Genomic DNA, 101,449 nt, shown 5'->3' with positions numbered 1-101,449 from the left:
GGTCTACGTGATGAAAGAGCAGCTCAAGGCACTGTGGAACGCCCCAACGGCGCAAACGTGGCGTCGTGCATGGAAACAGTGGCTACGCCATGCCCATGAAAGTGGCATCCCGGCCCTGATCCACTTCGCCAAGTGCCTGAGGCCTTATTGGCGCGGCATCGTCAGCCGGGTGCGCTGGCCCATGCATACAGGCCTTCTGGAAGGCATCAACAACAGAATCAAGGTCATCAAGCGCATCGCCTACGGCTACCGCGATGACGCCTATTTCTTCCTGAAGATCCGGGCTGCCTTCCCCGGACTTGGGTGAAGAACCCAATCAATTGCACAGGGCCAGGCGCGATTTCGGGGCGCGGGCCGCGTTCTGTCGAATCCCAAAAAAATGCATCGAGGCCAGTTTTCATGACCGACAAGAATCGTGTTCGTATGTCCAAGCTGACGCTTGGGCTCCTGGCGGCGCTCGCTGCCGCACCTGCGTTCGCGCAGAGCACCTCGGCAGGCGTTGGCGGCCAGGTGGTTGGTGCCGACGGTCAGCCGGTCGCTGGCGCGGAAGTGACGATCGTCCACACCGAGTCCGGTACCGTCAGCCGTACAGTTACGGATGCGAGCGGTCGCTACACGGCGCGTGGCCTCCGTGTGGGTGGTCCCTACACAATTTCCATCACCAAGGCCGGTGCGGGCGCCAACTCCCAGGATGGCGTGTACCTGAACCTGGACAAGGTGAACACCGTCGACATCGGCTTGAACAACGACGTGACCACGGTGGAGTCGATCCAAGCGGTCTACAGCGGCGGGTCCGAGGTTTTCAGCGCTACCAAGATGGGCGCTGGCTCCAACGTGACGCGCGAGCAGATCGAAGCGTTCCCGTCGATCGAGCGCAACCTGCAGGACTACGCGCGTCTCGACCCCCGCGTGACCCAGACCGACAAGTCGCGCAACGAAATCTCTGTCGGCGGCCAGAATCCGCGCTACAACGCGATCCGCGTCGACGGCATCAGCACCAACGATGCGTTCGGCCTCGAGTCCAACGGCCTGCCCACGCCGAAGCAGCCGTTCTCGATGGATACGATCGATGAAATCTCGGTCGACGTCGCCAACTACGACGTCACCATCTCCGGTGGCACCGGTGGTGTGATCAACGCCGTGACCAAGTCGGGTACCAACGAGTTCCATGGCTCGGCCTATGGCCTGTACCGCGACAACTCGATGGTTCGCGAGAACGAGAACGGAACCGACTTCTCTGGATTCGAGGACGACACCACCTACGGCATGACCTTCGGCGGCCCGCTGGTCAAGGACAAGCTGTTCTTCTTCCTCAACTACGAGAAGTCCGAGATGGGCGCGCCGGGCCCGACGTTCGGCCCCGTCGGTTCGGGCGCTTCCAACATCGTCAACGTGACCCAGGCGCAGATCGACGAGATCCGCGCCATCGCCCAGGGCTACGGCTTCGATGCCGGCACCTACGGCGTGTCAGGCGCGGACACGACCAGCGAGGAGTACGGCCTCAAGATCGACTGGAACATCACCGATGCCCAGCGCTTCAGCTTCCGCTATGGCACCTCCGACCAGAGCGTGGCCGTGTCCCCGGGCTTCGGCAGCACCCAGATCGCCCTGAATACCTACGACTACCAGCGCGACTACAAGTTCGACACCTACACGGGGCAGCTCTTCAGCGACTGGACCGACAACTTCTCGACCGAAGCCAAGGTCTCGTTCCGTGACTATTCCGCCGTGCGCACGCCGAAGGGAGACCTGCCGGCGATCGCCGTGCGGGTGGGCAACGCCACGGTGAACTTCGGTACCGAGGAAAACACCCACGCCAACGTGCTGGAGACCGAAACCTGGAATGCGTTCTTCGCCGGCAACCTGTTCCTGGGCGAGCACACGCTCAAGTTCGGTCTCGACTACGAAGACAACGACGTCTACAACTTGTTTGGCCGTCGCATCAACGGCGCCTACACCTTCAACACCATCAACGACTTCCGTAACGGCCGCCCGAGCCGCTACCAGTACTTCCACCCGGCCGATGGCAACACCGACAACATGGCCGCGATCTGGGGCATGAAGAACCTCGGCGTGTTCGTGCAGGACACCTGGGCAGTCAACGCCAACCTGACCTTGACCTTCGGCTTGCGCTACGACCGTCCGATGGTGGACAACGAGCCGACCTTCAACGCCGCCGCGCAGACCGCGTTCGGCTACGACAACAGTGCGACCATCGACGGTAATGACCTGATCCAGCCGCGCTTCGCCTTCAACTACACCTTCGACAGCGATCGCCCGACCCAGCTCCGCGGCGGCATCGGCCTGTTCCAGGGCGCATCCGCGAACGTGTGGCTGTCCAACCCGTTCACCAACACCGGCTTCGGCTACACCGACTACTTCTTCAGCTCCGGCCTGGCCGGCCCGTGCGCGGGCGGTACCGTTGCCGTTCCGAAGTGCTTCGACCCGGATCGTGAGGACCAGTTTGGTCTGATCCCCGCCAGCGCCCGTACCAATACGCAGTCGGTCGACTTCGTCGATCCCGACCTGAGCCAGCCGTCGGTGTGGAAGGCCAACCTGGCATTCGACCACGAGCTGCCGTGGTGGGGCGTCGTCGCCGCCACCGAAGTAGTGCTGACCTCGGTCAAGGAAGGCATCTACTACGAACAGCTCAACCTGGGCACCCCGACGGCGGTGGGCCAGGACGGACGCATGATCTACTGGAACGCCAATGGCCTGCGTCCGACCAGCTGGAACATCCTGGGCGCGGGCTGCCTCAACGAGACCGGCGTGGTGCAGGGTGTCTCCTGCGCCAGCAGCGGCACCGGTTCGCGCGCCAACTCCAACCGGGCGTTCAACGACGCGCTCGTCGCTCGCCCGACCACCAAGGGTGAATCGCAGCAGCTGACCGTGTCGCTGACCAAGCCGTTCAACAACGGCGACTGGTCGTGGATGCTGGCGTACACCTACACCAACGCCACCGAATCCAGCCCGCTCACCAGCTCCACGTCCGGCTCGCAGTGGGGCAACGTCAACACGTTCCATCCGAACGAGGACATCTCGGCGCGCTCGTCGTACGAGATCCGCGATCGCTTCTCCGCCGCGCTCAGTTGGAAGCATGCGTTCTTCGGTGATTACAAGACCTCCGTGTCGATGTTCTACGAAGGTCGTTCGGGTCGTCCGTACAGCTATGTGTTCGACAACGATGCCAATGGCGATGGCCGTTTCGGCAACGACCTTCTGTACATCCCGACCGCCCCCGGCGACGTGGTATTCCGCAATGCGGCGGAAGAGGCCGCGTTCTGGAACTACGTCTACAGCGACGAGTACCTGAACAGCCATCGTGGCCAGGTGGCCACGCGCAACGGGGCGCGCAGTCCATGGGTCAACCAGTTCGACGTGCGCGTCTCGCAGGAGCTGCCGGGCTTCATGTCCGGCCACAAGTCGGAGATCTGGCTGGACATCCTCAACGTAGGCAACTTGATCGACAAGGATTGGGGGCAGATCGAGGAAGTGGCGTTCCCGGGCAGCTTGGGTGTGGTCGAGTACGGCGGCATCTGCGGACTCGGTGGCGGCACCCAGCCGGCCGCGTGCGCCGGCAACGCCGGCAAGTACGTCTACCGTTTCAACACGCCGGATACGACCCGCATCTACGACGACCGCGGCATCTCGCGCTGGTCGCTGCAGGTGGGCTTCCGCTACAAGTTCTGATCGGCACGCCGACAGTTCGTTCCAGGAAAACGGCCGGGTTGATCCCCGGCCGTTTTCTTTTGGCAGGCTGCGTGCGATACATTCAACGCATGAACAACGACAGCCCCATCGCGACCGCGTCCCGCCCCACCGTCCTGCCCACCGAGAGCACCCGCATCTACCCTCGCGGAGCCCTTGACGTGCTCTCCCGCGAGGAGGTCGCCCGCTTCCGCGACGCCTCCACGGGCATGCACGACCTGCTGCGCCGCTGCGCGCTGGCGGTACTCACCACCGGCAGCACCTCCGATGACCCGCGCGCGGCACAGGAGCTGTACCCCGAGTTCAACATCGAGGTGCACCAGCAGGACCGTGGCCTGCGCATCGACCTGCACAACGCCCCCAGCACCGCCTTCGTCGATGGCGAACTGATCCGCGGCGTGGCGGAGCTGCTGTTCGCCGTGGTGCGCGACCTGGCGTACACGGCCATCGAACTGGGCGAGGGCCACGCCCGCGACCTTGAGAGCAGCGTGGGCCTGACCGACGCCGTCTTCGACCTGCTGCGCAATGCCCGCACCCTGTTCCCGACCGACCCCAACCTGGTGGTGTGCTGGGGCGGCCACTCAATCTCCCGCGACGAGTACGTCTACACCAAGCAGGTGGGCTACGAACTGGGGCTGCGCGGCCTGGACATCTGTACCGGCTGCGGCCCGGGCGCCATGAAGGGGCCGATGAAGGGCGCCACCATTGCCCATGCCAAGCAGCGCAAGCGTCGCCCGCGCTACATCGGCATCACCGAGCCGGGCATCATCGCGGCCGAGTCACCCAACCCGATCGTGAACCAGCTGGTGATCATGCCGGACATCGAGAAGCGCCTGGAGGCGTTCGTCCGCATCGGACACGGCATCATCGTGTTCCCGGGCGGCGTGGGTACGGCGGAAGAGATCCTGTACCTACTGGGCATCCTGCTGCGCGAGGAGAACGCGCACATCCCGTTCCCGTTGATCCTGACCGGCCCTACGGCGTCCGCACCGTACTTCGAGCAGATCGACAAGTTCCTGCGGCTGACCTTGGGTGAGGCCGCGACCTCGCGTTACGAGATCATCATCGCAGACCCCGCCGCCGTGGCGAAGCGGATGATGGCCGGCATCCGCAAGGTCCGCGATCACCGCATCGCGCAGAAGGACTCGTTCTTCTTCAACTGGTCACTGGATATCCCGCTGGCGTTCCAGCAGCCGTTCGTGCCCAGCCACGAGGCGATGGCCGGCCTGGACCTGCACCACGGCCGCAAGCCGCATGAGCTTGCCGCGGACCTGCGCCGCGCGTTCTCAGGCATTGTGGCGGGCAACGTGAAGGAAGACGGCATGCGCCGAATCGAGGCGCACGGACCGTTCGAGATCCACGGCGACAAGGACATGATGCAATCGCTGGATGCGCTGCTCCGGGCGTTTGTGGAGCAGCGCAGGATGAAGATTGCTGGGGAGTACCGGCCTTGTTATCGGGTGGTGGCGTAAGCCCAAAAGCGGGGGGGGCGAATGAACCTGGCTGGGCTAATAGTCGCAGCTTGATGTTTCCCAGCTTGGTTTTGCGCCGGCAGTGACTGTGAGTTTTTTGCAGCGGTCAGAAGTCTGGGCTCCCTCCGGCTCTGCGGTGATTGTGTAGGTGGTCCCGTTATTGCCCGTGACAGTAAATTTATAGTGGTTGCTACTAGGCTCCCCGCCGAGATCCGCGAGGCTTCCATAGGTCGGGTTTTCAGCGCGCCAGCGCTCTTGGCGCATCTGCAGGTCGCCGACGCCATTAATAGCCTCGCTCCGACGCCCCTTGCGGACGGACTCCTGATAGCTCGGTACTGCGATGGCCGCAATAATGGCAACAATGGCGACCACAATCATCAGTTCGATCAATGTAAAGCCGTGCGCTCGTATCATGGTGTGCTCCCCAAGCTCTAGGGAAAGCCTACCACCCGAGCGCCTGCCACGTTGGTACCCGTTCGCTCGCTCGTCGCCCTGACGGGGCCGCTTGTCTGGTTTGCCTTGATGGCCCTGCTGGGTCACCTCTAGAGTCGGGATGTGCTTTCAAGGGGCTAGTCATGCGACGCGCGCAAGAAGGGGTCACGCTGATTGAGCTGATGGTCGCCATAGCTGTGCTTGCGATTCTGTTGGCGATGGCGGCCCCCTCGTTCAGTGACTTTTATGACAGGTACCGTTTGCGCGGTGCGGTCGATGACGTGATCAGTTTGATTTCCAATGCGCGCACAGGCGCCGTAAAGCTGAATCGCCAGGTTCGGGTGACGTTTGACGGAAGCGGCGCTGATTGGTGTGCGGGGGCCGTGTCGGCGGAAGCGCCGGCCGCCGGGAAGAGGGCTGGCGTGCTGACACCATGCGATTGCATTGATAGCAGCCCCGTGTGCGAGGTTGAGGGTGAGAGCCAACTGTTGCCTCGCGGCAAGCACAGGGTCGCCATGATTGGCGCTCCCGCGGACCTGACCTTCGATGGGCAACTTGGTCTGGCGACAGGTTCGGGTGGGGCGCTTGGAACGAGCAGTGTCACCTTTACGTCTCCAACGGGTCGATATGACCTGCGTGTGGACGTGTCTCCCTTGGGGCAGGCGACCGTATGCGTTCCCAGTTCGAGCGATGCGGCCGTAATTGGCTATGGCAATTGTTGAGTGAGCCTGGCAATGCGCACAGTTCCTAAATATCAAGTTTCTGGATTCACGCTCGTCGAACTGATGGTTGCATTGGTTGTCGGTCTGATCGTGGTCGGTGCCGTGCTGGCATTGGTAATGGCCTTGATCCGTAGCAACAACCAGACCATCCAGTCGACCCGTTTGACGCAGGAACTGCGCGGTACGGCTGCGGTCATCTCAGCGGAGTTGCAGCGGGCGGGGAGCGCCGAGAATCCGTTCAACATCACGGGCGCCACGGCGCTGGGCACGGTTGGTGGGACCGCAAACTGCCTCACATACCATTACAGCGACATCGCTGGCAATACGGTGGACAGAGCCATCTCGCTGCGGGGCGGGGCTGTCTATCTTGGAACGACGTCGTGTGATTCGGGTGGGGTCAAGCTGAGCACCGGCAACGTGACCATCAGTGCATTGACCTTCTCGCGGTCGGGACGTCGGATCAACGTGACTCTGGCAGGGCAGCTGCAAGGAGATGCAAGTATTACTCGTTCTTTTACGCAGTCCGTGTTTGCCCCTGGCTTAGGTAGCTGATCATTGAGGCGCATACGTATGTACTCACTAGCATCCAATAGAGCCCGGCACCAGCGGGGCTCGGCGCTGGTAATCGCAATTGTTCTGCTTTTGCTGGCGGCGCTCATTTCAGTTCTTACGTTGAACGTCGGTGCGTTCGAGCAACGCAGTAGCGGTAATGACCTGCGGGCGAAGGTCGTGAAGCAGACCGCGGAGGCGGGGCTGACCCAGGGGTTTGAGTACCTCATGCGCGTCAATCCAGGATGGGCGGACGACACATCAATGTGGGAAGCTTGCTTGGCCGCAGACGAAACGTTTCCGTGCGGTGCCGTACCGGCAGCCGTGCGGGCCTCGATGTTTCGGCTCAAGGCCAACGTCGGGGGCTATGTTGACGCACAGGCTGGTGGCCTTGCCGCTGAGTTGACCCGGCATATGTTGAAGACGGACTCGAATTCAACGGTCGGGGCGTTTGATGTCGCCTATGGCGTGGCGCCGGTGCTTTGCAGAGTGGCGCTTCCGGTTACTGCTACCAACATCAACTGTGCCACGGGCATGGCCAACCTGTCGGATCGGCGGGTGGTGACGTTTGTCAGTGTCGCGCAAATACGAGGAGACTCCGGCAGATCGACCCTAGTTCAAACCGTGGCTCGCAACTCGTTGTTGGCACAAGGAGCTGGCGTCCCTTCGCTGATTGCGACTGGTACCGTGACACCTAACGGCAATGGCGATGTGGTGGCCATGCCCAATGCGGCTGGGCCGGGATTGGACATTTCGATCTGGTCGCGACTGAATGTCGATATGAAAAGCGCATTCGGAACATGCGACCGTCAGACATTTCTTAGTTCTTCAGCTGTTTCGCTGAGCGATCCGGATTGGAGAGAAAAGTCGATCGATGGCGGGTGCCCCAAAAAGGGCGATGAGGGCTGGGACATTCTGGATGTCGACTCCGGTGCTGAGGAGGGTGTCAACAAGAATGTCGTCGCCAGCGAATTTCCTTGCGACCTTTTCGAGTACGCCTTCGGCGTCAAGACATGGACGGACACGAATGGCGACAGCTTCTGTGAAACGAGGCTCCCGCGGGCCAGCGTCGAAATCAACGGGCAGATTGTCAGCCTCTACCCCGACGAGGCGTTTCTTTACGCCAATGCTAGCCAGATCATCGGTGATAACCTGGGCTTGGCCCGCGCCGACCAGATCAAGGCCAATCCAAACGGCAGTAGCTCGGGATTGATCTGGTGCAAGAGCGGTTGTGACAAAGGGCCGCCGGGTAAGCCTGCGGCAGTCGGCAGTCCTGCTAATCCGGTCGTGTTCGTGGCCGATGGGGAAATGCAGACCAATGGCACCATTTTTTACGGCATGGTCTTCATGCGGGATCCAAACGCGAGCGCAAGTTCTTCCACCGGCGGTGCAGCGGCGTTCAAACAGAACGGCAGCAAGGCTGCGGTGTTCGGTAGTGTCTTCATCCAGGGCGCGTTCGTGAACGGCAGTGGTAATGGCCCGATTGTCGGTGACCCGGACATTATGATGGCGCTCAGCAACAACCCGAGTCTGGCGGCATTCAACACCCTGCGCGGCGGCTGGACCGACCGCTATTCCTACTGAGGTTTGCCATGGCTATGCATTGTTTCAGTATGCGCAATAGGCGGCCCGCGGGATTCAGCCTGATCGAGGTCATGGTTGCCGTTGTTGTTCTGGCGACCGGCCTGTTGGCACTTGCTGCCTTGCAGGGGGCTCTGGCCCGGAATTCCGCCGATGCCAAGGCGCGCGGCGCCATCATGGCAGCGCTGAATTCACGCATGAATGATATCCGTCAGGCTCCGCCAGCTGCCGGGCAAACATGGACCACGGCTGATGCGTGGGTTGGCGCTGCTGCAATTCAAGCAGGGGCGAGCGATCTGAAGGTCGAGGAGACGGTGGCGACGTACAGGTGGAATGGTACGGGTTATGTCACGACCGCCGTGACCAATCCGCCATCCTCCTTCACCCGGGCGTCGCTTGAGGCAACCTGGAAGGCAGCCAACGGCGACAGCAGGGTGCTGGGTCTGACGTCCGACGTTAGCGGTAGGATTTATGGGGATGGCAGCGGTTATCCCGTTCCAGATCCGACCGGGTCCGCGTCTAAAAGGCCAATCGTTCGTCAGGGGAATCCGTCGAACACGCCTGGCGTTATCCCGATCGTGACCGGCAACCAAGCGACCGCGGCATCGAACCCGCAGCCGATCATAGTGGGTGCATCCGAAGGTGTTCGAGTGGGAACATCCTTTGATGTGCTGAATTACATTCCGGAAGGTAGCACGGCGCAGATTACCAAGCGCTTTGAAACACAGGTCATCAAATGTCGCTGCAGCTATGGTGCGGGTGGCGGCTATACCGTTGCGGGTGCAGCGCAGTGGCCGGCGGTTTGGGATGGCTCAACATATGCGACCTATGAGGGAACGGGAAATCCGGCTGGCGTGGCGGCGAACGCGGGCGAGGATCCGGACTACGTGGGAAAAGGCAAGAAGGGCAGTGGTCGGTTGCAGAGCGAACAATGCACGGAGTGCTGCCGCGACCATCATGACCTCGCCAGCAATACCAACCTTGAATCGCGCTACGATCCGGAGGCAACCGCGGTCGGGAAGTTCAATGAGGCCGGCGGTGTTCTGACGGCGACATCCAGCGGCGCTTATGTCGCGGCCTGTCGGGTGATGAAGCTGGATGGGATCTGGAAAACCACTGCCGACACGTATCAGCGCCACTACGGCTTGCTGGAGACCCTCTCGGTGGGTGGGGTGCAGGCAAAATCGGGTATTCCGACATCTAGTGCGACGAGCGCCTACCAAACGTTCGTCAAGGATTTCCTCAGCCAGTACACGAGTGCTCTGACGCCCCCCGCGATTGATGCTCAGACGATGTTCGATGAGTCCGCACGTGGGTTGAATGCACCGGCGACGGTAACGATTGCGGCTGCGTCCACCTCCGACTATCGCTACCTGCACGGTCGCGGCTTGTACCTTGACTACCTCGGTAGCGCAGCGCGGCAGGCTATTGGAACGTGTTCGGGCAAGACGGGCGTGGCCTACACGGAGTGTGTGCTACCGATCCTTCCGTTCACCACCATCAACTTGACCGAGATGGCCCGGTGGACTGCAAGTGATACTACGGTTCTCAACGTTAACTCGACCAAGGCGTTGAGCTTCAATGTGACCGAGCCGTTTGGCGGCCGCACGGCCGGTATCAAGACAGGCACCGCCAATAACAACAGCGTGATGAGGACGTCGAATTCGGGTGTCGCGGTCAGCGATGACATCATTGGTGCGGTGGACACGAATGGCGATGGCGCGACGTTGTCCGATTCGCAGTCCTTCCAGGTTGGTGCTGGCACTCCTGACCCCGGCCCAGGAACCGGCGACAAGATCCTTGTTGCGATCTCCGGCGGTAGCTCCTCCGCAACGCCGAAATTTGACCTGCTTGATGATGACAATGTCAATTGCACCTTTGACGAGGAGGAAAAGGCTTGGTCCTGCCCGAGTGACAGCACGTTGCCTGTTGAGGGTACCTTGACCCTGTCGGGATATAATCTGGAGACCCTGGCTGACTATACGTTTAACCCGACCTCAACGGCTGGCTGTACGCGGCAGGTCGGCGATAACGGGAGTATCAGCAGTCCGAACGTCACCATCGGTAGGCCTCAGTTCACAAACTACGAGGTTCTGAGCGTCACCGGAGGTGGAACGCCTGAGGATCCATTTATCGTGACGGATGATGGTAAGTCCGCAGAGTCGACTAAGGTCACGCTTTCCGCGATTCCCAAGTATGTTAAGTCGCCGCGTAGTGGGTTGATTCAGGTCACGCTGCAACAGACCGGTAGTCCTACGCAAGCAACCTTGCTGAGTTGTGTTTACAAGAAGAACGGTAGTAATGCGACAATCGTGTCGATCTCGTGGACGAAGCCTTGGCTGTAGCTAGTTGGATCAAGGGGCTTTGGTGACGTAGTGTTGACTGACCCTTTCGCCCGAACAACAACGTCCGCAACTGCGGGCGTTGTTGTTTGATCTGCGCCGCTGCTGAAATCTAGGGCGCAGAAAACGATAAAGGCCGCGATTGCTCGCGGCCTTTATCGTTCAAATCTGGCGCCCGAAGTTGGACTCGAACCAACGACCCCCTGATTAACAGTCAAGTGCTCTAACCGGCTGAGCTATTCGGGCGGGGACGCATATCCTAGGGGGCGCTGGCCGTCAGGTCAATAGCCGTCAGGCGCCATAAACGCACTGCTGCGCCGCTGCGCTGGTCGGCCGCCCCCAGCGCATCCGCCCGTGATTGGCCAGCACAAACGTCACTGCCTTGCCCGGCCCGCGGTCGTCGCACAGCGTGAACGTAACGTTTGAGCCGGCATTGCCGCCATTGGGCTGAAACACCAGGCGGGTGCGGCCGCCCGTGGTCCACAGCTTGACCCCGCCCGTAAGCGCGGCCTGGCGGTGGATGATGGGTTCATTCGCGTCCCGCCGGCGGTTGCCGTTGAGGTCCGCAAACAACGCCCAGCCCTCTGTCCAGTTGGTGGTGGTGGCGCATTGCTCCACCGAATCGTTGACCGGCCGGCACAGCACCACCTCGGTGCCTGCCAGCGCCGAGTGGCGCACGGCCGCCATGATGGTTTCCAACATCTCCGTCCGCGCCTTGCCGGCGTGCACGGTGGCACGGGCGGACTGCCACGACGGAATCGCGATGCCGGCCAGCACGGCCACCACCGCCATTGCAATCAACGCCTCCAGCAGGCTGAAACCGTTTGCTTCCTTGCGCATATCACTCTCCATATGTTCTGCGGAGCGACAGCTTTCCCGTTCGCACACCTGGCGACCATCGGGCGCGACCGTTGCGTGGTGTAGGACTTTTCCGAACGGCACCGCGGAAACCGCCGCGCTACACTGGGCGGTCGCCCCGCGGTAGTCCTGCATGAACCAGCGCAACGCCCACGACGCCACCGAAGGCCAGTTCCAGCTGGTGGCGCCCTACGCCCCGGCCGGCGACCAGCCGCCGGCCATCGCGCGGCTGGTGGAAGGCTTCGAGTCCGGCCTGGCGCACCAGACGCTGCTGGGCGTGACCGGTTCGGGCAAGACGTACACCGTTGCCAACGTCATCCAGCAGGTGCAAAAACCCACCCTGGTGATGGCGCCCAACAAGACCTTGGCGGCGCAGCTGTACGGCGAGTTCAAGGCGTTCTTCCCGCACAACGCGGTGGAGTACTTCGTCAGCTACTACGACTACTACCAGCCCGAGGCCTACGTGCCGTCATCGGACACCTTCATTGAGAAGGACAGTTCGGTGAACGAGCACATCGAGCAGATGCGGCTGTCGGCCACCAAGGCGCTGCTGGAGCGCCGCGACGCCATCATTGTGTGCACGGTGTCCGCCATCTACGGCCTGGGCGACCCCAACGAATACTTCCGCATGGTGCTGCACATGGTGCGCGGCGAGCGCATCGACCAGCGCGAGTTGATTCGCCGCCTGACCGAGATGCAGTACACCCGCAACGACACCGAGTTGCGCCGCGGCACCTACCGCGTGCGCGGTGAGGTGATCGACGTGCATCCGGCCGAAAGTGACAGCGAGGCGGTGCGCATCGAATTGTTCGATGGCGAGATCGAGTCGGTCACCGCCTTCGACCCGCTCACCGGCGAGACGCTGCGCAAGCTGCCGCGTTACACCATCTACCCCAAGTCGCACTACGTGACCACGCGGCGCACGGTGCTGGATGCCATCGAGGCGATCAAGGCGGAACTGCGCGTGCGCCTGGAGCAGCTGTACGCGGCCAACAAGCTGGTGGAGGCGCAGCGCCTGGCGCAGCGCACCCAGTTTGACCTGGAAATGCTGGCCGAGGTGGGCTACTGCAACGGCGTGGAGAACTACAGCCGCCACCTGACCGGGCACATGCCCGGCGAGCCGCCGCCGTGCCTGTTCGACTACCTGCCGCCCGACGCATTGCTGGTGGTGGACGAGTCGCACGTGACCGTGCCGCAGATCGGCGCCATGTACAAGGGCGACCGTTCGCGCAAGGAGACGCTGGTGGAGTTTGGTTTCCGCCTGCCGTCGGCGCTGGACAACCGGCCGTTGAAGTTTGAGGAGTGGGAGGGGCGTTCGCCGCGTGCAATCTTCGTCTCCGCCACGCCGAGCAAGTACGAGTTGGAGAAGTCGCAGGGCGAGGTGGTGGAGCTGGTGGTGCGGCCCACCGGCCTGGTGGACCCGCAGGTGGAGATCCGCCCGGTGGCCACCCAGGTGGATGACGTGCTCGGCGAGATCAATCTGCGGGTGGCGCAGGGCGACCGCGTGCTGATTACCACGCTGACCAAGCGCATGGCCGAGAACCTGACCGAGTACCTGGGCGAGCACGGGGTGAAGGTGCGCTACCTGCACTCGGACGTGGACACGGTGGAGCGGGTGGAGATCATCCGCGACCTGCGCCTGGGCAAGTTCGACGTGCTGGTGGGCATCAACCTGCTGCGCGAGGGGCTGGACATGCCCGAGGTGTCGCTGGTGGCCATCCTGGACGCGGACAAGGAAGGGTTCCTGCGTTCCACCGGCTCGCTGATCCAGACCATTGGCCGCGCGGCGCGCAACGTGCGCGGCAAGGCCATCCTGTATGCCGACCGGATCACCCGCTCCATGCAGGCGGCCATCGACGAGACCGACCGTCGCCGCGAGAAGCAGCTGGAGTACAACCGTGAGCACGGCATCACCCCGCGTTCGGTGCACCGGCCGGTGGTGGACATCATGGAGGGCGCCCGTGCCGAGCCCGATGCCGCCAAGACCCGCGGCCGCGGGCGCAAGGTGGCGGAGGAGGCGGTGGACTACGCCACCCTGCCGCCGGCGCAGATTGCGGCGCGGATCAAGGAGCTGGAGCAGAAGATGTACCAGCACGCCCGCGACCTGGAGTTCGAGCAGGCCGCGGCGGTACGCGATGAACTGCGCAAGCTGAAGGACGCCGAGCTGGGGGCCTGACTGCAAGGCCGTGGCCCCCACGGAGGACAGGTGGAATTCGGTGCCGGCCCTTGCCGGCCCCGCCCGGACGGTTTACACTGCGCGACCTTCGCCGGGTTACATGGCGACGGGCGGTTAGCTCAGCGGTAGAGCACTACCTTGACATGGTAGGGGTCACAGGTTCGAACCCTGTACCGCCCACCAATTTGGTGACGAAACGGCGTGATCCCCAAGGTCGCGCCGTTTTGCTTTGAGGGAAATGCCCTGTTTGACGTTTAACGTTAAACATTATAAAGTGGTCACATGATTCGGAGCTTCCGCTGCAAGGACACGCAGGCGTTGTTCGAGACCGGCAGGAGCCGACGATTCGGTGCCTTGCTCGGAGTCGCCACGCGCAAGCTCACGCTGCTCGACGCGGCCAGCACCCTTGGGTTCCTGCGGTCGCCGTCGGGTAACCGTCTTGAGGCGTTAAGTGGCGACAGGGATGGGCAGCACAGCATCCGCATCAATGACCAGTTCCGGATCTGCTTTCGATGGACCGATGAGGGTCCAGAAGACGTGGAAATCGTCGACTACCATTGAGGTGCCACATGCTGAAGAACGGTATGCGCCCCGTCCATCCGGGTGAAGTCCTCCGCGAGGATTTTCTCGTTCCGCTGGACATGAGTGCCAATGCCCTGGCCAAGGCGCTGCACGTGCCTGCGCCCCGGATCAACGACATCGTGCGGGAGCGGCGCGGAGTCAGTGCTGACACCGCGATGCGCCTTGCCCGCTACTTCGGGGGGGATGCGCGTTCTTGGCTGAACCTGCAGACCGCCTACGATCTGCGTGTTGCGGAGCTGGCCAAGGGGCGGATCATCGAGCGGGAAGTGTCGCCGGCTGCCGCGTGATGTCAGCCAGTTCCCCGGGCGTGCCATCTGCCGCCGGGATTGGATATGATGGCTCCCCAGTCTTCACGGAAATGAGGTGGCCCGCGCCAATGCGCCGGCCTAGCGTGTGACATGAGCACTACCACCGCCCATCGCTGACCCTCGCGAGGCCCCGCATCCCAGCAGGCGCCCTCGTGGCGCTTTTTTATTGCCCAAAGAATTCCCATGATCGCCATTACCCTCCCCGACGGCAGCCGCCGTGAATTCGACAATCCCGTAACGGTCGGCGACGTCGCCGCCTCCATCGGCGCCGGCCTGGCCAAGGCGGCGCTGGCCGGCAAGGTGGACGGCCAGCTGGTCGACACCAGCTACCGCATCGACCGCGACGCCGAACTGGCCATCGTCACCGACAAGTCCCCCGAGGCGCTGGACATCCTGCGCCACTCCACCGCGCACCTGCTGGCGCAGGCCGTGCAGCGCCTGTTCCCTGGCGCGCAGGTCACCATCGGTCCGGTGATCGACAACGGCTTCTACTACGACTTCGCCTACGAGCGTCCGTTCACGCCCGAGGACCTGCCGGCCATCGAGGCCGAGATGCAGAAGATCGTGAAGGAGGCCCTGCCGGTCAGCCGCAGCGTGAAGTCGCGCGATGACGCGGTCGCCTTCTTCAAGGGCATGGGCGAGGCGTACAAGGCCGAGATCATCGAGTCGATCCCGGCCAACGAGGCGCTGTCGTTGTACAGCCAGGGCGAGTTCACCGACCTGTGCCGCGGCCCGCACGTACCCGGCACCGACAAGCTGCGCAGCTTCAAGTTGATGAAGGTCGCGGGCGCCTACTGGCGCGGCGACCACAACAACGCGATGCTCAGCCGCATCTACGGCACCGCCTGGCTGAACGACAAGGACCTCAAGGCCTACCTGCACCAGCTGGAGGAGGCCGAGAAGCGTGACCACCGCAAGATCGGCAAGCAGCAGGAGCTGTTCCACCTGCAGGAAGAAGGCCCGGGCCTGATTTTCTGGCACCCGAAGGGCTGGTCGGTCTGGCAGGTCGTCGAGCAGTACATGCGCAAGGTGTACCGCGACAGCGGTTACCAGGAAGTGCGCTGCCCGCAGATCCTGGACGTGTCGCTGTGGAAGAAGTCCGGCCACTGGGACAACTTCCAGGAGAACATGTTCTTCACCGAATCGGAGAAGCGCACCTACGCGCTCAAGCCGATGAATTGCCCGGGCCACGTGCAGGTGTTCAACCAGGGCCTGCACAGCTACCGCGACCTGCCGATCCGCTACGGCGAGTTCGGCGCGTGCCACCGCAACGAGCCCTCCGGCGCGCTGCACGGCATCCTGCGGGTGCGTGGTTTCACCCAGGACGATGGCCACATCTTCTGCACCGAGGACCAGATCGAGGCCGAGGTCCGCGCCTTCCACCAGCAGGCGCTGGCCGTGTACGAGGCCTTCGGCTTCTCCGACATCCAGATCAAGATCGCGCTGCGTCCGGACTCGCGCCTCGGTGACGACGCCACCTGGGACAGGGCCGAGGGCGCGTTGCGTTCGGCGTTGAGCGCGGCGGGCGTGGAATGGGAGGAACTGCCCGGCGAGGGCGCGTTCTACGGCCCCAAGATCGAGTACCACCTCAAGGACGCGATCGGCCGCACCTGGCAGCTGGGCACCATGCAGGTCGACTTCATGATGCCGGGCCGTTTGGGGGCCGAGTACGTGGACGAGCACAGCCAGCGCCGCCACCCGGTCATGCTGCACCGGGCCATCGTCGGCTCGATGGAGCGTTTCATCGGCATCCTGATCGAGCACCACGCCGGCCAGTTCCCGGCCTGGCTGGCGCCGGTGCAGGCGGTGGTCATGAACATCACCGACGCCCAGGCCGATTATGTGGCCGACGTCCGGAAATCCCTTGCAAATCAAGGCTTCCGGGTCGAGGCGGATTTGCGGAACGAAAAGATCGGCTATAAAATCCGCGAGCACACCCTGCAGCGCGTGCCCTACCTGCTGGTCGTCGGCGACCGCGAGCGGGACAATGGCGAGGTCTCGGTGCGTACGCGGGGAGGGGAAGACCTTGGGACGATGTCCGTCGTCGATTTCGCCTCGCGTTTGCAGGGTGAAGGCGCCCGCTAGGCGCTGCGTGTAACCTAACAGGCCCGTCCCGCCGGAGCGCGGGGCGGCACGATCCATATCGGAGATTGCAACATCAGTACCCCTGAGAAGCCCAACCGCAAGAACCAGGAGATCCGCGTACCCCGCGTGCGCGTGATCGGTAGCGACGGCGAAATGGTCGGCGTGCTTTCGCGCGACGAAGCGCTGCGCATGGCCGAGGACGAGGGTCTGGACCTCGTCGAGATCCAGCCGAATGCTGATCCGCCGGTCTGCAAGGTCATGGACTTTGGCAAGTTCAAGTTCGACCTGCAGAAGAAGGCGAACGAGGCCAAGAAGAAGACCAAGCAGGTCGAGATCAAGGAACTCAAGTTCCGGCCCGTGACCGACGAAGGCGACTACCAGATCAAGCTGCGCAACATGCGCCGCTTCCTGGAGGAAGGCGACAAGGTCAAGGTCAACATCCGCTTCCGTGGCCGCGAGATGAGCCACCAGGAGTTGGGTCGCGAGATGGCGGCGCGGATCGAGGCGGACCTGGGCGAGGACATCGTGGTCGAGTCGCGGCCGCGGCTTGAGGGCCGTCAGATGGTCATGATGATTGCGCCGAAGAAGAAGCAGTAAGGGTTGAGGGGGCGGCTGCCGGGTATCTCGGTCATTCGCTTCCCGATACTCGCTCGGTGACCGAGATACCCGGCAGCCGCCTCCGAACCGTGAGGCGGCTGTTTCTTTTTCTGGACGCCCTTGATTTCAAAGGGAAAGATTGCAATCCCCCGCCACCCCCGCCATAATGTGCGGCCCGGTTCGCCGGGTTAGTTGTATGCAGTAGCACGGACCCGTCGGGGTCTTCCTTGGAAGATCAACGACTTACAGCCGGCAAGGGCAGGAAGGAAAGCGTGGCGCCAGCCACCGCCCAGGCCAGTGACCTAACATCCGAAAGGACATCGCAATGCCCAAGATCAAGAGCAGCCGTGCGGCAGGCAAGCGCTTCCGCAAGACGGCATCCGGCAAGTTCAAGTGCGGCCACGCCAACCGCAGCCACATCCTCACCAAGAAGGCGACCAAGCGTAAGCGCAACCTGCGCCAGACGAACCACGTCCGTGCGGAAGACGCCGGCCGTATCACTCGCATGCTGCCGTACGCCTAAGGGAGGACTGAGAAATGGCACGAGTCAAGCGTGGCGTGCAAGCGCGCCGTCGTCACAAGAAGATCCTGAAGGCCGCGAAGGGCTACTACAACGCCCGTCGCAAGGTTTTCCGCGTCGCCAAGCAGGCGGTCACCAAGGCGCTGCAGTACGCCTACATCGGCCGCAAGCAGAAGAAGCGCAATTTCCGTTCGCTGTGGATCACCCGCATCAACGCGGCCGCCCGCATCAACGGCATGAGCTACAGCCGCTTCATGAACGGCCTGATGAAGGCCGGCATCACCCTGGACCGCAAGGTGCTGGCGGACATCGCCGTGCACGACGCCGACGGCTTTGCCGCGCTGGCGGAGAAGGCGAAGGGCGCGCTCGCGGCGTAATTTGTCGCAGGCCGCGGACGGTGGTGCACCCAGGTGCCGGTCCTGCCGCAGGTCGAAGACAATGAAGTACACGCATGGGGAAGGGCGCAAGTCCTTCCCCATTGCTTTTTGCGGCGCTGGAAATGGCGCCATGCTTTCTTGAGGTTCGATGGGACATGAGTGGAATCGAATCATTGACGCAGCAGGCGCTGGCCGACATCGCCGCCGCGTCCTCGCCCGAGGCAATCGAAGCGCTGCGCGTTTCACTGCTGGGCAAGTCCGGCAGCGTGACCGCGCAGCTCAAGGCGTTGGGGGCATTGCCCGCGGATCAGCGCAAGGCCGCCGGCGAGGCGATCAACAAGGCGCGTGACGTGCTGGGCGATGCGCTGGCGCAGCGCAAGACCGCGCTGGACGATGCCGCGCTCGACGCACGCCTGGCCAGCGAAACCATCGACGTGACGCTGCCCGGCATCAACGGCGCGCGCGGTGGGCTGCATCCGGTCAGTCGCACGCTGGAGCGCATCGTCGACATCTTCGGCCGCCTCGGTTTCGAGCTGTCCACCGGTCCGGAGATCGAGGACGACTGGCACAACTTCGAAGCACTGAACTTCCCGCCGCACCACCCGGCGCGCGCGATGCACGACACGTTCTATTTCGAGGACGGTCGCCTGCTGCGCACGCATACCTCCGGCGTGCAGGTGCGCTACATGCTCGACGCGGTGGCCGCGAAAAGCGGGCCGCCGCTGCGCATGATCGCCGCCGGCAAGGTGTACCGCAGCGACAGCGACCAGACCCACACGCCGATGTTCCACCAGGTCGAAGGCCTGCTGGTGGACGAGCACGCCAGCTTCGCCGACCTCAAGGGCACGCTGGCCGAGTTCGTGCGCGCGTTCTTCGAGCGCGATTTCGAGATGCGCTTCCGCCCGAGTTACTTCCCCTTCACCGAGCCGTCGGCCGAAGTGGACATCGCCTGGCAGCAGGCCGATGGTTCCACGCGCTGGCTGGAGGTGCTGGGCTGCGGCATGGTGCACCCCAACGTGCTGCGCAATGTCGGCATCGACCCGGAGAAGTACACCGGTTATGCCTTCGGCCTGGGCGTGGAGCGCTTCACCATGCTGCGTTACGGCGTGGACGACCTGCGCAGCTTCTTCGAAAGCGATATGCGGTTCCTGAAGCAGTTCGCCTGATCCGACCGGCGTAGGGCGGGCTCGGGCTCGCCATCCCGCGATAGAACGTTGGTGGGCTACCGTCCACCCCACGGACAACAAACGACATGAAATTCTCCGAAAACTGGCTGCGCCACCACGTGCCGACCACCGCCTCGCGCGACGAGCTCGCCGCCACGCTGACCGCGATCGGCCTGGAGGTGGAAGAAGTCACCCCGTTGGGCGAGTCGCTGGATGGCGTGGTCGTGGCGCAGATTGTCAGCGCCGAGAAGCACCCTGAGGCTGATCGCCTGCAGGTGTGCCAGGTAGACACCGGCAATGGAACGGTGCAGATCGTGTGCGGTGCGCCGAATGCGCGCGCCGGGCTGAAGGCGCCGCTGGCACACGTGGGCGCGGTGTTGCCGGGCAACTTCACCATCAAGCCGGCCAAGCTGCGCGGTGTGGAATCCGCCGGCATGCTGTGCTCGGCCAAGGAACTGCAGATCGACGTTGACGCGTCGGGCCTGCTGGAACTGCCGGCCGATGCGCCAGTGGGCACCCCGCTGGCCGGTTACCTCGGCCTGCCGGACGCCAGCATCGAGATCAAGCTCACGCCCAACCGCGCCGACTGCTTTGGCGTGCGCGGCATCGCGTATGACGTGGCGGCGGCGTGCGGCAGCGAAGTGGCGCATTTCGATGCGACGCCGATGCCGGCGCTCAACAACGAAACGTTGGCGATCGAGCTCAATGCCGGTGCGGACGCGCCGCGCTATGTCGCCCGTGTGATCGAAGGCGTGAACGCCGCGGCCACCACGCCGGTGTGGATGGCCGAGCGTCTGCGCCGCAGCGGCATCCGCCCGCTGTCGTTCCTGGTGGACGTGACCCAGTACGTGATGATCGAACTGGGCCAGCCGATGCACGCGTTCGATCGCGACCTGCTGAAGGGGCCGGTCCGCGTCCGCCATTCGCGCAAGGGCGAGACGCTTAAGCTCCTGGACGGCCGCGACGTGACGCTGGATGAGCCGTTCGTGGTCATCACCGACGCCGACCGCGCCGTGGCGCTGGCCGGCATCATGGGTGGCTTCGACACGCGCGTCACCGACGTTACGAAGAACGTGTTCCTGGAGTCGGCGCACTTCGCGCCAGCGGCGATCATAGGCCGCGGCCGCAAGCTGGGCCTGCACACCGATGCCGGCCACCGCTTCGAGCGCGGCGTGGACCCGGAGCTGCCGCGCATCGCGATGGAGTACGCCACCCGCCTGATCGTGGAAGTGGCCGGCGGTGCGCCTGGCCCGGTGGTCGAAGCCACGCTGCCCGAACACCTGCCGCAGCCGCAGCCGATCGTGCTGCGCCGCGCGCGCCTGGCCCGCGTGCTCGGCCTGCAGGTCGCCGATGCCGAGGTCGAGCGCATCCTGCGCGCGCTGGGGCTGGCGGTGGAGCCGTTGGCTTCGGTCGAAGGTGCCGCGGCGATCGCCTGCGGTGTCGGCATTGCCGACAGCGCGGACGACGCGGATGCGACGACCGCGTCCCGGTCCTGCGACGGCGGCACGGCTGCGACCGTGCAGGGCTGGCGAGTGACCGCGCCCAGCCGCCGCTTCGATATCGCCATCGAAGAGGACCTGATCGAAGAGATCGCCCGCATCCACGGCTACGACCGCATCCCGACCACGCTGCCGGCTGGTGCCGCGCGGCTGGTGGCGCCGACCGAGACGCGCGTGGACGAGTTGACCGTGCGCCGGCAGGTGGCCGCGCGCGACTATCTGGAAGCGATCAACTACGCCTTCGTCGATGCCGCGTTGCTGACCCGCTGGGGTCTGGTGGAAGGCGCGGTGCCGCTGGCCAACCCATTGAGCGCGGAGCTGGGTGTGATGCGGCCCTCGCTGCTGCCGGGTCTGGTTGCCGCGCTGGGCCGCAATGCCGCGCGCCAGCAGGGACGCGTGCGGCTGTTCGAACTGGGCAACGTGTTCACCGCCGACGGTGCGAAGCCGTGGGTGGGTGGTCCCGCCGCGCATGGCATCAGTGCTGGCGCCGCCGCCCCGCTGCATACCCTGCGCATCGCCGCGGTGGCATGCGGTGCCGCGGGGGCCGAGCAGTGGGCCGCCAAGGCCCAGCCGGTGGGCTTCCACGACTTGAAGGGTGACCTGGACAGCCTGGCCGCCGTGGCCGGCGCGCGTCTGGAATACCGCGCCTCGCAGCCGGGCTGGGCGCACCCGGGCCGTTCGGCCGACGTCTACCGCATCGGTGACGATGGCGCCGCCATGAAGCTGGGCTGGATCGGCCAGCTGCACCCGCGCTTGCAGCGCGCCCTGGACCTGGACGTGGATGTGGTGGCCTTCGAGCTGGACCTGGCGCCGCTGCTGGCCCGCGCCCTGCCGCGCGCCTGCGGGCAGTCGCGCTTCCCGTCCGTCCGCCGCGACCTCGCGTTCGTCGTGCCGGAGGCCGTGGAATGGGGCGCCATCGCCGCCACCGTGAAGGCCGCCGCAGGCCCGTCGCTGCGTGATCTGGTGCTGTTTGACCGCTACCAGGGCAAGGGCGTGGAAACCGGCTTCAAGAGTCTGGCTATGGGCTTGATTTTGCAGGAAGAAAGTCGCACGCTCACCGATCAGGACGTGGACGCGGTAGTGGCATCGGTGACCCAGGCCATCGATGCCGCCCACGGCGCCAGGATCCGCGGCTGACACTGTCGCACGCAGTTGCAATACCGCTGGTCCGGACGGCGTCCGGGCCAGCGTAAACAGGGGAACGATGTGGCTTTGACCAAGGCTGAAATGGCCGAGCGCCTGTTCGACGAGGTCGGACTCAACAAGCGCGAGGCAAAGGAGTTCGTCGATGCGTTCTTCGACGCGCTCCGCGAGGCGCTGGAGCAGGGCCGGCAGGTGAAACTGTCGGGCTTCGGCAACTTCGACCTGCGCCGCAAGAACCAGCGGCCCGGCCGGAATCCGAAGACCGGCGAGGAGATTCCGATTTCGGCGCGTACGGTGGTGACGTTCCGTCCCGGGCAGAAGCTCAAGGAGCGCGTCGAAGCCTACGCTGGAGGTGTGAATGCTTGATCCCGGCAGCAACCGCGAACTTCCGCCGATCCCGGCCAAGCGCTACTTCACCATCGGTGAGGTCAGCGAGCTGTGCGACGTCAAGCCGCACGTGCTGCGCTACTGGGAGACGGAGTTCCCTTCGCTGAATCCGGTCAAGCGCCGCGGCAACCGCCGCTACTACCAGCGCCACGAGGTGCTGATGGTGCGGCAGATCCGCGGGCTGCTGTACGAGCAGGGCTACACCATCGGCGGCGCCCGCCTGCGGCTGGAGGGCGAGTCGGCGAAGGACGAGTCCGCGCTGAGCTCGCAGATCATCAAGCAGGTGCGGATGGAGCTGGAAGAAGTACTGCAGCTGCTCAAGCGCTGACGAAAAACGGTTATACTTTCCGGCCGCCGCGAGGCGGGACATTGCAGGTTCAGTCGGGGCGTAGCGCAGCCTGGTAGCGCATCTGCCTGGGGGGCAGAGGGTCGTCGGTTCAAATCCGGCCGTCCCGACCAACTTGCACATCGCGAACAGCGGCCTTCGGAGCAATCCGGGTCGCTGTTTTCGTTTTGGGGTGCTTCCTCCCAGGTTTACGGCAGCCGTCCCGCCGGTACGCACGCAGGCGCGATTCGATTGAACTTTCGCATGGCTCGCCATGTCACACCCGGCTTCATGGATGGGAACGGAGTCTGTATGCGGAACGTAGGACGTGCGGCGCTGCTGTGTCTGCTGGTGTCGTCGGGAAGTGCAATGGCGGATGCGCAGCCCGGGCAGCCGGTGCCCCCGCCAGCTGCCAGCGCACCATTGCCCATCGTGGATGCTGCGCCGGTACCGGTGAACGGCCTGAAGGCCGGCCCCGGCTTGTGGCAGGTACGCAAGGGCGACAACACGCTGTGGGTCTTCGGCACCGTGTCGCCGGTTCCCAAGGGACTGGAGTGGTATTCGCCGCAGGCCGAGCGCGTGCTGGCGCGCAGCAGGCAGATCATTGGTGCCCCGCACGTGGCGGTATCCGTCGGAATGGGTGGCATGTTCCGTGCGGCGTTTGCCATGCCGACGCTGCTCAAGGCGCGCAAGAACCCCGACGGCAAGACGTTGCGGGACGTGTTGCCCGCGCCCCTGTATGCGCGCTGGACACAGCTGCGGCAGCAGTACCTGCCCAAGGACGACGACATCGAGGAGCTCCGTCCGTCGTTTGCGGCAAGCAAGTTGTATGGGGCGGCGCTGGAGCGCGCCGGGCTGGTCGGTGCCGGCGCGGTTTACGAGCGCATCGGTGCGGTGGTCAAGCAGCACGACGTCGAACGCGTCAGCACCTCGGTGAAAACCGAAGTGAAGGACGTCAAGGGCGCGGCGAAGACCGTCATCCGTTCGCGGGTGGACGAGACGGGTTGCGTGCGTGAGGTGCTGGACAAGCTGGAGCACGACGTGGCCCAGGCGACGCTGCGTGCGAACGCGTGGGCCGAAGGCGATGTTGCGACGCTCTCGGCGTTGACGCTGGCCAACCGGCGGCGTGAATGCGACGACACCTTCTTCGAAAGCGAACTGGCCGCGGAACTTGGCCTTGCCGATGGCCGCGCGCGCTCGGAAGCCCAATGGCTGAAGGCGGTGGACACGGCGCTTGAGCGCAACCGTGACACCTTCGCGGTGTTGCCGATGGACTCGATGCTGGGTGAAACGGGCTGGCTCGAGCGCCTGCGTGCGCGGGGCTACGAGGTCGTCGCGCCGGAGTGACGGGCAGCGGGGGGGGGGCGCCGCGCATGGGCCCCGCCGGGATCGGGGCGCGCCTCTCAGCCCACGGCGCTGTGGTGTGCCGCCCCTGAAGCGAGTTGCGGCCAGCGCGCCAAAACCGAATGGCGGATGCCGGCGGCGTCCAGGCCGGCCTCCGCGAGCAGCTGCTCACGACTGGCATGGTGCTGGAACGCATCCGGCAGGCCCAGGTGCAGCACGGGCATCGTGATGCCTTCGGCGGCCAGCAGCTCGGCCACGCCGCTGCCGGCGCCGCCGGCCACCACGTTGTCTTCCAGGGTGACGAATCCGTCGTGGGCCTTGGCCAGCGACAGGAGCATGTCGCGGTCCAGCGGCTTGACGAAGCGCATGTTGACCACGGTCAGGCCCAAATCCGCGCCGACCTGTTCGGCGGCCGGCACGATGGCGCCAAACGCCAGCAGCGCAACGCCGTGGCCTTCGCGCCGCAGCTGCGCCTGGCCGATCGGCAGTGGTTGCAGTTCCGCCTGCACCGCCACGCCGGGGCCCGTGCCGCGCGGATAGCGCACCGCCGCCGGGCCCGGGTGCAGGTGGCCGGTGGTGAGCATCTGCCGGCACTCGTTCTCGTCGGCCGGTGCCATCACCAGCATGTTGGGCACGCAGCGCAGGTAGCTCAGGTCGAGGTTGCCGGCGTGGGTGGCGCCGTCCGGGCCGACCACGCCGCCGCGGTCGATCGCGAACAATACGTCGAGGCCCTGGATGGCGACGTCGTGCACCAGCTGGTCGTAACCGCGCTGCAGGAAGGTGGAGTAGATCGCGACGACGGGCTTTACGCCTTCGCAGGCCATGCCCGCGGCCAGGGTCACCGCATGCTGCTCGGCGATGGCCACGTCGAAATAGCGCTGCGGGTACTCCTTGCTGAAGCGCACCAGGCCCGAGCCTTCGCGCATCGCCGGGGTGATGCCCATCAGCTTGGGGTCGGTGGCGGCCATGTCGCACAGCCAGTCGCCGAACACATCGGTGTAGGTGGGCTTCTTCGCGCCGCCCTTGCTGACCATGCCTTGCGCCGGGTCGAACGGGCTGACCGCGTGGTAGCCGATCTGGTCGCCCTCGGCGAGTTCGTAACCCTTGCCCTTGGTGGTGATGATGTGCAGCAGCTGCGGACCCTTCAGGCCCTTGAGCGTCTTCAGCGCGCCGACCAGCGCGTCCATGTCATGGCCATCGATGGGGCCGGTGTAGTGGAAGCCGAGCTCCTCGAAGAACGTGGACGGCAGCACCATGCCCTTCCACTGCTCTTCCCAGCGCTTGACGAAGCGCGCCGGCGCGCCGTGCTTGTCGCCCAGCAGTTTCTTGCCGCCCTCGCGGATGGCGTTGAGCGTGCGGCTGCCGGAGAGCCGGCCGAGCATGCGCGTGACGCCACCGACGTTCTCCGAGATCGACATCTGGTTGTCGTTGAGGATCACCAGCAGGTTGGGCTCCTCGCCGCCGGGCTGGTCACCCATGCCACCGCCGTGGGCGAGCGCTTCGAAGGCCATGCCGCCGGTGATCGCACCGTCGCCGATCACCGCCACGACCTTGCGCTCGTCGCCCATGCGCTGCAGGGCGATCGCCATGCCCAGCGCGGCGGAGATCGAGGTCGACGAATGGCCGACGCCAAAGGTGTCGTACTCGGATTCCTCGCGCTTGGGGAACGGCGCCACGCCATCCTTCTGCTTGACCGTGCTGATCGTGTCGCGGCGGCCGGTGAGGATCTTGTGCGGGTAGCACTGGTGGCCGACGTCCCAGACCAGGCGGTCGGCGGGGGTCTCGTACAGCCAGTGCAGGGCCACGGTGAGTTCGATCACGCCAAGGCCAGCGCCGAAATGCCCACCGACCTTGGCCACCTGTTCGATCAGGTAGGCGCGCAGTTCATCGGCGATCGCCGGCAGCTCCGACTCCGGGAACTGGCGCAGGTCGGCAGGCAGGGCAATGCGCGACAGGCGCGGATAGCGTTGCGGATCGATCATCACATCGCAGTATGACGGTAAGCCGGTCATTGTCCCGCGACGCCGGAGGCCGGGCAAGGCATACCGCCCCGTACGCCGGGGCGGCAAGGCGATGGTTCAGCGGCCGCGAAGGCGCCCGAACAGCCCACCGGATTTACCGGTATCCGGCTCGGGGTCGGGTTCGCGGTAGGGCTCGGCGAAGCCGGTGGCCAGGTTCGCATTGACGAAGTCATTGACCTCTTGCCACGCGACGCCGCTGGCTTCGGTGATATCGGCCAGGGTGGCCGGTCCCTTCATCATCACGGTGGCGATGCGGAAGTGCTTGGGGTATTCGCGCTCGGTCTGCGGCCACTTCAGCAGGCGGAAGCGGTCGTTGGGGTCGTAGCCTGTCGCCAACGTACCGTTGCCGCTGAGCAGGCTGCCGAACCACACCAGGCGGGAGAGCGGCTGCGCGCCTCCCAGCGAGGCGGTGTCGTGGTCCCATGCAGCCTCGTTGACCGGCTCGAAACCCTCGGGATCCATGGCCTGCGCGAAGAGCTCGGTCAGCGGCTTGAGCGAAGTCGGTCCGTGGTATGTCTGCTGGTCGCTGTCGATCAACACCGTCACGTTGCCGCTGCGGATGCGACCACGGCCCTTGAGCCGGCCAGACGCAAGCCACTCGAGCAGCGTCGTGGCGATGGGGGACGGGGGCGCTGCCGCGGCCGGCGGGCTGGTGGGGATCGGCTCTGATTCCGGCTGCCGCTCCGGCTGCTGCTCCCGCTCCGTCTCCGTCTCCGTCTCCCGCTCGGGTTCGGACCCGGATCCCGCCGCAGGGGCCTGCCAGGGCGCGGAGGGGATGGAAGCCGCCAGATCCGTGAAGTATTCCGGCGACAACGGGGATGGCGCAATTGCCTCGATCTGCGCCGCCTCGGGGACAGCGGCCTGGGGCTGGGGCTGGGGTTGGGTAGCCGGCTGGTCGCTGGCACCGGCGATGTCCCGCAGGATGGTCGCCAGGCCCTGGACCGAAATGGGGCGCTCCAGGCGGTAGTCGGTCTGGGTACGCGCGGCGGTCGTCAGGCCGATGACCTTCTTGTCCGCGGCATGCAGCCGCAACCAGCTCATGGGGCCGTACAGGGTATCCATGTCCACGACCACGTAAGTCGCGTCCCCTTCCGGCACCAGCGACCAGGCACCGGCCATGTCCGCGTTGGCTTCGGAGAACGCGCTTTTGAGCGTGGTTTCGGTGGCCGGATCCATGCCGGTCAGGCCAAGCGTCAGGGACATCTGGATTACCCGCTGCGGATTGATTCGGTCGAGTGTTGCGGAGGCACGGGCAATCGTCAACGCGGGCGAAGCGTCGCAAGTGTGTGTGGAGGGGCGGCTTTGCCGGGGGCGCTCAGGCCTGTGAGCGCGCGTTGCGTGGCAACTGGTTCTTCAGGAAGGCCATCTGGTCGGCCAGGATGTTGCGGTTGGAGAGGATCAGGTGCTCGATCCAACTGGGCCGGTAGGGCACTGCCAGCAGCGGCATGTCGGCCTGCTGGGGGGTGCGGTTGCTCTTGCGCGAATTACACGGGAAGCAGGCGGCGACGACGTTTTCCCAGGTGTCGCGCCCGCCTTTCGACACCGGCAGCACGTGGTCGCGGGTGAGGTGGGCGCGACCGAAGCCTCGCCCGCAGTAAAGGCACAGGTAGCCGTCGCGTGCGAACAGCGCCGGGTTGCTCAGTGCCGGCGTGGGCGACAGTGCGCGTGCGTGCGGGCGCCCTCGGGCGGCGACGATCGGGTGCAGGGCGATGAGGCTGCGCTCACCGGTGCGGCGGCAGGTACCGCCATGCACTTCCATGCAGGGATCACCCAAGGTCCAGGCCACGGCCTCGCGCGCGTACAGGCAGGCGGCATCCTGCCAGTTGATCCAGTCCAGGGCGCGGCCGTGCGCGTCCAGGGCCAGCAGGCGGACGGCGTTGAGCTGTTCGATGGGGTTGCGCGGCACGATGCGCGGAGTGAAGCGGGGACCATCCGGATCACGCCACCCGTGGTCGGCGAGCGTTCCGGATTGGACAAGGCGCAGGATCGCTCTGTCTGTCTCCATTGGAGACCAAGGATATACGCCTTTGGTGACGATTTCGCTACCCCCGCGCCATGTCCGGAGGCCACGTTGCGCGAAGCGCGGACGGGCAGTCCCGGTCCGCGCTTCCGGTCCTGCGTTCAGGCGTCGAACGCGTCCGCGTCCAGCGTGGTGAGCGTGCCGGCGCCACTTTCGATGGCCGCGGCATGGGCCAGCGTACGTGGCAGGAGGCGCGCGAAATAGAAGCGGGCGGTCTCGCGCTTGCTCGCCTTGAACGCCTCCGACTGCGACGACGCCTCGCTGGCGGCCACGCTGCGTGCCCACCAGTAGGCCAGCACCACGTATCCCGAATACATCAGGTAGTCGTAGGCGGCGGCGCCCACCTCGTCCGGGTTGGCCGCAGCGCGCTGGCCGATCTGCTGGGTGAGCTGCTGCCACTGGGTGGCCTGCCCGCGCAGCGGGTCGATGAACTCGCTGACGGCCGCGTTGCCGGCGTTTTCCGCACAGAACCGATCGACCATGGCGAGGAACGCGCGCAGCCCGGCGCCCTTGAGCTGCATGATCTTGCGCCCCAGCAGGTCCAGCGCCTGGATGCCGGTGGTGCCCTCGTACAGCGTGGTGATGCGTGCGTCGCGCGCCAGTTGCTCCATGCCGTGCTCGGCGATGTAACCGTGCCCGCCGAAGCACTGCAACGCGTTGTACGTGCATTCCACGCCCCATTCGGTCAGGCAGGCCTTGACGATGGGGGTGAGGAAGCCCGCCAGCGCGTCGGCCTGCTCGCGTTCGGCGGCGTCGGTGGAGGAGCGGGCAATGTCGAGTTGCACGCCGGCGTGGTAGGACATCACGCGGCCGCCTTCGATCAGCGCCTTGCAGGTCAACAGCATGCGGCGCACGTCGGGGTGCACGATGATCGGGTCGGCGGGCTTGTCCGGGAACCTCGGACCGGACAGGGCGCGCATCTGCAGGCGCTCCCGGGCGTAACGCAATGCGTTCTGCTGCGCGCGCTCGGACAGGCCCAGGCCCTGCAGGCCCACGCCCAGGCGCGCGGAGTTCATCATGGCGAACATGCCCACGAGGCCCTTGTTGGGGTCGCCGACCATATAGCCCTCGGCGCCATCGAAGTTCATCACGCAGGTGGCCGAGCCGTGGATGCCCATCTTGTGTTCCAGGCTGCCGCAGCGCACCGCGTTGCGCTCGCCCTGGGTGCCGTGGTGGCCGACTTTGAACTTGGGGACCACGAACAGCGAGATGCCCTTCACTCCGGCGGGGGCGTCAGGCAGGCGTGCCAGGACCAGGTGGACGATGTTGTTGGTCAGCGCGTGCTCGCCGGCCGTGATGAAGATCTTGGTGCCGGTGACGGCGTAAGTGCCATCGGCGCGCGGCTCGGCGCGGGTCTTGAGCAGGCCCAGGTCGCTGCCGCAATGGGGTTCGGTGAGGCACATGGTGCCCGTCCAGCGCCCGTCCACCAGCGGCTTGAGGAACGCTTCGCGCTGCCAGTCGGTGCCGAAGTGCAGCAGGGCCTCGGTCGCGCCATGCGAGAGCAGCGGGAAGTTGCCCCACGCCAGGTTGGCGGAGTTGATCATCTCCTTGAGCGGGAAGCCCAGCGTCTGCGGCATGCCCTGGCCACCGAATTCCGGCGGTGAGTTGAGGCCGGTCCAGCCGCCGTCCACGAACTGGTCGAAGGCCTGCTTGAAACCGGTGGGCACGGTGACGTCGCCGCTGGCCTGGTCCAGCGTGCAGCCCTCGCGGTCGCCCACGGCATTGAGCGGCGCGAGCACCGTTTCGGTGAAGCGCGCGGCTTCGTCGAGGATCGCATCGACCACGTCGCGGGATGCCTCGTCGAAGCCCAGGCGCTCGAACTCCGCGTCGGCGCCGATCACATCGAACAGGGCGAAGCGGATGTCGTTGAGGGGGGCTTTGTAGCTGCTCATGTCAGGCCGATGCCGATGGGAATTGGGGAGGGGATCAGCGGAGCACGCCGGACAGTCCGGGGGCCGGACTCAGCGCGCTGCTGCGGTCGATCTTGAAGGTGCGCTGCTTGGCTTCTTCGGGCGTGGCGTCGATGGTGCCCTTGAGGGTGTAGTCCACGCCGCGACCGGCCGCGAGGGCATCCGCCACGGCGAGCTTGGCGGCGGCGCCTGGGGTGAGGGTCACGGTGATCACGTCGGCCGATTCCTTGCCGATCGATAGTGCCGGCTGCGTGGCAAGGCGCCCGGCGTCCTGGCCAGCCACGCTCAGGGCCAGGTCCACCTGGTCGAATCGCATGGCCATGCTGCTGAAGTTCTCGATCCGCAGCTCGGTGGACCAGCTGCCATCGGCACGGACGGTGAGCTGCTGGATACGCGCCGTTGGCTCGGACACGCGACGCACGGGGCCGCTGGCGCAACTGGCCAGGAGGGCGGCGCCAAGCGCCAGGCCGATCCATCGCATCACCTTCATCCACTCGCTCCAAGGTAGGGACATCCGAGCATACTACGGCGCATGGTGAATGCGCGGACGCGGACGCGCAGGCGACCGGCCGGCAGGCGATCGCTAAGATGGACACCACGAGATTGGGAAAGATGGCGATGCGGATCCTGGTGGTGGGTGCCGGCGGCGTAGGGGGTTACTTTGGCGGGCGGCTTGCCGCGGCGGGCCGCGACGTCACCTTCCTGGTGCGCGAGCGGCGTGCGGAGCTGTTGGCGGACCAGGGCCTGCGCGTGCGCAGCCCGTTTGGCGACATCGACCTGGCCGCGCCGCAGACCGTCACCCGCGAAACGCTCGCCACGCCATTTGAGCTGGTGGTCATTGGTTGCAAGGCCTACGACCTGCCCGGCGTCATCAACGACGTGGTGCCTGCGGTCGGTCCCGAGACCGCCATCCTCCCGCTGCTCAACGGCATGCGCCATCTGGACGAGCTGGACGCGCGCTTCGGCGCCTCGCGCGTGCTGGGCGGCCAGTGCCATATCGCCGCGACGCTCGATGGCGAGGGGGTGGTCCACCACCTCAACCGCACCCACAGCCTGACCTTCGGCGAGCGCGACGGCAGCGTCTCGCCGCGCATGCGGCACATCACCGCGATGCTGTCCGACGCCGGCTTCGACGCGCGCCCCAGCCAGCGCATCGTCCAGGACATGTGGGACAAATGGGTGTTCCTGGCCACGCTGGCCGGCATCACCTGCCTGATGCGTGCTTCCGTGGGCGACATCATGGCTGCCCCGGCGGGGCACGAGATCACCTTGGAACTGCTGGACAACTGCGTCGCGGTGGCCAGCGAAGCCGGTCATGCGCCCGACGAGCCCGCCATCGAGCGAACGAAACGGTCGTTGACGGAGTCCGGTTCAACATTGACCGCATCGATGTTGCGCGACATCCAGCGTGGCGGTCCTATCGAGGCCGACCACATCGTGGGTGACATGATCGCGCGCGCGGGGCGCCACCGTGATGGCATCCCGCTGTTGCGAGTCGCTTATGCGCACTTGAAGGCATACGAGGCCAGCAGGGTGCGCGCCAGCTGATCGCTGCGGTCGTAGATCCGGATTTCCACATCGGTGGCCTGGATCATGGCCATGGCGTTGGCCTCGATCTGGGCGATGCGGGAGGCATCGAGCAGGGTAGGGTAGCGACAGTGGCTGATGCGGTGGTCGATGGCTCGCGACACGGGTAATGTGGCGTGGAACTCGATTCGATACCCCATGGCGTGATCCCCTGTGTGGTGAGCCCGCTGCGCACGGTTGACGCGGCAGGAACAGGACAATGATCACGGTTGGCCGTTGCGATGTCTGTCAGGTGAAGCCACGGCGGGATGTAGGAAAATTCCTACGCCGTGGGCAACGGGATCCCAAGGCCGGGAAAACGAAAAGCCCCGCAGGGCTTATCGCCTTGCAGGGCCTACGTTTCACGCTGTCCACCGAAATGGTGGCCGGGGAGGGAATCGAACCCCCGACACGGGGATTTTCAATCCCCTGCTCTACCAACTGAGCTACCCGGCCAACAACTCGCCGGTAACGCGAGAGGCGGCATCATACGGTTTGGTGGCGCGGCTGGCAAGCCTTACCGCGGCTGAATGCCGGCGCGCCGCATGCGCCGCGCGATGTCACAAGGCGCATCATCAGAGGGCACCCCCCTTCTGCCGCCGCATGCGGCAAGGAGACAACGATGAAACGGATCCTTCTAATGGCCTTCCTGGCCGCAGGGTTGCTGTCGGGCTGTGCGACCAACCGGATCAGCGATGCCGAGCGGCTCGACATCTATCGCGCCCACGCCAGCGCACCCGTACCGAGTTTCCGGTACTTCACCTCGCTGGATGGGTGGACGCCCTTGGGCGATGCGGCGCTTGCGGTCTGGGCGCGGCCCAACGACGTCTACCTGCTGGAGCTCAGCGGATCCTGCCCGGGCCTGGACTTCGCGCCGGCGATCAGCGTGACCAGCCAGATGGGCACCGTATACGCCCGGTTCGACAAGGTGGTGGTACTGGGCAGCAACATGGCCACCATTCCGTGCCAGATCCGCGAGATCCGGCCGGTGGACATCAAGGCCATCCGCCACGCCGAACAGGACCGGCGCGAGTTGGCTCAGCCTCAGCATCAGCCTCAGCCTTCGGGCGGGACGTAACCGGCCGGCTTTTCGGCACAGCCCCCGAAGAGGAACTTCTGCATCTCGCCTTCAAGGAAGGCGCGGTGCTTGGGATCCATGGGCGAAAGGCGGTTCTCGTTGATCAGCATGGTCTGGTGCGCCAGCCACTTGCCCCACGCGGCCTTGCCGACGCCGGCAAACACGCGCTTGCCCAGTTCGCCAGGCCAGGGAATGAAGTCCAGGCCTTCGGTATCGCGCTGTTCGTACTGGCAGAAGACGGTGCGGGGCATGGTGGTTCCGTGGCAGACAGGCATGCGTAAGGGTGTGGCGGTGGGCTTGGTGCGAACTCGACCGGTGTCAGGTGCCTATCAGCAGGCGCCTGATCGGCGCCGGGATACCCAGCGAGTCGAGTTGGTCGCGGGCGACCCAGCGCAGGTCGTCATTGTCGCTCACGCGCGCGCGCAGGGCGACCGGGCGTACGAGCAATGGCTGCAGCTCCAGCTTGTAGTGGCTGAAGGCGTGCGCAATGGGCGCGAGGCTTGTGCCTTCCGCGAAGTCGCCTTCCACGTGGGTGTCGAACCACGCCAGGGCGAGGGTGGGGTCGTCCGCCTGCGGCAACGTCCAGAGCGATGCCCAGATACCGGTCGGCGGGCGGCGCTGAAGCAGGATGCGATCGTCTCCATCCTCCAGCCACAGCACTTGCGCGTGGCGTTGTGGCAGCGGCTTGCCGGGCTTTGGCGTGGGCAGTTCGGCGGTGCGGCCTTCGCGCCGCGCGATGCAGTCGTCCTGCAGCGGGCACAGCACGCAGGCGGGATCGCTGCGCGTGCATAGCGTGGCGCCCAGGTCCATCTGCGCCTGGGTGTAGTCGGCCATGCGCGCGTCGGGCAGCTGCGGGTTGTCCACGTGGGCCTGTGCGAAGGCCCACAGGCGCTTCTCCACCGCGGGTTGCCCGGGCCACCCGTCGACGCCGTGGTAGCGGCTGAGCACGCGTTTCACGTTGCCGTCGAGGATGGCGTGGCGGTCGCACCAGGCTTGGGACAATATCGCCGCGGCGGTGCTGCGGCCGATGCCGGGCAGCGCGGTGAGTGCGTCGATGTCACGCGGCAGTTCGCCACCATGCCCTTCGATGCAACGCCTGGCCGCGGCATGCAGGTTGCGGGCCCGGGCGTAGTAGCCCAGCCCTGACCACAGGGCAAGCACGTCATCCAACGGCGCCGCGGCCAGGTCCCGCAGCGTCGGCAATGCGGCGACGAAGCGCTCGAAGTAGGGTGCGGCGGTCTTGACCTGGGTCTGCTGCAGCATGATCTCCGACAGCCACACGCGGTAGGGCGTGCGTGGGTGCTGCCAGGGCAGGTCATGGCGGCCGCAAACGTCGAACCAGGCCAGCAGGCGGGTGGCGAATGCGTCGGCGGTCATGGGGTCGCACCCGGTGGGCTGTTGCGTGTCGAAGGGCCGGCCGTTCCTTGCATGGCGGGTGCCGTGGGATTCGACGCCGGCTCGTCGCCTTCGAACTCCACCTCGACCCCTTCCAGTTGCGCGCCGGCGATGTCGAGCCGCGGTGTGCTCAACGTGCCGTCCAGCGGCGGCAGCGGGTTGCCGCTGGAGGCGGCGCTGGACCATTCCAGCACTTGCGGTACGCGGAAACGCGCCGCGAAGCGCGTGGCGTCGCGACGCAGGTTCAATGCGGTGATGTCGGCGAGGTCCGTGCGGCCCTCGTAGGCAAGGCCAAACGGAAGGGGAGAAGTGGACTGGCCGATGGGCGGCGGCAGTGCCGGCCAGCCGGCGGGCCATTGGGCAATGGTGCCGCCCAGGTTCAATGCGAGGCGTTTTCCCAACGCCAAGCGGCCGCGCGCGCGCAGGCTCGGGACGACGGACGATGTTTGTTCGGCGGCCTTGGCAAGTGCGCGGTCGCGCAGCGCCACGCTCGCCGGTGACAGCGTCCATGTCGCTTCGTCGAACAGCAGCGGGCCATGCAGGCCCAGTACGAAGGGGATGCGTTGATCACCGCTCACGTACCGGGTGGCAATGCCGATGCGCGCAGGCATCACGCGGATCGCATCGTGGCCCAGGTCCAGTGGGCCGGATACGGCAATCGACGACGGCATCGACCAGTCGCCGTGGTCAAGGGTCACGTCGCCTCGCGCACTGAAGTCGGCCTGGCGGGCCGGTCGTGACAGCGCGACATCCAGATCGAAGGGAATGGTCAATGGCTCATCGACATAGCGCCCGCGCAGGCGCGCACGCACGGGTTGGCCCGGGTGCAGGGATGGCAGGGTGGCGTCGATGCCGTCGATCGACCAGTCGCTGCTGGTGACATGGCCGTTGTTGACTTGCAGGCCGTCGCTCAGGGTAGGAATCTGCTCCTCGCCCGGTGGGCGCGTGTCCAGCCAATGCTGCAAAGCAGGCAGGTCGAGGTGTGGGCTGTCCAGTTCGATGCGGCGGATGGCAAGCGCCTGTCCGCGGTTGCGAATCGTCGACCAGGGCACGGCTACATGGACGCGGTCGGCACGCAGCAGCGGCGTGGCCGCACCAGGCTCGCGCACCACCACATCGCGTACTACCAGCAGCGGCGTGCCGCGCAGCCGGTATTCGCTGGCACCGCCAACGGTGATTTCCAGGCCGAGCGAACGGCCCAGCGTGCCGGTCACCAGCGAGGCGAACTGCGGAGGCCGGCTGCTCCAGTACAGCAGTGCGGCGACGCCTGCCAGCGCCACCGCCAGCGCCGCGAGCAGGACCAGCCTGCGCCGGGTCGTCATCCAGAGGTAGTCCAGTGGGTGCCGGTCATTCAGGCGTGACGCACAGGCGCTCAGGCGCCCAGCGCCTCGGGCAGCAACGCGTCGACGAAGGCCTCGGCGTCGAACACGCGCAGGTCCTCAGGACGCTCGCCGATGCCGGCGAAGCGGATCGGGATGCCGAACTCGCGGGCCAGCGCGAACACCACGCCACCCTTGGCGGTGCCATCGAGCTTGGTCACCACCAGTCCGGTCACGCCTACGGCGGCATGGAACTGGCGCAGCTGCGACAGCGCGTTCTGGCCGGTGGTGCCGTCGATCACCATCAGCACTTCGTGCGGTGCGGCGGGGTCGAGCTTGGCCAGCACCCGTTTGATCTTGCCGAGCTCCGCCATGAGGCCCTGCTGGGTGTGCAGGCGGCCGGCGGTATCGGCGATCAGTACCTCTGTGCCGCGCGACTTGGCGGCTTGCAGGGCATCGAAAGCCACCGAGGCCGCATCGGCATTCTGGCCCTGGGCCACCACGGGCACGCCGTTGCGATCCCCCCAGGCCTGCAACTGCGCAACCGCCGCGGCGCGGAAGGTGTCGCCTGCGGCCAACATCAGCGGACGGCCCTCGTCCTTGAAGCGCTTGGCCAGCTTGCCGATGGTGGTGGTCTTGCCCACGCCGTTGACGCCCACGGTCAGCAGCACGAAGGGCCTGGCATTGCGGTCGATCTGCAGCGGCACGGCTACCGGGCGCAGCATCGCCAGCAGGTCGTTGCGCAACGCGGCCAGCAGCGCCTGCGCGTCGGCGAACTCGCGGGCCTTCATGCGCTTGCGCAGGCTTTCCACCAGTTGCGTGGTGGCCGCAACGCCCACGTCGGCGGTGAGCAGGGCGGTCTCGATCTCGTCCAGCAGGTCGTCGTCGAGCTTCGGGTTGCGCGAGAACAGGCCGCCGAACGCGCGCGCGAAGGCGCTGCCGCGAAGACGGTCACGCCAGCCTTTCCTGTCTTCGGCGGCGGCGACGGGTTCCGGCGATTCTTCCGGAGCGGTGCGGGCGGAAGGGGCCAAAGCCGCATCCAGCGCGTCGGCGCGGCCCGCTGTACCGCTGGTCGACAACCTGCCGGGTACCGATTCGCTTTCCAGTGCGGCGGCAATGACTTCGGCAGGGACGGGTTCCGCGGGCGCACGGTGCACCGGGGCCGTCGGCGATGGTTGTGCAGGTGGCGTCGGGGCGGCATCAACCGGCCCCGGAGGCGCGGCGGAGGCGTCGCCGGTCAACGCTCCATCAGCCGCCTGGGGAGCGGCCTCGGATTCGGCCGTTCCAGGCGCAGGCGCGTTGGGGAACGCCGCGGCCAGCTCGTCGAGGCTGGGCCGCTTGGCGGTATCGGTGTCAGCCGCATCGGGCTTCTTGCGGCGGAAAAAACTGAGCATCGCGTGGGGACATTCCGTGAATGCGCGAGAATGCGCACATGCTAGCACCGGCCCCCGCGAGCCCTCGATGAACAACTCCCGACCACCTCGGCCGTCCGCCCCACGCCCGCCCGCCAAGGGCGCATCCGGACGCGTGCGCCTGATCGGCGGCAAGTGGCGGGGCACGCGGTTGGACGTGCCCCAGGCGCCGGGTCTGCGGCCGACCGCCGACCGGGTGCGCGAAACCCTGTTCAACTGGTTGATGCCGGTGCTGCCGGGGGCGCGGGTACTGGACCTGTTCGCCGGCAGCGGCGCACTGGGGCTGGAGGCCCTGTCGCGTGGTGCCGCGTCCGCGGTGCTGGTGGAGCGGGATCGTGACCTGGCCACCGCGCTGGCCAGCACCCTGGCCCGGCTGGAAGGGGGCGGGGCGGGGCAGGTGGTCAATGCGGATGCCCTGGCCTGGCTGGCGACGGCCAATGGCGACCGGTTTGGCCTGGCATTCGTGGACCCGCCGTTTGCGGCGGGGCTCTGGGATGCGGTGGTTCCCCGCCTTGTAGGGCGGCTGTCCCCGCACGCCTGGCTGTATGTGGAGTCCCCCGCCGATGTGACTCCGGTGCTGCCGCCAGACTGGGAACTGCACCGGGAGGGCCGCACCCGGGAGGTCCGTTTCGCGCTGTACCGGCGGCTCCCGGCGGGCACTGATACACTGGCATGAACACGGCCGGTCCGTCCGGTACTTTCCGTTGCGCCACTCCAGCCAATGACCCTCGCATGACCGCGGCCCGAAACCGTATCGCCGTCTACCCCGGCACGTTCGACCCGATCACGAATGGCCACGTCGATCTTGTCGACCGTGCCGCGCCGCTGTTCGAGAGGCTGGTCATAGGTGTGGCCGAAAGCCCGGCCAAGGGCCCGGCGTTGCCGCTGGAGCTGCGGGTGGATCTCGCCCGCCAGGCACTGGGCCACCACCCGCACGTGGAGGTGCGCGGCTTCAACTGCCTGCTGGCGCATTTCGTGGCCGAGGTGGGCGGCGGGGTACTGCTGCGCGGCCTGCGCGCGGTCTCCGACTTCGAGTACGAATTCCAGTTGGCCAGCATGAACCGCCACCTCATTCCCGAGGTGGAGACGCTGTTCCTGACGCCAGCCGAGCAGTACGGCTTCATTTCCTCGTCGCTGGTGCGCGAAATCTCGCGCCTGGGTGGCGATGTTTCCGGTTTCGTGCCGCCCGCCGTGGCCGCCGCACTGCAGGCGCAGTGGCGGGGCGCGGCAGGCTGACTCCTTACCAACCGCAGTACCCACCAAGACAGGGGCTCCCCGATGAAGACCACCACCCGCCTGATGCTCACCGCCTGCCTCGCGCTGCCGCTGCTGGCCGCATGCAAGAAGGAAGATGCCGCCAAGCCGGAGGCTGTCGTCCAGGCGCCGCTGGTCGCGCCGACCACCAACGACGAGAACGCCTGGGGCACGTACCTGCAGGATGTCGTCAAGCGCAACCTGGACGGCGTGACCGGCCAGCCCTACCTGTACTTCCTGCCGGCCGAGGAAACCCCGGATTTCCAGGGCTACTATGACCGCTTGCTGGAGCAGGCCTCGACCGACCTGCAGCGCGGCATCCTGGAGGGCAACCTGGTGGCGTACGGCTCGCCGTCGTCGAGCAGGATGGCCGACCTGGTGATCGCCTCGTTTGCAAAGGTGCAGCCGGGCGCCATGAAGGGCGTCAAGATGCTGTTCCTGGGCAATTCCGCGGACAACGAGCGCGTCAAGGCCGCCGTCGCCCCGGCTGGCGTCGACTACAAGTTCATCGAGACCAGGTAACCGGCTCCGTGCCTGCCGCGCCTGCAATGGCGCGGCGGGGACAGCCGGCGTACTGGCGCCCCCACCGCCATGTCGCTGAAGATCAACGAACTCTGCGTCAACTGTGACGTCTGCGAACCCGCCTGCCCCAACCAGGCCATTTCGCAGGGCGAAACGATCTATGTGATCGATCCGGCGCGTTGCACCGAATGCGTCGGGCACTTCGACGAACCCCAGTGCGTGGTCGTCTGTCCGGTCGAGTGCATCGACCCTGATCCCGAATACCCCGAATCCCACGAGCAGTTGCTCGCCAAGCTGGCGAGGCTGCAGCAGGAGTGACTTTGCATGGCCATTGATCTGCGCGCACGGACCGCGTTGCTGTTGCTGACGGTTGGTTTTGTGTTCGCGCCGGTCATGGCCGGTCCGCTGGCACAGGACGGTTCGACGTCCACGGCTGCCACCAGTGCGGCTGCTTCGGCGAAGGTCGACGCCACCGCATCCTCCCGGTCGACGCCGCCGGGCACCGCCATCGCCAGCGCGCATGCGCTGTCCACCGACGCCGGCATGGAGATCATGCGCGCGGGCGGCAACGCGTTCGATGCGGCCATCGCGGTCTCGGCCACGTTGTCGGTGGTGGAGCCGATCAGCTCCGGTATTGGCGGCGGCGGCTTCTTCCTGCTGCACGACGCGCGCAGTGGCCGCGATGTGTTCGTTGACGCGCGCGAGACCGCGCCGGAGTCCGCTACGCCCGAGGCCTACCTTGATGCCAAGGGCGAGCTCAACCGCGACCGCTCGGTCAACGGCCCGTGGTCGGCGGGCATCCCGGGCCTGCCTGCCGCACTGGTGCACCTGGCGGAACGTTATGGCCGCCTGCCGCTGAAGATCTCGCTGGCCCCGGCCATCCGCATCGCGCGCGAAGGCTTTCCCATCTATGCGCGGCTGGAGAAGGGCTACGCCACGCGCCGCGAGGTGATGGAGCGCTACCGCGGTACCCGCGCGGTGTTCCTGGCCGATGGCACGCCGCCGCAGGTGGGCGAGATCCTCAAACAGCCGGACCTGGCGCGCACGCTGGAGCTGCTGGGCGAGAAGGGGTTCGATGGCTTCTACCGCGGCGACGTGGCGAAGAAGCTGCTGGCCTCGGTCAAGCAGGAGGGCGGCAAGTGGCGCGCCGATGAACTGGCCGGTTACCGGGTCAAGGAGCGCGAACCGCTGCGCTTCAAGTACCACGAATGGGACGTGATCACCGCGCCGCCGCCGTCGTCGGGTGGCGTTGCGATGGCGCAGATCCTGCAGATACTGGAAGGCTGGGACCTGTCCAAGCTGGATGCCGCACACCGCACCCACCTCATCACCGAGGCGATGCGTCGCGCGTACCGCGATCGCACCATCTACCTGGGCGATCCGGATTTCGTGCGCGTGCCCGTGGCCCGCCTGACCAGCCCCGAATACGCTGCCGGCCAGCGCGCGTCCATCCATCCCGAGAAGGCGCTGCCGAGCGAGCTGCTGTCCGGCCAGCCAGCGCCGCTGGAAGACGATGAGACCACGCATTTCTCCATCATCGATGCCGAAGGCAACCGCGTCGCGGCCACGCAGACCGTCAACCTGCTCTACGGATCAGGCCTGGTGGCACCGGGTACCGGCGTGCTGCTCAACAACGAGATGGACGATTTCGCACTGCGGCCGGGCACGCCCAACGCTTTCGGCGTGATGGGCTTCGAGGCCAACGCACCCAAGGCGGGCAAGCGCATGCTCAGCTCGATGACGCCCAGCTTCATCGAGTCCAAGGACAAGGTGGCGGTACTGGGTGCACCGGGCGGCAGCCGCATCATCACCGAGGTGCTGCTCGGCATCCTGGCCTACGACGATGGCCTGGACTCGCGGCAGGTGGCGGCGTTGCCGCGCATCCACCACCAGTGGATGCCCGACGTGATCTCCGCTGAAGCCGGTGCGCTGGCACCGGACACGGTGAAGGCGTTGGAGGCGATGGGCCACAAGGTCAACGCCGCCGAGCAGCCTTGGGGCAACCTGCAGACCGTGGCGTGGGACAAGGCCAGCAACACGCTGGATGGCGGCACCGATCCGCGCAATCCGGTGGGCAAGGCCGACGTGCTGCTGGCGCCAGCCAGGTAGTCGCCGGAAGCTGCACGCGGGTGGCTTGCCGTGCGTCCGCGCGGGGCATGGCAGGGCGGTAGCCATGCCCGCGCGACCCTGCCGTGACCGCGACCGAGCGCATCGCGGCACGGTCTTTGCCGTTGCGGCCATGTGCGGGTGACGGCGGTATCATTGGGCGATAATTCACAAGATCGCGCGCGTGAGGTGGTCAACATGAAACTCTGGTCGCTGCTGGGCAACAGCCAGAAGCTCGACGGTGGCGCCATGTTCGGCAACGCACCGCGCGCCATGTGGGCCAAGTGGGCGCCGCCGGACGAGCAGAACCGCATCGACCTGGCGTGCCGCGCGCTGCTGGCCACGCCGCTCAACGGCAAGACCGTGCTGTTCGAAGCCGGCATCGGTGCGTTCTTCGAGCCCAAGCTGCGCGAGCGCTACGGCGTGGTCGAAGAGCGCCACGTGCTGCTCGATTCACTGGCCGCCGCCGGGTTCAAGCCCGAGGACATCGACGTGGTCGTGCTCTCGCACCTGCACTTCGACCACGTCGGCGGCTTGCTGGCGCAATGGCAGGACGGGCAGCCACCGCGGCTGGTGTTCCCGAATGCCAGCTACCTCGTCGGCCGCGAACATTGGGAGCGTGCGTTGCATCCGCACGCGCGCGACCGTGCCAGCTTCATCCCGGAACTGCCCGCACTGATCGAAGCCACCGGCCGGCTGGAGCTGGTTGACGGGCCGCATAGCCTGGCGCTGGGCGACAGCGTGCGTTTCCATTTCAGCAGCGGCCACACGCCGGGACTGATGCTGGCGGAAATCGTCGGCCCCGAAATCGTCGACGGCCAGCCGCACGGCGGCGTGGTGTTCTGCGCCGACCTGATCCCGGGGCGGCCATGGGTGCACGTACCCATCACCATGGGCTACGACCGCAATGCCGAGCTGCTGATCGACGAGAAGAAGAGCTTCCTCGCCGACAAGCTGGCGCGCAACGTGCACCTGTTCTTCACCCACGACCCGGGTTGTGCGCTGGCGCAGGTTACCCGCGATGAGAAGGGCAAGTTCGGCACCGTGCATGAAGTGGCCGAGTTGCATGCAAGGGCGCTGGCGACATGAGGTTTGCTCTGGCAGTGCTTGCGCTGCTGGTGGTGGGGCAGGGCGCTCGGGCGCAGGAAGCGCCGGAACCGCTGCCGCAGGCCGGACGTGTCATCGTCGACCCCGACTTCCGCGTGGAAACCCGCCAGTTCGGGCTCGACCGCCGGGTGGAAATGCTGCAATGGCGTCGCGATGGCGCGGCCTACCAACCGGTGTGGAACGAGGCACCCATCGACTCAGGGAATTTCGACACGGGGTACCGCAACCCCGGCGAACTGCCCATCGAGGGCGAGCGCTGGTGGTCCACCGATGCCACGCTCAACGGCAAGCCACTGGCCCCGGAGGTATTGCGCACGCTGGGTCAATGGCGCCAGTTCCGCCCCGGTTTCCAGCGTCTGCCGGCCAATCTGGCGGCCACGTTCCAGCCTGATGGCGATGGCCTGAGCAGCAGCGAGAATCCGCTCGACCCACAGGTCGGCGACCTGCGCATCACGTGGCGCGAACTGACCCTGCCACCGTTGCTGGGCAAGGTGGAGTTGCGCGATGGTGTCTGGCATCCGGTGCCGGCCGCCGCGGCTCCGGCGACGCCACCGGTCTCCGAGGAGCCGCTGGAGCCGGCGGACGCGAGCGAAACGGTTCCGGGGCACTGGTGGCTGTGGGGCGCCGGCGGGCTGGTAGGGCTCGCGCTGGTAACGCTGGTGACCTTCAGGCGTCGCCGCCGTGGCCCATCGGCGAACGACCGCTAGAACAGGTCGGTGCCGAACAACTTGTCGCCCGCATCGCCCAGCCCGGGCAGGATGTAGCCGACGTCATTGAGCCGCTCGTCGATCGCCGCGGTGTACACCTCGAAGTCGGGATGTGCCGCTTCCACGGCGCGCAGTCCTTCCGGCGCCGCCACCAGGAACACACCCTTGATCCGCAGGCAGCCCTGCGCCTTGAGCTGGTCGATGGCGGCAATGGTGCTACCGCCGGTGGCCAGCATGGGGTCGACGATGATCGCCACCCGTTCTGCCATGCGCGCGGGCAGGTTGAGGTAATACCGGTCCGGGCGCAGCGTCTCCTCGTTGCGCTTGAGCCCCACGACGCCGATACGCGCGGTGGGCAGCGCGGCCAGCACGCCCTGCAGCATGCCCAACCCCGCGCGCAGGATTGGCACCAGGGTGACCTTGCCGGCGAGCCGTCGCACCCGCGTCGGGCCGGCCCAGCCTTCGATGACGGTTTCCTCGGTCTCCAGGTCGCGGGTGGCTTCGAACGCCACCAGCGTGCCGACCTCCGCCACCAGTTCGCGGAATTCCTTGTTGCTGATGTCCTTGCGCCGCATCAGGCCCATCTTGTGCTGGACGAGCGGGTGCTGGACTTCGACGACCCGCATGGATCAGGCCGCCGCGGCCTGCGTCGCGCGCGGACCTTCCTTCAGCGCGCGGCCGACCATCGCCACCAGCAGGTCGATTTCTTCGCTGGTGATGGTGAACGTCGGGGTGAAACGCAACGAATTGGCGCCGCCGTGGATCACGCCGATGCCATGTTCGCGCAGCCACTCCTCGGTGGAGCCGGCGCCGTAGCACTTGTACTCCGGCGACAGCTCGCAGGAGAACAGCAGGCCGGTACCCTGCACCTTGGTGATGGCGCCGCCCAGCTGGGCCTTCAGCGCCTCCAGTTTCTGCAGCGCCTCGACGCCGCGCGCGCGGATGTTGTCGCGCACCGCCGGGGTCACCTGCTTCAGCACCGCACAGGCCACGTCCAGCGCGCGCGGGTTGGTGGTCATGGTGTTGCCGTACAGGCCCTTCTTGTAGGTCTCGGCGGCGTGCTTGTCGACGGCGAGCACCGACAGCGGGTACTGGCCGGCGTTGAGCGCCTTGGAGTAGGTCTCCATGTCCGGCGCTTCGACGCCTTCGAAGCCCGCGTAGTCGACGATCGACAGCACGCCCTGCGCGCGCAGGCCCGCCTGGATCGAGTCCACCAGCAGCATCGCGCCGTGCGCCCTGGTCAGCGCACGGGCGGCATTGTAGAAGTCCACCGGCACGCTGCGGCCCGGGTCGCCTTCGCCCATCACCGGCTCCAGGAACATCGCCTCGATGAACCAGCCGTTGGCGTCGGCATCGGCGAACACCTTCTTCAACGCCTCGATGTCGTAGGGCTCCACCGCCAGCACGCTGTCCTCGCCGCGGAAGCTGGCCAGGTGCTGCAGGTAGGTCTTGCGGGTGGAGTCCGAATACAGCGCCGGGCGCTCGGTGCGGCCGTGGAAGCTGCCCTTCACCACGAGGCGCTTGACGATGCGGCCGGCGTGGCGCGCACCCGGGTCGGTCATCAGCTTGGCGTTTGCATCGACGATGCGCGAGGCCAGCGACACCGATTCCGAGCCGGAGTTCAGGCACAGGAACTTGTCGTACGGGCAACCGCCGCGCGTGGTGCCGATGGCGGCACGCAGCGCGCGCTCGAAGCGCAGGTGCGACAGCGACGGGGTCATGATGTTGGCCATCGCCTGCGGCTTGGCCATCGCCTCGATCACCGCCTTGGGCGCGTGACCCAGGCCGAGCATGCCGTAGCCGCCCGAGTCGTGCAGCACGGCGCCCTTGAGGGTCACGATCCACGGGCCGCGCGCGGTAAGCGCCACGTACGGGTTGACCGCATCGTCTGCGTAGAAGTTGACGTAGCCGGCCTGCAGGGCCTGGATCTGGGTGTCCTCGTCCTTATCGAGCAGGTCGGCGAAGTCGTCCTTGATGCGCGCGTACTCGGCGGCGGCGGCCTCGATGGCCTCGCCCAGCTCCGGATGGTTGGCGGCGAAACGCAGCACGGTGGCATCGTCCAGGCCGGACGTGCGGCGGACACCGCCGTGGGCGCGCAGCGGCGCGAGGGTATCAAGGACGGTCATGGCGCACTCCGGCGGGCAGTTTCAACGTGTATCCGGTCATTATCGGGTTTGATTTCGTCGATAGACAGCGTAAATTTGTGCGAAATAAAGTTCATATTCGTCAAAATGACGATATAAGTTGATCCAAGTGCAAATTTCTTCCGCCGACCAGCAACTGCTCTCCATCCTGCGCGAGAACGCACGGGCGTCCACGGCGGAAATCGCCCGGCGGCTCAAGCTCTCGCGCACGACCGTGCAGAGCCGGATCGAACGGCTGGAGCGGCAGGGCGTGATCGCCGGCTATACGGTCCGGGTGGACGACGAGGCCGAGCGGGGCTGGATCCGCGCGCACATCATGATCACCGTGCTTCCCAAGCAGGCCCCCGCGGTGGTCAAAGCGCTGCACGCGATGGCTGAAGTGCGGACCCTGCACTCGGTCAGTGGCCCGTTTGACCTGGTGGCGCTGGGCGTGGTGCCCAGCGTGGCCGAGATGGACCAGTTGACCGACCGCATCGGCGCCATCGACGGGGTGGAGCGGACCACCTCATCGATCATCCTGTCGGCCAAGTTCGAGCGGTGAGTGCGGGGTGGTAGGCCCTGTTCCGGTGGCTACGCGGGAATAACCCGACCGCGGCCTGGAGAAGGGACCAGGTCCAGGCTTGGCGACGCAGCGGTCATCAGGCTGAAGGGGGCAGCCGCGTTTTGCCAGCCTGCACGGCCCCGTGGGCCACGCCCTATACAATGACCGGTTCCCGACGCCCGCCCCGCCCGCTTGAAGAAGTCCGATTTCCATTACGACCTGCCGCCCGAGCTGATCGCCCAGGCCCCGCTGGCCGAGCGTTCCGCCAGCCGGCTGCTGCTGGTGCCGCCCGCGCCCGCGCCGCTTGAGGACCGCCACTTCCGCGATCTGGTGGACCTGCTCGCGCCCGGTGACCTGCTGGTGTTCAACGACACCCGGGTGATCCCGGCGCGTCTGTTCGGGCAGAAGGCCACCGGTGGCCGGGTGGAAATCCTGATCGAACGCCTGCTGGGCGGCAACCAGGCCCGCGCGCAGTTGGGCGTGAGCAAGTCGCCGAAGACCGGCGCGCGCATCGCGCTGGACGCCGGAGGCGAGGCAGAAGTGCTGGGCCGCGACGGCGAGTTCTACGTGCTGCAGTTCCATGTGCCGGAATCGCTGGAGCAGTGGCTGCTGCACGCCGGCCGCCTGCCGCTGCCGCCATACATCCAGCGTGCGCCTGGGCAGGATGATGCCGAGCGCTACCAGACCGTGTTTGCGCGGGAGGTCGGCGCGGTGGCGGCACCGACCGCGGGCCTGCATTTCGACGAGTCGCTCCTGGCGGCGCTGAAAGCCAAGGGCGTGCAGTTCGGCCACGTGACCCTGCACGTGGGCGCGGGTACGTTCCAGCCGGTGCGCGTGGATGACCTGGGCCAGCACGTGATGCACAGCGAGTGGCTCAACGTGGGTGCTGAACTGGTGGACGCGATCCGCCAGACGCGTGCCGCAGGCGGCCGTGTGATCGGCGTGGGTACCACCGTGGTGCGCGCACTGGAAAGCGCCACGCGTACCAGCGAAACCGGCGAGCGCGAGCTGCAGCCGTATGCCGGCGAAACCCGGTTGTTCATCCTGCCCGGCTACCGCATCACCGCGGTGGATGCGCTGGTCACCAACTTCCACCTGCCCGAAAGCACGCTGCTGATGATGGTGTCTGCGTTTTCCGGTCAGGACCGCATTTTCCAGGCGTATGCGCACGCCATCGCCGAACGCTACCGCTTTTTCTCCTACGGTGACGCCATGCTGCTGTTCCCCTCCGACACCACGCGGGAGGCGCCATGAGTCCTGGACTGCCCCCCGCAACCGACAACGAACACGCGCCCGATGCCAGCGGCGAAGGAAACCCGGCGGTCGGCAATGATGGCTTCCGGTCGGACGTGGCTGATGACAGGGCGACACCCGCCGCCGATTCCCGCATGTCGTTCGAACTGCTGGGTACCGATGGCCAGGCCCGTCGTGGCCGCCTGACTTTCCCGCGCGGCACGGTGGAGACGCCGGCGTTCATGCCGGTGGGCACCTATGGTTCGGTGAAGGGTGTGATGCCCGAACAGGTGCGCGAACTGGGCGCCGAGATCATCCTCGGCAACACCTTCCACCTGTACCTGCGCCCGGGGTTGGACGTGATCGCCGACCACGGCGGGCTGCACGGCTTCGGCCGCTGGAACGGACCGATCCTCACCGATTCCGGCGGTTTCCAGGTGTTCTCGCTGGCGCACAAGCGCAGGATCACCGAGCAGGGCGTGACCTTCGCCGCGCCCACCGATGGTCGCAAGGTGTTCCTCGGACCCGAGGAAAGCATGCACATCCAGAAGGTGCTCGACTCGGACATCGTGATGATCTTCGACGAGTGCACGCCGTACCTCGTGGATGGCCAGCCGGCCAGCGAGCAGGTGGCGTGCAAGTCGATGGAGCTGAGCCTGCGCTGGGCCGAGCGCAGCAGGAAGGCGCACGAAGGCAACGACGCGGCGCTGTTCGGCATCGTGCAGGGCGGCATGTACCCGGAGCTGCGCACGCGCTCGGCCGAGGGGCTGAAGCAGATCGGGTTCGATGGCTATGCCATCGGCGGCCTGGCGGTGGGCGAGCCGGAAGAGGTGCGCAACCACACCCTGGACCACATCGCGCCGCAGTTGCCGGAAGACCGCCCGCGCTACCTGATGGGCGTGGGCCGGCCGGAGGACCTGGTGGAGGCGGTGGCGCGCGGCGTGGACATGTTCGACTGCGTGATGCCCACCCGCAATGCGCGCAATGGGCACTATTTCACCTCGTTCGGCACGGTGCGGGTGCGCAACGCCAGGTACGAGCGCGACCTGCGGCCGATCGAGGAGGGGTGCGACTGCTACGCCTGCTCGCGCGGGTTCAGCCGGTCGTACCTGCGGCATCTGGACCGCTGCAACGAGATGCTGGCGCCGATGCTGGGTACGTTGCACAACCTGCGCTACTACCAGCGGTTGATGGCGCAGATGCGGGCGGCGATCGAGCAGGGGCGGTTTGCGGATTTCCGGGCGGAGTTCTATGCGCTCCGGGCGGGGGGTGGTGACTGACCTTTGCGACCTCGGTCGTTGTGGTCTGGAAGCAAAGCGGGGTGAGCGGGGTTGAGGGCCGGCCGCCGCCTCTCCAACCGCATCGCGGGTGGGGGGGGGGAGTCAAAAGCGAAGCGCGGATCCCGCTTCTCCCGATCGTGCCTCGACGGTTGGGCAGTCAACAGGCGGTGTCCCCAACAGAACGCGCGCTCCACTGGGCGGTTTGCAAGGCGCCGCCTTCCGAAGCCAGGAGCCCAGGCATGCCGAGAGGCTTGTTCCATGGGGGTATTGCGTAAAGCCCGCCATGGATGGCGGGCGGCGGCGACTCGGCGCAGGATGCGCCGACGGAGCCGAGGAGCAATGCCCCCATGGGACAAGCCTCCCTGCCGAAGACCGGCTTTCCGGCATCCCAGCGCCTTGAAACCGGCCCCCACCAATCCCATGGCATAATCCCAAGCTTATTTGGATTGCCGGAAGACCGACATGAACCTGCTCGATCTCGTGATTGCCCCCGCATACGCCCAGAACGCTCCGGCCGCCGGCGGCGGCATGGGTACCCTGCTGTTCCCGATCATCCTGATCGCGATCATGTACTTCCTGATGATCCGCCCGCAGATGAAGCGCGCCAAGGAGCACAAGGGCATGCTGGAAAAGCTGTCCAAGGGCGACGAGGTGCTGACCAATGGCGGCATCGCCGGCCGTGTCACCGACATCGGTGAAAACTTCATCACGGTTGAAATCGCGGACAACGTGCAGATCCGCGTGCAGAAGGGCGCGGTCGCCAACGTCCTGCCCAAGGGCACCTTGAAGTCGGCCTGATCCGGCTCCAACACCTGCTGACGCCAACCTTACGCCGATAGACGGCGGCCACCGGCCGCCGTGGGGTTCAATCGATGCTGACTTACGCACGCTGGAAGTACTTCGTCATCCTGGTCGTACTCGTGCTGAGCACGCTGTATGCGTTGCCCAACATGTACCCGCAGGACAGTTCCGTACAGGTCACCGCCAACCGTGGTTCGGTGGTGGACGAGGCATTGAAGACCCGGGTCTCGGCCGACCTGGCCAAGGCGGGCATCACCCCCAAGGCGGTTGAGCTGGACAAGGGCAACCTGCTGGTTCGCCTGAATGACCCCGACGCGCAGGGCAAGGCGGCCGACGTGCTGCGCCCGGCACTGGGTAACGAGTACACCGTGGCCCTGAGCCTGGCATCCACGGTCCCGGCGTGGCTGGAGAAGATCGGTGCCCGCCCGATGACGCTGGGCCTGGACCTGCAGGGTGGCGTGCACTTCACCATGCAGGTGGACCAGAAGGCGACAATTGAAAAGCGCCTGGACGCCACCGCCGAAGGCATCCGCGCGCAACTGCGCGAAAGCCGCATCCGCTACGAGTCGGTGGAGCGTCGTGCCAACAACAGCGTGGTCGCCACCCTGTCCAACCCGGCAGACGCGGAGAAAGTGCGCGCGCTGCTGGCGACCAGCCAGCAGGGCATGCAGGTCGACACGGTCGGCAACACCGTGACGGTGCTGCTGACGGACGCCGAGATCAAGCGCCTGGCCGTCGAGGCCATCGAACAGAACGTCGGCACGCTGCGCAACCGCATCAACTCGCTGGGCGTGGCCGAGCCGATCATCCAGCGCCAGGGCGAGGATCGCATCGTGGTCCAGCTGCCCGGCGTGCAGGACACCGCACAGGCCAAGCGCGTACTGGGCGCCACGGCCACCCTGGAATACCGCGCCGCGCTGGAAGGCAATGCCTACGACGCGGTGGCCAGCGGCATCATTCCGCCGGACGCCAAGCTCTATTACCGCACCGAGAAAGGCCCGGACGGCAAGCCGATGCCGATCCTGCTCAGCAAGCGCGTGATCGCCACCGGTGACCAGCTGGTGCGCGCCACGTCGATGTTCGATTCGCAGTCGGGCTCGCCGGCGGTGTCGGTCACCCTGAACAGTGCCGGTGGACAGCGCATGTTCGACTTCACCTCCAACAACGTCGGCAAGCCGATGGCGGTGGTGTACATCGAGCGCATCCCCGAGGTGCGCGTCGTGGACGGGCAGGAAATCCGCACCACCCGCATCAGCGAGGAGGTGATCTCGGTCGCCACCATCAATGGTGTGTTCGGCAAGGAATTCCAGACGACTGGCCTGGAGAGCGCGCAGTTCGCCACCGACCTGGCCCGCCAGATCCGCTCCGGTTCGTTGGCCGCGCCGATGGATTTCGTCGAGGAGCGCATCGTCGGCCCAAGCCTGGGCCGGGAGAACGTGGAGCGCGGCATGCGTGCCGTGGCGTTCTCGTTCCTGTTCGCGCTGGGCTTCTTCCTGGTCTACTACCGCATGTTCGGCGTGATCACCTGCCTGGCGCTGCTGATCAACATGCTGGCGCTGATCGCGGTGATGTCGCTGGCCGGGGCCACGCTGACCCTGCCGGGCTTGGCAGGCATCGCGTTGACGGTGGGCATGTCGGTGGACGCCAACGTGCTGATCAACGAGCGCATACGCGAGGAGTTGCGCGCGGGGGTGCCACCACAGGCGGCGATCGCCACCGGTTACGAGAAGGCCTCGGGCACCATTGCGGATGCCAACCTGACCGCGATCCTGGCCGGCGTGGCGCTGTTCGCCTTCGGTACCGGTCCGATCAAGGGCTTCGCGGTATCCACCATCGTCGGCATCCTGACGTCGATGTACACCGCGGTCTCGGTCTCGCGCGGTATCGCCACGTTGATCTACGGCGGCCGCCGCAAGGTCAAGTCCATCGCCATCTGACGGGAAGCGCACGATCATGAAACCGTTCAATGTTTTCCCGTATGGCAGCAACTTCGACTTCATGCGCCTGCGCTGGGTGTCGCTGGGGCTGTCCGTGGCGTTGCTGTTGATCTCGTTTGGATCGATGGCGATCAAGGGCTTCAACTTCGCGCTTGACTTCACCGGCGGTACCGTCACCGAATTGCGTTTCGAGCGCCCGGTGGATATTGACGACGTGCGTTCGCGCCTGGATGCCGCTGGTTTTTCCAATGCACAGGTGCAGACCTTCGGTTCGGGCAACGACCTGCTGATCCGCCTGCAGCCCAAGGAAGGCGGCAGCGAAGGGGCGGGCGAGCAGCACAACACGGCGGTCGAGGTGCAGAAGGCGCTCGCGTTCGAGGGCAATCCTGGCAAGGTGCTGCGCAGCGAGTTCGTCGGCCCGCAGGTTGGCAAGGACCTTGCCCTCAACGGCCTCTGGGCGATGATCTTCGTCGTGGTTGGCTTCCTGCTCTACATCTCGTTCCGCTTCGAGAAGAAGTTCGCGGTTTCGGCGGTGCTGACCACCCTGCACGACGTGGTCGTGGTGCTGGGCTGGTTCTCGATCACCGGCCGGGAGTTCGACCTGACCGTGCTGGCCGGCGTGCTGTCGGTGATGGGCTTCTCGATCAATGACACCATCGTGGTCTTCGACCGCGTGCGCGAGAACTTCCGTACGATGCGCGCCGATCCGGTGGCCATCCTGAACACCTCCATCAACCAGACCCTGTCGCGCACCGTGATCACCTCGGTGGTGGCGCTGCTGACCGTGGTCGCGTTGTACGTCTACGGTGGCGGTTCGCTGAAGGGCATGGCCGAGGCGATGATCATCGGCATCGTGCTGGGCACCATCTCGTCGATCTTCGTGGCGGCGCCGCTGTTGACCATCGGGCCGCTGAGGGTCACCAAGCAGGACCTGATGCCGAAGGCCAAGGACGACGCCGCGCTGGCGCGCCGCCCGTGACCGTCGTGCGGTTCGCTTGACTGGGAGAGGCCGCCTTGTGCGGCCTCTTTCCGTTGGTGTGGTCATGTCCGGATGGAGTGAGCGCGATGTGTCCTTCGAGCCTGTCGAAAGCGCGCTGCCCCCGGGCATGTGCGTGGTTATGCGGGGCGCTCGCTGCACTGGCCGCTCTATCCGCGTCCGCGCAGTCCTACCGGTTCAGCAACGTGGACCGCGTGGTTGCGATTGGCGATGTGCACGGCGCATATCCGGAATTCGTCCAGGTGCTGGAAGGCACCGGTCTGGTTGACGCCAATCTGCACTGGATCGGCGGCCGCACCCACCTGGTGCAGAACGGCGATGTGTTCAGTCGTGGCGACCAGGCGCTGAAGGTGGTCGAGTTGCTGATGCGGTTGCAGGGCGAGGCGGCGGCGGCCGGGGGCGCGGTGCACCCATTGCTCGGCAACCATGAAGTGATGTCGCTGACGGGCGACCTGCGCTACATCAGCCCCGGGGAGTTCGCCACTTACGCCACGGCGGACGGCGCGGCGCGCGATCATGCCATTGGCGCACGCGACGGCTATCTGGAGCGGATGCAGGCATTGGCTCCGGAAGGGCGCATTGGGCGCTGGCTGTTGCAGCGACCGGTCATGATCACGATCAACGATGACCTGTTCGTGCATGGCGGCGTGTCGGACAAGCTGGCCGGGCAAACCCTGGAGCAGGTCAATGCCAATGCCATTCGCGACGTGCGTGCGTTCGCAGCGGGATGGCAGGCCTTGATAAACGGCGGTGCAATCAAGGCGACCGACGATTTCGACCACATCCTGGCAGTGGCCAAGGCGCTTGCGGTCACACCGGCCGATCCCCTCGTACCTCCATCCCCGTTGCAGGGCCATGCGCAGGCGATCACCGCGGCGGTGAAGGGGCTGCCGTTCCAGTCCGACGGACCCGTCTGGTACCGCGGCAGTTCGTTGTGCCACCCCTACACCGAGACGGAAGTCGCCAGGGCGGCGTTGCGCTCTCTGGGGGCCCAGCGGGTGGTGGTTGGCCATACCCCCACGCTGGACCACCATGTCAGTCTGCGCCTGGAGCGCCAGGTGGCGCGTATCGACACGGGCATGAACAGGGCGGTGTACGAAGGCAGGCCCGCTGCTCTGGTGATCGAGCAAGGTCGCATGCGGGCCTTCCATGCAGGCGAAGGCCTGGCAGAGCCCCGCGTTGAAGATCATCGCGAATGGTCCCGCCCGCATGGCATGAGCGATGCACAACTGGAGGAGTTCCTGCTCAATGCGCCGGTGATCCAGGATGAAACGCTGGACCTTGGCGTGACCAAGCCGCGGCGCCTGACCCTGGAGCGCGGTGGAACGCGCCTCCGTGCCGTGTTCAAGCACTTTGACAGTGACCCGGCGATCCGTCCCAGTGGACGTTGGGAGCGTCGCTTCGACCGTGCCGATCGCTACCAGTACGAAATCGCCGCCTACAAACTCGATCGCCTCCTGGGCCTGCAGATGGTGCCGGTGTCGGTACAGCGGCGCGTGGACGGCGTGCAGGGACTGGTGCAGTACTGGGTGGAAGATGCGCACAACGAGACCGATCGCATCCAGCAGAAACTGCAGTACGACAGCGATTGCAGCTTCGTGCGGCAGCATCAGCTGATCAACGTTTTCGATGTCCTGGTGCACAACCTGGACCGCAACACCGGCAATATCCTTTATGACCGCGACTGGCAGGTCTGGATGATCGACCACACCCGTGCCTTCAGCACGGAACAGGGGCGCCCGCCCGAGCTGCGCAAAGTGCCGATCGTGGTCTCGCCGCAGATGCGCGCGGCACTGGAGACAGTGACGGAGGCACGACTGGCACCATTGGCACCGTACCTGCACATCCGCCAGATCCGAGCACTGGTATCGCGGGCGCAGGCACTGCGCGGGGCCCCCTAGCGCTCAGGCCCGGTGCATGCGCGCATGCACACCGGGGCCACGCGTTATGGCATCGGGCACGCGTGAAGGCCTCTCGTTGGCGCGGACTGCGCGTGCATGGTGGTGGCCAATCAGCAGCGACACCACCAGGGCTGCCAGGGCCAAGGACAGGTTGAACAGCATGACCACGCCCATGGGAAGCTCAAGCCACTGCACGGCGACGAAGATCGTCAGCGCATGCAGCAGGTCGCCGAAACGCCAGAAGAAGGTGTCGATGGTGGTCTTGCCCACGTACTTCTGCTCGCGGGTCAGTGGCAGGAACAGCGAGTGGCAGCTGGTGCCATGCAGCGAATAGTTCATCCCGTTCTCCGCGATCATGGTCACCCGGACGAGGGCGAACACCGGCATCCAGGCCATCAGGCCGTAATTGGCCACCATCACCAGGGGCAGCATCACCAGCGCCACGCGCACGCCCAGGTACTTGAGCACCCGCGAAACCACGAACAGCTGCAGGAACAGCTGCAGCAGGGTGATCCACGCGAAGTAATCGCCGTAGAACTGCCCGATGAGTTCGCGCTCGGCCTCCACATCACCCGTCCCCACCTGCTGGGCGGCGTAGTCCTCGACGAAGCTGGCCAGGATGAAGCCACCGGTGGAATTGACCCAGTTGATCAGCGCGACGAACACCGCGATCAGCAGGAGGTAGCGGCTGCGAAGCACCACATCGAAGCTGGATCGCAGTTCGCCAAGCCCATGGTGTGCGTGCAAATGCCGCGCCTCTTCCTCTGGCGAGCGCGAACCCTCGGGAACGCTGCGCTCCACCAGCACGCTCAGGCCAAGCGCCGCCACCAGCAGTGCCGCGGCCACCAGCATCATCGGAAACGGCCCGATGGCGGAGATCAGCCAGGCCGACAGCCGGCTGCCACTCCAGGCGCCAAGGGCGGCGCCCACGGCGATGATGGCGAACAGCCGCTGGCCACTGCGGATGTTGAACAGGTCCGCGGCGAAGGCCCAGAACTGCGCCACCAGCATCACGCTGAACACGCCCACCCAGACGAAGAACGGCACGCCGATGGGCACGCCAGTCGCGCCCAGCGCGCAGAACACCAGCAGGTTGGCGATGAAGAACCCCATCACCCAACGCAGCACGGTGGACTTGCTGCCACGACCGTCCAGGCGGTCGAACAGCAGCTTGTACAGCGGGATCAGGAAGATGAGCGTCACCGCCACCGCACCCACGGCATAGCTGCGCACCACCGAGGTGCCTTCGGCCAGGATCAGCGCCTCACGCAGGGGGCGGATCAGGTAGTAGGCCAGCAGCAACAGGAACACCTGCGCCACCATCAACAGGATGGCACGACCTTCGCCGGGCCGCACGGTGGCCAGCAGCTGCAGGCCACGTTCGATGGGAGACAGTCCGGAGGTGCGCATGGTTCCACCCGTGCAGGCGAGGGCCGCATGGGGACATACAGGAAAAGCCCGCGGCGATGACACCGCGGGCTTCTGGTCAGGCGCTTCCCGCGGACTTCAGGCCGGGCGGGGCAGGGGGGGCGCCGGGTTAACCCGGCACCAGGCGTCAATCGAACGCGGCGGCGTAGCCGGTGTTGACGATGCGCTGCTGCAGGAGTTCGGCCACGCGCACGTTGCCCGCCACCAGCGGGCGCGGGTTGATGCCGCGCACGTCCATCGGGCCGGTGGCGCGGCCGCGGAAGTCGCAGACCTTGCCGCCCGCCTCACGCACCATCAGCGCGCCAGCGGCGATGTCCCACGGCTTTACGCCGGCCTCGAAATAGGCGTCGGCGCGGCCGCAGGCCACGTAGGCCAGGTCCAGCGCGGCCGAACCGGTGCGGCGGATGTCCTCGGCCTCGGTCAGCAGGCTGTCCACGCACTTCAGTTGTGCACTGGTACGCGCGCGCTCGCGCGGCGGGAAGCCGGTGATGAGCATCGCGCCGTTGAGGTCCTTGCGGTCGGCCACGCGCACGCGCTTCTCGTTGAGCACGCAGCCGCTGCCGCGGCTGGCGGTGAACAGTTCGTTGCGCAGCGGGTCGAAGATCACGCCGTGGATCGGCTCGCCGGCTTCCAGCAGCGCGATGGACACGCAGAAGTGCGGGATGCCGTGCAGGTAGTTGCTGGTGCCGTCCAGCGGATCGATGACCCACACGTAACGGGCCTTGCCCTCGGCGCCGTTGAGCGGGCCGCTTTCCTCGCCCAGGATGCCGTAGTCCGGGGTGGAACGGCGGAACTCCTTGATGATCTCCTTCTCGGCCAGGGCATCGACTTCGCTGGCGAAGTCCATGCGGTCCTTTTCCACCACGTTCAGCGCGTCCAGCTTGTACATGTGGCGCAACAGCACGTTGCCGGCGGCGCGGGCGGCCTTGACCATGAGGGTGACGGCGGGTTTCTGCATGGCAACGGGCCTCTCGTGGCTGAGGTTGGGGTCTGGCTGGCGGCGATAAAGAACGATCCGGCTCGAGGCCGGCCGACCAGTTTACCATTACCGCCGATGAACACCGCCCCCCACGCACTCGCCAGCCGCCTGCGCATTGTCCTGGTCGGCACCCAGCACCCCGGCAACATCGGCTCCGCGGCCCGCGCCATCAAGACCATGGGCCTCTCGCGGCTGGTGCTGGTGGCCCCGGAGAAGCCCCCCAACGCGGAGTCCTACTCGCTGGCCGCAGGTGCCGACGACGTGCTCGCCGCCGCGATGACCCATGCCACCCTGGCCGAGGCGGTGGCCGACTGCCACTTCGTGCTGGGCTGCACTGCCCGCAGCCGTCGCGTGGCGCTGGAGGAACTGATGCCCGCCGACGCCGCTGCCCGGGCCGTGGCGCGCGCCGGGCAGGGCGACGAAGTGGCCCTGGTCTTTGGGCGCGAACGCACCGGGTTGGACAACGATGAGCTGCAGCTCTGCCATGCCGCGGTGCATATCCCCGCCAATCCCGAGTACAGCTCGCTCAACCTGGCGATGGCGGTGCAGGTGCTGGCCTACGAGTTGCGGCTGGGCCTGTTGGGTGGCGCTAAGGGGGCGGCGGAGGGTGCGCCGCGACCGCATCCGGTGACCGCCCCATCCGTGGACGAAGATCCGGACAGTCGCACCGATCCGCCCGCCACGCACGCACAACTGGAGGGCTTCTTTGGCCAGATGGCCGAGGTGCTGGACCTGATCGACTTCCACAAGGGGCGGGTGCCCGAATCGGCCATGCGCAAGCTGCGCCGCCTGTTCCTGCGTGCCGATCTGGACGAGCGCGAGGTACGGCTGCTGCGCGGCATCCTGGCCGACGTGGAACGCACCGTCCGCCTGGGTCCCAAGCCGGGGTGAGCGTTGGCAGGCTCTCCCCGGCCATGCCTATACCCGCCAGCGGCGGATTCGTTTAGTCTGCCAAGCGGCCCGGCATCCGGATGTGCTCCTTGATCGTTCAGCTTCGCAGCGTCGCCCTGGTCCTGCTCGGATTCGCCTGCGGCGCGCTGTTTCCGGTCAGGGCTGCCCAGGACGATGGCGTGCTGGTCCTTGGCCGCATCAGTGACAACCCGCAGGACCATTACGAGCAGCTCAAGCCGCTGCTTGATTATGTCGTGCCGCGCATGGCCGATGTCGGCATCCGCGAGGGGCGCGTGCTGATGGCCAAGGACGCGCAGCAGATGGCCAGCTACCTGCGTCGCGGCCGGGTTGACTGGGTCACCGAAACCGCGGCCTCGGCGGCGCTGTTGCGCGAACGCGCAGGTGCGCAGCCCATCCTGCTGACCGAGCGTGACGGCACCAGTTACTACCACAGCATCTTCTTCGCCCGACGCGACAGCGGCATCCGTTCGCTCGACGACCTGCGTGGCCATAACGTGGCGTTCCAGCGCGCCTCGTCGACCAGCGCCTACTACGTCCCGGCGGCGGAACTGCTGGCGCGTGGCATGCGCCTGGAAATCCTGCTGGCGCCGGCGGACGGCGTTGCCGCCGACGAGGTCGGCTATCTGTTCGCGCGTTCCGAACTGAACATCTCGACGTGGGTGCACAAGCGACTGGTTGACGCGGGATCGATGAGCAACCTGGACTGGGACAACCCGCGGCACATGCCGCCCGCGTTCGCGCGCGATTTCGTCATCATCGGCAAGTCGGAACCGTACCCGCGCGCCCTGGAACTGGTGCGCGACGACCTGGAAGCGCGCATCCGCGACCGCCTGGTGCAGGTGCTGGAGGATGCCGCCGCAGACCCCGACGCCAGCGAGGCATTGCTCAAGTTTTTCAAGACCACCCGCTTCCAGCCCCTTGACGAGCGCGCGCGTGACTCGCTCCAGCGGCTTGCCACGGGTATCGATCGCGTGCGCCGGGAGGTCGAATGAGCCTCCGGCACGGGCTGCAGGCCCGCTTCGTTGGGCTGTTGGCGCTGATGCTGTTGTTCTTCCTGTCGGTGCTGGTGGTGCTCTGGCACCGCCAGGAACGGATGCAGGAACAGGTGGAAGCCACCAGCCGCGCGGCCATGCGGGAGATGGCCAACGACACGCTGCGGCGCAACGCGGAAAGCGTCGTGGGCGAGATGGCGTTGGCGATGGCCAACCCGCTCTACTACTTCGACCTGGATGAGATCGGGCGCCTGGGACAGACCACCTTGCGGCAACCCGGTACCCGTTACGTCCAGGTGTTCGATGCGCAGGGGCGCATCGTCCACGACGGCAGCGAGGACATCCCCGGCTACGGCCAGGCCATGGACGACCCGCTGGCGTACGAAGCCGTCGCCGCGCGCCGCGTGCATACGCAGGTGGGTGGCGACATCATGGATGTATCGGCACCCATTTCCATCGGTTCGCAACGCATCGGTGGCGTGCGTGCGGGCTTTGACCTCAACGTCGTCCGCCAGCACCAGGAGCGCGCCAGTTCCGGCCTGCGCAGCCAGTTGCAGGCGCTGGGGCAGCAGCACCTGTTGTGGATCGGGTTGCTCAGCGGCGTGCTGGCGGCGCTGGGCGTGGCGATGGCCTGGCTGATCCAGCGTTTCCTGGTGCAGCCCATCAGTGACCTTGCCGATGCGGCCCGTTCCATCGAGGCGGGTCGCTTCGATACGCCGCTGCCGGCCAGCCAGCGGCGGGACGAGATCGGCGACCTGATGAATGCATTCTCGCGGATGGGGGCCAGCGTCGCGCGGCACGACCGTGAAATCCGCAGGATGGCGTATACCGATGCGTTGACCGGGCTGCACAACCGGCTTGCATTCCGCGAAGCGCTGGACCAGCGGTTGCTGACGCTGCACGGGGCGGGCCGCCAGTTGGCGCTGTTGTTTGCCGACATCGACGACTTCAAGCGCATCAACGATACCCTGGGCCACGAGGCCGGTGATGACGTTCTGGTGCAGTTCGCCAACCGTATCCAGGACGTGGTGCAGCAGCACGGTGGTGACGGCGCCTTGCTGGCGCGGTTTGGTGGCGATGAGTTCGTGATCCTGGTGGAGTCGGGTTCCGGCTACGGCGACGAGATACGATCGGCCGCCACGCGGCTGGCGGAGGCGCTGGTTGAGGTGCTGGGGCAGCCGCTCATGATCGAAGGCCGCCAGGTGTTCCTTGGTACCTCGGTGGGCATCACGCTGTTCCCCGAGGACGCTTCCGGCGCGACGTCGCTGATGAAGAACGGCGACATCGCCATGTACCAGGCCAAGGTCGCCGGCAAGAACTGCTACCGCTTCTACAGCCGCGCCATGGACCAGGCGGTGGAGCGCCGTGTGCAGATGGAGCATGAGCTGCGTGGTGCGTGGGACCGCGGTGAACTGAGCCTGGCCTACCAGCCGGTGTTCGATCTGGCCGAAGGGACCATGGTTGGCGCGGAGGCCCTGCTGCGCTGGCGGCATCCCAAGCATGGGCTGGTCGCACCCTCGGTGTTCATCGAGGTGGCCGAACAGAGTGGCCTGATCGAAGTCCTGGGTCCACGGGTGCTGCGGGCCGCGTGCCGTGATGCGGTGCGCTGGAATACACGCCGGTCCGGGGACAGGCCGCTGTTCGTGTCGGTGAATGTTTCGCCGCGGCAGTTGCGCAGCGGCGACCTGCCGAAGGTGGTGGCCGCGATCCTGGCAGAGACCGGGTTGTCGGCGCGGCAGCTGCACCTGGAACTGACCGAGACGGCGGTGATCGGCGATGAGGTCCACGCGGGCAACCTGCTTTCGCGCTTGCGCCAGACCGGGGTGAAAGTCTGGCTGGACGACTTCGGCACCGGTTTCTCGGGTCTGAGCCACCTGCGCAGGGTGCCCGTGGACGGGGTCAAGATAGATCGCAGTTTCATCGCCGACATCCTGCGCGACCCGGACGACCTGGCGCTCACCACCGCGATCATCGCGATGGCGCATTCGCTGGGCATCACCGTGGTCGCCGAGGGCGTGGAAAAGGAAGGCCAGTATGCGTTGCTGCGCGAACGGGGTTGCGACCTGGCGCAGGGCTACTGGATCGGCCACCCGGTGGCGGTCGACGAGTTCCTGAGCCTGCTGGACTGATTCCCGGCTGGTGCCTGATCAGATGGCCAGGTCGATCCAGCGCGAGGCGGCCCCCGCGAGGCTGCCCGACAACACGCCGAAGACGCCGATGCCGACGATACCGGCGCCCCATGCCACCAGCATCAGCCAGCCGTCGCGCTCCAGCAGGGCCAGCGCAAACAGCAGCAACAGGGCCCCGAACAGGAAGTTGGTGAACGGGATCGGCAGCGACAGCAGCAGGCCCAGCAGCACCAGCAACAGGCCGGTGAAGCAACTGGCCACGCGCAGGTCCAGTACGGCCTCGGCGCGGGGGCGCACCAGGCGCTCCAGCCGATCGAGCCACGGTGCCAGGCGGTCGCGGAAACGAACCAGGGACTGGCGCTGTGGCCCGCGTTCCGCCAGCGCCCGCGGTAGCCAAGGCCGGCGCAGGCCGACCAGCAACTGCAGTCCCACCAGCATCACCAGCGGCCCGCTGACCGCGCCCGCCAACCCTGGGATCGGGATGAAGGCAGGGAGGGTCGCGATGAAAAGCATCATCCCGAAGGAGCGGTTGCCCAGACCGGCCAGTACATCGCCCAGTCGGAGCCTGTCACCCGGGTAGCTGTTGGCGATCAGGTCCAGCAGCGCGCGCGTGCCGACATCGTGCGGCCGCCGGTCAGGCCGCGACGGCATCGTCGCCTGCCTCGTCCGGCACGGACTGGCGTTGCAGCAGCAGCTTGTCGATGCGCGGCCCGTCCAGGTCGACCACCTCGATGCGCCATTGCGCCCATTCAAAGTGTTCGCCCACGTGCGGAATGCGGCCGAAGTAGGCGATCACCATGCCGGCGGCCGTGTGGAAATCATGCTCGTCCTCGCCGGGCAGGCGGCCGCCACCGATCAGTTCGCGCAGGTCTTCCACGGGCAGGGCACCGTCGAGCAGGTACGAGCCGTCGGAACGCTGCACCACCGGTGCCGTCGCCTCTGCGTCGGCTTCCACCGGTTGCAGGCGTCCGATTACCGCGCCCATCAGGTCGTTGATCGTGACCACGCCGGACACGTCGCCGTACTCGTCCACCACCAGCGCCAGCGATTGCTGCTCCTCCCGGAAGATCTCCAGCAGCTTCAGCGCGTGCGTGGACTCGGACACGAACAGCGCCTCGCGCAGGTCGTCGAACAGGTCCACCGGCGCGCCGGGCTGCAGAACGCGCAGCAGCGACTTGGCCTCGAGGATGCCGACCACGTCCTGGTCGCTGTCGCGGTACACCGGGAAGCGCGAGAACGGGCTGTCCTGCATCGTTCCCAGGTTCTCCTCCAGCGAGGCGTTGATGTCCAGCCAGGTGATGCGCATGCGCGGCGTCATCAGGCTTTCCGCGGTGCGGTCGCCCAGGCTCAGCACGCGGTTCATCATCTTGCGTTCGTCGGCGTCGATGACGCCCTGCTCGTGGCTTTCGGTCACCAGCAGGCGTATCTCCTCTTCGCTGATCTCGCTGCGGGCGTCGTTGCCGATGCCCAGAAGGCGCAGCACGCCGCGGTTGATCGCGCCCAACGTGGCGACCACCGGGCGTGCAACGCGCGACAGCCAGTCCAGCGGAATGGCGACCGCCGACGCGATGCCCTCGGGGTTGGTGAGCGCCAGCCGCTTGGGGATCAGCTCACCGAAGATCACGGACGATGCGGTGATCAGGCCGACGGCCGTGCCTACGCCAATCGAGCGGGCGTACTCGCGCGCGGCGGGCACCACGCTGTCGATGGCGTCGGCGATCAGCAGGCCGATCGACTCGCCACCGAACACGCCAGTCAGCACACCGATCAATGTGATGCCCACCTGCACCGTGGACAGCAGGTTGTCCGGGTGCTCGGCCAGTGCGAGTGCGGTGCGGGCGCCGTGGCTGGTTTCGGCCAGTTGCTTGAGCCGCAGTTTGCGCGAAGTCATCAGCGCCATCTCCGACATCGCGAAGAAGGCATTGAGCACGATCAGTGCGAAGACGATCAGCAGCTCCAGCATCGGCTCCACTCCGGGGTGCCCGACGGGCGGGGCGGGGTCAGCGAGGCTGGCGGGGTGGCGCGGGTAGGCGCCGGATCAGGGTCGTCGTCCATGGAGGGGGTAGGCAAACGGCGAGGTGAGCCGCGGGCCGATCTTAGCAGGCAGGGCCTTCACGCCGCCTTGAGGGCAGCGCGGCCGTCGCGAAACCGTCATAATTCCGCCCGCTTACCCCATCCCCGGCTCACGAGCCCCGGCACCCAGAGGCCCCGCATGTTCTCCCTGCAAACCATTTTTGGCCAAGGCAACCAGTTCTACACGCTGCTCGAGGAAGCGGCGGCCGCGGGGCACGAGAGCGCCAAGGCGCTGCACGCCATGCTCAAGGCGGCAGACCGGGAACCGGCACTGAGCGCCTTCAAGCTGGCCCGCCAGCGCGAGCGTACCGCGTCGGAGAAGATCAGCCAGGCGCTGGTCAACAGCTTCATCACCCCGATCGAGCGCGAGGACATCGAGGCGCTGGGCTCGGCGTTGTACAAGATCCCCAAGCAGATCGAGAAGTTCGCCGACCGCTACTCGCTGGCCACCCAGCACCTGGGCCACATCGACTTCGCGCCGCGCGCGGCGATGCTGGAGCAGGCCTCCGGCGTGGTGGTGGAGATGGTCAAGACCCTGCGCAGCATGAAGCTGGAGCCGATGAAGGAGCTCAACGACAAGCTCCGCGCCATCGAGAACGAGGCCGACCGCCTGATGCTGGAGCTGTACCGCGACATCTACTCCGGCAAGCTCGATCACCTGCAGATGTTCCTGCTCAAGGAGTTCTTCGAGATCCTGGAGAAGGCCATCGACCGCTGCCGCGAGGCCGGCGTGGTGGCCTACGAGATCGTGCTGAAGAATTCCTGACGGGAGCGGGACCATGTTGACCCTCGTTCTCGTCGTCGTCGCGACGGCGCTGATCTTCGAGTACATCAACGGTTTCCACGACACCGCGAACTCCATCGCGACGGTCGTGGCAACCAAGGTGCTCTCGCCCATGCAGGCGGTCATGCTGGCCGCCAGTACCAACCTCGTCGGCGCGCTGTGGGGCACCGCGGTGGCCAAGACGGTGGCCTCGGGCATCATCGATGCCGGCGTGGTGGACGTCACCTCGCAGCTGATCCTGTGCGCGCTGCTCGGTGCCATCGTCTGGAACCTGATCACCTGGTGGCTGGGCCTGCCGTCGTCGTCCTCGCATGCGCTGATCGGCGGCCTGTGCGGCGCGGCGTTCGCCGCGGCCATGAACAACTTCGACGCCATCATCTGGTCCGAACCCAAGGAACCGGTCTGGAAGAGCGCGGGCGTGCTGTGGAAGGTGATCGTGCCGATGTTCACATCACCCTTGCTGGGCTTCATGGCCGGCTTCATGGTGATGGGGATATTGTTCGCGATCATCTCCGGCATGGCGGCCAGCGGCGGCGTGCTGGCGCGGCTGGCGCGCCCGCGCTGGGTCAACAGCCTGTTCGGCAAGCTGCAGTTGGCCAGTGCGGCCACCATGGGCTTCGCCCACGGCTCCAACGACGCGCAGAAGACCATGGGCATCATCGCGCTGACCCTGGTGGCGGCGCAGGCCGATGGCACGCTCAACAACCTGCCGTCGTGGCTGGCGTTCCTGCACCCGTCCGAGGGTGCGATCAATGACAACGACATCGACACCTGGATCAAGGTCACCTGCGCGCTGGTGATGGCGGCCGGCACCGCCGCCGGTGGCTGGCGCATCATCAAGACGCTGGGCCACAAGCTGGTGAAGCTGCACCCGATCCACGGCTTCGCGGCCGAGACCAGCGCCGCCTCGGTGATCCTGCTGGCGTCGTCGCTGGGCATCCCGGTGTCGACCACGCACAACATTTCCTCGGCCATCATGGGCGTGGGCGTGGCCAAGCGCTTCAACTCGATCAAGTGGACCGTGGTCGAGAAGATGATCTGGGCGTGGATCCTCACGATCCCCGCAGCCGGCTTCATGGCCTGGCTATCCTACGAGGTGTTCGTGCTGATGGGCTGGGTGTAAACGCCCTCTGCACCGGACAGGAAAAGGCCCGCGCGAGCGGGCCTTTTTCGTTGCGATGGCGGCAGCAGGGGCGGCGACGTGGGCAAACCGCGATCGCCTTCAACGCAGGCGACGGCGACGCCTCAATCGGCTGCCCGCGGTGGCATCGGTGCGAGATGCGCCGACGCAGCCTCTCAGAGCAGGTCACCACCCGCGGAAAGCATCCGCTCCATGCGATCACCCAGTCCGCCGATCTCCAGGATCAGGCGATCAACTTCGGCCGGCTCCAGCCCGTCGTAGGGGCGGTTCTCGCACAACTGCAGGTACGGCACGCCGTCCAGGTCGCCAATGCCGAGGTAGCCGACCCGGCTTTGCCAGTTGAACACCAGCGCCCGCCGCGCATCCAGCCCGGTGGTCGGCGCCACCGCGGTGCTCACGCGCAGGTAGGGGCGGCCGTCATCGTCGTCCAGTTCGGACAGGAAGATGGCCTGGTGGCGCGTGCCCTGTTCCAGCGACAGCTCGATGCAGATGACGTCCTCGTCCTCCATCCGGATGTGGAAACCGGATGCCTTGACGTGGCGGCGGATCGTTTCGAAGTTGCGCACGGGCGGCTCCTTTCGCGGGCGGGCTTGGGGCTATGCTACCGCGATGCGCGCGAAGACCAAGGCCATTCCTGCCGAAGACGCGGCCTGCCGGATCCTGGCAGCAGTCCGGGCCATCCCCAAGGGGCAGGTGGCGGGCTATGGCGAAGTCGCCCGTCGTGCCGGGTTGCCGGGGCGGGCACGTCTGGTGGCCAGGCTGCTTGGCAGCAACGACGACGTCCGCCTGCCTTGGCACCGAGTGTTGCGCTCGGATGGCCGTATCGCGTTCCCGGAAGGCTCGGAAGGTTACCGGGAGCAGAGCGCGCGCCTGCGCGAAGAGGGCGTGGTGGTGGAGCGTGGCCGGGTGCGCGGGCTGCGTGCCACGGCGTCACTCGATGATCAGCTCTGGGGCCCGATGGCTGGCTGAACAGGTGCTGGCGGGTGGGACCACGTAGACTTTTTGACGGCGTATCCCGCGCAGCCAGCGGCTACCATGTCCGGACACGAAGGAGCCTCGATGTTCGCCAACCTGCCGTCCGTCACCCGGGTCCTGCTGATCGCCAATGGACTGGTCTTCCTGCTGCAGATGGTGGTGGGCGATGTGTCATTGGCGCCGTTCATGCTCTGGCCGCTGGACAGCGGCAGCGACCCCTATGCCCAAGGGGGCTTCCTGCCGTGGCAGGTGCTGACCTACGGTTTCATGCATGGCAGCTTCATGCACCTGGCGTTCAACATGCTGGCGCTGGTGATGTTCGGTGCGCCGCTGGAGCACACCTGGGGCGAGAAGCGCTTCCTCACCTACTACCTCACCTGCATCGTGGGCGCGGCGGCATTCCAGCTGGCGGTGGGCTGGTGGACGATGGCGCAGGGCGGCGAGGCGTACCCCACCGTCGGTGCATCGGGCGGCATCTTCGGCCTGCTGCTGGCCTACGGCCTGCTGTTCCCCAACCAGCGGGTGATGCTGCTCATTCCGCCGATCCCGATGAAGGCGCGCACGCTGGTGATCGTCTACGGTGTGATCGAGTTGTTCATGGGCGTCACCAACACGATGCCCGGCGTTGCCCATTTCGCGCATTTGGGCGGCATGGTGTTTGGCTGGTTGCTGATCCGCTACTGGCGCGGCCAGCCGCCGTTTGGGCGCAAGGGGCCGCCGCGGATGCGCATCGTGCGCTGAAGGCCATTGCGGGCCGTCCAGTGTGCCGCCGTGCTGGACCGACCGCTTATTTCCAGAGGATGAGCCGCTCCGCCGGCACCGCCTGCATCGGGGTTCCGGCCTTGCAGGCATACACAGCGCCGAAGGCCGGCAGGTTGGCCAGGGGGGTATTGGTCCGTACCGGGCCAGGCGGATACGCGCTGTTCTGCGCGCGCTCGACCGCCACTTCGGGCCCCACCTGCTCCGCCCAAAGGCCGGCCCAGCCATTGAAGAAGCCCTGCTGGGCTTCACGGCTGGCGTTTGGCTGGGCGCTACGGTAAGCCGCCCACGCCAGCTCCACGCCGGACTGGTCGGCCAGGGCGATGTCACGCACCCTCGGCCCATTGACCAGCGTGCCGCTGGCGCCCGGATAGGGGTGGCGGCCCAGTCGCGATGCAATGCGGTTGCCAACGTCGGACCATGCGCCGGCTTCGGTCGCCGTCCACCAGTCGCGCACGTCGCCCCTGGCGTCGACCATCCGCCCACGGGGACCGATGGCGTGGCTGATCTCGTGCCCCACCAGTGCGCCCAGGGCGCCGTACTGCACACCGATCTCCGCGTGGGGGTCGAGCACCGGTGGCTGCAGCATGGCCGCGGTGATGATGAGCCGGTTCTGGGCCCCGTCGTAGGTCAGCGCTGGCTGCTGCGGCAATACGTTCCAGCGGCGATCGGCGTTGCCCCGGCCGATGCGTTTCATCTCCTCGCGGTGGTGCCAGGTCGACGCAATCAGCATGTTGGCGCCGAAGCTGCCACGGCCCATTGGCTGCACCGTGTAGTCCAGGTCACGGCGTGGCGCGCCGACCTCGATCTTCAATGCCGCCAGCTTGGCCGTCGCTTCGGCCTTGGCCGCCGGGCCGAAGCGCGTGTCGCGTTCGACCGCCGCCACCAGCGCGGCGCGTACCTGCGTGGCGATCTCGATGGCGCGCTCGCGCGTGGCCGGGGGAAGGTAGGTGGTGACGTACTGCCGGCCGAGCATCGGGCCGGCGGCGAGGTTGATCGCTTCCCGCACACGCTGCGCGCGCGGTGCCGGGGCGTCCTGCCCGGCGAGCAGGCGGCCGCGGAAATCGAAGCTGGCCTGCTGGAATGGCTTCGACAGGTACGGGGCCATGGTGTCCGCCACGCGCCAGCGCAGGTAGGTCTTCCACTGGTCGGGTTTGAGGTTGCCCACCAGGCCATCCAGTTGCGCGAACAGTTCCGGGTTTGCCAGTGACACGCTGTCGTCGTTCACGCCCTGCGCCTTGAGGAACGCATCCAGCTGCAGGCGCGGGTACTGGCCGCCCAGCGTGGCCGTGGCGATGCGTGCGTACTGGCTGCGAGGATCGGCCAGCGAGGCGACGGGCCGGTGCAGGCGGGCGATGCGTGTTTCCAGGTCGATGACCTGCCGGGCTTCCTCGGCCACGCGCTTGGCCGGCGTGCCGGTGAGGGCGAGCAGCGTCTGCACGTACTCGCGATAGCGGGCCATCATCTTTACGGTGCCGGCATCGGTGCGGGTGTAGAAGGCCGGGTCCACCAAGGCGAGGCCCCCCTGGCTGAAATAGCCGATGTGGCGCCCCAGGTCGGCCAGGTCGATGTCGGCCCCGAAGTCGAAGGCGACGGGAATGCCGACCTGGTGCAGGGCCGCGATCGAGGGTGCGATGTCCCGGGTCTTGCGGATCGCGTTGATGCGCGCAAGCAGTGGCTGGATCGGTTTGGCGCCGTCGCGTTCGACCGCGGCCTCGTCCAGTCCGCTGGCCCAGAAGTCACCCAGCAATTTCTGCACGTGGTCCTGCGGCTGGCGCATCGCGGTGTCGAGCAGGTCGATCTGTTGCTGCGTGGCGCGCGCATCGAGTTCACCCAGTGCAGTGATCGCGCCGGCACCGGCGGGCAGCGGATGCGTGGCCAGCCAGCCGGCGTTGGCGTGGGCGTGGAAGTCAGTGCAGGCGGCACTGGTGGCTGCCGTCCTGGGCTTGCTGGTGCGCTTCTTCGCAGCGTCGGCGGGAAGGGCGACGGTGGCGGCCAGGCCGATGGCCAGGGCGCAGGCAAGCGGGCGCAGGGTCATTCGCGGGTCCTTGCAACGGAATGCGCGGAGTCTATCAACGGCGCTTGGCACCACGCTGAACGCCTTCGTCACGGCAGGCGGAGAGGCGCAGCCCTGGCCGCACCACACCCCGGCCGAAGTGCCGGGCTGTGGTGCGCGCACAAAGAAAGAGGCCCGGGTCACCCCGGGCCTCCGCTGTTGGCCGACGAGAAAAGGCCAGACACTTGCGGGCCGGTGACCCGCGTCAGGTCACCAGATCACGACCTGCTTGTCGCCCTCGCGGACCATCGGCTGGCCCGGCTTGCACGAGAACGCGGCCGCGAACGTGGGCAGGTTGGACGGCGCGCCGATGGCGCGGAAGTTCGCGGGCGCATGCGGGTCGGTGGTCAGGCGCACGTTGAGCTCTTCCGGGGTGAAGTTGCGGCGCCACACCGTGGCCCAGTTGGCGAAGAAGCGCTGGTCACGGGTCAGGCCGTCGAGCTTCGGATCAGGCTGGCCGGCGGTGGCGCGCTGCAGGGCATCGTACGCGGTGGCCAGGCCGCCCAGGTCGGCGATGTTCTCGCCCAGGGTCAGCTTGCCGTTGACGAACTTGCCCGGAACGGCCTCGTAACCGTTGAACTGCGCGACCAGCTTGTCGGTACGGCCGCTGAAGCCCTTGGCATCGTCCGGCGTCCACCAGTTCTCGAACTTGCCGGTGGCGTCGAAGCGGCTGCCCTGGTCGTCGTAGCCGTGGATCATTTCGTGGCCGATCACCGCGCCGATGCCGCCGTAGTTGAGCGCGTCGTCGGCGTTGGCGTCGAAGAACGGCGGCTGCAGGATCGCCGCCGGGAACACGATCTCGTTCTGCAGCGGGTTGTAGTAGGCGTTGACCATCTGCGGCGGCATGCCCCACTCGGTCCTGTCGACCGGCTTGCCGATCTTGCCCATCATCCACTTGTAGTTGAACTCGTTGGCGGCCAGCACGTTGCCGATGTAGCTGTCGCGGCCGGTGACCAGGCCTTCCCACGAGCGCCACTTGTCGGGATAGCCGATCTTCGGGGTGAAGCTGGCCCACTTCTCCATGGCCTTCTTCTTGGTCTCGTCGCCCATCCAGGCCAGGTTCTCGATGCGGGTCTTGAGCGCCTCGGACAGGTTCTTGACCAGGGTCTCCATGCGCGCCTTGGACTCCGGCGAGAATGCGACCTTGACGTACATCTGGCCCAGCGCTTCGCCGGTCTCGCTCTCGATGGTGTCGAGCACGCGCTTGCCGCGCTCCTTCATCTCCTTCTGGCCGCGCAGCGCCTTGTTGTAGAAGTTGAAGTGCTCTTCGGCGAAGGCGTCGGCGAGGTACGGCGAGGCGCCGTCGACCGTGTGGAAGCGCAGGTAGCTCTGCCACTGCGCGGCCGGCACGTCGGCCAGCATCCTGCTGACTTCCTGGTGGAAGGCGGGGATGGCCAGCGAGAACATCTTCGGCACCGCCACACCCTGCGACTCGAAGAACTTCGACCATGCGAAGTTCGGGGTCAGCTTGTCGGCATCGGCCGGCGACACCGGGTTGTAGTACAGCCCGACGTCGCGCGACATTTCCTCGCTGGACTTGGACACCTTGGCCAGGCGCGTCTCGAACGCGATGACGTCCTTCGCCTGCGTGCCGGCATCGGCCGCTGGCACGCCGCTCAGTTCCAGTACCTTGGCGATGTGGGCTTCGTACGCGGCCAGTTTGTCCTTCTTGTCGGCGTCGAAGTAGTAGCCCTTGTCCGGCAGGCCCAGGCCGCCCTGCATGGCGTAGGCGATGTTCATCTTCGAGTCCTTGAAATCCGCTTCCGGACCGAAGCCGAACAGGAAATTCTCGCCCTTGGCCGCGCTGCTGCGCACGTAATCGGCGATCTTGTCCTGGCTGTCGAGCGCGGCGATCGCGTCCAGATGGCCCTTAAGCGGTTCCAGGCCCTGCGCGTTGACCTTCGCCGCGTCCATGCCGGTGGACCAGAAGTCACCGACGATCTTCTCGACGCCCTTGGCGTCCTTCATGGCCGCGGCCTGCTCGGCCAGCTGGCGCTGGATGGCCTGCGAACGCTCATCGAGCATCTCGAACGCGCCCCACGAGGTGCGGTCGCCCGGGATGGCGTTGGCGGCCAGCCACTTGCCGTTGACGTAGCCGCCGAAGTCGGTGCACGCGTCCTTGCTGGTATCCAGGTCGGCGAGCTGGAAGCGGTTCACGCCCGGCAGCTTGCTCTCGTCGAGGGTCAGGGTTGCGGCGTCCGCCGGCTTGGCGGCATCAGCGGTGGCAGTGGCCTCTTCCTTCTTCGAACACGCGGCCAGGCCGGTGGCGATGGCGAGGGACAACAGCAGGATTCTGGGTTGGTTCACGGGCGGCTCCGACCGGGCGGCGAATGGAATGTGGCCCCACGGGGCCACCGGAAACACTAGCCGAGATTGCGTGTGTGCACGGGTGTCATTGGTCACGGGGGGGTGTGCTAGCGTGACACGAGGCCATCCAGGAGCAGGGCATGCGGGTACTTTTCCACGGCGCCGCGGGCGAGGTGACGGGTTCGCTGCACGAAGTCGAGGTCGCAGGGCAGCGGGTGCTGCTGGACTGCGGAATGATCCAGGGCAGCTTTGAAGCCGAGCGGCGCAACAGTGAAGCGTTCCCGTTCGAGCCGGTGGGGATGGACGCGCTGGTGCTCAGCCACGCCCACATCGACCACATCGGCCGGGTGCCGTTGCTGGTGCACCGCGGGTTCCGTGGCCCCATTTATGCGCAGGAGGCCACCGCCGACCTGATGCCGGTGATGCTGCTGGATGCGGCCTCGCTGGCCGAGAGCGACGCCGAGCGCGCCAACCGCAACCGTCGCCACGGGGAGCCGAAGGCGGTGCCGCTGTACACCAAGCACGACGTGCACGCCGCGATGAAGCTGGTGCGGCCGCTGCCCTACGGCCGGCGCGAGCAGATCCTGCCGGGGGTGGAGATCTGCTTCCGCGAGGCCGGCCACATCCTCGGTTCGACCTGCGTGGAACTGTGGGGCGACGACCGCAAGCTGGTGTTCTCCGGCGACCTGGGCCCGAAGGGCTCGCCGATCCTGCGCGACCCGGCGGTGATCACCGAGGCCGACCTGGTGCTGATGGAGTCCACCTACGGCGACCGCAACCACCGCGAGCGACTGGCCACGGTCGAGGAGATCGGTGAGATCTTCGAGCGCGCATGGGATGACCGCGGCAACGTGCTGATCCCCGCCTTCGCGGTGGGACGCAGCCAGGAGCTGCTCTACTGGTTCGCAAAGTTCTGGGACCAGTGGGGCCTGTCGCGCTGGAAGATCTTCCTCGACAGCCCGATGGCGGCCAAGGTGGTGGAGGTGTATGGGCGGCACGAAGATCTGTTCGATGCCGAGGCGCAGAAGGTGTGGCGCTCCAAGCCCCATCCGTTCCGCATGCCCAACCTGCGCATCGTCGAATCGGCGGATGACTCGATGGCGATCAACCGGATGGATGGCGGTGCGATCATCATCGCCGGCAGTGGCATGGCCAATGGGGGACGCATCGTCCACCACCTGAAGCAGAACCTGGGAAAGCGCCAGGCGCACGTGCTGTTTGTCGGCTACCAGGCCGAGGGCACGCTGGGGCGAAGGCTGGTGGATGGTGCCAAGTGGGTACGTATCCACGGCAAGGATTACCGGGTGGGGGCGCAGGTGCACACGGTGGGCGGGTTGTCCGCGCACACCGACCAGAAGGGGCTACTGGGCTGGTACGGGCAATTCGCGGCCAAACCGCCGCTGGTGCTGGTGCACGGCGAGGACAGGGCGCGCGAGGCGCTCGCGGGCGAGGTCTGGGAGCGCTTTGGCGTGGACGTGACGCTGGCGCGGCCGGGGATGCACGCCGACGTCTGAGGGGCCACCGGCCCGCTGTACGCGGCCGCGGACCGGCCCATGCAGTGGGCCGCCTGAACGGATCGTGCGGCACCGCCTCGCCAAGCGGGCCCGGTTAGCGTACAGTTCCCCCTGTTCAGCGCACGGCTGCCTCCCCGCAAGGGTACGTTTCCCAGGTATGCCCGCCGCCCTCGCAGGCCTTGTGCCTCATGCGACCGCGGCTTTTATCCCGCACGTCTTTCGTAGCGCAGACACGGCCCGGAGCATCCGGTGCCGTCAAAATCCGATCACCCACGGCGCGGTTCAAGGGAACGCCGGGGTCATCACGCAACCGTTCCCCGGTCCGTTGCCGTGCGCGTGGCGCATGGCCGGTCCGCGCGCTTGCGGCGAAATGGAGTTGTACCGATGTCCTTCGAATCCCTGGGCCTTGCGCCTGCATTGCTGCGCGCGCTTGCCGAGCAGAACTACACCACCCCCACCCAGATCCAGTCCGAGGCGATCCCGCTGGCGCTGGCCGGCCACGACGTGCTGGGCGGCGCCCAGACCGGCACCGGCAAGACCGCCGCGTTCGGCCTGCCGCTGCTCAACCACCTGTCCAAGCAGACCCCGGTCAAGGGCTTCCGTCGCCCGCGCGCGCTGGTCCTGACCCCGACCCGCGAACTGGCGGTGCAGGTCAACGACAGCCTGCGTGGCTACGGCAAGCACCTGCGCATGAACACCATCGCCATCTTCGGCGGCGCCGGCATGGGCCCGCAGGTCGATGCGTTCCGCCGCGGCGTGGACGTGCTGGTGGCCACCCCGGGCCGCCTGATCGACCACCTGGAGCGCGGCAGCGTCAAGCTGGACGAGATCGAGATCCTGGTCATGGACGAAGCCGACCGCATGCTCGACATGGGCTTCCTGCCGGCGATCAAGCGCATCCTCGGCAAGCTGCCGAAGGACCGCCAGACCATGCTGTTCTCGGCGACCTTCGAGGCGCAGATCAAGCAGCTGGCGCTGGAGTTCATGCGCAACCCGCAGCAGGTGCAGGTGGCGGCGCAGAACACCATCGCCGAGACCATCGCGCACCGCGCGCACCCGGTGGACGGCGCCAACAAGCGCGACCTGCTGATCGAGATCCTGGCCAAGCGCCACGGCGAGCAGGCCATCGTGTTCGGCCGCACCAAGCACGGCTGCAACCGCCTGGCCGAGCAGCTGGAAGACGCGGGCCTCAAGGCGTCGGCGATCCACGGCAACAAGAGCCAGGCGCAGCGCCAGAAGGCATTGAACGACTTCAAGGCCAGCCGCGTGCGCATCCTGGTGGCCACCGACGTCGCCGCGCGCGGCCTGGACATCCCCAACCTGCCGCTGGTCATCAACTACGACCTGCCGATGGTGGCCGAGGACTACGTGCACCGCATCGGCCGCACCGGTCGCAACGGCAGCACGGGCGAGGCGCTGTCGCTGGTGTCGCATGACGAAGGCGGCCTGCTGCGGCAGATCCAGCGCCTGCTGAAGGCCGACATCGAACTGGTCGAAGTGGAAGGCTATGCGCCGAGCCGCCCGATCCGCCTCGACACCGCCATCCCCAACCCGCGCCGTGGCAACGGCGGCAACCAGCCGCCGCGCAAGCCGGGCAACCGCCCGCACGGCAAGCCTGCGGCGCGCCATGCGCATGCCGGGCCGAAGCAGCATCGCGGTGGGCAGGGTGGCCGCGGTACGGGCGGTGGCGGCCAGCGCCGCGACTCGCGCGCCTGATGGTGGGGTGGTAGAAGTCTGGAGGGGTCGGCATTGCCGGCCCCTTCTTCTTTGGGGGGGGGCGAAGCGCTTCGCCTGGTCGTTGCCCGCACGGCGCGTGATGTTGCACTGCGGCATGCAATGTCGACGCCCGGCAGTATGCTGACAGCGCTGTCATCCGCGAGTCCTGCGCCAGTCGTGCATGCTCCGGATGACGTGTTCGCTGCCAGCTGACAGCGGACCGGGGGTAGGGGGTCGCCAGTGCGCCCGTCGAGTGCCATCACGCCCGGTCGGGTGTCGGTGGCGCCGATGGAACGGGCACGCGGGGGCACGCGACATCCGGTTCCGCCACCCTCCAACCAGGAGCTCCACGTGGGACTTTCCGCTCTCGACACCACCATCGTGCTGGCCTACCTGGCCGGCATCTTCATCCTCGCGCAGTGGGTGTCGCGCGAGAAGGCCGGCCATCAGAAGTCCGCCAAGGACTACTTCCTCGCCAGCAAGGCATTGCCGTGGTGGGCGGTGGGCGCATCGTTGATCGCGGCCAACATCTCGGCCGAGCAGATCATCGGCATGTCCGGTTCCGGCTACGCCATCGGCCTGGCGATTGCCTCGTACGAGTGGATGGCGGCGCTGACGCTGTTGATCGTCGGCAAGTTCTTCCTGCCGGTGTTCCTGCGCAACGGCATCTACACCATGCCGCAGTTCCTGGAGGAGCGGTACGGCCACCGCATCCGCACGCTGATGGCGGTGTTCTGGCTGGGCCTGTACGTGTTCGTCAACCTGACCTCGATCCTGTGGCTGGGGTCGATCGCGGTGAACCAGGTGACGGGCATGGACCAGATGCTGGCGCTGGCGCTGCTGGGCGCGTTCGCGCTGGCCTACCAGTTGTACGGTGGATTGAAGGCGGTGGCGCTGACCGACATCGTGCAGGTGTCGCTGCTGGTGCTGGGCGGCCTGCTGGTGACGGGCCTGACGCTGTCCAAGATCGGCGATGGCGCAGGCATCGTGGCCGGCTTCCACAAGTTGTGGGAGGCCAACCCCGAGCACTTCCACATGATCCTGTCGAAGGACAACCCGTTCTACAAGGACCTGCCGGGCATCAGCGTGCTGATCGGCGGCATGTGGATCATGAATGTCAGCTACTGGGGCTTCAACCAGTACATCATCCAGCGCGCGCTGGCCGCCAAGGACATCCAGGAAGCGCAGAAGGGCGTGGTGTTCGCGGCGTTCCTCAAGCTGCTGATGCCGGTCATCGTGGTGTTGCCGGGCATTGCCGCGGTGATGCTGACACCGGATCTGGCGCGTCCGGACCAGGCCTATCCGACGATGATGGGGCTGTTGCCCAGTGGCGTGCTCGGCCTGGTGTTCGCGGCGCTGGTCGCGGCGATCGTGGCGTCGCTGGCCTCGAAGATCAATTCGGTCGCGACCATCTTCACCCTCGACTTCTACGCCAAGTGGCGCAAGGACACCGATGAAGTGGGCCTGGTGCGCATCGGTCGCATTGCCGCGGCGGTTGCCATCGTGCTGGCCATTGTCACTGCGCGCCCACTGATCGGCGGCTTCGACCAGGGCTTCCAGTACATCCAGGAATACACCGGCTTCTTCACCCCGGGTATCGTGGTGATCTTCATGCTGGGCCTGTTCTGGAAGCGCGCCAACGAGGCCGGTGCGCTGGCCGCGGCGATCGGTTCGTTCGTGCTGTCGGTCGTGCTCAAGCTGGCGTGGCCGTCGCTGCCGTTCATGGACCGCGTTGGCCTGGTGTTCCTGCTGGCGCTGGCGCTGGCGGTGGTGGTGTCGCTGGCGGGAAAGCCCAGCGGCGAAGGCAACCTCATCCGCGTGGACGACGTGAGCTATCGCACCGACGTGTCGTTCAACATCGCCAGCCTGGCGGTGGTGGCCATCCTGGTGGCGCTGTACGCCGTCTTCTGGTGACGGCCTAGCGGTGGCTGCGGCGAGGTCCGGTCGACTCCCGCAGCTGCAGCGCGTAGCCCATCTTCACCATGTCGCCGGCCTCCGGGTCACGGATGGCCTTGAGCAGCTCCTCGGTGGCAACGCGGCCCATGTCGTTGGTCGGTTGCCGCACGGTGGTGAGCGACGGGAAGATCTGCCGCGACAGCGGCGTGTCGTCGAAGCCGCAGACCGACAGGTCGCGCGGCACCGACAGGCCGCGCTCGCCGGCCACGCGCAACACGCCCGCCGCCATGTCGTCGTTGGCGGCGAAGATGGCCGTCGGCGGATCGGGCAGGTCGAGCAGCTGCCGCGCACCTGCCATGCCGGATTCGAACGTGAACTCGCCCTTGACCACCAGTGCCGGGTCGTAGGGGATATCGGCCTGCTTGAGCGCCTCGCGGTAACCGGAATGACGCCAGGTGCCCGCGCCGTGCTGCGGCGGGCCCTTGATGTGGCCGATGCGACGGTGGCCGAGCTGGATCAGATGCGCCATCAGCTCGCGCACCGCGGCGCGTTCGTCGAGGGTGACGCCGAAGCGCCCCTCCGGCACGCGCGGTGAAATGGACGCGAATGGCAGGCGGCGCTCATGCAGCGCGTCGAGCAGCTTGGCGTCGTCGGTCAGCGGCGGCACCAGCACCAGGCCATCGGCGCGCGAATGGTCGATCAGGTCGATGAGTTCCGGCAGGTAATCGCGATCGTCCGGATCGACCGGTGCCAATGCCAGGGCGAAATGCTGGGCGCGGCAGGCCTCCAGCACGCCGCCCTGGATCTCGGTCAGGTAGTTGCGTGACGGATTGTCGTACACCAGCACGATCACGTAGGCGCGCTGCCCCGCCAGGCTGCGTGCGGACAGGTTGGGCTTGTACTGCAGCCGGGCAACCGCTTCCTCCACGCGCAGGCGGGTTTCCTCGCGGACGTTGGGTTCGTGGTTGAGCACGCGCGACACGGTCTTGATCGACACGCCAGCCGCTTGGGCGACGTCCTCGATGCGTGCGCGCGTTCCGTTGGCTTCCTTGGTCCTGGCCGACATCGGTCCCCGGAGTGTCTGCGGTTGGATTCCCCAGCGCTATCGTACCGTGCCGCGCGGGCGGCAACCGGCCAGGGTCAGCGGCTGCCGACGGTCGCGGCCTCACTCCAGGTGAGGGTGACGAGGCTGCGGGGCGGGGCGGTGTAATGGAACACCTTGCCGCGATGGCCGACCGAGAAGCGCCGTGGTACGTGCGCTGAATTGGTCACGACCATCACCATCGAGTGGTCGTCGGCGTTCTCGAACACCACGTTGTCAATGCCGTCGCTCCCGGGGCTCGAGCCGACGCGCCACGCGCCCTGCCGGACGAAACGGCTGGCGTGCGCGAGCGCATAGTACTCGTCGTTGCGGGTGATGCTGCCATCGGCGGTGTTGATGGTGACCACGCCACGGCAGGTCTGGCAGCCGCCGGCATAGGGTCCCTTGCGTTCGTCCAGCGCGAGGTTCCAGAACAACGCGCCACGCGCCCAATGCCGCGTCGTGCGAATGATCTGTTCGCGGGCGAGGAAGGTCAGGCCACCGCTCTTCACCGGCTCCCAGTCGCCGCCGGAGCATTCGGTCAGGTACACGTCCTTGTCGGGGAACGCGTCGTGCACCCGGCTCTGCACGGCGACATCGCCACCGTAGCAATGCCACGCCACGGCGGACACGTAGCGTGCGGCCACCGGGTCGCGCAGGACTTCCAGCGGGTGTTCGGGTTTGTCCCAGTTGTGGTCCCAGTCGAAGATCTGCGTGCGCGAGCCGCGCGCCTCCAGCAGCGGCCCCAGGTGGCGGCCGATCAGCCGCGCGCGTTGCGCGGCGCCCAGGCGCATGCCGGGGTAATCGGCGGGCTCGTAGTCTGGCTCGTTCTGCACCGTCAGCGCGAATATCGGAATGCCTGCGTCGGCATAGGCCTCGGTGTATCGGACCAGATAGCGCGCGAAGGCCTCGAAATGCGCATCGTCCAGCGTGCCCTGGATGAGGCTGCCGGTGGTTTTCATCCAGCCAGGCGCGCTCCAGGGCGACGCCATCACCTTCAGTTGCGGGTTGATGGCCAGTGCGGCCCGCGCCACCGGGATGACGTCGCCACGGTTGGGCTGTATCGAGAAATGGCGGAGTTCGGGATCGGTCTGGCCGCGCGGTACGTCGTCCAGGCTGTAATGGCTGAGCGAAAAATCCGAAGCGCCGATGGTGAGCCGGGTGAAATCCAGCCCGATGCCCCCGTCGCGACCGAACAGTTCCTGCAGCAGCGCCTCGCGTTGCGTGGCGCTGAGCTTGTGCATCATCAACCAGGCGGACGAGTCGGTCAGGGACGCGCCAAAGCCGACCATGCGCTGGTGTCGGACGCCGTTGACTTCGATGTGGACGGGCAGTTGCGCCAATGCACCGAACGCAGGCGAGTCGCCGGGCGACAGGGTGCGCACATGGTCGTCCGAGGTGACCCAGGACGCCACCACCGGCTGCGACCCGGGGCCGCTGGCATGGGAACGGGGGGCCGCGCCGAGCGCGAGGAGCAGCCCGAGCGTGATGTGGGCCAGCAGGTCGATGCCCCGGCGGTGCGTGTTCATTGCGGCGTGTCCCCCTCGTTCGATTGTCCCGGCCCGGCGCGCAAACCCGATGCTGCACTGCCGCAATGGCGTCGGCGCATGCCTGCCCGGAACGCTATGGATCCGGGCCCGACCAAAAGTTCATTGACAGGCCTATGAGACCGCGGTATGACAGCGCTGTCAAATTTCCTTGGGAGGGGACCTGATGAACCGCAAAACCACTTCGCGCGGCCCATCCGCGCGCATGCAACACCACCGTCCGCAACGTCATGTGCTGGCCGCCGCGTGCTGCTTTGCCCTGATCGCCAGCGCGCAGCTGCACGCCCAGGAAGCGAAGGCGGCCGAGGAGAAGGCGGCAACCCAGGCCCAGCAGGCCGATACCACGGTCGAGACCGTCAAGGTCACGGGCATCCGTTCGGCCATCATCTCGGCCGTCGAGACCAAGGTCGAGTCGACTTCGATCGTCGAAGCAATCTCGGCCGAGGACCTGGGCAAGCTGCCCGACATCAGCATCGCCGACTCGATTTCGCGCCTGCCGGGCCTGACCATGCAGCGCAAGGAAGGACGTGGCGAGGTCATCCATATCCGCGGCATGTCCGAGCAGTTCGCGGGGACGCTGCTCAACGGGCGCGAACAGGCCAGCACCGGCGACAGCCGTGGCGTCGAGTTCGACCAGTACCCGGCGGAACTGATCAACGGCGTGACCGTGTACAAGACGCCTGATGCGTCGCTGGTGGGCCAGGGTCTGTCCGGCACGGTGAACATGCAGACGATCCGGCCGCTTGATTTTGGCGAGCAGCGCATCGTCTTCAGTGGCCAGGGCGAGTACAACTCGCTGGGCGACCTGACCGACGGCGGCAACGAAACGGGCTACCGCGCGTCCGCGTCGTACGTCGACCAGTTCGCCAACGACACCTTCGGCGTGGCGATCGGCGTTGCGCGACTCAACTCGCCGTTCCAGGAAAAGCACTACAAGTCCTGGTGGTGGGCCAATACCTCGCTGTGGGGCGCGCCGCAGGGCGCCAAGCCTGACGACGCGATCGCGCTGCAGGGTGCCGAGGGCTGGGTGAAGTCCCGCGATACCACGCGTGATGGCGTCATGGCGGTGCTGGAGTTCAAACCCAACGACACCTGGCACAGCGTGCTGGACCTGTACCACTCCAAGTTCGAGCAGGAGGAGTGGATGCGTGGCGCGATGTGGACCAACGATCCGTGGTGGAATGGTGGCCAGGTGACATACACCCAGGCCAACACCACGCTGCATGGCGGCGTTCCGGTGGTCACCAGCGGTACCTTGAGCGGCATCGAGCCGGTCATCCGCAACGACAACAACCTGCGCGATGACAAGCTCTCGGCATTTGGCTGGAACAACCAGTTCAAGTGGGACGTCTACACGCTGACCGCGGATGCCGCGTATTCGCGCGCCGAGCGCGAACAGTCCACGCTGGAAACCTACGCCGGAATGCTGGGGGGGGCTGGACGTGGATTTCACCGTGCCGCTGGACGCGCGCTACGCCCGCTACGGGCTTCCGGACCTGGCCGACCCCAACCAGGTCTACCTGCGCGATCCGCAGGGCTGGGGCCACGATGGCCGCATGGAGAACTCCAAGCAGGAGGACAAGATCAAGTCGTTCCGCCTGGACCTCAACCGCGTGGTCGAGTCCTCGGACTTCCTGCGCAGCTACGACGTGGGCTTCAACTACACCAAGCGCACCAAGGAAAAGAGCGCGCAGGTGTACTTCGCCGACCTGCCTGGCCGCGTCCCGACGCTGGTGGATCCCTCCCTGCTGCAGTCGCCCACCAGCCTGGGCTTCGCCGGCATGGGCAACGTGCTGACCTTCGACCCGCGGGAACTGCTGTCGCGTTACTACGATGTCTACCTGAGCGAAAGTAACGACGACTTGCAGAAGGACCAGGCGTTCGAGGAAGAGATCCGCACCTTCTACGCCAAGGCGAACCTCGACATCGACGTGACCGACAGCGTGCGCCTGCGCGGCAACGTCGGCGTGCAATACATCCACACCGACCAGCGTTCGGATGGCGTGGCCATCACGCCGGCAGGCCCGGCCGCAGTCCGCGGCATTGGTGCGTCGTATGGCGACATTCTGCCCAGCCTGAACCTGGTCGCTGATTTCGGCGATGGCTGGAACGTGCGCTTCGGTGCGGCCAAGGAGCTGATGCGTCCGCGCATCAACGAGATGGGTGCCTACGCCGGTGTGTGGGTGAACGTGACGAACGGTGCAGGTGAGTGGGCCGGCTCCGGTGGCAACCCGAAGCTGGAACCGTTCCGTGCCAATGCCATTGACCTGTCGGTCGAGAAGTACTTCGGCGAGGCCAGCTATGTTGCCCTGGCCGCGTTCTACAAGGACCTGGAGTCGTACGTCTACAACCAGACCATTCCCTGGAACTTCGCCGGATACGAGTTCGAGTCCGATACCCCGCCGGCGTCCGACTGGGGCACGTTCTCGGCGCCGGCCAACGGCAGCGGTGGCTACATGCGCGGCGTTGAGTTCAGCCTGGCGGTGGAGGGTGGCCTGCTCCACCCGGCACTGGATGGCTTTGGCACCCTGCTGAACGCGTCGTACACCGAGTCGTCCATCGATCCCGATGGCCCGGGTGGTTCCAGCACCGACACGTTCCCGGGGCTGTCGAAGATCGTGGGCAACGCCACGGTGTACTACGAGAAGCATGGCTTCTCCGCTCGCCTGAGCCAGCGCTTCCGCGACCCGTACCGCGGCGAGTACAGCTACATCTTCGGCCAGCGCAGCTATCGCTACACGCTCAACGAGCGGACCATCGACCTGCAGCTGGGTTACGAATTCCCCGAATCCAGCAGCCTGTCGGGCTTGTCGGTGCTGTTCCAGGTGAACAACCTGAACAATGAACCGTTCCGGACCGAGGTCAGCGACTCCAACGGGATGGGGTTGTTCTTCCCCGAGGAGTACACCGAGTACGGTCGCCAGTACATGCTGGGCTTCCGCTACAGCCTGTAATGCACTGATTGGCCTGGCAAGGCCGGGGAACGCGCGCCGCGTTCCCCGGCCATCCACGGGACATACAAACGACAGCGCCCCTGCGGGCGCCTGTGTCGCACTGCCTTGGAGTGATTGGTGAATCCGATTCGTGTATCGCTGTTGTGCGCCAGTTTGTTGGCATGTGTCGCGTGCGCCACCACGCAAGGGCAGGGCGCCGCCACCCCGACCGCAGCGGGCAGTCGCCCGACGGAACTGGCGGATTGGCCGGCACTGCGCAGCGGCATCGCCCGTGATCCTGCCATCGAGGCGCGCGTGGCCGAGATCCTGGCCAGCATGACGCTGGCGCAGAAGGTCGGCCAGATGACCCAGGCGGAGATCAAGTCGATCACGCCAGACGAGGTCCGCGAGTACTACATCGGTTCAGTACTCAATGGCGGCGGCTCGTGGCCAGACAAGAGCAAGCACACCTCGGTGGCCGACTGGCTGTCGCTGTCGGACCGCTATCACGATGCATCGATGGCCACCAACGCGAAGATTCCGGTCCCGGTCATCTGGGGCACCGACGCGATGCACGGGCACAGCAACATCTACGGTGCCACGCTGTTCCCGCATAACGTCGGCCTGGGCGCGGCGCATGACGTGGCCCTGATCGAGCAGATCGCCGCCGCGACGGCGCGCGGCGTGCGCGCCACCGGCATCCAGTGGGTGTTCGCGCCCGCCGTGGCCGTGGTCAAGGACACGCGATGGGGTCGCTCCTACGAGAGTTTCTCGTCCGACGCGGCGCTGGTGCGCGATTACAGCGTGGCGTACGTGCGCGGTGCGCAGGACCGTTTCCGCGAGGATGGCAACGTGGTGGCGACGGCCAAGCACTTCCTCGGCGATGGCGCCACCGAGAATGGCAAGGACCAGGGACTGGCCCGGATCACCCGCGCCGAGATGCTCAACGAGCACGCGCAGGGCTACTACGGCGCGATCGAGGCCGGCGTGCAGGTAGTGATGGCGTCGTACAACAGCTGGACCGACGCCGATACCGGCGAGGAACACGGCAAGATGCATGGCGCCCGCGATCTGCTGACCGGCGCGCTGAAGGACAAGATGGGCTTCGACGGTTTCGTCGTCGGCGACTGGAATGGCCACGGCCAGTTGCCTGGTTGCACCAATGCCAGCTGCGCACCGGCGATCAACGCCGGCGTGGACATGATCATGGTGCCCGATGACTGGAAGGCGTTCATCGCCAACACCATCCGCCAGGTCGAGGCCGGCGAGATTCCGCAGGCGCGCATCGACGATGCCGTCACCCGGATCCTGCGGGTCAAGCTGCGCTCGGGCCTGTTCGGCAGCAGGCCGTCGGCCAACCGCTTTGCCGGTGATGTCGAGGCGCTGCAGCACCGCGACCTGGCGCGGCGCGCGGTGCGCGAATCGCTGGTGCTGCTGAAGAACGAGGGGGGCGTGCTGCCGCTGCGCCGCGACCAGCGCGTGCTGGTGGTGGGCAAGGGCGCCGACAGCGTGCCGCTGCAGGCCGGCGGCTGGTCGCTGACCTGGCAAGGCACGGACACGACCAACGCGGACTTCCCTCATGCCGATACCATCCTGTCCGGCGTCCGTGAAGCCGTGGGTGAGGCCAACGTGGTGTTCAGCGCCGACGGCAGTGCCGCCGCGCAGGGCGGGTTCGACCTGGTGCTGGCCGTGGTGGGCGAGACGCCCTATGCCGAGTACAACGGCGACATCGCCGTGGCGGATACCGTCACCCACAGCCGCCAGTATCCCGAGGACCTTGCGGTGTTGCAGCGCGTGGCATCGGCGGGCAAGCCCGTGGTCACCGTGTTCCTGTCGGGCCGTCCGCGTTACACCAACGACCTGATGAACCTGTCCCAGGTATTCGTGGCCGCCTGGCTGCCGGGGTCGGAGGGCAAGGGCGTGGCCGACGTGCTGTTCGCCAAGCGCGGGAATGGCGTCGCCCACGAGTTCCGGGGTGCACTTGGTTTCCCCTGGCCGGCGGTTGCATGCCCCAACGCGCAGACGGCCCCCTTGTTCGCGGTGGGGCATGGGCTTCGCCATGGCAGCGACGCGCGGCTTGGCATCCTGCCGGTCGACACCACTGCGGCCTGTGCGGAAGCCAGCGTGTTGCCGGTGTTCAAGATGGCCGACATTCCTCCGTTCACGCTGCACGTGGCCGCAGGTGATGCGAGCCGGGCGGTAGGCGCTGATCTCAATCGCAGTTTTGAATTCCCGACGGCGAATCCGGCATTGCGCGTGCAGACCGTGCAGGTGAACACGCAGCAGGACGCCAAGCAGGTGACCTGGCTGGCACCGGGGCGGTTCTACGCGGCAAACCCCGCCCGCAACAACCTGATCGCGATGGCGCGTGCCGACGCCGCGGTGCAGTTCGACGTGGTGGTGCACCAACGGCCCAAGGCCCCGGTGCTGCTGTCGATGGGCTGCGGAACAGGCTGTGGTGCCGACGTTGACCTGGCCGGCACGCTGTCCGCTTATTCGGTGGGTAGCAAGCACACCGTCAAGGTGCCGCTGGCCTGCTTCGCCGATCGAGGGCTGAACCTCGGCGGCGTGGAGGTGCCATTCTCGATATCGGCCTCGGCGCCATTCTCGGCGGCATTCACCGACATCAAGGTAGTGGCCGGTGCGGCCAGGCACGCCGATGCGGTGGCTTGCCGGGCGGCACCCGCAACCCCTTGAAGGCTGCAAGCCAAGGTCCGTCGTCTGGCGGACCTGGGCTTCCACCAGCGTCGCAGTTGTGGCGTCAGAAACGGAAGGCCCCGCCAATGTGCGGGGCCTTTGCTTTTCCAGCCTGGGACCGTGGGAATCAGCCCGGGGTGGGGACGGTTCCGCGACGTGCGAATGCCGCGGCACCCAGCAAACCCGCCTGGGGATGCAGTACCGCGAGCGTGGGAACGTGGGACATCGCTGCCGAAAAGCGACCCTTGTGCTCGAAGCGCTGGCGGAAGCCCGAGTGCTGCAGCGCTGGAAGGATGCGGGGCACCAGGCCGCCGGTCAGGAAGACGCCATCCCACGCCCCCAGGGTCAATACCAGGTCGCCGGCGATCGCGCCGAACACCGCACAGTAGACATCCAGCGTTCGCATGCAGCGCGCGTCGCCCTCCGCGGCGCGCCGGGTCACGTCCGACGGCTGCATCGGCCCCGGATCCTCGCCGGCGATCTCGCTGAGGGCGCGGTGGATGTTGACCAGCCCCGGCCCGCAGATGAGTCGCTCGTTGGACACACGCCCAAATTGCGCCGATAGCCGTTCCAGGATCTGGATTTCCTCGGGCGTGCCCGGCGGGAAGCTGGCGTGGCCACCTTCCGATTCCAGCGGATGCGGCCGGCCTTCGCGGATCATCAGGCCGCCAGCGCCCAGTCCGGTGCCAGGACCGATCACCGCATAGGTCCGCTGTTCGGCTTGGCCCGGTGGCATCCACGGAGCCCCACCGATCACTGCGACATCGCCAGGCGTCAGCAGGGTGATCGCCATCGCCTGGGCGGCAAAATCATTGATCAGCACCAGGTCATCGAAGCCCAGCATGGCGCGGGTGCGCGAACGGGAGATCACCCAGGGATGGTTGGTGATCCGCGCCTCATCCCCGTCCACGCGGCCGGCCACCGCAAACACGCCGCGCGTGGCCTGGCCTTCGACCAACTGCAGGTAATGGCGCGCGGCATCGGCCAGCGACGGGAAGTCGGCCACCGCGAACTCGCGGACGCTGTCCATTGCCAGTGGCGGATCATCGGCGCCTCCGCCCGACAGGGCGAACCGCGCGTTGGTGCCGCCAATGTCTGCCAGCAGGTAGCCTGTGGGATTCATCGCACCTCCGGCCGCGTTACGCCAATCGCCGCGCACCGGCGGCCGTTGAGGGGCGAGGGCAGGGGCGCATACGTGTTGGAGGCCATGGACATGGGCGAATGGCTCGGGCGGTCGCCCGGCGCGGTGGATGTCGCCTGAGTTTGCCCTGTCGCGGGGCAAAATGACAGCGCTGGACAAAAATCGGTCCACGCGCCTGTTCCACCGCGATCCGGAGGCGGATTCCGGCGGCCGCGATGCAGAAGGGCCGGCATCGCCGGCCCTTCGCAGGTCCCCGTTCTTCCCGGGCCTCAGCCCCGTTGCGAGGCGATCCAGCGATCCACCTTGCGCTCCAGGATCGACAGCGGCACCGCGCCATCCTTGAGCACCTCGGCGTGGAAGGCGCGCACGTCGAAGCGGGGGCCGAGCTCACGCTCGGCACGTGCACGCAGCTCCTTGATCTTCAACTCGCCCATCTTGTACGCCAGCGCCTGGCCGGGGATGGCCATGTAGCGTTCGGCCTCCGCGGTCGCCTGCGTTTCGCTTTCGGCCGAGTTGTCCAGCATGTAGCGGATGACCTGCTCACGCGTCCATCCCTTGCTGTGCAGGCCGGTGTCCACCACCAGCCGGATCGCGCGCCACAGCTCGTTCTGCAGGTAGCCGAAATAGTCGTACGGATCCGTGTAGACCCCCAGGTCCTTGCCCAGCGATTCGGCATACAGGCCCCAGCCTTCGGAGAAGGCGGTTTCGCCGCCAAAGCGACGGAACTTGGGCAGGTCGGTCAACTCCTGCTGCAGCGCGATCTGGAAGTGGTGGCCGGGAATGGCCTCGTGCAGGTACAGGTCCTCGGCGTCCCATGTCTTGCGGGTGGGCAGGTCATAGGTGTTGACGTAGAAGATGCCCGGACGCGTGCCGTCCTCGCTCGGGCTCATGTACGAACCACCCGCCGCCGACTGTGCGCGGAAAGGTTCCACCGGCCGGATCTCGAACGGCGCCTTGGGCAGCAGCGAGAACTGCTCCGGGATCCTCGCGTTGATCTTCGCTTCGAGCCCCCGGTAGTGTGCCAGCAGCGCATCCTCGCTCTTGAAGGTGAAACGTTTGTCGGTCTGCATGAACTTGAAGAAGTCCTGCAGGTCGCCCTTGAAGCCCACTTGTGCGATCAGCTTGCGCATCTCGCCGTGGATGCGCGCCACCTCGTCCAGTCCGACCTGGTGGATCCGGGCCGGCGTCAGTTCGGTGGTGGTGGACATGCGCGCATTGAACGCGTACCAGGCGTCGCCGTCGGGCAGGGCGGCCATTCCGGCGGTGGTCCGCGTGCCGGGCATGTACTCGTCCTTGATGAAGCTGCGCAGGCGCTGGTAGGCCGGCATCAGTTCGCCTTCGATCATCTGCCGGTACTCGGCGGTGATGCGCGCCTTGTCCGCATCGGAGAACGAAGCCGGCAGGTTCTTCACCGGCATCCAGAACATCGTGTCATCCGCCTTGGGCTTGATCAGCGCATCCAGCTGCGGAAGCACCTTGACCATCAGCGCGCGCGGCTGCACCACGCCTGCCTTCATGCCCTCGCGGCTGTTGGCGATGGCCTGGTCGAACAGGCCCGGGATCCGTGCACCGCGCTTGCGCCAGTTGTCGTAGTCCTGCACGGTCTTGAACGGCTGCGCGCCGGTACCCGATCCCAATTGCACCGCCATCGCGGCGAAGTTGTAGAACTGGTTGATCGGCTGCTGCCAACCCGGGAAGCGATCGCCTTCCAGCGACAGCTTCGCATCGCGCACGAAGATCTCGTAGCTCAACAGGTCCTGGCCGGTCAGTCCCTCGGGGCCGATCGACTCGACCGACGTCAGCCAGCGTTCGGTGAACGCGCGGGCCTGCGCGCGGTACTCAGGGGAATAGAAGTTGGGCAGCTGGTCGTTGTAGCGGGGATCGCCCTGGAACGTGGCGGCGAGCGGATTGAGCTTGAGCTGTTCTTCCCAGTACTGTTCGTACAGCGCCGTCAGTCGACTGGCCTTGTCCTGAGCGGGGACGGTCTGCGCCGGAATGGTGGCCGTGGAGGCGGGTGACGCGGTGGTGGCGCAGCCGGCCAGTGTGGCGGCCAATGCCAATGTCAGCAGCGAAAGTTGGGGCAGGCGGTGCAGCATGGTGGCTCCGGCTCGGGGTGATTACCCGGAGCCTCGCCTGCCCTGACCGTGAGGGCATGGGCCAAAGGTCATTCACGCCCAGCAGGTGCGACGCCATCAACCCGTTTCCGCCGGTGCCTTGGGTACCGAGAACGGAATCGTCTCCGGCGACACGGCGCCACCGGAGATGATGAAACTCATGGCCTGGTCCACGGTCCAGTCGGTTGGCGTGATCTTCTCCACCGGGACGATCTCCAGGTAGCCGGAGGTGGGGTTGGGTGTGGTGGGCACGTACACGGCGGCAAGTTCGCGCCCGGTACCGTGCTCGCGCAGCACGCGGGTGACGAAGCCGATCGACTTCATTTCCGTATGCGGGAAGTCGATCAGGACCACGCGCTGGGTGCCGTCGGGCTTGGTCTGCAGGATGTCCAGCAGTTGCCGTGCGCTGCCATAGATGATGTTGGCGAACGGGACGCGCTGGATGAGCGACTCAAGCCAGCGCAGCAGGCGCTGCCCGAACACGCGGCGCGCCATCGCGCCGGCCAGCAGGATGACGGCCAGCGTGGCAAGCAGGGCGATGCCGTACTGCACCCAGGGCTCCACCAGCCACCGCAACGTGGCCGGGTGGTCGGCCGCAAGCTGTTCAAGCAGAGGCCCGGTGACGGGGTGGCTGATCTCGGACAGCAGCACGAACACGAACTTGACCACGACCCAGGTGAGCCAGATGGGCAGGAGCGTGAGCAGGCCGGTAATGAACAGCCGTTGCAGGGTGGGTTTGCGCATGGGCGCCATTGTATAGGCGCCCGGAACGACTAGAGTTCGCGCAGCAGCCTGAAACCGACGTCGTCGTAGCCGCGTTCGGCCCCAAGCGTGCGGCTGTCCTGCTTGTTGCGCCACGAAGCGCCCGAGACGACACGGCGCGAACAGCTGCTGCCGCAATCGGCCGACCACAAGGCGATCGGGCGATCACCGGTGCGGGCTTCCAGCGCGCGTGCTTCGTCCGCCGTCGGCAGGCGGTAGCGATGCCCGCTTTGCTCGCTACGCCAGCGGGCATACGCCTCCGCGTCCGTCAGGGACACGCAGACGACAGGATCCCGGTCTCCCTGGCTGAAACCCGGCTCGCGCCACGTCCGCGGCTTGACCACGCGCAGCAACGATGCCCGCTCCCGGCAAAGGGCTTCCTTGCGCCCGGTTTCGCGGGCGAAGCTTTGATAATCACCCACGGTGACAGGGGTGCGCGCCAACGCGGTGCGGCCCTTGCCCACCACGCTGCCCGCGGGGTCGCCGGGCACCTTCTGCCCTTTGCCGGGCAGGGCCTTGGCCCGCGCCACCAGGCTGCTGATCCTGGCGGCGGGCAGGCCCACGTCACGGGCAAGGTCGGCGGTGGCCCGGGCGGCTGCCTGGTCAAGCCGCGCTTCGGCAGCCCGCATGCGCGCGTCGATGGCCTTGGCTGTCTGGTCCATCACCGCCAGCTGTGCCTTGGACGTGGCGGTACCGGTCTGCTCACCCAGTTGCCGTGCGCCTGTCATGTAGTCCCGCGCCTGGGCATCGTTGCCGGTCCGCACGGCGGCCGCGGCGGCGTCACCCAGCGCGCTCGTGACCGCATCCAGTACCTCGCGCACCTGGACGCTGGAGGGGTCGAGGCGCCATGCGGTGACGACGCTTGCCCGGGCATTTTCTCCCACCGGCCTGAGCAGCTTGCGCTCGCCAAGCTGACGGCGCGCGTCCTCCAAGGCCGCCTGCAAGGGTGCTTCGGGCAGGGGGCGGAGCATCGGGGCGACTGCATCGGCCTGTGACAGCGTGGCCGGTTCCACTGGGGTGCCGGGCGTCCGCAGTTGCGGCCGATCCGCTCCGGCCAACATGGCATACGCGGTGCCGATCAGGACCACGGCGGCGAAACCCGCCAGTGCGGCGCGTCGTCCGCGCAGGGAGCGGCCCAATCTGGCCGCTCGGTCACCCAATGATGCAAGCAGCGGCCAGCCACGGTGGCGCTCGATGTCATCCAGGGCCCCGGACATCTCCGCGACATTGGCGAAACGGTCGGTGGGCGCCTTCGCCAGTGCGCGGTTCATGAAACGCTGCCAATGGCGCAATGCCGTCGGCAGTTTCGGGATCGGGTCCTGCGCATGCATGACGGCCATCGACAAAGCGTCGGCGGCCCGGTAAGGCAACAACCCGGTGAGCATTTCCCAGGCGAGCACACCCAGGCTGTAGAGGTCGGCGCGGCCATCCACGTCCTCGCCGCGGGCCTGCTCGGGCGCCATGTACGCCGTGCTGCCCACTGCCAGTCCGGCCGACGTGACGCGTGCACCGAAGCCGCGGCGGAGCGCGATGCCGAAGTCGGCCAGCAGCGGCCGGTCCGCTTCGTCGAACAGCACGTTCTCCGCCTTGACGTCGCGGTGCACCACGCCGCGCGAATGCGCATAGTCCAGTGCCGACAGCAGCGCACGCAGCGTGGCGATGACGCCGGCTTCGTTGCCGGCAAAGCTGCGGCGCCCCAGGTGGCCACGCGCCAGGTGCGGCATGGTGTAGTAGGGCAGGCCCGTGGCGGTGCGCCCCACGTCGTGGATTCGCACCACGTGCGGGTGCTCCAGGCGGGCGATGGTGCGTACTTCGTTCTCGAAGCGGCGGCGGCTGGTTTCGTCGGCCAGCGCGTGCGGCTCCATCACCTTGATGGCCACCTGGCGGCCCAACGTGACCTGCTCGCCCAGGTACACCGACGACATGCCGCCTCGATTGATCAGGCGGATCAGCTTGAAGCCGCGAATTTCCGGCAGCGGCGCTTGCGCGTCGTTATGTCCAAGCGGTGTGGTTGTCATCGCGGCCCCCTGTGGCGGGTCCGAGCATACCGCAGACCCAATGTCACGTGCGGTGACGTGGTGGTCATCCCGCGTCGTTGTCCGGGTCCCCGGGGCGATGTTCCGGTTTGCGGCGCACGTACAGCTGCTTGCGGATGCGCGCCACGACCTCGCCGCGATCATCCACCACGTCGCTGGAGAACCAGCGCAGGCATTTCCCGCCGCCGGCGGTGGCTTGCCGGATCTCGTCCAGCACGTGCGGTGCAAGGTCGAAGTCGGCACGGACCACGCCGCGGCCGGGCTTCACGAACTCGATGGCACCTTCCTTGTCCCACACGTAGTACTCCGGGCCCAGTGCGTTGAGTGCAAGCAGCATCCAGAACGGGTCGGTCATCGCGAACAGGCTGCCACCAAAATGCGAGCCGACGTAGTTGCGGTTCCACGGGCGCATGCGCAGCTCCACGCGCGCATGGCGGAAATCGGCCGCGAGCGCGGTGACGTGGATGCCGGCAAACAGGAAAGGCGGCCACCAGTTCAGGCCATGGCGGAGGAGGCGTGCGTTCATTGAGGTGCAATGCGCGGCGGGGCTGGACAGCCTGCCATACGCATGCGTACCGTCAAGCCCCGGCGGCCCGGATGGGCGGCCCCGGCCGGGTCAGAACAGCAGCGACGCCATCTTGCGGCGATACCGGCCGACGAGGTCCTCGTCCTCGATGACGCGGAAGGCGTCGATCAACGTCCGCCGCGGCAGGCCGTCCTCGAAATTGCGATCGCGGCGCAGCAGTTCCAGGAAGGCTTCCAGCGCCTGCTCGGACTCGCCCGCCACCAGGTGCTGTACACCCAGCAGGTGCCATGCGCGCAGGTCATCCGGGTTGCGGGCCAGGGCCGCACTGAGTGCCGGCAGGGTCGGCGCGTCCTTCAACGCCGTGGCAAAGCCCAGGCGCGCCCGGGCGCGGATCGCCCGGTCGTCGGTCGCCAGGTTGGCGGGCAGTGCGTCCAGCAGTTGTTCGGCCTCGGGTGCCGCGCCGGTCTGCAGCAGAGCGAGCGCAAGTTCCAGCTTGAGCTCGTCCTGGCCGGGGGCGGCGGCCACCTCGTCGCGCAGGCGGGCCACTTCGGCATGGGGGTCCAGGGGCGCGGGCGAGGTGGCATCCTCCTTCTCGACGCTGGCCGCGGCCGGCTCCACGCCATGGTGCTTGAGGAACTCACGCAACTGGCCCTCGGGCAGTGCGCCCGGGAAACCGTCCGCCACCTGGCCGTCCTTGACCAGGAACACGGTGGGAATGGAGCGCACCTGGAACGCGGCCGCCAGTTGCTGCTCCTTGTCCACGTCCACCTTGGCCAGCAGGAACGCGCCGTTGTAGTCGGCGGCCAGCTTCTCCAGGATCGGCCCCAACTGCTTGCAGGGGCCGCACCACTCGGCCCAGAAGTCGATCAGCACCGGCGTCTGCAACGACTTCTGCAGGACCTCGGCTTCAAAAGTCTCGGCCGTGGCGTCGAACACGTAGGGGGCGGGCGCGTTGGCAGTCATTGCGTGGCTCTCGTCAGGTACTGCGGCACAGATGGGGGCGGGAAGGCGCCGCCGCAACCGATGGGCCCCCCCTTGGGACAGGCACGCTAGCATGCGCGAATGAATCGCCTGACCTCTTCCCGTAGCGCTGCCTGGGCCGCATGCCTGGCCGCAGTCCTTTGCCTGCTCAGCCTTGCAGGCTTTGCGCTGCCCCTGCCCGGGTACGTGCACGGCCTGATGCCGGTCGGTCTGTTGGGGGCACAGGGTGTGCCGCGGGCGCAGGCCTTCAACCTGTCCGGCTTCATCGTGCCGGGCATGCTCATGGCGTGGAGTGCGCTGGGGTTGCGTGCTGCGCTTGGCGGGAGGCTGGCGGTATCTGCCCGGGATTTGCCCGGAGGGTGGTGGCCCCGCATCGGCGCCAGCCTGTGGTTGCTGTCGGCAATTGCGTTTGCGGCACAAGGGATCTGGCCGTTGGATCCACGCGATCTGGATGGCGCCACCAGCCAGCGCCACGCCAGCATGTGGACGTTGTGGTGGATCGCCTTCGTTCCGGGCGCGCTGCTGCTTGGGGCTGGGTTTTGGCGTTGGCGGCGCGCGGCATCCGGCTGGGCGCTGGCCACGGGCGCGCTGGTGCTGCTGTTCGCCGCCTTGCCGCCGTGGCTGTTGCCCGGACCGCTCGCACAGCGCGTCGCATTGGCAGCGTGGTTCCTGGGCTACGCGATGGTGGCGCGGTCGCTGCGCTGAGCAGGCCGCGCCCCGCGGTTCCGCGATCTCACGGCTGGCGGTGGACCTTGCCGTCCTTCATCACGAAATCGACCTTGAGCACCGCGCCGATGTCCTGCAGCGGATTGCCCGGCACGGCGACGATATCCGCGCGCTTGCCCGTCTCGATCACGCCCTGGTCCTCCACCCCCAGCACTTCAGCCGCGCGGATCGTGGCCGCCTGCAGGGCCATGGCGGCGGGGATGCCGGCTTCGACCATGTAGACGAACTCGCGCGCGTTGTCGCCGTGCGGGCCTACGCCCATGTCGGTGCCGAAGGCGATCTTCACCCCTGATTTGTAGGCCTTTTCCGCCGTCTGCTGGATCAACGCGCCGATGCGCGCGGCCTTTGGGCGCACCACCTCGGGGAAGTAGCCGTCCTGCTTGGCCTTCTCCGCAACGAAGCGGCCGGCGTAGATGGTGGGGATGTACCACGTGCCCTTCTGCTTCATCAGCGACATGACCTCGTCGGTCATGTAGGTGCCGTGCTCGATGCTGGTCACGCCACCGAGTACCGCACGCTTCATGCCTTCGGTGCCATGTGCGTGGGCGGCCACGCCGTAGCCGTAATCCCTGGCCGTGTCGACGATGGCCTTCACCTCTTCCACCGTGAACTGCGGTGCGTCACCGGACTTGGCGTACGACAGCACGCCGCCGGTGGCGGTGATCTTGATGACGTCACTGCCTTCCTTGTAGCGCTGGCGCACGGCCTGGCGCGCATCATCGATGGAGTTGATGACGCCTTCGGTCGGACCGGGCGGGCCGATCAGGTGGGCGAGCACGCTGTTGACCCCGTTGGTGGGGTCGGCATGGCCGCCAGTGGTGGCGATGGACTTGCCTGCCGCCCAGATGCGCGGGCCATCGACCAGTCCCTGGTTGATGGCGTCGCGCAGGTGCGGTGCCACCTCGCCGCCGAGGTCGCGGACGCTGGTGAATCCGGCCATCAGCGTCTTCTTCGCGTAGTCCACCGATCGGAACGCGAAGTCCACTTCGTCCAGTCGGAATCCCTCCGAATAGCTTTGTGGGCTGGACTGGCTGGCCATGTGTACGTGCAGGTCGGTCCAGCCGGGCGAGCAGGTGTGACCGGCCAGGTCGACGGCGGTGGCGCCCGGAACTGCTGTGCCGCCCGCGAGCACCTCGGCCACCTTGCCGTCGCGTATGACCACGGTGCGGGCACCGACCAGTTTTCCGCTGCGGGCGTCGAACAGGTCGCCACATTGCAGGGCCAGCGGCTGGTCTGCGGCGAACACGGGGGCAGCGGCGCAGGCGATCAGGGCGGCAAGGGCAGTGCGACGCATGGTGGTCTCCGGTGTATGAATGCAGGAAAGCCCGCCGAAGCGGGCCCCCGCTCAGCGACTTGATGGGAACAGCTGTTTGATCTTATGACAACGAGGGCGCTCAGGCGTCCTCGTGTCGGACGAAATTCCACAGGCCTGCGAGCGATACCAGGCTTCCGCCCAGCAGGCTGGCGGTCACGGCAAAGCGCAGGTGCGCGCCATCGTTGGCAAACACCTGCAGCGGCATCGACCAGGGGTAATACATCCCGTATTTGCGCGACTGCATGATCAGGAAACCGGCTACCGTGGCGGCGATACCGACCGAAACGGCTACGGTAAAGTTGCGCCAACGAATGGAAACCCAGGTGTGGATGGCGATGATCAGCGCGCTGGCCGCCAGGCAGGCCGGGATCGCGGTGGCCAACATCTTCCACGGAGGCGGTCCGCCGAGGCCGAGCTCCGGGTGGAGCCGCATGAGCATCCATCCGCCCAACGGCAGCAGCAGGCCAAGTACCAGCAAGGCCAGCGCCGTCAGCGCCAACAACGCGGCCAGCTTGGCCAGGTAGTGGATGCCCTTCGGGACGGGCAGACTCAGCAGATGCTTCCATTGGTGGTTGGCGTGCTCCAGCCCGGCCAGCAGCGCCGATTGCAGAGTGATGAACAGCGGCATCATCAGGAAGGCCCACAACTGCAGGGCCATGCTGGCAAACGCCACCCACGCCTCGGCGGGCGCCATCGGCTCGGGGCGCGTTACATCGCGAATGGTCAACTGCAGCACGATCAGTGCCACCACCAGCGCCGGCGCGATCAAGGACGCCCACAGGGCCAGCGTGCCGCGCAGTTTGAGCGCCTCGGCCGAGAGAGCGCGCATCATCATGTTCATGCGAAGGCCTCCTGCAGCTGGGTGGCGGGCGCGCGCGTGACATCGAAGAAGAATGCCTCCAGCGACACGTGCTCGCGCGCCAGCCTGGACACCTGGACGCCGGCTTCGACAAGCAGGCGGTTGATCTCGGCTTCGTTGCGGGCTTGCAGGCTGATCGAAAGCTGGTCCAGCCCCGAATGGCCCACGGTTTCGCCCGCCGCCATCAGCAGGCCGGCGGCACGCACCGGGTTGTCGCACTGCACGCGCAGGTGCGAGTGGCAGCGCGCACGCATGGCCTCGATCGTGCCTTCGAAGCGGAGCCTTCCTTCGTGCAGCACGCCCACGTGGCTGGCGATCTGTTCCACTTCGCCTAGCTGGTGGCTGGAAACGAACACGGTGATGCCGTGGTCGTTGGCCAGCGCCCGCAGCAGTTGCCGCATGTCCTGGATGCCCGCCGGATCGAGCCCGTTGCCTGGCTCGTCCAGGATCAGCAGTGACGGCTGGCCCAGCAGGGCCAGTGAAATGGCCAGGCGTTGGCGCATGCCCAGCGAATAGTCGCGGACGCGACGGTCGGCGGCATTGCGCATGCCGGTGATGGCCAATGTCTCGTCGATGCGGCCACGCGGCAGGTCAAGCAGGCGACGGGTCACGTCCAGGTTCTGCCGGCCAGTCAGGTGCGGGTACAGCGATGGTGACTCGACCAGCGCACCCACCTTCGCCAGCGATTCACGCCGGTCGCGGGTCAGTGCCTGTCCATGCAGCAGGATCTCTCCGCGCTCGGGCTGCAGCAGGCCCAACAACAGGCGGATGGTGGTGGTCTTGCCGGCCCCGTTGGGGCCCAGAAAACCGTAGACGGCGCCGACGGGCACGCTCAGCTCGAGGTCGGTGACGCCGTACTGGCCGGAAAAATGCCGGGTGAGGGCGTGGGTCTGGATGGCGGGAGACATGGTGCAAATCCGTCTGGCGTGTAGCGACGTTAATCGGCCTGCCTGATTCCGTGGATGTGCTAGTGGTTGGGTGACCAAAGCCACGCCACCCCGTTTGCCGGATCGGCCATCGAGCGGCAGGGGCGATCTCCAGCCGTGTCGGGAGTCACGGTGCACACGGCCGTGGATGCGTGGCCCGAAGGCCGCAGGGTTGGCCGCGGGCAGGGGCCTGCCTTCCGATTGGCGGCCTTTTGTGCGCTGCGGTACCCTGTCCGGTCCCCATACCGCCCAGCACGCCGCCGTGTCCACCGAAGCCACCCAGACCGATTCCAACGCCACCGACCCGCGGGCCTACGACCCGCAGAGCGTCGAGGGCGCCGCCCAGCGCTACTGGAACCAGGTCAAGGCCTTCGAGGTGGACGAGGGCTCGGCCAAGCCCAAGTACTACTGCCTGTCGATGCTGCCGTACCCGTCGGGCGCGCTGCACATGGGTCACGTGCGCAACTACACCATCGGCGACGTGATCAGCCGCTACAAGCGCATGACCGGCCACAACGTGCTGCAGCCGATGGGCTGGGACGCGTTCGGCCTGCCGGCCGAGAACGCCGCGATCAAGAACAACACCGCGCCGGCCAAGTGGACCTATGCCAACATCGCGCACATGAAGGCGCAGCTGCAGCAGATGGGCTACGCGATCGACTGGTCGCGCGAGTTCGCCACCTGCACGCCGGAGTACTACGTGCACGAGCAGCGTATGTTCGTGCGCCTGATGAAGCAGGGCCTGGCCTACCGCAAGAACTCGGTGGTCAACTGGGACCCGGTGGACCAGACCGTGCTGGCCAACGAACAGGTGATCGACGGCCGTGGCTGGCGCACCGGCGCGCTGGTGGAGAAGCGCGAGATCCCGCAGTGGTTCCTCAAGATCACCGACTACGCGCAGGAGCTGCTGGACGGCCTGGACACGCTGCCGGGCTGGCCGGATGCAGTCAAGACCATGCAGCGCAACTGGATCGGCCGCAGCGAAGGCCTTGAGATCCGCTTTGACGTGGTCGATGGCGCGGGCAATGCCGTTGAGCCGTTGACCGTGTTCACCACGCGCCCCGACACGCTGATGGGCGTGACCTTCGTGTCCATCGCCGCCGAGCACCCGCTGGCGCAGCATGCCGCGCGGACCGACACCGACCTGGCCGCGTTCATCGCCGAGCTGCGCCAGGGCGGCGTGTCCGAGGCCGAGCTGGAAACCCAGGTCAAGCGCGGTCGCGACACCGGTCTGCGCGCCATCCACCCGATCACCGGCGAACAGGTGCCGGTGTTCGTGGCCAACTTCGTGTTGATGAACTACGGCACCGGCGCGGTGATGGCCGTACCGGGCCATGACGAGCGCGACTGGGAATTCGCGCAGGCCTACCACCTGCCGATCAGGATGGTGATCGTCTCCACCGCGGTGCGCGATGCGCTGGCCGAGCTGGGCCAGCATGCCGGGCGCCACGTGGACCCGATGTCCAATGCGCTGGCCGGCGCCTCCACTGGTGCCTACGACAACAATGCCGCCGTGCAGGTGGTCGAAGAGTTCCAGCGCTCGATCGCCGAGCAGGGCGCCTATACCGAACGTGGCTGGCTGGTGAATTCCGGCGAGCTGGACGGCATGGACTTCCAGCAGGCGCTCGATGCACTCGCGACCCGTTTCGAACGCGAAGGCCGCGGCCAGCGCCGCGTCAACTTCCGCCTGCGCGACTGGGGCGTGAGCCGCCAGCGCTACTGGGGTTGCCCGATCCCGGTGATCCTGTGCGGCAAGTGCGGCGACGTGCCGGTGCCGGAAGACCAGCTGCCGGTGGTGTTGCCCGAAGACGTCGCCTTCAGTGGCGTCACCTCGCCGATCAAGGCCGATCCGGAGTGGCGCAAGACCACCTGCCCGCAGTGCGGCGGCGCGGCCGAGCGCGAGACCGACACCTTTGACACCTTCATGGAGTCCAGCTGGTACTACGCGCGTTACACCTCGCCGGGCGCCGCGCAGCAGGTGGACGATCGCGCGAAGTACTGGACGCCGGTCGACCAGTACATCGGCGGCATCGAGCACGCGATCCTGCACCTGCTGTACTTCCGCTTCTACCACAAGCTGATGCGCGACCAGGGCCTGGTGGCCAGCGACGAGCCGGCCACCAACCTGCTGACCCAGGGCATGGTCATCGCCGAGACGTTCTACCGCGAGCAGCCCAACGGCGCGAAGGACTGGTTCAACCCGGCCGACGTGGATGTGGTGCGCGACGAGCGCGGCCGCATCACCGGTGCCACGTTGCGCGCGGATGGCCAGCCGGTGGTCATCGGTGGCGTCGAGAAGATGTCCAAGTCCAAGAACAATGGCGTGGACCCGCAGGTCATGGTGGGCCAGTACGGCGCCGACACCGTGCGTTTGTTCTCGATGTTCGCCGCGCCGCCCGAATTGTCGCTGGAGTGGAACGAGGCGGGCGTGGAAGGCATGGCGCGGTTCCTGCGCCGCTTCTGGCGCGAAGTCGTGTCCCATGTGGCTCAGCCGGACCATCCGGAGGTGGCCGCGCTGCTGCAGGCTGGCACCGTGCTGACCCCGGCGCAGAAGACCCTGCGCCGCCAGCTGCATGAGACCATCCAGAAGGTGGGCGACGATTACGGTCGCCGGCACAGTTTCAACACCGCCATCGCGGCACTGATGGAGCTGCTCAACCACCTCGGCAAGTTCGATGACCTGGGCGACGCCGGGCGGGCCGTGCGCCACGAAGCACTGGAGGCGATGGTGCTGCTGCTCAACCCGGTGACGCCGCACGTGTGCCACGCGCTGTGGCAGGCGCTGGGCCACCCGGAAACCGTGCTGGAGGACGTGCCGTTCCCGGTCGCGGATCCGTCCGCGCTGGTGCGCGACGCGGTCACCCTGGCGGTGCAGGTCAACGGCAAGCTGCGCGGCACCATCGAGGTGCCGGTCAACGTGGACAAGGCCGAGGCCGAGCGCCTGGCGCTGGCCGAGCCCAACGTGGCCCAGTACGTGGATGGGCTGACCGTGCGCAAGGTGATCGTGGTGCCGGGCAAGATCGTGAACATCGTGGCCAGTTGAGCCTGCGCCGACCCGCTTGCGCCTTGATGCAGACCGCCACCTCGTACAGACTCCCCGCATGATCCGACGTCCGTTGCGCGCCCTGGCGCCTGTTGTCCTCGTGCTGGCCCTCTCGGCCTGCGGCTTCCAGTTGCGTAATGCCCTGACCCTGCCCCCCGACCTGGGGCCGGTGAAGGTGGTGTCCGTCGATCGCTACAGCCCGCTGGCCGAAACGCTGGCGACGTCGCTGTCGCGCGCCGGCGCGGTTCCCGCCACCGACGCCGCCGCGCCGGCCGCGGTGCTGGACCTGTTCTCCGAGCGGTGGGGTGACCTGCCCATCGCGCTCGACGCCTTTGGTCGCTCCCAGGAATACAGCCTGCGCTATGCGGTGATCTTCGAACTGCGCCGGGCCGACGGCACGGTGCTGGTGCCGCAACAGGCGATCGAGCTGTCGCGTGACTACATCTCCGCGCCCACCAACGCGATCGGCACCGAGGGTGAGCGCGAGGTGCTGGTGCGGGAGTTGCGCCGCGAAATGGCGGCGGCCGTGCTGCGCCGCATCGACGCGGTGGTCAAGCGACAGGAAGGTGGGGCGGCCAGCAGCACCCTGCTCCCGGTGGAAACCGACGCGGCCAGGGCGGCGATGCAGGCGGCGGGCACCGCGCCGCCGGTGGAAGACGCACCGCCGCCGCCGGCCGAAGTCAAGCCCTGAGATGGAGCTGAAGCCCGAGCAGCTGGCGTCCCAGCTCGAATCCGGGCCGCTCAAACCTGCCTACCTCATCGCGGGCCCGGAAACGCTGCGCGTGCTGGAGGCCGCCGACGCCCTGCGCGTGGCGGCCCGCGCCCAGGGCTTCAGCGAGCGCGAGGTCCATGAGCAGGAAGGCAATCGCGAACCCGATTGGGACGCGATGAAGGCCAGCTTCAGCGCACCCAGCCTGTTCGCGTCGCGGCGGCTGATCGAACTGCGCCTGCCGACCGCCAAGCCGGGCAAGGAAGGCGGCCGGCTGATCGAGGAATTCTGTGCCTCACCGCCCGCCGACGTCACCCTGCTGGTGACCGGGGGTGAATGGAGCAAGCAGCACGGCGGCAAGTGGAGCGAGGCGATCGGCCGTGTCGGCCAGGTCGCCATCGCCTGGCAGGTGAAGCCGCATGAACTGCCGGACTGGATCGAGCGCCGCCTCCGCGCGCGTGGTGTCCGCGCCGACCGCGACGCGGTGCAGGTGCTGGTGGAACGCATCGACGGCAACCTGCTGGCCGCCGCGCAGGAGGTCGACAAGCTGGCCCTGCTGGCCGACGGCACCCCGCTGGATGCCGCACGCATGCAGGACCTGGTGGCCGACGCGGCACGCTTTGACGTGTTCCGCCTGCTGGACGCCGCACTCAACGGGCAATCGGCGCAGGTCTCGCGGATGCTGGCGGGCCTGCGCGCCGAGGGCGAGGCGGTACCCGCCGTGCTGGGCATGGTGGTGCGCGAACTGCAGTTGCTGGCCAGGCTGGCCCGTGCACAGGCCAGCGGCGGCAATGCGCTGGTGGGCGAATTCAAGGCGCTGCGCGTATGGGACTCCAAGCAGCCCATCTACAAGCGCGCCCTGCAACGGCATGCCGGGGGGCATTGGGAGCGCTTCGTGGCCGCGGTGGGGCGGGTGGACCGCATGGCCAAGGGGCGCGAGCCGGGCGATGCGTGGGTCGCGCTGGAACGCCTGCTGCTCGCCGTGGCCGAACCCCGCGCCGCGCGGCTGCTGCTGGCCGGCGGATGAACGCCGATGGATGACCTGCTGGTCCTCTACGGCGGCACCTTCGACCCGATCCACAATGGCCACCTTGCCATTGCGCAGTTGGTGCGCAGCACCATGCAGGCCAGCGTGCACCTGATGCCCTCCGCCGATCCGCCGCACCGGTCGCGCCCGGGAGCCACCGCCGCGCAGCGCGCGCGCATGCTGGACCTGGCGGTCGCCGGTGAACCCGGCCTGCACGTGGACCGGCGCGAACTGGCGCGCGATTCCCGCTCGTATACCTTCGAGACGCTGACCGGATTGCGTGAAGGCGAGGGCGAGCGCCGGCCGGTGGCGCTGGTGATCGGGGCCGACAGCTTCCTCGGCCTGCCGACCTGGCACCGGTGGCAGGCGTTGTTCGGCCTATGCCATTTCATTGTCGCCGAACGCCCCGGGCATGACCTGGAGGCGCCGTGGCCACCTGCGCTGGTGTCCGTGGTCGAAGGTCGCCTGACCCGCGACCCCGGCATGCTGCGGCTGGCTGCGGCAGGCAGGATCCTGCGCCTGCGCCACCCACTGCGCCCGGAGTCGGCCACGGCCATCCGCGAAGCCATCGCGCACGGTGACGACATCTGGCGTGGCTGGGTACCGCCCGCGGTGGCCGCCTACATCGAACGGCACGGGCTGTACCGGGGTGAGGATGGCGTGGACCGGGATGCCCCCCCGGCTCCGTTATAATTTGCACCACACGGCCTTTCGCACCATCACGGATGCCGTGCCCTCCCAAGAATCGAGAGTCTCCAACCCTTGTCCAGCCAAGCCCAAGTCATCAAGACCCGCCTGCCCAGCCCGCCGCCGTCGGCCGAGGCCCTGCTCAAGGCGGTGCACGATGCCGTCGAGAACCTCAAAGCCAAGGACGTGGTCGAGATCGACGTACGTGGCAAGAGCACCGTCACCGACCACCTGGTGATCGCCTCCGGCACCTCCACCCGCCACGTCAAATCCATCGCCGACGAGGTGGTGAGGTTCGCCAAGCAACTGGACGTGATGCCGCTGGGCGTGGAAGGCGAGCGCGAGGCCGAGTGGGTGCTGGTGGACCTGGGCGACGTGGTGGTCCACGTCATGCTGCCGCGCGTGCGTGAGTTCTATGCGCTGGAGCGCCTGTGGACGGTGGGTGACCAGCATCCGGACGCCGACGAGACGGTGGGCGGTGCCGAAGGCCGCCGGTGACAGGACGCACGCAGCACGGATGACCTGCTGTCGACGGCGCCCCAGGGCGCCGTTGTTGCGTTGTGGAGGACGCATCCGTGACGTGAGGTGATCCCATGCCGCGGGCCTGTCCCCAGTGCCTGGATACTGGCCGGCAACCGGCAACCGGCAACCGGCAACCGGCAACCGGCAACCGGCAACCGGCAACCGGCAACCGGCAACCGGCAACCGGCAACTGATGCCTGACAACTGACAACTGATGCCTGACGCCCGCGAATCATCGCGGCGCGCCGGTCCGGTGCTGGTTACCATTCGCGCATGAGAGCCAAGTTGATCGCCGTGGGTGAGCGCGCGCCGCGCTGGGTGGCCGAGGGGTTCGGCGAGTACCAGAAGCGCCTGTCGCACTGGCTGCCGCTGGAACTGGTGGAGGTGGAGCCGGGCCTGCGCGGCAAGGGTCGCGATGCCGCGCGCGCGATGCAGGACGAGGGCGCACGGGTCGTGGCGGCGTTGCCCAAGGGGGCCTGCGTGGTGGCGCTGGATGGCCGGGGCCGCACCTGGTCGTCCGAGGACCTGGCGCAGCGGCTGGAGTTCTGGCGCGGGCAGGGGCGCGACCTGGCGTTCCTGATCGGCGGTCCCGAAGGTCACGCGCCCGACGTGCTGGCCCGCGCCGACGAGAAGTGGTCGCTGGGCCCGCTGACCCTGCCGCACATGCTGGTGCGGCTGGTGGCTGCCGAACAGTTGTACCGCGCCGCGGCGCTGCTCGCCAACCATCCGTAC

85 protein-coding genes, 4 tRNA genes and 2 pseudogenes (1 of these 91 only partly in view) are annotated in these 101,449 nt (G+C 66.8%); 57 read left to right on the top strand and 34 right to left on the bottom strand.

The window, feature by feature from the left end; all coding sequences use genetic code 11:
- The 3 genes from IP93_RS08920 to ppnN form a co-directional block, all read left to right on the top strand.
- Positions 1-307, top strand: a 307-nt coding sequence (locus IP93_RS08920; protein WP_144814667.1) for a transposase, incomplete at its 5' end; no start/stop codon positions are given.
- A 92-nt stretch (positions 308-399) separates the two neighbouring features.
- Positions 400-3,690: a TonB-dependent receptor gene (locus IP93_RS08915; protein WP_425480041.1), complete on the top strand. Its 3,291-nt coding sequence runs from the start codon at positions 400-402 to the stop codon at positions 3,688-3,690.
- Between the two features lie 89 nt (positions 3,691-3,779).
- The gene (gene ppnN / locus IP93_RS08910) at positions 3,780-5,180 is read left to right on the top strand and encodes a nucleotide 5'-monophosphate nucleosidase PpnN (protein WP_144814664.1); all 1,401 of its coding nucleotides are present in this window, start codon (positions 3,780-3,782) and stop codon (positions 5,178-5,180) included.
- A 36-nt stretch (positions 5,181-5,216) separates the two neighbouring features.
- Here the strand turns inward: ppnN and IP93_RS08905 are convergent, their stop codons facing one another.
- The gene (locus IP93_RS08905; protein ID WP_144814662.1) at positions 5,217-5,594 is read right to left on the bottom strand and encodes a type IV pilin protein; all 378 of its coding nucleotides are present in this window, start codon (positions 5,592-5,594) and stop codon (positions 5,217-5,219) included.
- 161 nt (positions 5,595-5,755) lie between these two features.
- Between IP93_RS08905 and IP93_RS08900 the strand changes: the two genes are divergently transcribed.
- Genes IP93_RS08900 through IP93_RS08885 form a run of 4 tightly spaced genes read left to right on the top strand, consistent with a single transcriptional unit; the run spans position 5,756 to position 10,809 of the window.
- A complete protein-coding gene (locus tag IP93_RS08900; RefSeq protein WP_144814659.1) occupies positions 5,756-6,334 on the top strand; it encodes a GspH/FimT family pseudopilin in 579 nt (192 codons plus the stop codon).
- The gene (locus IP93_RS08895; protein WP_144814657.1) at positions 6,335-6,886 is read left to right on the top strand and encodes a PulJ/GspJ family protein; all 552 of its coding nucleotides are present in this window, start codon (positions 6,335-6,337) and stop codon (positions 6,884-6,886) included.
- A gap of 18 nt (positions 6,887-6,904) precedes the next feature.
- Positions 6,905-8,467, top strand: coding sequence for a PilX N-terminal domain-containing pilus assembly protein (locus tag IP93_RS08890; protein WP_144814655.1), 1,563 nt, complete (start codon positions 6,905-6,907; stop codon positions 8,465-8,467).
- Positions 8,468-8,475: 8 nt separating this feature from the next.
- Complete coding sequence (locus tag IP93_RS08885) at positions 8,476-10,809, top strand: type IV pilus modification PilV family protein (RefSeq protein ID WP_144814652.1); 2,334 nt, start codon at positions 8,476-8,478, stop codon at positions 10,807-10,809.
- A gap of 166 nt (positions 10,810-10,975) precedes the next feature.
- Here the strand turns inward: IP93_RS08885 and IP93_RS08880 are convergent.
- Together IP93_RS08880 and IP93_RS08875 are read right to left on the bottom strand one after the other, a co-directional pair.
- Positions 10,976-11,052 (bottom strand) — tRNA-Asn (locus tag IP93_RS08880).
- Positions 11,053-11,097: 45 nt separating this feature from the next.
- On the bottom strand, positions 11,098-11,799 hold the full coding sequence (locus IP93_RS08875; RefSeq protein ID WP_144814650.1) for a GspH/FimT family pseudopilin: 702 nt from the start codon (positions 11,797-11,799) through the stop codon (positions 11,098-11,100).
- Here IP93_RS08875 and uvrB point away from each other — a divergent pair.
- The 14 genes from uvrB (at position 11,798) to IP93_RS08805 (ending at position 24,176) form a co-directional block, all read left to right on the top strand.
- The gene (gene uvrB, locus IP93_RS08870) at positions 11,798-13,840 is read left to right on the top strand and encodes an excinuclease ABC subunit UvrB (RefSeq protein ID WP_144814648.1); all 2,043 of its coding nucleotides are present in this window, start codon (positions 11,798-11,800) and stop codon (positions 13,838-13,840) included. The genes IP93_RS08875 and uvrB overlap by 2 nt on opposite strands.
- 108 nt (positions 13,841-13,948) lie before the next feature.
- Positions 13,949-14,023 (top strand) — tRNA-Val (locus IP93_RS08865).
- 99 nt (positions 14,024-14,122) lie between these two features.
- Positions 14,123-14,401 (top strand): type II toxin-antitoxin system RelE/ParE family toxin, encoded by a 279-nt coding sequence (locus IP93_RS08860; RefSeq protein ID WP_144814644.1) that lies wholly within the window; start codon positions 14,123-14,125, stop codon positions 14,399-14,401.
- Between the two features lie 8 nt (positions 14,402-14,409).
- The gene (locus tag IP93_RS08855; protein ID WP_144814642.1) at positions 14,410-14,709 is read left to right on the top strand and encodes a HigA family addiction module antitoxin; all 300 of its coding nucleotides are present in this window, start codon (positions 14,410-14,412) and stop codon (positions 14,707-14,709) included.
- Positions 14,710-14,913: 204 nt separating this feature from the next.
- Positions 14,914-16,815 carry a threonine--tRNA ligase gene (thrS, locus tag IP93_RS08850; protein WP_144814639.1) on the top strand — a complete coding sequence of 634 codons (1,902 nt, stop codon included), beginning with the start codon at positions 14,914-14,916 and terminating at the stop codon, positions 16,813-16,815.
- Between the two features lie 57 nt (positions 16,816-16,872).
- Positions 16,873-17,412: a translation initiation factor IF-3 gene (gene infC / locus IP93_RS08845; protein ID WP_144814637.1), complete on the top strand. Its 540-nt coding sequence runs from the start codon at positions 16,873-16,875 to the stop codon at positions 17,410-17,412.
- 325 nt (positions 17,413-17,737) lie between these two features.
- Positions 17,738-17,935: a 50S ribosomal protein L35 gene (rpmI, locus tag IP93_RS08840; protein WP_036133974.1), complete on the top strand. Its 198-nt coding sequence runs from the start codon at positions 17,738-17,740 to the stop codon at positions 17,933-17,935.
- 14 nt (positions 17,936-17,949) lie between these two features.
- The gene (rplT, locus tag IP93_RS08835; RefSeq protein ID WP_144814634.1) at positions 17,950-18,309 is read left to right on the top strand and encodes a 50S ribosomal protein L20; all 360 of its coding nucleotides are present in this window, start codon (positions 17,950-17,952) and stop codon (positions 18,307-18,309) included.
- Between the two features lie 155 nt (positions 18,310-18,464).
- The gene (gene pheS, locus IP93_RS08830; RefSeq protein ID WP_144814631.1) at positions 18,465-19,475 is read left to right on the top strand and encodes a phenylalanine--tRNA ligase subunit alpha; all 1,011 of its coding nucleotides are present in this window, start codon (positions 18,465-18,467) and stop codon (positions 19,473-19,475) included.
- A gap of 86 nt (positions 19,476-19,561) precedes the next feature.
- Complete coding sequence (gene pheT / locus IP93_RS08825) at positions 19,562-22,111, top strand: phenylalanine--tRNA ligase subunit beta (protein ID WP_144814628.1); 2,550 nt, start codon at positions 19,562-19,564, stop codon at positions 22,109-22,111.
- Positions 22,112-22,180: 69 nt separating this feature from the next.
- On the top strand, positions 22,181-22,483 hold the full coding sequence (locus IP93_RS08820; protein WP_036133982.1) for an integration host factor subunit alpha: 303 nt from the start codon (positions 22,181-22,183) through the stop codon (positions 22,481-22,483).
- Positions 22,476-22,832 (top strand): MerR family transcriptional regulator, encoded by a 357-nt coding sequence (locus tag IP93_RS08815; protein ID WP_036133984.1) that lies wholly within the window; start codon positions 22,476-22,478, stop codon positions 22,830-22,832. The genes IP93_RS08820 and IP93_RS08815 overlap by 8 nt, the downstream gene beginning before the upstream one ends.
- 54 nt (positions 22,833-22,886) lie before the next feature.
- Positions 22,887-22,963: transfer RNA gene (locus tag IP93_RS08810), tRNA-Pro, on the top strand.
- A 178-nt stretch (positions 22,964-23,141) separates the two neighbouring features.
- Positions 23,142-24,176: a TraB/GumN family protein gene (locus IP93_RS08805; protein ID WP_158636313.1), complete on the top strand. Its 1,035-nt coding sequence runs from the start codon at positions 23,142-23,144 to the stop codon at positions 24,174-24,176.
- 56 nt (positions 24,177-24,232) lie between these two features.
- On the opposite strand, the gene dxs is transcribed toward IP93_RS08805, so the two are convergent.
- The 5 genes and pseudogenes from dxs to IP93_RS08780 all read right to left on the bottom strand — a co-directional run bounded on the left by dxs (position 24,233) and on the right by IP93_RS08780 (position 30,614).
- Positions 24,233-26,155, bottom strand: coding sequence for a 1-deoxy-D-xylulose-5-phosphate synthase (dxs, locus tag IP93_RS08800; RefSeq protein ID WP_144814624.1), 1,923 nt, complete (start codon positions 26,153-26,155; stop codon positions 24,233-24,235).
- A gap of 96 nt (positions 26,156-26,251) precedes the next feature.
- On the bottom strand, positions 26,252-27,397 hold the full coding sequence (locus tag IP93_RS08795; protein WP_144814621.1) for a hypothetical protein: 1,146 nt from the start codon (positions 27,395-27,397) through the stop codon (positions 26,252-26,254).
- Positions 27,398-27,509: 112 nt separating this feature from the next.
- Positions 27,510-28,085: pseudogene (locus IP93_RS08790) on the bottom strand (HNH endonuclease); the annotation flags it as partial.
- 230 nt (positions 28,086-28,315) lie between these two features.
- The gene (locus tag IP93_RS08785; RefSeq protein ID WP_144814616.1) at positions 28,316-30,106 is read right to left on the bottom strand and encodes an acyl-CoA dehydrogenase C-terminal domain-containing protein; all 1,791 of its coding nucleotides are present in this window, start codon (positions 30,104-30,106) and stop codon (positions 28,316-28,318) included.
- A 34-nt stretch (positions 30,107-30,140) separates the two neighbouring features.
- Positions 30,141-30,614, bottom strand: coding sequence for an LEA/WHy family protein (locus tag IP93_RS08780; protein WP_242006815.1), 474 nt, complete (start codon positions 30,612-30,614; stop codon positions 30,141-30,143).
- Between the two features lie 128 nt (positions 30,615-30,742).
- Here IP93_RS08780 and panE point away from each other — a divergent pair, with 128 nt between their 5' ends.
- Positions 30,743-31,672: a 2-dehydropantoate 2-reductase gene (gene panE, locus IP93_RS08775; RefSeq protein ID WP_144814684.1), complete on the top strand. Its 930-nt coding sequence runs from the start codon at positions 30,743-30,745 to the stop codon at positions 31,670-31,672.
- Here the strand turns inward: panE and IP93_RS08770 are convergent.
- Together IP93_RS08770 and IP93_RS08765 are read right to left on the bottom strand one after the other, a co-directional pair.
- Positions 31,624-31,851 carry a hypothetical protein gene (locus tag IP93_RS08770; protein ID WP_144814611.1) on the bottom strand — a complete coding sequence of 76 codons (228 nt, stop codon included), beginning with the start codon at positions 31,849-31,851 and terminating at the stop codon, positions 31,624-31,626. The two genes, panE and IP93_RS08770, sit on opposite strands and share 49 nt — an antisense overlap.
- Positions 31,852-32,070: 219 nt before the next feature.
- Positions 32,071-32,146 (bottom strand) — tRNA-Phe (locus IP93_RS08765).
- 166 nt (positions 32,147-32,312) lie between these two features.
- Here IP93_RS08765 and IP93_RS08760 point away from each other — a divergent pair.
- Positions 32,313-32,768, top strand: coding sequence for a DUF6491 family protein (locus IP93_RS08760; protein ID WP_144814609.1), 456 nt, complete (start codon positions 32,313-32,315; stop codon positions 32,766-32,768).
- Here the strand turns inward: IP93_RS08760 and IP93_RS08755 are convergent.
- The 4 genes from IP93_RS08755 to ftsY all read right to left on the bottom strand — a co-directional run bounded on the left by IP93_RS08755 (position 32,747) and on the right by ftsY (position 36,876).
- Positions 32,747-33,019 (bottom strand): oxidative damage protection protein, encoded by a 273-nt coding sequence (locus IP93_RS08755; RefSeq protein WP_144814607.1) that lies wholly within the window; start codon positions 33,017-33,019, stop codon positions 32,747-32,749. The genes IP93_RS08760 and IP93_RS08755 overlap by 22 nt on opposite strands.
- A gap of 67 nt (positions 33,020-33,086) precedes the next feature.
- Entirely contained in the window at positions 33,087-34,145 is a 1,059-nt protein-coding gene (gene mutY / locus IP93_RS08750; protein ID WP_144814604.1) for an A/G-specific adenine glycosylase, read from the bottom strand.
- Positions 34,142-35,485 (bottom strand): AsmA family protein, encoded by a 1,344-nt coding sequence (locus tag IP93_RS15625; protein ID WP_158636312.1) that lies wholly within the window; start codon positions 35,483-35,485, stop codon positions 34,142-34,144. Before IP93_RS15625 ends, mutY begins: the two co-directional genes overlap by 4 nt.
- Positions 35,486-35,535: 50 nt before the next feature.
- Complete coding sequence (gene ftsY, locus IP93_RS08735; RefSeq protein WP_144814597.1) at positions 35,536-36,876, bottom strand: signal recognition particle-docking protein FtsY; 1,341 nt, start codon at positions 36,874-36,876, stop codon at positions 35,536-35,538.
- 67 nt (positions 36,877-36,943) lie between these two features.
- On the opposite strand from ftsY, the gene rsmD reads away from it, so the two are divergent.
- The 7 genes from rsmD to IP93_RS08700 all read left to right on the top strand — a co-directional run bounded on the left by rsmD (position 36,944) and on the right by IP93_RS08700 (position 42,590).
- Positions 36,944-37,570 (top strand): 16S rRNA (guanine(966)-N(2))-methyltransferase RsmD, encoded by a 627-nt coding sequence (gene rsmD / locus IP93_RS08730; RefSeq protein WP_144814594.1) that lies wholly within the window; start codon positions 36,944-36,946, stop codon positions 37,568-37,570.
- 56 nt (positions 37,571-37,626) lie between these two features.
- The gene (gene coaD, locus IP93_RS08725; protein ID WP_144814591.1) at positions 37,627-38,130 is read left to right on the top strand and encodes a pantetheine-phosphate adenylyltransferase; all 504 of its coding nucleotides are present in this window, start codon (positions 37,627-37,629) and stop codon (positions 38,128-38,130) included.
- Positions 38,131-38,172: 42 nt separating this feature from the next.
- A complete protein-coding gene (locus IP93_RS08720; RefSeq protein WP_144814589.1) occupies positions 38,173-38,670 on the top strand; it encodes a hypothetical protein in 498 nt (165 codons plus the stop codon).
- 69 nt (positions 38,671-38,739) lie between these two features.
- On the top strand, positions 38,740-38,988 hold the full coding sequence (locus IP93_RS08715; RefSeq protein ID WP_144814586.1) for a YfhL family 4Fe-4S dicluster ferredoxin: 249 nt from the start codon (positions 38,740-38,742) through the stop codon (positions 38,986-38,988).
- 6 nt (positions 38,989-38,994) lie between these two features.
- Complete coding sequence (gene ggt, locus IP93_RS08710; protein WP_144814584.1) at positions 38,995-40,779, top strand: gamma-glutamyltransferase; 1,785 nt, start codon at positions 38,995-38,997, stop codon at positions 40,777-40,779.
- Between the two features lie 195 nt (positions 40,780-40,974).
- Positions 40,975-41,865: an MBL fold metallo-hydrolase gene (locus IP93_RS08705; protein WP_144814581.1), complete on the top strand. Its 891-nt coding sequence runs from the start codon at positions 40,975-40,977 to the stop codon at positions 41,863-41,865.
- Positions 41,862-42,590 (top strand): TMEM43 family protein, encoded by a 729-nt coding sequence (locus IP93_RS08700; protein WP_144814578.1) that lies wholly within the window; start codon positions 41,862-41,864, stop codon positions 42,588-42,590. Before IP93_RS08705 ends, IP93_RS08700 begins: the two co-directional genes overlap by 4 nt.
- On the opposite strand, the gene upp is transcribed toward IP93_RS08700, so the two are convergent.
- On the bottom strand, positions 42,587-43,216 hold the full coding sequence (upp, locus tag IP93_RS08695) for a uracil phosphoribosyltransferase (protein ID WP_144814577.1): 630 nt from the start codon (positions 43,214-43,216) through the stop codon (positions 42,587-42,589). The genes IP93_RS08700 and upp overlap by 4 nt on opposite strands.
- Before the next feature lie 3 nt (positions 43,217-43,219).
- Positions 43,220-44,716 carry an aminotransferase class III-fold pyridoxal phosphate-dependent enzyme gene (locus tag IP93_RS08690; protein WP_144814575.1) on the bottom strand — a complete coding sequence of 499 codons (1,497 nt, stop codon included), beginning with the start codon at positions 44,714-44,716 and terminating at the stop codon, positions 43,220-43,222.
- A gap of 127 nt (positions 44,717-44,843) precedes the next feature.
- On the opposite strand from IP93_RS08690, the gene IP93_RS08685 reads away from it, so the two are divergent.
- From IP93_RS08685 to IP93_RS08655, 7 genes are all read left to right on the top strand, one after another.
- The gene (locus IP93_RS08685) at positions 44,844-45,275 is read left to right on the top strand and encodes an Lrp/AsnC family transcriptional regulator (RefSeq protein ID WP_199747166.1); all 432 of its coding nucleotides are present in this window, start codon (positions 44,844-44,846) and stop codon (positions 45,273-45,275) included.
- A 192-nt stretch (positions 45,276-45,467) separates the two neighbouring features.
- The gene (gene queA / locus IP93_RS08680; RefSeq protein ID WP_144814570.1) at positions 45,468-46,529 is read left to right on the top strand and encodes a tRNA preQ1(34) S-adenosylmethionine ribosyltransferase-isomerase QueA; all 1,062 of its coding nucleotides are present in this window, start codon (positions 45,468-45,470) and stop codon (positions 46,527-46,529) included.
- Between the two features lie 134 nt (positions 46,530-46,663).
- Positions 46,664-47,788 carry a tRNA guanosine(34) transglycosylase Tgt gene (gene tgt / locus IP93_RS08675; RefSeq protein ID WP_144814681.1) on the top strand — a complete coding sequence of 375 codons (1,125 nt, stop codon included), beginning with the start codon at positions 46,664-46,666 and terminating at the stop codon, positions 47,786-47,788.
- Between the two features lie 462 nt (positions 47,789-48,250).
- Entirely contained in the window at positions 48,251-48,586 is a 336-nt protein-coding gene (gene yajC / locus IP93_RS08670) for a preprotein translocase subunit YajC (protein WP_144814568.1), read from the top strand.
- A gap of 74 nt (positions 48,587-48,660) precedes the next feature.
- Entirely contained in the window at positions 48,661-50,526 is a 1,866-nt protein-coding gene (secD, locus tag IP93_RS08665) for a protein translocase subunit SecD (RefSeq protein WP_144814566.1), read from the top strand.
- A 16-nt stretch (positions 50,527-50,542) separates the two neighbouring features.
- Complete coding sequence (gene secF, locus IP93_RS08660; protein WP_144814563.1) at positions 50,543-51,505, top strand: protein translocase subunit SecF; 963 nt, start codon at positions 50,543-50,545, stop codon at positions 51,503-51,505.
- Positions 51,506-51,708: 203 nt separating this feature from the next.
- Positions 51,709-53,424, top strand: a complete 1,716-nt coding sequence (locus IP93_RS08655; RefSeq protein ID WP_158636311.1) for a metallophosphoesterase — start codon at positions 51,709-51,711, stop codon at positions 53,422-53,424.
- A 3-nt stretch (positions 53,425-53,427) separates the two neighbouring features.
- Here the strand turns inward: IP93_RS08655 and IP93_RS08650 are convergent, their stop codons facing one another.
- Positions 53,428-54,834 (bottom strand): NTP/NDP exchange transporter, encoded by a 1,407-nt coding sequence (locus tag IP93_RS08650; protein WP_144814558.1) that lies wholly within the window; start codon positions 54,832-54,834, stop codon positions 53,428-53,430.
- A gap of 145 nt (positions 54,835-54,979) precedes the next feature.
- Entirely contained in the window at positions 54,980-55,810 is an 831-nt protein-coding gene (locus tag IP93_RS08645) for an inositol monophosphatase family protein (RefSeq protein WP_144814555.1), read from the bottom strand.
- Between the two features lie 96 nt (positions 55,811-55,906).
- Between IP93_RS08645 and IP93_RS08640 the strand changes: the two genes are divergently transcribed.
- The 3 genes from IP93_RS08640 to IP93_RS08630 all read left to right on the top strand — a co-directional run bounded on the left by IP93_RS08640 (position 55,907) and on the right by IP93_RS08630 (position 59,864).
- Complete coding sequence (locus tag IP93_RS08640; protein WP_144814553.1) at positions 55,907-56,722, top strand: RNA methyltransferase; 816 nt, start codon at positions 55,907-55,909, stop codon at positions 56,720-56,722.
- Between the two features lie 80 nt (positions 56,723-56,802).
- Positions 56,803-57,735, top strand: coding sequence for a phosphate/phosphite/phosphonate ABC transporter substrate-binding protein (locus IP93_RS08635; protein ID WP_144814550.1), 933 nt, complete (start codon positions 56,803-56,805; stop codon positions 57,733-57,735).
- A complete protein-coding gene (locus IP93_RS08630) occupies positions 57,732-59,864 on the top strand; it encodes a putative bifunctional diguanylate cyclase/phosphodiesterase (protein WP_144814547.1) in 2,133 nt (710 codons plus the stop codon). Before IP93_RS08635 ends, IP93_RS08630 begins: the two co-directional genes overlap by 4 nt.
- Before the next feature lie 18 nt (positions 59,865-59,882).
- Here the strand turns inward: IP93_RS08630 and IP93_RS08625 are convergent, their stop codons facing one another.
- Both IP93_RS08625 and IP93_RS08620 read right to left on the bottom strand, forming a co-directional pair.
- Positions 59,883-60,515 carry an exopolysaccharide biosynthesis protein gene (locus IP93_RS08625; RefSeq protein ID WP_144814545.1) on the bottom strand — a complete coding sequence of 211 codons (633 nt, stop codon included), beginning with the start codon at positions 60,513-60,515 and terminating at the stop codon, positions 59,883-59,885.
- A complete protein-coding gene (locus IP93_RS08620) occupies positions 60,499-61,827 on the bottom strand; it encodes a hemolysin family protein (RefSeq protein WP_144814543.1) in 1,329 nt (442 codons plus the stop codon). Before IP93_RS08620 ends, IP93_RS08625 begins: the two co-directional genes overlap by 17 nt.
- 249 nt (positions 61,828-62,076) lie before the next feature.
- On the opposite strand from IP93_RS08620, the gene IP93_RS08615 reads away from it, so the two are divergent.
- A complete protein-coding gene (locus tag IP93_RS08615) occupies positions 62,077-62,703 on the top strand; it encodes a DUF47 domain-containing protein (RefSeq protein ID WP_144814540.1) in 627 nt (208 codons plus the stop codon).
- A gap of 13 nt (positions 62,704-62,716) precedes the next feature.
- Positions 62,717-63,844, top strand: a complete 1,128-nt coding sequence (locus tag IP93_RS08610) for an inorganic phosphate transporter (protein WP_144814537.1) — start codon at positions 62,717-62,719, stop codon at positions 63,842-63,844.
- Positions 63,845-64,017: 173 nt separating this feature from the next.
- On the opposite strand, the gene IP93_RS08605 is transcribed toward IP93_RS08610, so the two are convergent.
- Positions 64,018-64,428: a hypothetical protein gene (locus IP93_RS08605; RefSeq protein WP_144814534.1), complete on the bottom strand. Its 411-nt coding sequence runs from the start codon at positions 64,426-64,428 to the stop codon at positions 64,018-64,020.
- A gap of 43 nt (positions 64,429-64,471) precedes the next feature.
- Here IP93_RS08605 and IP93_RS08600 point away from each other — a divergent pair, with 43 nt between their 5' ends.
- A complete protein-coding gene (locus tag IP93_RS08600; protein ID WP_144814532.1) occupies positions 64,472-64,831 on the top strand; it encodes an MGMT family protein in 360 nt (119 codons plus the stop codon).
- A gap of 90 nt (positions 64,832-64,921) precedes the next feature.
- Positions 64,922-65,578: a rhomboid family intramembrane serine protease gene (locus tag IP93_RS08595; protein WP_144814529.1), complete on the top strand. Its 657-nt coding sequence runs from the start codon at positions 64,922-64,924 to the stop codon at positions 65,576-65,578.
- A 46-nt stretch (positions 65,579-65,624) separates the two neighbouring features.
- Here IP93_RS08595 and IP93_RS08590 read toward each other — a convergent pair whose 3' ends face one another.
- Both IP93_RS08590 and IP93_RS08585 read right to left on the bottom strand, forming a co-directional pair.
- On the bottom strand, positions 65,625-67,634 hold the full coding sequence (locus IP93_RS08590; protein ID WP_144814526.1) for a M13-type metalloendopeptidase: 2,010 nt from the start codon (positions 67,632-67,634) through the stop codon (positions 65,625-65,627).
- A gap of 228 nt (positions 67,635-67,862) precedes the next feature.
- The gene (locus tag IP93_RS08585; RefSeq protein WP_199747167.1) at positions 67,863-69,941 is read right to left on the bottom strand and encodes a M13 family metallopeptidase; all 2,079 of its coding nucleotides are present in this window, start codon (positions 69,939-69,941) and stop codon (positions 67,863-67,865) included.
- 158 nt (positions 69,942-70,099) lie between these two features.
- Between IP93_RS08585 and IP93_RS08580 the strand changes: the two genes are divergently transcribed.
- From IP93_RS08580 to IP93_RS08570, 3 genes are all read left to right on the top strand, one after another.
- A complete protein-coding gene (locus tag IP93_RS08580) occupies positions 70,100-71,473 on the top strand; it encodes an MBL fold metallo-hydrolase RNA specificity domain-containing protein (protein ID WP_144814521.1) in 1,374 nt (457 codons plus the stop codon).
- Positions 71,474-71,857: 384 nt separating this feature from the next.
- The gene (locus IP93_RS08575; protein ID WP_144814518.1) at positions 71,858-73,189 is read left to right on the top strand and encodes a DEAD/DEAH box helicase; all 1,332 of its coding nucleotides are present in this window, start codon (positions 71,858-71,860) and stop codon (positions 73,187-73,189) included.
- 351 nt (positions 73,190-73,540) lie between these two features.
- Positions 73,541-75,103, top strand: coding sequence for a sodium/sugar symporter (locus IP93_RS08570; RefSeq protein WP_144814515.1), 1,563 nt, complete (start codon positions 73,541-73,543; stop codon positions 75,101-75,103).
- 4 nt (positions 75,104-75,107) lie between these two features.
- Here the strand turns inward: IP93_RS08570 and IP93_RS08565 are convergent, their stop codons facing one another.
- Together IP93_RS08565 and IP93_RS08560 are read right to left on the bottom strand one after the other, a co-directional pair.
- The gene (locus IP93_RS08565) at positions 75,108-76,151 is read right to left on the bottom strand and encodes a LacI family DNA-binding transcriptional regulator (RefSeq protein WP_144814512.1); all 1,044 of its coding nucleotides are present in this window, start codon (positions 76,149-76,151) and stop codon (positions 75,108-75,110) included.
- A 74-nt stretch (positions 76,152-76,225) separates the two neighbouring features.
- Positions 76,226-77,695 carry a glycoside hydrolase family 30 protein gene (locus IP93_RS08560; protein ID WP_144814510.1) on the bottom strand — a complete coding sequence of 490 codons (1,470 nt, stop codon included), beginning with the start codon at positions 77,693-77,695 and terminating at the stop codon, positions 76,226-76,228.
- 184 nt (positions 77,696-77,879) lie between these two features.
- Between IP93_RS08560 and IP93_RS15910 the strand changes: the two are divergent.
- The 3 genes and pseudogenes from IP93_RS15910 to IP93_RS08545 form a co-directional block, all read left to right on the top strand.
- A pseudogene (locus IP93_RS15910) lies at positions 77,880-78,416 on the top strand (TonB-dependent receptor plug domain-containing protein); the annotation flags it as partial.
- Positions 78,417-79,080: 664 nt separating this feature from the next.
- Positions 79,081-80,667, top strand: a complete 1,587-nt coding sequence (locus IP93_RS15905) for a TonB-dependent receptor (protein ID WP_144814504.1) — start codon at positions 79,081-79,083, stop codon at positions 80,665-80,667.
- Between the two features lie 117 nt (positions 80,668-80,784).
- The gene (locus IP93_RS08545) at positions 80,785-83,343 is read left to right on the top strand and encodes a glycoside hydrolase family 3 protein (protein ID WP_144814501.1); all 2,559 of its coding nucleotides are present in this window, start codon (positions 80,785-80,787) and stop codon (positions 83,341-83,343) included.
- Positions 83,344-83,470: 127 nt separating this feature from the next.
- On the opposite strand, the gene glk is transcribed toward IP93_RS08545, so the two are convergent.
- The 6 genes from glk to trxA form a co-directional block, all read right to left on the bottom strand.
- Entirely contained in the window at positions 83,471-84,466 is a 996-nt protein-coding gene (gene glk / locus IP93_RS08540) for a glucokinase (protein ID WP_144814499.1), read from the bottom strand.
- A gap of 287 nt (positions 84,467-84,753) precedes the next feature.
- Positions 84,754-86,580, bottom strand: a complete 1,827-nt coding sequence (locus IP93_RS08535) for a DUF885 domain-containing protein (RefSeq protein ID WP_144814496.1) — start codon at positions 86,578-86,580, stop codon at positions 84,754-84,756.
- Positions 86,581-86,676: 96 nt separating this feature from the next.
- On the bottom strand, positions 86,677-87,351 hold the full coding sequence (locus IP93_RS08530; protein ID WP_144814494.1) for a DUF502 domain-containing protein: 675 nt from the start codon (positions 87,349-87,351) through the stop codon (positions 86,677-86,679).
- A 20-nt stretch (positions 87,352-87,371) separates the two neighbouring features.
- Positions 87,372-89,378: a bifunctional serine/threonine-protein kinase/formylglycine-generating enzyme family protein gene (locus IP93_RS08525; protein WP_158636309.1), complete on the bottom strand. Its 2,007-nt coding sequence runs from the start codon at positions 89,376-89,378 to the stop codon at positions 87,372-87,374.
- A 64-nt stretch (positions 89,379-89,442) separates the two neighbouring features.
- Positions 89,443-89,922 (bottom strand): DUF4442 domain-containing protein, encoded by a 480-nt coding sequence (locus IP93_RS08520; RefSeq protein ID WP_144814489.1) that lies wholly within the window; start codon positions 89,920-89,922, stop codon positions 89,443-89,445.
- A 90-nt stretch (positions 89,923-90,012) separates the two neighbouring features.
- Complete coding sequence (gene trxA / locus IP93_RS08515; RefSeq protein ID WP_144814487.1) at positions 90,013-90,885, bottom strand: thioredoxin; 873 nt, start codon at positions 90,883-90,885, stop codon at positions 90,013-90,015.
- 99 nt (positions 90,886-90,984) lie between these two features.
- Here trxA and IP93_RS08510 point away from each other — a divergent pair, with 99 nt between their 5' ends.
- Positions 90,985-91,608 carry a DUF998 domain-containing protein gene (locus tag IP93_RS08510; protein WP_144814484.1) on the top strand — a complete coding sequence of 208 codons (624 nt, stop codon included), beginning with the start codon at positions 90,985-90,987 and terminating at the stop codon, positions 91,606-91,608.
- A gap of 28 nt (positions 91,609-91,636) precedes the next feature.
- Here the strand turns inward: IP93_RS08510 and IP93_RS08505 are convergent, their stop codons facing one another.
- The 3 genes from IP93_RS08505 to IP93_RS08495 all read right to left on the bottom strand — a co-directional run bounded on the left by IP93_RS08505 (position 91,637) and on the right by IP93_RS08495 (position 94,711).
- Positions 91,637-92,923, bottom strand: coding sequence for a metal-dependent hydrolase family protein (locus IP93_RS08505; protein WP_144814481.1), 1,287 nt, complete (start codon positions 92,921-92,923; stop codon positions 91,637-91,639).
- Between the two features lie 100 nt (positions 92,924-93,023).
- Positions 93,024-93,785 (bottom strand): ABC transporter permease, encoded by a 762-nt coding sequence (locus IP93_RS08500; protein ID WP_144814479.1) that lies wholly within the window; start codon positions 93,783-93,785, stop codon positions 93,024-93,026.
- Positions 93,782-94,711 carry an ABC transporter ATP-binding protein gene (locus IP93_RS08495; protein ID WP_144814477.1) on the bottom strand — a complete coding sequence of 310 codons (930 nt, stop codon included), beginning with the start codon at positions 94,709-94,711 and terminating at the stop codon, positions 93,782-93,784. The genes IP93_RS08500 and IP93_RS08495 overlap by 4 nt, the downstream gene beginning before the upstream one ends.
- Positions 94,712-94,991: 280 nt before the next feature.
- On the opposite strand from IP93_RS08495, the gene leuS reads away from it, so the two are divergent.
- The 6 genes from leuS to rlmH all read left to right on the top strand — a co-directional run.
- A complete protein-coding gene (gene leuS, locus IP93_RS08490) occupies positions 94,992-97,772 on the top strand; it encodes a leucine--tRNA ligase (RefSeq protein WP_242006813.1) in 2,781 nt (926 codons plus the stop codon).
- A gap of 58 nt (positions 97,773-97,830) precedes the next feature.
- Complete coding sequence (locus IP93_RS08485) at positions 97,831-98,463, top strand: LPS-assembly lipoprotein LptE (protein WP_144814471.1); 633 nt, start codon at positions 97,831-97,833, stop codon at positions 98,461-98,463.
- 1 nt (position 98,464) lies between these two features.
- Positions 98,465-99,508: a DNA polymerase III subunit delta gene (gene holA / locus IP93_RS08480; RefSeq protein WP_144814470.1), complete on the top strand. Its 1,044-nt coding sequence runs from the start codon at positions 98,465-98,467 to the stop codon at positions 99,506-99,508.
- A 6-nt stretch (positions 99,509-99,514) separates the two neighbouring features.
- Positions 99,515-100,201, top strand: coding sequence for a nicotinate-nucleotide adenylyltransferase (nadD, locus tag IP93_RS08475; RefSeq protein ID WP_144814467.1), 687 nt, complete (start codon positions 99,515-99,517; stop codon positions 100,199-100,201).
- Positions 100,202-100,270: 69 nt separating this feature from the next.
- Entirely contained in the window at positions 100,271-100,693 is a 423-nt protein-coding gene (rsfS, locus tag IP93_RS08470) for a ribosome silencing factor (RefSeq protein WP_144814465.1), read from the top strand.
- Between the two features lie 297 nt (positions 100,694-100,990).
- Positions 100,991-101,449 carry the 5' portion of a 23S rRNA (pseudouridine(1915)-N(3))-methyltransferase RlmH gene (gene rlmH, locus IP93_RS08460; protein WP_144814460.1) on the top strand. The gene runs 12 nt beyond the window's last position, so 459 of the gene's 471 nt are visible here — the first part of the coding sequence; it begins with the start codon at positions 100,991-100,993; its stop codon lies off the right edge, out of view.

It is taken from the genome of Aerolutibacter ruishenii (genome assembly GCF_007830115.1).
Taxonomy (GTDB): domain Bacteria; phylum Pseudomonadota; class Gammaproteobacteria; order Xanthomonadales; family Xanthomonadaceae; genus Aerolutibacter; species Aerolutibacter ruishenii.
The sequence above is the reverse complement of the archived record's forward strand: the minus strand, read 5'-3'. Positions and strand labels throughout refer to the sequence as shown.

What these genes read in the sequence shown, in the direction of transcription:
- IP93_RS08915 (WP_425480041.1), top strand. Translation starts at nt 400, where the DNA reads ATGACCGACAAGAATCGTGTTCGTATGTCCAAGCTGACGCTTGGGCTC.
- ppnN (WP_144814664.1), top strand. Translation starts at nt 3,780, where the DNA reads ATGAACAACGACAGCCCCATCGCGACCGCGTCCCGCCCCACCGTCCTG.
- IP93_RS08905 (WP_144814662.1), bottom strand. Translation starts at nt 5,594, where the DNA reads ATGATACGAGCGCACGGCTTTACATTGATCGAACTGATGATTGTGGTC.
- IP93_RS08900 (WP_144814659.1), top strand. Translation starts at nt 5,756, where the DNA reads ATGCGACGCGCGCAAGAAGGGGTCACGCTGATTGAGCTGATGGTCGCC.
- IP93_RS08890 (WP_144814655.1), top strand. Translation starts at nt 6,905, where the DNA reads ATGTACTCACTAGCATCCAATAGAGCCCGGCACCAGCGGGGCTCGGCG.
- IP93_RS08885 (WP_144814652.1), top strand. Translation starts at nt 8,476, where the DNA reads ATGGCTATGCATTGTTTCAGTATGCGCAATAGGCGGCCCGCGGGATTC.
- uvrB (WP_144814648.1), top strand. Translation starts at nt 11,798, where the DNA reads ATGAACCAGCGCAACGCCCACGACGCCACCGAAGGCCAGTTCCAGCTG.
- IP93_RS08875 (WP_144814650.1), bottom strand. Translation starts at nt 11,799, where the DNA reads ATGCAGGACTACCGCGGGGCGACCGCCCAGTGTAGCGCGGCGGTTTCC.
- IP93_RS08860 (WP_144814644.1), top strand. Translation starts at nt 14,123, where the DNA reads ATGATTCGGAGCTTCCGCTGCAAGGACACGCAGGCGTTGTTCGAGACC.
- IP93_RS08855 (WP_144814642.1), top strand. Translation starts at nt 14,410, where the DNA reads ATGCTGAAGAACGGTATGCGCCCCGTCCATCCGGGTGAAGTCCTCCGC.
- thrS (WP_144814639.1), top strand. Translation starts at nt 14,914, where the DNA reads ATGATCGCCATTACCCTCCCCGACGGCAGCCGCCGTGAATTCGACAAT.
- rpmI (WP_036133974.1), top strand. Translation starts at nt 17,738, where the DNA reads ATGCCCAAGATCAAGAGCAGCCGTGCGGCAGGCAAGCGCTTCCGCAAG.
- rplT (WP_144814634.1), top strand. Translation starts at nt 17,950, where the DNA reads ATGGCACGAGTCAAGCGTGGCGTGCAAGCGCGCCGTCGTCACAAGAAG.
- pheS (WP_144814631.1), top strand. Translation starts at nt 18,465, where the DNA reads ATGAGTGGAATCGAATCATTGACGCAGCAGGCGCTGGCCGACATCGCC.
- pheT (WP_144814628.1), top strand. Translation starts at nt 19,562, where the DNA reads ATGAAATTCTCCGAAAACTGGCTGCGCCACCACGTGCCGACCACCGCC.
- IP93_RS08815 (WP_036133984.1), top strand. Translation starts at nt 22,476, where the DNA reads ATGCTTGATCCCGGCAGCAACCGCGAACTTCCGCCGATCCCGGCCAAG.
- IP93_RS08805 (WP_158636313.1), top strand. Translation starts at nt 23,142, where the DNA reads ATGCGGAACGTAGGACGTGCGGCGCTGCTGTGTCTGCTGGTGTCGTCG.
- dxs (WP_144814624.1), bottom strand. Translation starts at nt 26,155, where the DNA reads ATGATCGATCCGCAACGCTATCCGCGCCTGTCGCGCATTGCCCTGCCT.
- IP93_RS08795 (WP_144814621.1), bottom strand. Translation starts at nt 27,397, where the DNA reads ATGTCCCTGACGCTTGGCCTGACCGGCATGGATCCGGCCACCGAAACC.
- IP93_RS08785 (WP_144814616.1), bottom strand. Translation starts at nt 30,106, where the DNA reads ATGAGCAGCTACAAAGCCCCCCTCAACGACATCCGCTTCGCCCTGTTC.
- IP93_RS08780 (WP_242006815.1), bottom strand. Translation starts at nt 30,614, where the DNA reads ATGAAGGTGATGCGATGGATCGGCCTGGCGCTTGGCGCCGCCCTCCTG.
- panE (WP_144814684.1), top strand. Translation starts at nt 30,743, where the DNA reads ATGCGGATCCTGGTGGTGGGTGCCGGCGGCGTAGGGGGTTACTTTGGC.
- IP93_RS08770 (WP_144814611.1), bottom strand. Translation starts at nt 31,851, where the DNA reads ATGGGGTATCGAATCGAGTTCCACGCCACATTACCCGTGTCGCGAGCC.
- IP93_RS08760 (WP_144814609.1), top strand. Translation starts at nt 32,313, where the DNA reads ATGAAACGGATCCTTCTAATGGCCTTCCTGGCCGCAGGGTTGCTGTCG.
- IP93_RS08755 (WP_144814607.1), bottom strand. Translation starts at nt 33,019, where the DNA reads ATGCCCCGCACCGTCTTCTGCCAGTACGAACAGCGCGATACCGAAGGC.
- mutY (WP_144814604.1), bottom strand. Translation starts at nt 34,145, where the DNA reads ATGACCGCCGACGCATTCGCCACCCGCCTGCTGGCCTGGTTCGACGTT.
- IP93_RS15625 (WP_158636312.1), bottom strand. Translation starts at nt 35,485, where the DNA reads ATGACGACCCGGCGCAGGCTGGTCCTGCTCGCGGCGCTGGCGGTGGCG.
- ftsY (WP_144814597.1), bottom strand. Translation starts at nt 36,876, where the DNA reads ATGCTCAGTTTTTTCCGCCGCAAGAAGCCCGATGCGGCTGACACCGAT.
- rsmD (WP_144814594.1), top strand. Translation starts at nt 36,944, where the DNA reads ATGAACAACTCCCGACCACCTCGGCCGTCCGCCCCACGCCCGCCCGCC.
- coaD (WP_144814591.1), top strand. Translation starts at nt 37,627, where the DNA reads ATGACCGCGGCCCGAAACCGTATCGCCGTCTACCCCGGCACGTTCGAC.
- IP93_RS08720 (WP_144814589.1), top strand. Translation starts at nt 38,173, where the DNA reads ATGAAGACCACCACCCGCCTGATGCTCACCGCCTGCCTCGCGCTGCCG.
- IP93_RS08715 (WP_144814586.1), top strand. Translation starts at nt 38,740, where the DNA reads ATGTCGCTGAAGATCAACGAACTCTGCGTCAACTGTGACGTCTGCGAA.
- ggt (WP_144814584.1), top strand. Translation starts at nt 38,995, where the DNA reads ATGGCCATTGATCTGCGCGCACGGACCGCGTTGCTGTTGCTGACGGTT.
- IP93_RS08705 (WP_144814581.1), top strand. Translation starts at nt 40,975, where the DNA reads ATGAAACTCTGGTCGCTGCTGGGCAACAGCCAGAAGCTCGACGGTGGC.
- IP93_RS08700 (WP_144814578.1), top strand. Translation starts at nt 41,862, where the DNA reads ATGAGGTTTGCTCTGGCAGTGCTTGCGCTGCTGGTGGTGGGGCAGGGC.
- upp (WP_144814577.1), bottom strand. Translation starts at nt 43,216, where the DNA reads ATGCGGGTCGTCGAAGTCCAGCACCCGCTCGTCCAGCACAAGATGGGC.
- IP93_RS08690 (WP_144814575.1), bottom strand. Translation starts at nt 44,716, where the DNA reads ATGACCGTCCTTGATACCCTCGCGCCGCTGCGCGCCCACGGCGGTGTC.
- tgt (WP_144814681.1), top strand. Translation starts at nt 46,664, where the DNA reads ATGTCGTTCGAACTGCTGGGTACCGATGGCCAGGCCCGTCGTGGCCGC.
- yajC (WP_144814568.1), top strand. Translation starts at nt 48,251, where the DNA reads ATGAACCTGCTCGATCTCGTGATTGCCCCCGCATACGCCCAGAACGCT.
- secD (WP_144814566.1), top strand. Translation starts at nt 48,661, where the DNA reads ATGCTGACTTACGCACGCTGGAAGTACTTCGTCATCCTGGTCGTACTC.
- secF (WP_144814563.1), top strand. Translation starts at nt 50,543, where the DNA reads ATGAAACCGTTCAATGTTTTCCCGTATGGCAGCAACTTCGACTTCATG.
- IP93_RS08650 (WP_144814558.1), bottom strand. Translation starts at nt 54,834, where the DNA reads ATGCGCACCTCCGGACTGTCTCCCATCGAACGTGGCCTGCAGCTGCTG.
- IP93_RS08645 (WP_144814555.1), bottom strand. Translation starts at nt 55,810, where the DNA reads ATGCAGAAACCCGCCGTCACCCTCATGGTCAAGGCCGCCCGCGCCGCC.
- IP93_RS08640 (WP_144814553.1), top strand. Translation starts at nt 55,907, where the DNA reads ATGAACACCGCCCCCCACGCACTCGCCAGCCGCCTGCGCATTGTCCTG.
- IP93_RS08635 (WP_144814550.1), top strand. Translation starts at nt 56,803, where the DNA reads ATGTGCTCCTTGATCGTTCAGCTTCGCAGCGTCGCCCTGGTCCTGCTC.
- IP93_RS08630 (WP_144814547.1), top strand. Translation starts at nt 57,732, where the DNA reads ATGAGCCTCCGGCACGGGCTGCAGGCCCGCTTCGTTGGGCTGTTGGCG.
- IP93_RS08625 (WP_144814545.1), bottom strand. Translation starts at nt 60,515, where the DNA reads ATGCCGTCGCGGCCTGACCGGCGGCCGCACGATGTCGGCACGCGCGCG.
- IP93_RS08620 (WP_144814543.1), bottom strand. Translation starts at nt 61,827, where the DNA reads ATGCTGGAGCTGCTGATCGTCTTCGCACTGATCGTGCTCAATGCCTTC.
- IP93_RS08615 (WP_144814540.1), top strand. Translation starts at nt 62,077, where the DNA reads ATGTTCTCCCTGCAAACCATTTTTGGCCAAGGCAACCAGTTCTACACG.
- IP93_RS08610 (WP_144814537.1), top strand. Translation starts at nt 62,717, where the DNA reads ATGTTGACCCTCGTTCTCGTCGTCGTCGCGACGGCGCTGATCTTCGAG.
- IP93_RS08600 (WP_144814532.1), top strand. Translation starts at nt 64,472, where the DNA reads ATGCGCGCGAAGACCAAGGCCATTCCTGCCGAAGACGCGGCCTGCCGG.
- IP93_RS08595 (WP_144814529.1), top strand. Translation starts at nt 64,922, where the DNA reads ATGTTCGCCAACCTGCCGTCCGTCACCCGGGTCCTGCTGATCGCCAAT.
- IP93_RS08590 (WP_144814526.1), bottom strand. Translation starts at nt 67,634, where the DNA reads ATGACCCTGCGCCCGCTTGCCTGCGCCCTGGCCATCGGCCTGGCCGCC.
- IP93_RS08580 (WP_144814521.1), top strand. Translation starts at nt 70,100, where the DNA reads ATGCGGGTACTTTTCCACGGCGCCGCGGGCGAGGTGACGGGTTCGCTG.
- IP93_RS08575 (WP_144814518.1), top strand. Translation starts at nt 71,858, where the DNA reads ATGTCCTTCGAATCCCTGGGCCTTGCGCCTGCATTGCTGCGCGCGCTT.
- IP93_RS08565 (WP_144814512.1), bottom strand. Translation starts at nt 76,151, where the DNA reads ATGTCGGCCAGGACCAAGGAAGCCAACGGAACGCGCGCACGCATCGAG.
- IP93_RS08560 (WP_144814510.1), bottom strand. Translation starts at nt 77,695, where the DNA reads ATGAACACGCACCGCCGGGGCATCGACCTGCTGGCCCACATCACGCTC.
- IP93_RS15905 (WP_144814504.1), top strand. Translation starts at nt 79,081, where the DNA reads ATGCCGCGTATTCGCGCGCCGAGCGCGAACAGTCCACGCTGGAAACCT.
- glk (WP_144814499.1), bottom strand. Translation starts at nt 84,466, where the DNA reads ATGAATCCCACAGGCTACCTGCTGGCAGACATTGGCGGCACCAACGCG.
- IP93_RS08535 (WP_144814496.1), bottom strand. Translation starts at nt 86,580, where the DNA reads ATGCTGCACCGCCTGCCCCAACTTTCGCTGCTGACATTGGCATTGGCC.
- IP93_RS08530 (WP_144814494.1), bottom strand. Translation starts at nt 87,351, where the DNA reads ATGGCGCCCATGCGCAAACCCACCCTGCAACGGCTGTTCATTACCGGC.
- IP93_RS08525 (WP_158636309.1), bottom strand. Translation starts at nt 89,378, where the DNA reads ATGACAACCACACCGCTTGGACATAACGACGCGCAAGCGCCGCTGCCG.
- IP93_RS08520 (WP_144814489.1), bottom strand. Translation starts at nt 89,922, where the DNA reads ATGAACGCACGCCTCCTCCGCCATGGCCTGAACTGGTGGCCGCCTTTC.
- trxA (WP_144814487.1), bottom strand. Translation starts at nt 90,885, where the DNA reads ATGACTGCCAACGCGCCCGCCCCCTACGTGTTCGACGCCACGGCCGAG.
- IP93_RS08510 (WP_144814484.1), top strand. Translation starts at nt 90,985, where the DNA reads ATGAATCGCCTGACCTCTTCCCGTAGCGCTGCCTGGGCCGCATGCCTG.
- IP93_RS08505 (WP_144814481.1), bottom strand. Translation starts at nt 92,923, where the DNA reads ATGCGTCGCACTGCCCTTGCCGCCCTGATCGCCTGCGCCGCTGCCCCC.
- IP93_RS08500 (WP_144814479.1), bottom strand. Translation starts at nt 93,785, where the DNA reads ATGAACATGATGATGCGCGCTCTCTCGGCCGAGGCGCTCAAACTGCGC.
- IP93_RS08495 (WP_144814477.1), bottom strand. Translation starts at nt 94,711, where the DNA reads ATGTCTCCCGCCATCCAGACCCACGCCCTCACCCGGCATTTTTCCGGC.
- IP93_RS08485 (WP_144814471.1), top strand. Translation starts at nt 97,831, where the DNA reads ATGATCCGACGTCCGTTGCGCGCCCTGGCGCCTGTTGTCCTCGTGCTG.
- holA (WP_144814470.1), top strand. Translation starts at nt 98,465, where the DNA reads ATGGAGCTGAAGCCCGAGCAGCTGGCGTCCCAGCTCGAATCCGGGCCG.
- nadD (WP_144814467.1), top strand. Translation starts at nt 99,515, where the DNA reads ATGGATGACCTGCTGGTCCTCTACGGCGGCACCTTCGACCCGATCCAC.